The following is a 113985-nucleotide window of genomic DNA, read 5'->3' as shown; positions in this document are numbered from 1 at the left end:
AGGCCGGGCAGTAGGCTGCCCGGCTAGAGGATTTTACAAATGCGACTCCGCGTACTCGGCCAGCACCGAGCGAGGCACGCCCTGCAGGGTGATGTGCACGCCATGCGGGAAGTCCTTGAAGCGCTCGGTCAGGTAGGTCAGGCCCGAGCTGGTCGCGGACAGGTAGGGGGTGTCGATCTGCGCCAGGTTACCCAGGCAGACCACCTTGGAGCCGGAGCCGGCACGGGTGATGATGGTTTTCATCTGGTGCGGCGTCAGGTTCTGGCACTCGTCGATCAGGATCAGGCTCTGCTGGAAGCTTCGACCACGGATGTAGTTCAACGACTTGAACTGCAGCGGTACCCGCTCAAGGATGTATTCGACGCTGCCATGGGTGCTTTCGTCATCCATATGCAGGGCTTCGAGGTTGTCGGTGATGGCGCCCAGCCACGGCTCCATCTTCTCTGCTTCGGTACCCGGCAGGAAGCCGATCTCCTGGTCCAGCCCCTGTACGCTGCGGGTGGCGATGATGCGCCGGTAGCGCTTGCTGACCATGGTCTGCTCAATGGCTGCCGCCAGGGCCAGGATGGTCTTGCCGGAGCCGGCCGCCCCCGTCAGGTTGACCAGGTGGATATCCGGGTCGAGCAAGGCGAACAGCGCCAGGCTCTGGTGAATGTCGCGGGGTTTCAGGCCCCAGGCTTCCTGGTGCAGCAACGGCTCCTGATGAAGGTCCAGCAGCAGCAACTCATCGTTGCGAATGCCCTTGATCCAGCCGACGAAGCCCTGCTCGTCGATGATGAACTCATTGATGTGCACCGCTGGCAGGTTGTCGATCATCTGCACACGATGCCAGGTACGACCACGCTCCTGACGGGTATCGACTTTGCTGACGCGGTCCCAGAACGAACCACTGACCGAATGGTAGCCCTTGGATAGCAACGACACGTCATCGACCAGCTGGTCGGTGCTGTAGTCCTCGGCGGCGATGCCACAAGCGCGCGCCTTCAGGCGCATGTTGATGTCTTTGGTGACCAGCACCACGTCCAGGTCGGTGCGCCGGCTGCGTACGTCCAGCAGGGTGTTGATGATGATGTTGTCGTTGAGGTTTTCCGGCAGCAACTTGCTGGGTTCGTTGCGCGGGCTCATCAGGATCGACAGGAAGCCCTTCGGCCCACTCTTGTTACGCTGGATCGGCACGCCCTGCTCGACATCGCTGGGCGAAGCGTCACCAAGGGTCTGGTCGATAAGGCGAATGGCCTGCCGGCATTCGGCAGCGATGGTCTGTTTACCGGTCTTGAGCTTGTCGAGTTCCTCCAGCACCGTCATCGGGATCGCGACGTGGTGCTCCTCGAAGTTGAGCAATGCGTTGGGGTCGTGAATCAGGACGTTGGTATCGAGCACATAGAGGATTGGCTTGCTGGAGGAAGGGTTGCGTCCTTGGTCATCCATACTCGGTCACCTTATGTCGAAGCCACACGGCGCGGTCTGCTGCGCCGCAAAGTGACTGCCGTGCTCCCCGTATCCGCGTTGCTACGGGCGGGAAGTGAACCTGGCAAAGTGGGCCTGAATGACGCCACCTGTGCTGCAGGAATCGGCTGTCTGGTTTCTTCATACCGCAAAAACCATGACCGTAAAAAGCATTTTTACGCGTTTTTGAAGTTTATTTTTCAGATTGACGAAGGACCCTTGGCGACGAAGCCAGACAGGACTACGCTCAGAAGTCATACCCTCTATTCGCTATATCCATATTCCCGGCAATCCTCCCAGCCAATCCCGCTCTGGGCGGTGTTTTGCAGCAACCATTGCAGCGCTGGCTGTGCCTTGGGCAGGCTGTCATGAAACTGGATCACGCCCTTGCGCCACAGCAGCATCAGGGTCAGCACGCGTTGCGCCGAGGCCTCTGCGCTCAATGCCCCGTCATCCTCGGCGTCGATATCCCATAACGATACCCGCAACTGCTGGCTGGCCATGAACGGCTCGCCATCGGCCCGGCGCTGGCCGTAGGGCGGGCGGAACAGCGGCACATATTGCTCCGGCAGGTCGGCCTGCACACGCGCCTGGCTGCGGCGCAATGACGCCTGCCAGTCGGTCCACTGTGCGTGGGAACGATATTCCCAGCCCTGAATACCCGCACACTGCCCGTCATACAGATCGCGCAAGGCGTTCGCCGCCCCACCATCACGGCGTTGCTGCAGGCGGTTGCCTAGCACGAAGAAGATGCCCTCGATCTTTTGCCGGCGCATGTAGTCGGTCAGCAGATCGGTATTGCCGCCATCAGGCCCGGGCCCGCCGACGAAGGTCAGCAGGAACATGCGGTCGTTCAGCTCATCACCATTGCGCTCACGCGAGGACAGCCGTTCGACCTCGCTGCTGGTCTGCGGCAGCAAGGCCGCCTTGCGCAGTTGTTCATCCAGGTAGCGCACATGGAACTGATGGCTCGGCTCGACCCATCCGGTGTAGAACGTGCCAACATCGGTGGCGAACGTCGCCGCTTGCGTACGTAATTCCGCCATCGACGTAACCGGGTAACAGAACGACGCATCCTGCTCGCAACTGCGTTGCGCCTGTTGATAACCCTCCCACAAACGTTGCCACATGTGCGCCCTTACCTGGCGGACCTTCTGCAAGTTGATTTGCCGCAGGCCCAGCCGCGCTGCGAGCGTTGCCTCGTCCAGCAGCTCACTTTCATGTAATACCTGGGCGAACGACAGGATTTCTGCCCGTGAGGCAACATCGAACAGCGCCGGGCTGTCCAGTTGCTCGGGCCACAGGCTGCGGTCAAGGCTGACCGGGGGCGATGGGGCGGCCTGCACGGCCAGGCTCAGCAAAGCGGCCAGCAAGGCAGAGGCAATGCGCACGGTTGAAGGCTCCGCAACGGCAAAACGCGAACTATAGCGCCTGCTGCGGCCATGGTCTGTGACTATCGTCGTCATAGTTTGGAGTTGCACCGCACAGCCCGTAGAATTCCTGGCCAACGATGCCAGGAGCCGACCCGATGCTGACGGTGATTTCCCCCGCCAAGACCCTCGACTACGACACCCCGCCGGTGACCGAGCGTTTCACCCTCCCCCAGTACCTGGACGACTCCCAGTTGCTGATCCAGCAACTGCGCGAACTGTCGCCGGCGCAGATCAGCGAGCTGATGCACCTGTCCGACAAGCTCGCCGGCCTGAATGCCGCGCGCTTCGGCAGCTGGACCCCGGACTTCAGCCCGGCCAATGCCAAGCAGGCGCTGCTGGCGTTCAAGGGTGACGTGTACACCGGCCTCGATGCCGAGAGCCTGGGCGAGGACGATTTCAGCTACGCGCAAGACCACCTGCGCATGCTCTCTGGCCTGTACGGCCTGCTGCGCCCGCTTGACCTGATGCAGCCCTACCGCCTGGAAATGGGCACCAAGCTGGCCAATGCCCGCGGCAAGGACCTGTATGCCTTCTGGGGCACGCGCATCAGCGAATGGTTGAACCAGGCCCTGGCCGAACAGGGCGACGACGTGCTGCTGAACCTCGCCAGCAACGAGTATTTCAGCGCGGTGAAACGCAGCGCGCTGAACGCCCGGGTCATCAACGTCGACTTCAAGGACTTGAAGAACGGCCAGTACAAAATCATCAGTTTCTACGCCAAGAAAGCCCGCGGGATGATGAGCCGGTTCGTCATCCAGCAGCGCATCAGCGATCCGCAACAGCTCAAGCAGTTCGACGTGCAGGGTTACTACTACAGTGCCGAGCAGTCCAAGGCTGACCATCTGGTGTTCCTGCGCGATCATCCCTCCGAGTAAGCGTGTCGGGCATTCTCGTGAGCTGATGCTGTACCAATCAGGGTTGCCAGGTGCTCGCCAGGGGATCTTCGGCGCCTGTGAGATCGAGCGCCGCGCGGGCGGCGCTCGATCTCACAGGCGCTGCATATCTTGCGGCCAACGCCTATCAGCCCTGATCCCCCTGCCCTGCAAAAGGGCATCTCGCAAATCGCCATCGCGCCATAAATCCGACGCCAATAATCCGCCACGCCTCCCCTCATCGCCAAACGCCATAAGACCGTTCATACCTTTTTTGACGAATTTTGAAAAATTTTTTTGGATGCTGGCATAAAAATATCTCGTAACAGTCTCACCCTTGATACACGGGGGGAAAACCCCCGTGTGCTATCAAATTGAAACTGCGAACAACTGAATAAATATTTAGAAATCTTTCATCCGAGCGAAACCCACTCAGGAACTTCTGCTAGAACGAATCGCTCATAGTGCCGTAACGATTTTCCTGCCTGCGGGCTGTGAGAGATGACTTACAGATGACAATGGCAGGTATCCACTACCGGCCTTGATAAATCAGACAGGCTGGCCCGAAACCGTTGGCAAGCCTGTTCATGCAGGAGAGATGCGCCCTACAGAACTCGTCCTAGTGGTTGATTTCAAAGGATTTTTCCACTTGAAAGAACAAGCACAGCACTGCGCCAAGTAGCGCATTGCAATAAAGACGGCTGCATTACAGGGCACGTTTTTTAATTGATGGCCTTTTACTGCCAACTTTGAGTGCATAACTTTTTGCGCTCCGGATTTATTTTGCCTGCGCTCGGCGAAGTGTGCATTCGCCATGGAACCGTGCGCCCGAAAACTGTTGTTAATCAACCCAGCCCGGCTCTCTGCGGAGGCGTCGGCGTGATAAACACATGAGGTGATAGCGATGCGTATCAGCATCTTTGGTTTGGGTTATGTGGGTGCAGTCTGTGCAGGCTGCCTGACGGCGCGTGGCCATGAAGTGATCGGTGTGGACGTGTCCAGCACCAAGATCGACCTGATCAACCAGGGCAAGTCGCCCATCGTCGAACCTGGCCTGGAAGCACTGCTGCAACAGGGCATCGCCAACGGCCGACTGCGTGGTACCACCGACTTCGCCGAAGCCATCCGTGCCAGCGACGTGTCGATGATCTGCGTGGGCACCCCAAGCAAGAAGAACGGCGACCTGGGCCTGGAGTACATCGAGTCGGTATGCCGCGAAATCGGCTACGTACTGCGTGACACCACCCGCCGTCACACCATCGTGGTGCGCAGCACCGTGTTGCCAGGCACCGTGAAGAACGTGGTCATCCCGATCCTCGAGGACTGCTCGGGCAAAAAGGCCGGCGTCGACTTCGGCGTTGCGGTCAACCCGGAATTCCTGCGTGAAAGTACCGCGATCAAGGACTACGACCAGCCACCGATGACCGTCATCGGCGAACTGGACAGCGCCAGCGGCGACATTCTCCAGGCCCTGTACGAAGAACTCGACGCCCCGGTCATCCGCAAGCCGATCGAAGTGGCCGAGATGATCAAGTACACCTGCAACGTGTGGCACGCCACCAAGGTCACCTTCGCCAACGAGATCGGCAACATTGCCAAGGCCGTCGGCGTGGATGGTCGTGAGGTGATGGACGTGGTCTGCCAGGACAAGGTGCTCAACCTGTCGCAGTACTACATGCGCCCTGGCTTCGCCTTCGGCGGCTCGTGCCTGCCCAAAGACGTGCGCGCCCTCACCTACCGTGCCGCCAGCCTCGACGTGCGGGCACCGCTGCTCGACTCGCTGATGCGCAGCAACGAATCGCAGGTGCAGAACGCCTTCGAGCTGATCGAAGCCCACGACAAGCGCAAGGTCGCCCTGCTTGGCCTGAGCTTCAAGGCCGGCACCGACGACCTGCGCGAAAGCCCGCTGGTGGAACTGGCCGAGCGCCTGATCGGCAAGGGCTATCAGCTGGATATCTACGACGAGAATGTCCAGTACGCCCGTGTTCACGGCGCCAACAAGGACTACATCGAGTCGAAGATCCCGCACGTGTCGTCCCTGCTCAACGCCGACTTCCAGAAAGTCATCGACAACGCCGACATCATCGTCCTCGGCAACCGTGACGAGCAGTTCCGTGCCCTGGCCCAGCAAGCCCCGGCCGGCAAACAGGTGATCGACCTGGTCGGTTTCATGAGCAACCCGACCTGCACCACCAGCCGCACCGAAGGCATCTGCTGGTAAGTGCCTGGCCGGGCAGCGCAAGCCGCAGCGCTTGCGCTGCCCACCTTCCCCCGAATTCTCGACGGATGCTGAACATGCAAAGGCTCCAGACAGTGCTGTTGCAGTGCGCCGGGTGGCTGCTCTACATGAGCCTGCTCATGCTGATCGCCCTGGCCCTGCCAGCCGATATCTTCGACTCGCAGTCGAAGCACTTCATCTTCCTGGTCGGCGCAGTCGGCATCTGGCGCTATTCCATGGGCGCCACCCATTTCATCCGCGGCATGATCTTCCTCTACGGCGTGTACCCGTACCTGCGCCGCAAGGTGCAGAAAATGGGCAATGCCGCCGACCCGTCGCATGTCTACCTGATGGTCACCAGCTTCCGTATCGAAGCGCTGACCACCGCCCAGGTGTACAGCTCGGTGATACGCGAGGCGATCAACTGCGGCTTCCCCACCACCGTGGTCTGCTCGCTGGTGGAAATGTCCGATGAACTGCTGGTGAAGAGCCTGTGGGCCAAGTACAACCCGCCGGCCCACGTAAAGCTGGACATCGTGCGTATCGCCGGCACCGGCAAGCGTGATGGCCTGGCCTACGGCTTCCGTGCCATCTCGCGCATGCTGCCGGACGAGAACGCCGTGGTGGCGGTGATCGACGGTGACACCGTGCTGGCCGATGGCGTGGTGCGCAAGACCGTACCGTGGTTCAAGCTGTTCCCCAATGTCGGCGGCCTGACCACCAATGAGTTCTGCGAAGTGCGCGGCGGCTACATCATGAGCGAGTGGCACAAGCTGCGCTTCGCCCAGCGCCACATCAACATGTGCTCGATGGCCCTGTCCAAGCGCGTGCTTACCATGACCGGGCGCATGTCGATGTTCCGCGCCAGTGTGGTGACCAACCCCGAGTTCATTGCCGACGTCGAAAGCGACTCGCTGATGCACTGGCGCCTGGGCCGCTTCAAGTTCCTTACCGGTGACGACAAGTCCAGCTGGTTTAGCCTGATGCGCCTGGGCTACGACACCTTCTATGTGCCGGACGCCGCCATCAACACGGTCGAGCACCCGCCTGAGAAGAGCTTCCTCAAGGCCAGCCGCAAGCTGATGTACCGCTGGTATGGCAACAACCTGCGGCAGAACTCGCGTGCCCTCGGGCTGGGCATTCGCCGCCTGGGTCTGTTCACCAGCATCGTGCTGTTCGACCAACGTGTGTCGATGTGGACCAGCCTGCTGGGCCTGACCGTGGCGGTAATCGCCAGCCTCAAGTTCGGCCTGGCCTTCCTGCTGGTGTACCTGCTGTGGATCGGTATCACCCGCCTGATCCTCACCGTCATGCTGCTGTGCTCTGGCCACAACGTAGGCCCGGCCTACCCGCTGATTCTCTATTACAACCAGATCATCGGCGCGCTGATGAAGATCTACGTGTTCTTCCGCCTCGACAAGCAGTCGTGGACGCGTCAGCCCACTGCCCTCAAGCGTGACCTCGCCAGCTTTCAACAATGGTTCAACACCTGGTCCTCGCGGACCATGACCTTCTCGGCTGCCAGCATCTTCGTTGCTGTGCTGTTCATGGTCGTGTGAGCCCAACCCGGATCGGATCTAACAGGAACAAACCACCATGAATACCGCCGTGAACGTCAATGTCGTGCATGAGTCCGAAGCCCAGCGCCAACACGCCCGGGTACGCATTCCCGCCAAGCTGCGTTTCCTTGACGCCCAGCGCCAGACCCACGAAGTGAAGGTCGATGACCTTTCCGCCGGTGGCTTGAGTTTTCACACCAAGCAGCCATTGAATGTGGGTGATGTGTTGCGCGGGCGCTTGCAGTTCGTGGTCGACAACCTGGGCCTGTCGATCGACATCGAGTTCCAGGTGCGCTCCTACAACCCGAGCAGCGGCCGTACCGGTGCGCAGTTCCAGAACCTTGAGCCACGCGACATCGCCACACTGCGGCACATCATCACCAGCCACCTGTCCGGTGAGCTGATCAGCATTGGTGACGTACTCAGCACCCTGCAGCGCGACAATTTCACCAAGGCTCGCAAGCAGAAGGACGGCGGCAGTGGCCTGAGCGCCTTCGGCAGGCTCAAAGCAGTCACCGTCACCCTCGGCGTGTTCGTGGTCGGCATCGCGGCCTTCGGCTTCGTCGCCAAGTCCCTCTACGGCATGTACTTCGTCAGCCACGCCGAAGCCGGCGTGGTCGCGGTACCCACCACCAACGTCACCATGCCCCGCGACGGCACCGTCAACAGCCTGGTGGAAAGCGGCGGGCAAATCGCCAAGGGCGCGCCACTGGCCAGCTTCACCACCAGCATGCTGGACATGCTCAAGGGCAACCTCGACGACACGCAACTGGAGCCGGCGAAGATCGAGGAACTGTTCGGCAAGCAGCTGTCCGGCACCCTCACCAGCCCATGCGATTGCGTAGTCGCCCGCCAGTTGGTGGATGACGGCCAATACGCCGCCAAGGGCCAACCGATCTTCCAGCTGATCCCGCGCACCACCAACCCGATGGTCGAGGCACGCTTCAGCTACCGCCAGTTCGACGAGGTCAAGCCAGGCACCCGGGTCAACTTCCAGGTCGCCGGCGAAGACGAAGTGCGCACCGGCCAGATCATCAGCAGTGCCAGCCTCAACAGCGAAGACTTGGCTTCCGACATTCGCGTGCAGATCAAGCCTGACAGCAGCCTGCCTGCCGAACTGGCCGGCCGCCCAGCGTCGGTCAACAGCGACCGCGGTCCATCGCTGAACTGGCTGATCGACAAAGCCGTGGCCCGTGGCCTGTAAGAGGATCACCGCATGATTCCCTACAAGAAGAGCGCAAGCCTGGGCCTGTGTGCCCTGGCTGCCGCCATCACGCTGGCCGGCTGTGCCGGCCTGCCCGACCAGCGCTTGGCCAACGAGGCCATGAAGCGCGGTGACACGGCATTGGCCGAGCGCAACTACAAGGCCCTGGCTGACCTGGGCTACAGCGAGGCGCAAGTGGGCCTGGCCGACATCAAGGTGGCCACCCGCGACCCGTCGCAGATCAAGGAAGCCGAGGCCACCTATCGCGCCGCGGCCGCCACCTCGCCGCGGGCCCAGGCCCGCCTCGGCCGCCTGCTGGTGGCCAAGCCCGACAGCACCCAGGCCGAGCGCGAAGAAGCAGAGACCCTGCTCAAGCAAGCGGCCAGTCAAGGCGAAAGCAACACCCTGATCCCACTGGCGATGCTTTACCTCAGCTACCCGCAGAGCTTCCCCAAGGTCAACGCCCAGCAGCAGATCGACCAGTGGCGCGCCGCCGGCAACCCGGAAGCGGGCCTGGCCCAGGTACTGCTGTACCGCACTCAGGGCACCTACGACCAGCACCTGGGCGAAGTGGAAAAAATCTGCAAGGCGGCGCTGAACAGCACCGACATCTGCTACGTCGAACTGGCCACCGTGTACCAGAAACGGGGCCAGGCCGACCAGCAGGCCGCCCTGCTCGCCCAGCTGAAGGCCGCCTACGCCCGCGGCGCAGTGCCGGCCACCCGGGTTGACAGCGTGGCCCGTGTGCTGGCCGACCGTAGCCTTGGCCAGACCGACGAAAAAACCGCCAAGGCGCTGCTGGAGCAAGTGGCGCCTGCCAACCCGGCGTCCTGGGTCAGCCTGGCGCAACTGGTCTACGACTTCCCCGAGCTGGGCGACACCGACCAGCTGCTGGCCTACATCGACAAGGGCCGCGAAGCCGAACAGCCACGCGCTGAATTGCTGTTGGGCCGCCTGTACTACGAAGGCAAGACCCTGCCGGCTGACGCCAAGAAAGCCGAGCAACACCTGCAGGCTGCCGCCGCTGCCGGTGAAATCAGCGCCCATTACTACCTGGGCCAGCTGTACCGCCGTGGCTACCTCGGCAACGTCGAGCCACAGAAGGCCGTCGACCACCTGCTGGCCGCCGCCCGTGGCGGGCAGAACAGCGCCGACTATGCCTTGGCCCAGCTGTTCAGCGAAGGCCACGGCATTCGCCCGCAACCGGGCAATGCCTGGGTATTCGCGCAGTTGTCCCAGGCCAACCCGACGCCGCAATCGACAGAAATGCTCCAGCAGCTCGACCAGCAACTGACCCCTGACCAGCGCAGCCAGGCCCAGCAACTGCTGGCGCAAGAGAAACAGGCGCGCGGCAGCATGAGCCAGGGCGCCAGCAGCACCCTGGCCATCGAAGCCCTGCAAGACGACGAAAAAGAAGTAGACGGTGAGGACTCGCTATGACGCTCAATCCCTTCGTGAAAGCCGGCATCGGCCTGAGCTTCGCCCTGCTGTGGTCCTGCCCGACCCTGGCGGAAATGACCGCTGAAAAAAACTTTGGCCTGGACGTGAAAATCACCGGCCAGTCGGAAGACGACCGTGACCTCGGCACCCGCTCTGGCGGCGACGTCAACGGCCTGGGCCTGGACCTGCGCCCCTGGGTGTATGGCGAGCGCGGCAACTGGAGCGCCTACGCGATGGGCCAGGCGGTAGCGGCTACCGACACCATCGAAACCGACACCCTGCGCCAGAACGACGACGGCACCACCACCGACACCGGCGACGACAGCCGCAAACCAGACAAAAGTTACCTGGCCATGCGCGAATTCTGGGTCGGCTACAGCGGCCTGACCGCCTACCCTGGCGAACAACTGCGCTTCGGCCGCCAGCGCCTGCGCAGCGACGATGGCATGTGGCGCGACACCAACATCGAAGCGCTGAACTGGACCTTCGACACCACCCTGCTCAAGGCCGACCTTGGCGTAGCCCAGCGTTTCAGCGAATACCGCACCGACCTCACCGAGCTGGCACCGGAAGACAAGGATCGCACGCACGTCTACGGCAACATCGCCACGCAGTGGACCCCAGGCCACTGGGTTGGCCTGCGCGCTCACCACACACATGACAGCGGCAGCCTGAAGAACCCCGGCGAAACCGTCGACGCGCTGGACAAGACCCGCACTGGCGACCTCACCTGGCTGGGCCTGGAGGCCAACAGCGACGCCTACAACTGGCGCAACGACCACACCGTGAATTACTGGGGCAGCGTTACCTGGCTGACCGGTGACCGCGACAAGCTGAGCACCCAGCAGGTGGGTGACGACCAGGTCGCCACCGGCAAGCAGAGCGGTGACGTCAACGCCTGGGCAACCGACCTCGGTATCCGCCTGCGCCTTGACCCGCAATGGCAGGTCGGCGCTGCGTACGCCCGCGGTAGCGGCGGCGGCGGGGATGATGGTTCGAACAACTTCGAGCAGACCGGCCTGGAGAGCAACCGCTCCAACTTCACCGGCACCCGCTCGCGCGTGCACCGCTTCGGCGAAGCGTTCCGCGGCGAACTGGGCAACCTGCAGGCAGCCACCCTGTTCGCTTCGTGGCAGCTGCGCGACGACTACGACGCCAGCCTGATCTACCACAAGTTCTGGCGTGTCGACGGTAACCAGAACATCGGCTCCAGCGGCATCAATGCCGCGGTCGACGACAACGGCGTGAATCGTCAGTTGGTCGACGGCGAGAAGGACCTTGGCCAGGAAATGGACGTGGTCGTCACCAAGTACTTCAAGCAAGGCCTGCTGCCGGCTTCGATGAGCCAGGCGATCGACGAGCCGTCCGCCCTGGTGCGCCTGCGTGCCGGCGTGTTCAAGCCGGGCGATGCCTACGGCAAGGAAACGGACTCGTACATGCACCGCGCCTTCGTCGACGTGATCTGGCGCTTCTAAGGCCGGGAGAAACCTGATGAACCTTCACCCGCACATACGTCACAGCCTGTTGGCCAGCGCCCTGTTGCTGGCTTCGGGCCTGGCCGTCGCAGCAGAACCCAAGGTAATCGCCAAGGAATTGCAGCAGGCCAAGACCTACACCGTGGCCAGCGCACCGATCGAGCCGCTGCAGATGGACCCGCCCAAGCTGCCCGACCTGAGCGGCTACACCGCCCAGGCCGTGCAGAAGAAGATCGACCGCAGCCACAAGGGCAAGGTCAGCCTGCGCCGCATGTTCCAGGAGGACACCCTCAAGGAATTCGTCGGCGGCGACAACAAGGCTGCCGAGTGGGTCCAGCGTCAGCATGGCATCCCGCAGGCGATCTTCATCGATGACGGCCATGTCGACCTGGTCGAACTGAGCAAGAAGGTCCCTGCGCAGTACCTCAGGGAGGTCGAACCGGGCGTGTACCTGGCGCGCCTGCCGATCGTGGTCGGGCAGAAGGGCATCCTCGAGATCGACGGCAAGGTCAAGCAACTGCGCCTGTCGCAGGAAGGCGGTTCGTTCCTGGTCAACGACGGCAAGCTGTTCGTCACTGACACCCAGGTGACCGGCTGGCGGGAAAAGGACAACGGCCCGGCGACCTTCCGCTCGCCAAAGGAGTTTCGCCCGTTCCTGCTGTCGTGGGGCGGTACCGAGACCTACATCGTCAATACGAAAATGGCCAGTTTCGGCTACGCCAAGTCCAAATCGTACGGTGTGAGCATTTCCCAGTACACGCCGAACATGGCCAAGCGCATGGGCCGTCCTGAACCTACCGGCTGGATCATCGGCTCGGAATTCAGTGACATGTGGTACGGCTTCTACTGCTACGAAACCCAGGACTTCGTGGTCAAGGACAGTACCTACCGCGACAACATCGTCTACGGCATCGACCCCCACGACCGTTCACACCGCCTGATCATTGCCGGCAATACCGTCTACGGCACCAAGAAGAAGCACGGCATCATCGTCTCGCGTGAGGTCAACGACAGCTGGATCATCAACAACAAGAGCTACGACAACAAGCTCTCCGGCGTGGTGATCGACCGTAACAGCGTCAACAACCTGGTGGCCTACAACGAGATCTACCGCAACCACACTGACGGTATCACCCTGTACGAAAGCGGCGACAACCTGATCTGGGGCAACAAGCTGATCAACAACCGCCGCCACGGCATCCGCGTGCGCAACAGCGTGAACATCCGGCTGTACGAAAACGTTGCCATGGCCAACGGCCTGGTCGGCGTATATGGCCACATCAAAGACCTGTCCGACACCGACCGCGACATCGCCCTCGACCCGTTCGACACCAAGGTGTCGCTGATTCTGGTGGGTGGCGAGCTGGCAGCCAACGGCTCTGGCCCGCTGTCGATCGACTCGCCACTGTCGGTCGAGCTGTACAAGGTGTCCATGCTCGCCCCGCGCAAGGCCAGTGGCATCAGCCTCAACGGCATCCTCGGCGAACGCCAGGACGAAATCCTCGACCTGCTGGTACGCCAGCAGAAGGCTGTGCTGATCGACCCGGTCGAACGCCAGACCGAAATGATCGATTAAGGAAGCCCAGACCATGACTCCACACCTGATGAAACTGCTGGGCCTGTCCGCCGCCCTTCTGGCAATCAGCCAGGGCGTACGCGCCGAAGACGTCAAGGCCCCGACCTTCAGCGCTGAGCCGTGCTGCCAGCTGTGCCCGGAAGCGCACGATGCCAGCCGCTACACCACCCGCTACCAGCAGAACTTCACCACGCTGGTGCAGGCCCAGGGCGACTGGCTGTTCCGTACCCGCGAGGACCTGCGTACCGAGTTCAATACCACCCCGGCCGGCTACAAGCGCCTGCAGCAAGTGCATGACGCGTTCAAGAAACGCGGTGTGGAACTGGTGGTGGTGTACCAGCCGACCCGCGGCCTGGTGAACCGCAATATGCTCAACCCGGCCGAAAAAGCCGCGTTCGACTACCAGAAGGCATTGGGCAACTACCAGGCCATGCTCAAGCGCTTCGCCAGCATGGGCTACAACGTGCCTGACCTGTCACCGCTGACCAACGAGCAACTGGCCGCCGCCGACCAGGGCAAGGACTTCTACTTCCGTGGCGACCAGCACTGGACGCCTTACGGTGCACAGCGCGCGGCGAAGATCGTGGCCGACACCGTGCACAAGATGCCGGCCTTCGAAGGTATCCCGCGCAAGGAATTCGAGACGAAGAAGTCCGGGCGCATGGGCAAGACCGGCACCCTGCACAACGTCGCCGGCCAACTGTGTGGCACCAGCTACGCCGTGCAGTACATGGACCAGTTCGCCACCGAGCCGAAGGGCTCCAGCGGTGGCGGCGACGACCTGTTCGGCGATGGCGGCAACGCGCAGATCACCCTGGTCGGCACCAGCCACAGCGGCAAGAACTACAACTTCTCGGGCTTCCTCGAGCAATACATCGGCGCCGACGTGCTCAACGTCGCCTTCCCTGGCGGTGGCCTGGAGGGGTCGATGATCCAGTACCTGGGCAGCGAGGAATTCCAGAAGAACCCGCCGAAGATTCTGATCTGGGAATTCTCCCCACTGTACCGCCTGGACCAGGAAACCATCTGGCGGCAAATCCTTGGCCTGCTGGACGACGGCTGTGACGACCGCCCGGCCCTGATGAGCGCCAGCACCACCCTCAAGCCCGGCAAGAACGAGCTGATGGTCAACGGCAAGGGCGGCGTGATCAAAGACCTGGTCAACCGCAACCTGCAGATGGACGTCAAGTTCGAAGACCCGTCGGTGAAGGTGCTGCAGGCCACCCTCTGGTACCTCAACGGCCGCCATGAGGACATCAAGCTGGAAAAACCGGAAACCTCCGACACCGATGGGCGCTTTGTCTTCCAGATGCGCGAAGACGAGGACTGGGCCAGCCAGAGCCTGCTGGCATTCGAGGTGCAGGGCCCGGAGAACGGTACCCAGAAGGTCGAGGCCAAGCTCTGCAAACGCAACAACTTTGCCGTGCCAGCGCAAACCGCGCAGGCCGGCCAGTGAGGCGACCAATGACTGCATTCAAGCAAATCTTCAGCCCTGCCCTGCTTGCCCTGGCGCTGTTTGGCGGCGCTGCACAGGCTGCGCTGGTGCCACCGCAGGGGTACTACGAGGGCATCGAAAAGCTCAAGACGGGCGATGGCAATTTCCGCTGCGAAGCGGCGCCCAAACCGTACACCGGCGCGCTGCAGTTCCGCAGCAAGTACGAAGGCTCGGACAAGGCACGGGCGACCCTCAACGTTGCCTCGGAAAAGGCCTTTCGCAAGTCTACCGAAGACATCACCACCCTTGAAAAAGGCGTGAGCAAGATGGTCGGCCAGTACATGCGTGACGGTCGCCCGGCTCAGCTCGACTGCACCTTGGCCTGGCTGGGTAGCTGGGCACGCGCCAATGCGCTGCTGTCCACCGACTACAACCACACCGGCAAGTCGATGCGCAAATGGGCACTGGGCAGCATGAGCGGTTCCTGGCTGCGCCTGAAATTTTCCAACGCCCAGCCACTGGCGGCGCACCAGGCAGAAGCCGAGCTGATCGAGAAGTGGCTGGCCCGCCTGGCCGAGCAGACCGTGCGCGACTGGAGCGACCTGCCGCTGGAGAAGATCAACAACCACAGCTACTGGGCAGCATGGTCGGTGATGGCGACAGCGGTGGCGACGGACCGCCGTGACCTGTTCGACTGGGCAGTGAAGGAGTTCAAGGTTGGCGCCAACCAGGTCGATGAGCAGGGCTTCCTGCCCAACGAGGTCAAGCGCAAGCAACGCGCCCTGGCCTATCACAACTACGCCCTGCCACCGCTGGCGATGATCGCCAGCTTCGCCCAGGCCAACCAGGTGGACCTGCGCAGCGAGAACAACTTCGCCCTGCAGCGTCTGGGCGAAGGCGTGCTGTACGGCGCCCGCGACCCACGTCACTTCGCTGAACGTGCGGGTGAAAAGCAGGACATGAAAGACCTCAAGGTCGACAGCAAATACGCCTGGCTCGAGCCCTGGTGCGCGCTGTACCAGTGCGTCGGTGACACGCTCGAGCGCAAGCACGACATGCAACCGTTCAACAGCTTCCGGCTGGGGGGCGATGTGACCCGGGTCTACGACCCGAGTGCAGAGAGCAAAAAGTAATACCCCGATGTGGGTGTGATCCCTGTGGGAGCGGGCTTGCCCCGCGAATAGGCCCGTGAGGGTGATGGCGTTGTCTGCACTGACGCCTTCGCGGGCAAGCCCGCTCCCACAGGGACCTAATTGCCTTCCAGTTATTTGCTGGGGGGTTTGGGGGGCGCTTTGCCCTGGATGCTGTGAACAAATTAGGAGAACCGGGATGGTCTTCTCGTCCAACGTGTTCCTGTTCCTGTTCTTGCCGATATTCCTCGGCCTGTACTACTTGAGCGGGCAACGTTATCGCAACCTGCTGCTGCTGATCGCCAGCTACATCTTCTATGCCTGGTGGCGGGTGGACTTCCTGGCCCTGTTCGCCGGGGTCACCCTGTGGAACTACTGGATCGGCCTGAAAGTCGGTGCCGCCGGCGTGCGCACCAAGCCGGCACAGCGTTGGCTGCTGCTCGGCGTAGGTGTCGACCTGGCAATCCTCGGCTACTTCAAGTACGCCAACTTCGGCGTCGACAGCCTCAACGCGATCATCAGTTCGTTTGGCCTGGAGCCGTTCATCCTGACCCACGTGCTGCTGCCGATCGGTATCTCGTTCTACATCTTCGAGTCGATCAGCTACATCATCGACGTGTACCGCGGCGACACCCCGGCCACCCGCAACCTGATCGACTTCGCGGCGTTCGTGGCGATCTTCCCGCACCTGATCGCCGGCCCCGTGCTGCGCTTCAAGGACTTGGTCGACCAGTTCAACAACCGTACCCACACCCTGGACAAGTTCTCCGAAGGCTGCACCCGCTTCATGCAGGGTTTCATCAAGAAAGTGTTCATCGCCGACACCCTGGCGGTCGTAGCCGACCATTGTTTCGCCCTGCAAAACCCGACTACCGGCGACGCCTGGCTCGGCGCGCTGGCCTACACCGCGCAGCTGTACTTCGACTTCAGCGGTTACAGCGACATGGCCATCGGCCTGGGCTTGATGATGGGCTTCCGTTTCATGGAAAACTTCAAGCAGCCGTACATCAGCCAGTCGATCACCGAGTTCTGGCGGCGCTGGCACATCAGCCTGTCGACCTGGCTGCGCGACTACCTGTACATCACCCTGGGCGGTAACCGCAAAGGCACCTTCAACACCTACCGCAACCTGTTCCTGACCATGCTGCTGGGCGGCCTGTGGCACGGCGCCAACTTCACCTACATCATCTGGGGCGCCTGGCACGGCATGTGGCTGGCCATCGAGCGTGCGCTGGGCATCGACACCAACCCACAGCGCTTCAACCCGGTGAAGTGGGCCTTCACCTTCCTGCTGGTGGTGGTCGGTTGGGTGATCTTCCGCGCCGAGAACCTGCACGTCGCCGCACGCATGTATGGCGCCATGTTCAGCTTCGGCGACTGGCAGCTGTCGGAACTCAACCGCGCCCAGCTGACCGGCCTGCAGGTCGCCACCCTGGTGATCGCCTACCTCACCCTGGCGTTCTTCGGGCTGCGCGATTTCTACCGCAACGCCAAGCCGACCCCCAAGGCCACCCCGGTGCAAGTCAACAGCGACGGCTCGCTCGGCCTGGACTGGACCCGGGTAATGACCCGCGCGCTGGTGCTGCTGCTGTTCGTGGCCTCGATCCTCAAGCTTTCGGCGCAGAGCTACTCGCCGTTCCTTTACTTCCAGTTCTGAGGTTGATGACATGACCCGGACATTACGCATTACCTATTCGCTGTCGTTCCTCGGCCTGCTGGTTGGCATGGGCGCCTGGTCCACTGGTGGCCTGCAGAGCTTCCAGCGCACCGAGCAGATGACCTTGCTCAACGGCAAGCTGGCCAAGGCTGCCGAGACCCACTACGACGCTGAGTTCCCGATCAAGCGCCTGGGCACCAACCTGTGGGCGGCGATGGACTTCAAGCTGTTCAACGAAGGCCGCCCCGGCGTGGTGCTGGGCCGTGACCAGTGGCTGTTCAGCGACGAGGAGTTCAAGCCCACCGCCGGTGCCGAGCAGTTGATGCAGGAGAACCTGGCGTTGATCCGTGGCGTACGCGACACCTTGCAGCAACACGGCAGCCAGCTGGTGCTGGCGATCGTACCGGCCAAGGCACGGGTCTATGCCGAGTACGTCGGCAAGGAACAGCCTGCCAGCCTGCATGAAGATCTGTACAACCAGTTCCATGCCCACGCACGCCAGGCCAACGTCTTCGCCCCAGACCTGATGGCCCCGCTGGAGCAAGCCAAGGCCCGCGGCCAGGTGTTCCTGCGCACCGACACCCACTGGACACCGATGGGCGCCGAAGTGGCGGCGCAGGCACTGGCCGAAGCGGTCAGCCGCCAGAACCTGCTCAATGGCGCCCCGCAAACCTTCATCACCGAGGCCGGCAACACCGCCCCTTACAAAGGCGACCTGACCAACTTCCTGCCCCTGGACCCGCTGTTCAGCAACCTGCTGCCGAGCCCCGACAACCTGCAGCAACGCACAACGCGGCCAGCCGAGAGCGAAGGCGAAAGCGACGATGCCCTGTTCGCCGACACCCAGATCCCGGTCGCCCTGGTAGGTACCAGCTACAGCGCCAACCCGCACTGGAACTTCCTGGGCGCGCTGCAGCAGGCGCTGCACAGCGACATCGCCAACTACGCCGAAGACGGCCACGGTCCGCTGCTGCCAATGCTCAAGTACCTGCAAAGCGACGCCTTCAAGAACGCCGCGCCACAAGTCGTGGTGTGGGAATTCCCCGAACGTTATCTGCCAATGAAAAACGACCTCAGCAGCTTCGATCCGCAGTGGATCGCGCAGCTGAAAAACTCCCGTAAATCCGAAGAAAACCTGGCCCTGTCGTCCACCCGGACAGACCACTGATTGATAGAGAGGAAATGCACATGACTACCAAGACTTCCATTGCCAAAGCCCTCACCCTCGCGGCCGGCCTTTCCCTTGCTTCGATGCAGGCCTTCGCCGGCGCCGACGCCGCACTGTATGGCCCAAGCGCGCCGAAAGGTTCGACGTTCGTGCGCCTGTACAACGCGGCCAGCGCCCCGGCTGCGGCCTCGGTCGGCAACACCCAGATCAAACAGGTAGGCGCCCAGGCCAGCAGCGACTTCAGCTTCCTGCCAGGCGGGGACTACACCGCCCAGGTCGGTGGCAAGAGCGTGCCGGTCAAGCTGGCCTCGGACAAGTACTACACCCTGGTCAACAGCAGCAGCGGCAACCCGCAGCTGATCGAAGAACCGCCATTCAAGAATAAGCAGAAAGCCCTGGTGCGCGTACAGAACCTGAGCGACCAGCAGCTGACCCTGAAAACCGCCGACGGCAAGACCGAAGTGGTCAAGCCGGTGGCCGCCAACGGCCGTGGTGAGCGCGAAATCAACCCGGTCAAAGTCAGCCTGGCGCTGTACCAAGGAGACAAGAAAGTGGGTGACGTGAAACCCGTCGCCCTGGAGCGCGGCGAAGCCGCAGTGCTGTACGTAACGGGTTCCGGCAACGCCTTGTCGCCGGTGTGGGTAACTCGCCCCGTGGCTAGCAACTGATTCCCCTGCCTCTAAACGACTATTGGAGAAACATGATGATCCCGGTAATTCTTTCTGGTGGTAGCGGTTCGCGTCTGTGGCCTCTGTCGCGCAAGCAGTTCCCCAAGCAGTTCCTCGCCCTGACCGGCGAACACACCCTGTTCCAGCAAACCATCGAGCGCCTGGTGTTCGAGGGCATGGACACGCCGATCGTGGTCTGCAACAAGGACCACAAGTTCATCGTCCAGGAGCAGCTGGCCGCGCTGAAGCTGGAAACCCAGGGCATCCTGATGGAGCCGTTCGGCCGTAACACCGCGCCGGCCGTGGCCATGACGGCGATGAAGCTGGTCAACGAAGGCCGCGACGATCTGATGCTGGTGCTGCCTGCCGACCACGTGATCGATGACCAGAAGGCGCTGCAACGTGCCCTGGCCCTGGCCACCGTGGCTGCCGAGCGTGGCGAGATGGTGCTGTTCGGTGTGCCGGCAACCAAACCGGAAACCGGCTACGGCTACATCCGTTCCAGCCAGGATGCGCTGCTGCCCGAAGGCGTGGCGCGGGTTGCGCAGTTCGTCGAAAAGCCCGACGAAAAACGCGCCGCCGAGTTCGTCCAGGCCGGTGGTTATTTCTGGAACAGCGGCATGTTCCTGTTCCGCGCCAGCCGCTTCCTCGAGGAGCTGAAAAAGCACGATGGCGACATCTATGACACCTGCGTGCTGGCCCTGGAGCGCAGTGAAGAAGACGGCGATGTGCTGAGCATCGACGAAGCCACCTTCGCCTGCTGCCCGGACAACTCCATCGACTACGCGGTAATGGAAAAGACCCAGCGTGCCTGTGTGGTGCCGATGTCGGCCGGCTGGAGCGACGTCGGCTGCTGGTCGTCGCTGTGGGAAGTGCACGAGAAAGACGACAACGGCAACGTTACCAAGGGCGACGTGGTGGTGCAGGACAGCCACAACTGCATGATCCACGGCAACGGCAAGCTGGTGTCGGTGATTGGCCTGGAAAACATCGTGGTAGTCGAGACCAAGGACGCGATGATGATTGCCCACAAGGACAAGGTCCAGGGCGTCAAGCAGATGGTCAAGACCCTCGACGAGCAGGGCCGCACCGAAACCCAGAACCACCTGGAAGTCTATCGCCCGTGGGGCTCGTACGACTCGGTGGACATGGGCGGCCGTTTCCAGGTCAAGCACATCACCGTCAAGCCGGGTGCCAGCCTGTCGCTGCAGATGCACCACCACCGCGCCGAACACTGGATCGTGGTGTCCGGCACGGCCGAGGTGACCTGTGACGAAAACGTGTTCCTGCTGACCGAGAACCAGTCGACCTACATCCCGATTGCCTCGGTGCACCGTTTGCGCAACCCGGGCAAGATCCCGCTGGAAATCATCGAAGTACAGTCCGGCAGCTACCTGGGCGAGGATGACATCGAGCGCTTCGAGGACGTGTATGGGCGTACGTCCACCCCCATCGAGCGCGGCGTTTCGGTGAAGACCATCGCGCAGTAAGTGCTGACTCGCCCCTGGGCCGACCAGGGGCGAGCCTGCTCATTCAACGCTCGGGCCTATGACGTAGATTTCGAATGGGCCACCCACCACCCTGAAAGGGCGCTGCAAATCGTCCTCTCCTTCAAATTCGAAGGCTTCAGCCTTTATGCTGGTGGCAGTCAGTTCGAGTTTCCGGATACGCCCAGATTTCGCATAGCCGCCATAGGTTGTGCCGCGCTTGTGAACAACCGCCCGGTTGCCCTCACCGCTGATAACGACATCCCTCACGCCCTCCTGCAATTCCAGGTCGAAGTCAATGTAGACGTCCGCATCATCGGCATGCCCCTTGTACGCATACAACCACGCGTATTGTTCAGTGGTCCCGAAATCCACGCCCTGCGAAACGAAATCCTCTGTTTGGCCCGCGAGGCTGATGACAGCTGTAACTATGCCCTTGGCGGGCGTTCTTTTCATGTCCTGCACATGCTTTTGCTCAACCGATGTGTAATTCATGACCATGCTCCTTTTGAATAGGCATGGCGGAATCTAAAATGGATGTACCCTTTCCACTACTCGCAGGGATGCGAGGTCTGGCTTCTGGCCTAGGGACTCACCGGTGACATGACCGCTGGGTTCTCGATAGGCTTTAGCCTTCCATCCGCGCGAATGAGGCGATTACGCGATGCTGATCGGTGCCCTGCTGATCCTCACCTGGCTGGTGTTGTTGTTGCGTCATCCAGCCAAAGCTCTTCCCATCTCCCTGGCGGCCGTGTGTGGCCTGGGCCTGGTGGCCTTGTTCGTAGTTTGGCAAGACAGCCGCGAAAGCAGCCGACTGGCACGCCTGGACCTGCGCCTGGCCTACGCCCCGGAACACTGCCCTGCCGACCGAGCTCTGCAGGTACGCATGAAGAACGGCAACGACGTGCCGCTTACCGACCTGCGCTGGCGCGTGGCGGCATATGCACCGGGCGATACCGTGAACCTGGCCGAGAACACCTACAATGCACCGCGATACCGTGGGCCGGGTGAACTGCAGCCGGGGGCCGAATGGAAAGACTGCCTGCCATTGCCGCCATTGCGTTCCGGCTACCGGCCTCAGACCCTGGAGTTTCGGGCTGAGCATCTGCAAGGTACATTTGCCAATTGATGTGTTGCCTATGCCCACGTAGAGGCCGACACAGGAAACAAACAATCCTCCATGACAACAGGCCACTAGCATGCCCAACGTCCTGATCACCGGTTGCTCCAGCGGCATCGGCCGCGCCCTGGCCGACGCCTTCCGCGATGCCGGCCACCGAGTCTGGGCCACCGCCCGCAAGCCTGAGGATGTCGAGCAACTGAGTGCTGCCGGCTACACCGCCCGGCAGCTGGATGTCAACGACGGTGAGGCGCTGGCCCGCCTGGCAGAGGAGCTGGAAACCCTCGATATCCTGATCAACAACGCCGGCTACGGTGCCATGGGCCCATTGCTCGATGGTGGCGTCGACGCCCTGCGCCAGCAGTTCGAAACCAACGTGTTCGCCGTGGTAGGCGTTACCCGGGCACTGTTCCCACTGCTGCGCCGCTCACGCGGCCTGGTGGTGAACATCGGCAGCGTTTCCGGCGTATTGGTCACCCCGTTCGCTGGCGCCTACTGCGCCTCGAAAGCGGCGGTGCATGCCCTGAGCGATGCCTTGCGCCTAGAGCTGGCGCCGTTCGGTGTGCAGGTGATGGAAGTCCAGCCTGGGGCGATTGCCTCACAGTTCGCCAGCAATGCGCAGCGCCAGGCCGAGCAGGTACTGGCAGCGGATTCAGCGTGGTGGCCGTTGCGAGAACATGTGCAGGCAAGGGCCAGGGCGTCCCAGGACAGGCCGACTTCGGCGGCAGTGTTTGCCCAAGGGGTGTTGGCAGCGGTGGGCAAGTCGCCAGTACCGGCGCTGGTGCGGTTGGGCAATGGCAGTACGGCATTGCCGTTGATGGCCCGCTTGCTGCCGCGGCGGTTGCTGGACTGGGCACTGCGCAAGCGCTTTGGCCTGCTGCGCCCGCTCTGAGTTTTCGGCTGCCTGTACCGGCCTCGGCTTGCCAGCGAGAGGGCGAGTACAGGCAGTACAGACTCAGGCGATGGAGCGCAGCACCCCGCCATCCACCCGCAAGGCTGCTCCGGTGGTGGCACTGGCCTGCATCGATGCCAGGTACACCACCATGTTGGCCACTTCTTCCACCGTCGCCAGCCGCTTGATCAGTGAAGTCGGCCGGTGCTCGGCGAGGAAGTTGGCCTCCAGCGCCTCAGTCGACACGCCCTGCTCTTCGGCCAGCTTGGCAAAAAAGTCCCCTACACCTTCCGAGCGTGTAGGCCCCGGCAACACCGAGTTCACCGTCACCCCGGTACCGGCCAGGGTTTCGGCCAGGCCGCGGGACACCGCCAGCAGTGCGGTCTTGGTCATGCCGTAATGAATCATCTCTGTCGGGATCTGCAGCGCCGATTCGCTGGACAGGAACACCACCCGCCCCCATTTACGCTCGGCCATGCCTTGGGCGTAGTGCCGCGACAGGCGCACGGCGCTGAGCACGTTGACGTCGAAGAAGCGCTGCCAGTCTTCATCCTCGATCTCGAAGAACGGCTTGGGCTCGAAGATGCCGAGGTTGTTGATCAGGATGTCGGTATGCGGCACCTGGTCGAACAGCTTTTGCGCGCCGTCCTTGCTACCGAGATCGGCAGCGATACCAATGATGCGAGCTTGCGGCAGGCGTTCGCGCACGGCGGTGAGGGCTTGGTCGACGCGCGACTGGGTGCGGCCGTTGAGAACCACTTCGGCGCCGGCTTCAGCCAGGCCGATGGCGATGGCCAAGCCTATGCCGGCGGTGGAACCACTGACGATCGCGCGTTTGCCGTTCAGGGAAATGTGCATATGGGCCTCCTAGGTAAACAGGACAATTGCCGGGGGAACGGCCCCCGCTCTCATGCTTTCTTTGCCAACGGTTCGTCGAACGCCTGCCAGCCACCACCCAAGGCCTTGTACAAGCCCACCAGCGCCTGCGACACCGCCGCCGAGCTGTCGATCCACTGCTCCTCGCTGGCCAGCAAGGCACTTTGCACCGTCAGCACATTGAGAAAGTCCACCGCCCCTTCCACATATTGGCGTTGGGCGGTTTCCAGGGCGATGCGGTTCTGCCGCACTGCCTCGGCAAGGTGATCACGGCGCAACTGACTGGCGTTGTACAGGCGTAGCACATCGTCGATTTCATGCCAGGCACCCAGCACTACCTTGCGGTAGTTCAGCGCGGCTTCCTGCTGTTGCGCCTCGCGCAATTCCAGGGTGCCCTTGAGCCGGCCGCCTTCGAAGATTGGCAGCGACAACTGCGGGCCGAAGGCAAACCGGCGCGAATCCCAGCCGCCGAAATCCGACAGCTGCATGGCCTGGAAACCGACACTGCCCGACAAACGGATGCTCGGGTAGAAGTCGGCCTCAGCCACGCCAATGCTGGCAGTAGCCGCATGCAGGCGGGCCTCGGCCTGGCGGATGTCCGGGCGCCGCTCAGCCAGCTCGGACGGCAAGCCGATGGCGAACGTCTGCTGCGGCGCGGGCAACTCACCCTCCTTCAACAATTCAGCCTGCAGGCTGCGCGGCGGCTCGGCGGCGAGCAGGCTCAGCGCGTTGATCAGGTCATCGCGGCGGGCTTCCAGGCTGGGCAGGCGCGACTCGATCGAGGCAACCTGGGCGCTGGCCTGAGCCACATCAAGCCGGGTGGCGACACCTTCGGCCTGCCGGTCTTGCGACAGCTTCAGGCTGTGCCGGGCGACCTGGAGGTTATCCTGAGTCACATCGATGGTGTGCTGCACGGCGCGCAGCTGGATGTAATTGCCGGCGGTTTCCGACAGCAATGCCAGCAGCACACCGCGACGGTCGTTCTCTGCCACTTCGACGGTGGCATCGGCAGCCTCTACCTGGCGCCGCACCCGCCCCCACAGGTCGAGCTCCCAACCGGCCACCAAGTCACCCTGCCACAGGTTGTAGGCCTCTTTGCCGGCCTTGCCGGAGGGGTCGCTCAGGCCTTCGGCACTGTTGCGGGCACGGCTGTAGCCAGCGTTCGCATCCACCGACGGCACTTCATCAGCGGCGACCGTGCTGCGCAGGGCTCGGCTTTGCAGCAACCGGGCGCTGGCTATCTGCAAGTCGAGGTTGCGTTCGGCAACGCGCTGGATCAAGGCGCTCAGCTGTGCATCGTGGAAGGTTTCCCACCAGCGCAGTTCCAGCGGCTCGGCCTGCGGCTGGCTGGCCGCTGCCTTGCCTTGCAGCGGCGCCCACTGGTGCGGGGCCTGGGTGTCGGGGCGCAGAAAGTCCGGGCCCATGGTGCAGCCGGCCATGAGTGCGGCCAGCAGCAGCGGGCTCAAGTGCAAGGCCGGTTTCATCGTGCACTCACCTCTTTACCGTCCAGCTTGTCGCCACGTGTGTCGATGGTCGCTTCCACCGACATGCCCACACGCAGGCGACTGAGCAGCGGCTGGCCATCATCGAAGACGATTTTCACCGGAATACGCTGAACCACCTTGGTGAAATTGCCGGTGGCGTTGTCTGGCTTGACTGCTGCGAACGTCACGCCGGTAGCGGGAGCGATGCTTTCCACATGGCCTTGCAGCTTCTCACCGGAGAAGGTGTCGACGCTGATGCTCACCGGCTGGCCCGGCTGCACATGGGTCAACTGGGTTTCCTGGAAGTTGCCGACCACGTAAGCCTGCTGCAAGGGCACTACCGACAGCAGCCGAGCGCCCGGGTTGACGTAGGCACCGACACGCAGGGCGCGCTCGCCGACCATGCCGTCCACCGGCGCGGTGATGCGTGTATAGGACAGGTCGAGCTGGGCTTTCTCCACGCCCGCTTCGGCACGCTTGAGCTGGCCATCGGCACTCGCAACCTGGGCCGTGAGGATGTCCACCTGCTTGCGCGCCGCCACCAGCGCCGCCTGGGCATTGGCCAGGCGGGCGCGTGCTTGGTCGACGCCACTGCGTGCCTGCTGGGCATTCTGCACGGTACCGGCGCCCTGCTCGGCCAGGCGGCTGTAGCGGTTGACTTCGTGGTCGGCGAACGCCGCTTCAGCCTGGGCCGCCTTCACCGCCGCTTCCGCCTGGGCAATCAGTGAAGCCTGGCGTTCAAGGGTGGCGCGGGCGTCGGCGCTTTGCGCCTGGGCCACCAGCAACTGCGCCTGGGCGGCATCCAGCGCGGCCTGGTAGTCGCGGGCATCAATGGTCGCCAGCAACTGGCCGGCCGTGACCTGCTGGTTGTCTTCCACCAGCACTTCCTTGACGAAGCCAGCGACCTTCGGCGCGACCACGGTGTAGTCCGCGATGACATAGGCATCGTTGGTGCTCTGGCGGTGGTCGCTGCCGAGCATCCAGGGGCCGACGATGCCAGCCAGGACGGCCACGGCCAGCACCGAGCCGATGAACAGGGTTTTGCGGTTGTTGGTCATTTCAGCGGTTCTCGAATTCATCCAGGGTTCAGGCCACCGCGCGCGGCGGATACACCCGGGTAGGCACGAAAGGGATCAGGCAGATCAGGGCCACGGCAATGCAGGCCAGGATCAGGTAGAGGTCAGCGGAGGTCAGCACCAGCGCCTGCTCGTGGATGCGCTTGGCCAGCCCAGCGGCGTTATCATCGAGCTGCGGGGCGTTGCCCAGGCTGTCCACCAGGTGGTTGGAATGGAAGTGCCGGCGCAGGGTGCCCAGGGCGTCCAGCAGGCCACCGGCGATCACCGCGGCCAGGCCCTTGACGGTGTTGAACCAGCTGGAGGCAAACGGGCCTTCCTGCGGGGTCATGCCGTTGGTAGACAACATCAGCAGCGGCAGCACCGCCATCGGCTGGCCAAATACCTGCAGCAGGTAGAACGGGTAGAAATCGCCACGGATCCACTCGCTGGTCAGCAGGCTGCTGCCTACGCACGACGCCGCCAGCATCGCCAGGCCCATGCCCAGTACCCAGCGGCAATCGACTGCGCGAATGTTGCACAGCGCAGCCGTGAGTGGCAGGGCAATCAGCTGCGGCATGGCCACCAGCATCATCAACGGGCTGGTCTGCGCCGGGCGATAACCCTGGATCTGCGCCAGGTAGGCCGACGGGATGCTGCCCACGCCTGACAGCACGATCAGCACGCCTCCCAGGGTCACCAAGGCGAAACTCAGGTTGCGCCGCGACAGCATGCGCAGCTGGAAGAACGGCAGCGGCTCGGACCATTCATTGAACATGAACAGCACCAGCAACAGCAGGCCACCCCCGAGCAGCCAACAGATCAGCGGCGAGTCGAACCACCCCCAGCGATCGCCCAGTGACAGGCCCAGCACGATGCTACTGATGGCCGGCAGGCCGAGCACCACGCCCCGCCAGTCAAACTGCTTGAAACGCTCCAGGCGCAGCGGGTCCTGCGGCAGGCCCCAGGCGACACAGAAAATGGCCAGCGCCGAGGGCAGGATGATCTGCCAGAACGCCCACTGCCAGCCCACGTACTCGGTCCACAGCCCGGCCAGTGGCGTGCCGAGGTTGGGGCCAAAGGTGGCGGTCAGGGCGTAACAGGCCAGCCCGTACACCTTGATGCCCGGCGGCAGGAAGCGCAGGGCCACGCTCATCAGCATCGGCGGCAAGGCGCCCGAAGCGAAGCCTTGCAATATGCGCAGCAGCATCAGGCTGTGCAGGTTGGGGGCGAACGGTTGCAGCAGGCCGAGCACGGCGAACAGGCCGATGGCGCTGATCGTGAAGCGTCGCAGCGAAAAGGTGGTGGCTAGCCAGGGCGCGAAGGCCATGGCCGACACCGAGGCAGCGCTGTACACCGCCAGCAGCCAGGCGCCTTCGTCGGCACCGATACCCATGGCCCCGCGAATATCGGCCAGAGAAATCTTGGTCACCGACTCGTTGAGACCCGCGCACAACACAGCCAGCAGTACGCCGAACAGCCCGACCACTACCTGCAGGCCAAATGCCGTCTGCGCAGGTGCAGCCGGCCCGGGGGCGGCAGCAATGGCGGCGGACGGGGCGGACAGGGAACTCATGGGCAGACAACTCCAGCAACAAATTAGCGACTGGAGCAAGTCTAAGAAGGTCGAATGCTTACGAAAACTGACTTGTTGGCAGGTTTATATTGCGTCAAACGCAATCGGGGTGCGAACCGGTGACTGTCGCACGTTTCAAGGGTCGATCCTGCCGCACGCTTTCAACGTCTGCCGCAGCCAGCGATGGGCCGGGTCGTTGTCGAACCGCGGGTGCCAGGCCTGCATGACGTTCACCTTTTCCAATGGGACGGGGATCTCGAAGGACCTCAATGGCAGTTTCAGCCGGTTCACACTGTTCAGGATATTGGCGGGTATCGGCAAGATAAGATCCGAGTCCGGTAGCGAAAACATGGCTGAGTGAAAACTCGTGGTAATCAGCGCCACCCGGCGCTCCACCTTGTGATTGGCCAGCGCTACGTCGATAGGCCCATTGGCACGGCCACGTCGGGAGACACTGATTTGCGGGTAGGCGGCGAAGCGCTCAGGGGTGATCTCGTCATCGAAAACCGGATGCCCTTCACGCGCCAGGCCTACGAAATAGGTATTGAACAGGCTCTGAACCTTGATTTCGGGGCCCAGTTCAACGGCTGAACTGATGATCAAGTCGATTTGCCCATTGCGCAGCACTGCATCATCGTCGCCGCTGCCCTCCGGTACAAAACGCAGCACCGTACGCGGTGCCTGGGCCAGCATCATGCGTAGCAACTGAGCGCCATACAGGGCGATGAACAGGTCATTGGTGCGGATATTGAAGGCACGGTCAAGGTTCGCAAGGTCGACATCGTCGCGACTGCGAAAGACCTGCCCGGCCTGCTCCACCAGGCCATGCACCTGCTCGCGCAGGGCCAGTGCCCGCGGCGTCGGCACCAGGCCACGGCCGGCCCGCACCAGAATCGGGTCACCCAGTGCTTCGCGGATACGCCCAAGGGTCCGGCTCATGGCTGCCGGGCTCAGGTTCATGCGCTGTGCCGCGCCAACCACACTGCCCTCGTCGAGCAAGGCATCAAGGGCGACGAGCAGGTTCATGTCCGGGAGTTGCATGGCCGTTTTCCGTTACAGCTGTGGGAAACGCGATGGTAGCAGGTTGGTGGATTGCATCAGACGCAATGCGCTCTTGCGTGCTGGGGCATTTATTCGGGGTGCGGGATGGGCCATAAGTGATGCAGTGGCTGTACGGGCCCTTTCGCGGGGCAAGCCCGCTCCCACCACCCTGCTGTGGGAGCGGGCTTGCCCCGCGAAAGGGCCCGTACAGCCAACCAACTCGCCAGCCTCAATAAGGAACCACATGCCCAGCCCCGTCTTGATTGCCATCGATGCCTCCCCTGCCGCTACCGCCCTGCTCAACCTCGCCCGCCGTTACTGCCGCCCCGGTGAACACGAACTGCACGTGCTGCTGGCCATCGATTCCACCTTCGCCGTGCATGAGCAACCGGCGCCCTACACCGCCGAGGAACTGGAGGAATACCCCGCCGCCTGCGAGGAACAGCAGCATGCCGACCACGCCGTAGCCGAGGCCGTGCGCGAGTTGCAGCAAGCCGGTTTCACCAGCCAGGGCTGCATGGTGGCCGGCCAGCCGGTTGAAGCCATTGTGGCCAAGGCGCAGGAACTGAACTGCGAACTGATCATCATGGGCCACCGCCACCTGTCGCGGTTGGGGCGGTTGCTGGACCCATCGATCAGCGCGAAGGTCATTGACCGTGTCGAGGTGCCGGTGTTGGTCGGGGTGGCGTGAACCGCTGATCAGTCAGGCCCGAATACCAGCGTTCATCCCTCGCTCGGCTTCACCACTACCGTACAAGTCGTCCCCGCCGCCAACAAGAACCCTTCCGGCACTTCATCGATGTGAATGCGCACCGGCACCCGCTGTGCCAGGCGTACCCAGTTGAAGGTCGGGTTCACGTCGGCGATCAGCTCGCGGCTCTGTGGGTTGTCGCGGTCGTAGATGCCGCGGGCGATGCTCTCCACATGGCCCTTGATGCGCTCACCGCTCATCATCTGCAGCTCGGCCTGGTCGCCTACCTTTACGTGAGGCAACTTGGTTTCCTCAAAGAAGCCGTACACCCAGAACGAGTTCTCGTCGACCACCGCCATGACCGCTTCACCCGTGCGCGCGTAGTCGCCCTTGTGGATATTCAGGTTGGTCACGTAGCCGTCCACCGTGGCCACGATGTGGGTGCGCTTGAGGTTCAGCTCGGCCGCAGCCAATTCGGCCAGGGCCTGCTGGTAGTCAGCCTGGGCGGCGTTGGCGATGTTACTGGCGTCGTCGCGGTTTTCCCTGGAAATCACCAGGTTGTCCATGTCGGCACGGCGCTTGGCGTTGACCTTGCGCATTTCCCAGGTGGCCTTGCGCGAGGCGACCAGCGCCTTGGCCTGGTCGACCGCCAGCTGGTAGTGCTCGGGATCGATCTGGATCAGCAGGTCGCCCTTCTTCACCCGCTGGTTGTCTTTCACCGGCACCTCCACCACGTAGCCTGGCACATCGGCAGCGACATTGATGATATCGGCGCGCACGCGGCCGTCACGGGTCCACGGGGTAGTCATATAGTGCAGCCACAACTGGCGACCGATGGCCACGGCAGCGATCAGCACCAGCAGGGTGGCGATCAGGCTGAAGAACTTTTTCATCGAGGGTTTCTCACCAGTAGACAGTAAGCGCCATGGCGCCGAACAAGCAGACGAACAGGCTCAGGCGCAGCAACGCCGGGTGCCAGAAGAAGCGGTAGCCATCATGACTGGCGATGAACCGGTCCAGGCCCCAGGCCAAGCCCAAGGCGAACAGGAACATCAAGGTCATGGTGGGCATGTACACGCCATGGAAGGCGATTTCACGGGGCATGCTTTCACGGAGCATCGTGCAATCCTTTCGCCGGTACCAGCGGCGACTGTGGGTCCAGCAGGGAAGAACGAATGAAGTGCAGGTAGCTTTGCGCCCGGCGCAGCACCGAGGTATCAAAATGCCGGGCGAATGGCTCGTCGGTGGCCTGCACGCGGGCAATCGCATGGTCCACCGCTACCAGCGCGCGCTCGTGGTTGCTGGCACTGGGCTGCAGGAACAGCCGCGCCAGGGCGCGGCCCATCACGCGAATGGCCTGGCGCCAGGGCTGCGACTCGGCGTAGGCCGGGTGCACCGGTGCGCGGGCCTGCTCCTTGCGCAGCTCGATGACCGCGTGGCCGATTTCCAGCACCGTGAACATCCATCCCATCAGCTGGCTCTGCACCTGCGGCTTGCCGGCCGCCAGGCCATAGGCCTGGTGCAGCAGGTCGCGGGTGCGGCTTTCGAAAGCCGTGCCGATGCCGCGCAGGCGGCCGCTGATGGCGAACAGCACCTGTTCGCGCAGCTCCTGTTCCAGACGGCTCCACAACCAGCGGCTGTTGGGCGGCAGAATGATTGCCCCGGCGGCGGCACAGACGAACATGCCAATGACCATGCCGATGTAGTCGTTGATGAAGCTGTACGGGTCATACACGGTAAGGTTGTTGGGTACCGAGCCAATGGCGAAGAACACCAGCAGGCCGATGCCGTAACCGGCATAGGCGGGGCGCGACGACAGGAATGCCCCAAGCACGAACACGGGTGCCAGTACCATGCACAGCAACGGGAAGCCATCGATCCAAGGGAAGACGAAAAAGGTTTCGAAGAAGCCGACGAAGGCCCCGATCGCCGTGCCGCAAGCCATCTGGAAGGACATGCGCTTGGGGTTCGGCGAGGCCGCCGACAGGCCCACGGTAACCGTGGCGATCAAGGTCATCATGGCACCGCTTGGCCAGTCACTGAGTAGCCAGTAGCTGCCCAGCAGCAACAGTACCGCCGAGGCGCGCACACCAGCGGCGGCCGAAACCAGCCAGCTGGTCTGCGCCACGTAGGGCTCGTCCCACTGCTCTCGCTCGTGCTTGTGCGCGGCCAGCGAGGCGTGGGTTTCGGCGTAGCTGAACATCTCGTCCACGAAGCGGTACAACAGCTCGAACGCGGTGTGGAAATCGAGCTGGTCGGATTCGCTGGGCTCGGTCGCCAGGTACTCGGCCCGCAGGCCACGCACCTGGGCCTGCAGGCCTTCCTTGTAGGCCGCCAGCTCCAGGGTCAGGCGCAGCGCATCGGCGTCAGTCAACGCCCGGCCTACATAGGGCTGCAGCAACTCCACAAGGGTGTTCAGGCCCGGTTCGATGGCACTGACGATCTGCAGCGGGCCACGGGCACGCAGGCGCTCCAGCAAGCGGTGCAAGGCATTGAAGCGGGTGGTGATGGCCATGAACTCGCTGTTCATGCGCACCAGCCGGCCACTGCGACGGCGCATGTGCGGGTCTTCGAAAGCGGTGACGTTGCGCAGGCTCTCAAGGCCCACGGCCTCTGCCACGAAGCGCACGTTGCTGCTCTCGAAGCGGTCCTTTTGACTGTCGCCACGCAGGGCCTCCACCACCACCCCGGCAAATACGCCAAAGCGCTGGTAAAGGGCGTTGCGCATGGCAGCACTGGCCGACTGCGGCAGAATCGCGGCACTGACGAAGGTCGACACCAGGATGCCCAGGGCAATTTCCAGCACCCGCCATACTGCGGCCATGAACGCCTGGTCAGGGTGCTGCAATACCGGCAGGCCGATCATCGCCGCGGTGTAGCCGGCCAGCACGAAGCCATAGGCGCGGAAAGTGCGGTAGCGCATGGCACCGGCCGAGCACAGCCCTACCCACAGCGCCAGGCTAGGCAGGAACAGCTCGGTGTTCTGCGGAAAGATGGCGATCAGCGCCACCATCATCGCCGAGCCGGCCAGCGTGCCGAGCACCCGATAGAAGCTCTTGGCGAACACGTGCCCGCTTTGCGGCTGCATCACGATGAACACGGTGATCATCGCCGTACGCGGTTGCGGCAACTCAAGCCGCATGGCCAGCCACAGAGTGATGAACGCGGCGGCCAGGACTTTGAAGATGTAGACCCAGGTCACGCCGTCGGTGCGCGCCCAGGCAAAAAAGCCCCGACGCCATTCCAGGCTTCGCAGCCAGCGCACGGGCAGACTGGAACTACTCATTCGGCGTTATCCGGCTTCTTGTCGAAAATGGCCAGGGTCGCCGGGGTTTTCGGCGCAGCCTGGCGTTGTTCCTCGGGCACATCCTGGCCAGCCTGCAGGCCCCCGCCCAGGGCGGTGACCAACTCGGCATGGGCGACCAGGCGGGCGGCCTGCACCTGCTGCTGCACCTGCTGCTGGCGGAACAGCAAGGTTTGCGCATTGAGCACGTTGAGGTAGTCGGTAAGGCCGCGCTGGAAGGCGATCATCGCGATGTCGTAGGTTTTCTGCGCAGCGGCGACCGACTCGGCGGCAAAGTGCGACTGCTCTTTCATCGACTCGCGGCGGATCAACTGGTCGGAGATGTCTTTCAGCGCACCGACCACAGTCTGGTTGTAGCGCGCCACGGCCACGTCATAGCCGGCGGAGGCCACGCCCAACTGCGAGCGCAGACGGCCACCGTCGAAGACCGGCAGGCTGATGGCCGGGCCGACGTTGTAGTTGAACTTGCGCCCGGTGAGGAACTCCAGCGGCCCACCGCCGGTGGCCATGAAGCCCAGGCTGCCGACCAGGTCCACGTTGGGGAAAAAGCCGGCGTGGGCGACGTCGATACCCCGCGCCTGCGCGGCCACCTGCCAGCGGCTGGCAACCACGTCGGGGCGCTGGCCAACCAACTCGGCTGGCAGGCTCGACGGCAGGTTCAGCGGCGCAGCCAGGGCCAGGGTCGGGCGCTGCAACTGGGCGCCTTCGCCCGGGCCCTTGCCTGCCAGTGCCGCCAGCTGGTTGCGGGTCAGGGCAATCTCTTCGTTCAGGCTATCGAGCTGGCGGTGGGTTTCCGGCAGCGGCGCTTCGGCCTGGCTGACTTCGAAATGGGTGCCGATGCCGGCATCCAGCCGGCGCTTGGCCAAGGCCAGGATCTGTTCCTGCTGCTCCAGCTCGGCTCTGACGATATCGCGCTGGGCAAAATGCAGGCTCAACTGGATGTAGGCACGCACCACATTGTTCTGCAGTTCCAGTTGCGCCTGGCGGGCTTCGGCCACGCTCATGTGCGCCTGGTCCACGGCCTGCTCGCTGGCATTGCGTTCACGGCCCCACAAGTCGAGGGCGTAGCTGAAGCCGATGGCAGCATTGTTGTCCCAGGTGTTGGCACCGGACAGCGCGCCAGGGCCATAGAACTGGTCTTCCGGCCAGTTGTGGCGCTTGAGCGTGGCCTGGCCGTTGCCCTGAAGCTTTTCCGCCGACTCGACCACACCGGCCATGGCCTTGGCTTCGCGCACCCGCGCCGCGGCCATGGCCAGGCTCGGGCTGCCGGCCACGGCCAGGGCAATCCAGCGGTCCAGCTGCGGGTCGCCATAGGCGTGCCACCACTGCTGGTCAGGCCAGTGGGCGTCGGTGGCGGCTTCGCGAATGGCCGCGTCTGTGGACAAGGTAATGGCTTGCAGCGTCTTGCTTTGCGGGGCAATGCCCCAGGTTCCGATACAGCCGCTCAAGGTGAGGGCTAGGGCACAGGCACTGAACGCATTGAGCGTTCTGATGATGCGACGCGGCACAGCTGCGATTTCCCGAGGATGAGGTAAAGGGGCCGGGCAATTCTAGGGGGCAGCAGCACTGGCGATAAGCGCAGATTCCTGCGAATCTTTGTTACCAAAACAGCGATAATCCGCCTTTGGTCGAAGACAACTTTTCATCTTTTTTACGTTACTTCGTGACACAATTTTGTCCTCTACATCGAGAGTGACCCATGGACACCCTGCAAAACATGCGCGCTTTCAGTTGCGTAGCCCAATTAGGCAGCTTTACCGCCGCTGCGGCGCAACTGGATACGACCACCGCGAACGTGTCGCGGGCGGTATCCAACCTGGAAGCCCATCTGCAAACAAGGCTGCTCAACCGTACCACCCGCCGCATTGCGCTGACCGAGGCCGGCAAGCGCTACCTGATGCGTTGCGAACAGATTCTGACCTATGTCGAAGAAGCCGAAGCCGAGGCCAGCGACGCCCATGCGCGCCCGGCCGGGCAGTTGAAGGTGCATTCGATGACCGGGGTCGGCCAGCACTTCGTGGTCGATGCCATCGCCCGCTACCGCGAATCTCACCCTGACGTCACCTTCGACCTGACCATGGCCAACCGTGTGCCCGACCTGCTCGACGAGGGCTATGACGTGTCGATCGTGCTGGCCACCGAACTGCCCGATTCGGGGTTCGTTTCGCAGCGCCTGGGCATTACCTACAGCATCGTCTGCGCATCACCGGCCTACATTGCCCGCCACGGGGTGGCGCACAAGCCTGCAGACCTGCTGAAACATGCCTGCCTGCGCATGGTCAGCCCGGTGATCCCGCTGGAGAAGTGGCTGTTCGACGGCCCGGAAGGCCAGGAGATGGTCAACATCACCAGCTCGCCGTTCATGGTCAACACCGCCGACGCCATGAAGACCGCGATCCGCAGTGGCATGGGCGTGGGCGTGCTGCCGATCTATTCGGCCATCGACGGCCTGCGTGACGGTAGCCTGGTGCGCGTGCTGCCCGAATACCGCCTGCAAGAGCTGAACCTGTACGCCATCTACCCGTCGCGGCAGTACCTGGATGCCAAGATCAAGACCTGGGTCGAGTACCTGCGCAACTCGCTGCCGGAGATTCTTGCCGCGCATGAGGCGGACCTGAAAACCCATCAGGTGATGATCGCCAACTAAAAAGCTGCTGCATTGCGGGGCTGGACAATGGTAGGTTGCTAACCATTGTCGGCCCATTCGCGGACCTGCCCGCGCCCACAGGTACAGCGCTGCCCCTCAAGGCCTGCACAAAACCTGTGGGTGCGGGTTTACCCGCGAAGAATCCACCCTTGTCCCACCGCCTTGCAGAGAAGTTGCCCGATGAAAAAGACCGTCCTGGCCTTCAGCCGTATCACCCCGGCCATGGCCGAGCGCCTGCAGCAAGACTTCAACGTGATCATGCCCAACCCCAAGCTGGGCGACATCAACGCCCAGTTCAATGAAGCCCTGCCTGAAGCCCACGGCCTGATCGGCGTTGGCCGCAAGCTGGGCCGCGCCCAGCTCGAGGGCGCTGCCAAGCTGGAGGTGGTGTCCAGCGTGTCGGTCGGTTATGACAACTACGACCTGGATTACTTCAACGAGCGCGGCATTGCCCTGACCAACACGCCGGACGTGCTCACCGAAAGCACGGCCGACCTGGGCTTCTCGCTGGTCATGGGCTGCGCCCGCCGCACCGCCGAGCTGGATGCCTGGACCAAGGCCGGCAACTGGCAGGCTACCGTGGCCCCGGCCCACTTCGGCAGCGACGTGCATGGCAAGACCCTGGGCATCGTCGGCATGGGCAACATCGGTGCAGCCGTGGCACGCCGTGGGCGCTTCGGCTTCAACATGCCGATCCTGTACAGCGGCAACAACCGCAAGCCCGCGCTGGAGCAAGAGCTGGGCGCGCAGTTCCGCAGCCTGGAGCAACTGCTGGCCGAAGCCGACTTCGTGGTCATCGTGGTGCCGTTGTCCGATGCCACCCGCAAGCTGATCAGCACTCGCGAGTTGAAGCTGATGAAGCCGAGCGCGTTCCTGATCAACATCGCCCGTGGGCCGGTGGTGGATGAAGCTGCGCTGATCGAAGCGTTGCAGAATGGCACCATTCGCGGAGCAGGCCTGGACGTGTACGAGAAAGAACCACTGACCGACTCGCCGTTGTTCAAACTGCCCAATGCCCTGACCTTGCCGCACATTGGTTCGGCCACTGCCGAAACCCGTGCGGCCATGGCCAACCGGGCGATGGATAACCTGCGTGCGGCGTTGCTGGGTGAGCGGCCGCGAGACTTGGTGAACCCGCAGGTGTGGAAAGGCTGACCGTTCTGGAGTGCCTGTGCTGGCCGCTTCGCGGGCAAACCCGCGAAAGGGCCGGCGCGAGCATCAGCTATTTGGCTACCATAACCCCCTCAGCCACCCTGGCCCGGGGCTTGCGAAACACCAGCACATTCCCCGCCATCACCGCCACCAAGCCGAGCAAGGCCGGCGCCGTCCATTGGTAACCCTCGGCCACCGCCGACACGTTCAACGCCACCAACGGGAACAGCACGGTGCAGTACGCTGCCCGCTCCGGCCCCATGCGCCCGACCAGGGTCAGGTAGGCGGTGAAGGCAATCACCGACCCTGGCACCACCAGATACAACAGCGAGCCGACATACCGCGCATTCCACTCCATGCTGAACGGCACGCCGCTGACTACGCAGAACAGCCCTAGCATGAGCGCCCCGTAGACCATGCCCCAGGCGTTGGTGGTCATGGGCCTGAGCCCGGCCTTCTGCTGCATGCTCGACAGCATGTTGCCGGCCGAGAAGCACAGCGTACCGAGCAGGGCCAAGCCAAGGCCGTACAACGTCTCACGGCTTGCTGCGTGGTGTGACAGTTCGGGCCAGAACAATAGGCCCAGGCCGAGCAACCCCAGGGCGCCACCCCCCAGCACATTGCCAGCGATCTTCTGGCCAAAGAATATCCGCGCGTTCAGGGCGTTCCACAGGGTGGCGGTAGAGAACACTACGGCAATCAGCCCGCTGGCGATCCACTGGCTGGCGCTGAGGAAGCAGATGAAATTGACGCAGAACAGGCACAGGCCCTGGGCCAGGCAGATCTGGTGGCCGCGCTTGGTCATTGGCTGCAGGCGGCGGGTGAGCAGCAGGAAGGCGAACAGGATCAGGCCGGCCAGGGCGAAGCGGTAGACGATCGAAACGGGAATGGCGACCACCCCCAGTTGGAGTTTCAGGGCGATCCAGGTGGTGCCCCAGATCAAAACAGTGAGCAAATAGAGTGACAGGTTCATCGTTACGGATCCTCAGGCGATCGAGGGTACGGCCCTCGCCAGTGCAATCAGTGTTCGCCCTGCCCGACACCTTGCGCTTGCACAAACTTGCGCATTTCTCCCCCAGGTGGCTGTGCGCCAGCCCACGGCGCAGTAGGATGGCCCTCAGAGGAACTGCTCATGACCCCATTCACCCAGTTGCAAGTGTTCAACGCCATGCATGCCTCGCCCCACGCCCGCCTGGAGCTGAGCGCGCAGCTGGGCGACGGGCTGGCGGCGGCGTTGTGGAACAACCGTGACGATGCCCGCGACTATCAGGCGCCTAGCCATCACACCTTGTCGTGCTACATCGCCGACGGCACTGGCACTTTCCGGCGCCAGCGGCCAGCCGACAAAGGCGCACCCGACAAGCTGTGCATCATGCCGGCCGGCCATGAGTCGAACTGGGTGGTGAACGGCGCCATTCGCCTGGCCCACCTGTACGTCAGCGAGGCGCAATTTGCCCTGGGCTGCGTGCGCCTGCTCGACCGTGAACCGCGTGAACTGCAGCTACAGGAAGCGACCTTTCTCGATGACCCACAGCAGGCCGGGCGCTTTCGCCAGCTGATCAGCCTGGACTGGGACGAGCCCGGCGAGCGCTTGCTGGCCAGCACCCTGGCGCACGAAATCGTCGACCATGCGCTGCTCAGCCAAGTGGGGCTGCGCCACGGCCTGCGCCTGAAAGGCGGGCTGGCGCCTAACCTGCGCCGGCAACTGGTCGACTACATCGAAGCGCACCTGGACCAGCCCGTTACCCTGGGCGAGCTGGCGTTGCGATGCAACCTGTCCGAATACCATTTTGCGCGCATGTTCCGCGCAAGTTTCGGGCTGCCGCCGCACCAGTACCTGCTGGCCCGGCGACTGCACCGCGCTTGCCAGCTGTTGCGACTGGGGGTGATGCCGCTGGGGGAAATTGCCCTGTTGTGCGGGTTTGCCAGTGCCAGCCATTTCAGCAACCGGTTTCGCCAAGCCCTGGGGGCCACACCTGGCGAATACCGCAAGGCCTTTTTCAGCTGAAACCGGGGCCGCTCGGCGGCCCCATTGACCTAGAACTCGAAGGTGCTCGACAAACTGACCTGCCGCGCATCGCCAATCGCCACAAAGTACTGGTTCACCGCCGAGCTGTAATACACCTTGTCGAACAGGTTCTTCACGTTCAATTGCAGGCGCACGTTATGTTCGTCGAGTTGGGTCTCGTAGGTGGCGAATGCATCGGCAACGGTATAGCTCGGCAGGTCGAAGGTGTTGGTCGCGTTACCCGAACGTTCGCCCACATAGCGGGCGCCGGCACCGAAGCGCAGCCGGTCACCCCCGAACAGGCTGCCAAAGTCATACACCGCCGACAGCGAGCCGCTGTGCCGGGCCACGTTCTGCAGGCGATTGCCCTCAAGATCAGGATCCTTGGTTACCTTGGCATCGGTCAGTGCATAGCTGCCGATCAGGCTCCAGCGCTCGCTGAGCTGGCCGGTCACGTCGAGTTCCACACCGCGTGAACTGACTTCACCCGCATTGCTGTAGACCGTCTCGCGGGTGATGGCGTCAAAGTTCGAGACCAGTACATTGCGCTTGGTGATATCGAACAAGGCCAGGGTGCCTGTGATGCGGCCTGGCATGTCGAACTTGGCGCCCAGCTCCCACGACTTGCCCTCCTCAGGTGCCACCGAGGAGTCGAGCACGACATTGCCGGTCAGCGGCGCGATGGTCGAGTTGGGCTTGAACGACTCGCTGTAGCTGCCATAGAACGAGAGCTGGTCGTCGACTTTGTAAACGATACCGGCGTGGGGTACCCAGGCCTGGCCACTGATGTCGGTATTGGCCTTGAACGGGCGACCGCGGCCAGCGTACTGGTCGTACTGCTGGAAACGCGCACCTGCTACAAGGATCCAGTGCTCATCGAGGTGCAGCGCGTCCTGCACGAACAGCGCATCGGTGCGTAGCTTGTCGGTCTGGTCGCTGTCGCTGGCTCGTACGTTGGAGCCCTCCACTTCCTGTCCGTAGACCGGGTCCAGATAACTGAACGTGGACTGTGGTGTCTGGCGAATCAGGTCACCGCGAAAGATCTTGCGGTCTTCATGGTCGATGCCGAACAGCAGGTCATGCTGCATCCCCGCCAGCTCGACATTACCATTGAGACTCAGGGTCACGAACTGGTCACGGCTCATGGCGTTGTGGGTGCCGTCGATGCTGCGTGTCAGCGTGCCTTGGGTTTCGTTGACGCCGGTCACGCGAACCTGGCTGGCATCGTAAGTCTCGCGGTTGAAGCTGTAGCCGAAGTGCAGCTTCCAGTCATCGGCCAACTGGTGGTCGACCTCCAGGCGGTACAGGTCGGAGCGCCCTTCCATGTCGTTGAAAGGCTCGTCCAGGCGCCGCGTGGCTGGGATGTCCAGCGGATGGCCGTTTGCGCCGAACGCCGTGCCGCGGTCAAACGGGTATAGGAATTCACGGTGCTCGTAGGCCAGCACAACCTGGGTATCCTCGCCCAGCCAGGCCAGCGACGGCGCCACCAGCGATTCGCGGTGCACGCCGTAGTTGCGCCAGTAATCCTCGTCTTCATGGTCGACGATAAGCCGGTAGGCGAAGTCGCTGTCGCCCAGCGCGCCCGTACTGTCGAACCCGCCGCCACTGCCGTTCTTGCCACTGCCGTAGGTCGAACCCCGCACGGTCAGGGCGTTGTACTGCTCAAGTTGCGGGCGCTTGCTGACCACGTTGATGACCCCGCCCGGGTCCTGGATGCCGTACAGCAGGGAGGCCGGCCCCTTGAGCACTTCGACCCGTTCGGTACTGGCATTGAGGCTGCGGCCCTGCACGATGGGCATCCCGTCACGCATGATCGAGCCGTCGCGGTTGTCGCCAAAGCCGCGCTTCATCACGGTATCGGACGTGCCGCCGAAGTTGTTGCCCTGGGTGATGCCGCTCACGTTGGCCAGGGCGTCATCGAGGTTACGCGGGGCCTGGTCGCGGATGACCTGGGCCGGGACCACGTTGATTGCCTGGGGGATGTCCTGATTCGGGCCCTGGCCGCGCATGATCGAGGCCGTTGCCGGGGGTTGGTAGCTGTCGATGTCCAGTTGCGAGGTAACGGTGGTGGCCTGCAGATTGAGGGCGCCAGAGGTATCCACCGCCTCCAGGGTCAGGGTGCGCGCGTCCAGGCGACGCCAGGCCAGCCCACTGCCAACCAGCAGTTGTTGCAGCGCTTGTTCGGCGCTGTAGCTGCCGTTCAGCGCCGGGGCCTGCACAGCGGGCAATTCGACGGTGTAGACCACGCTCTGGCCCACGCGGCGGCTGAAGGCGTTGAGGGCCTGGGCCAGTGGCTGGGCCGGCTGGTCGAATGCGTAGGCCTGCTGTTGCTCGACAGCGCTCGCCAAAGGAGCGACGACGATGGCCGGGAGCATGGCAAGGCCGAACCAGAGGGGGACGCAACGCGGGGAGAACTTCATGGACGCTGACCTGTGAGAGGGTTATGACTGCGAATGAATCGCACTTCCACTCATTACACGGATGCCACGTCCTGTTACCTCACCCGTTATCTGAAAATATTTTTTCTGGGCCCGCCTCTGCAGGAGCCGCCTGGTGCTCCGCAAGGGCCACCGCGCCGGTAATCACTGAACCAAGGTGAGTCGCCCCAGCACCGTCTGCCGCGAAAAACCCATCACCTTGCCCAGTGAATCCAGCGCCAGCAGTGGCTCGGCCACCGGGAAACTGCCGCTGACCTTGCGCTTGGCCAATTCATCATCCAGCAGCAGGATGCGCCCCGGGTAATAACGCCCCAGGTCCTCGACCACCTGCGCCAACGGTACCTGGTAGTAATTCAACCAACCCTGGCGCCAGGCCAGGCGGTTGTCGCTGTCCACTTGCTGGGTGTCGCCCAGTTTTCCCGCGGCATAAGCCACCTGCTGGTTAGCCGTCAGCTCGCGCGCCACCGCGTCCCCCATTGGGCTGACCGCCACACGCCCGCTGCGCACCGTCACCTGGGCACCCTCGTCTTGCTCCCGCACCTCGAATTGAGTACCCAGCACCCGCACCTCCCCCCCGCCAGATTCGACCAGGAACGGCTCACCGGTATGGCTTACCTGGAAAAACGCGGCGCCATGCAACAGCCGCACGCGGCGCTCGCCGTGTGCGAAATCGATCGCTATCGCGCTGTCCGCATCCAGCGTCACCTGTGACTGGTCAGCGAGGGTCACCTGGCGAATCTGCCCGCCTGTGGTGTAGTCGGCCTGCAAGTCCTGCAGCCAGTAAGCGGGGTGCCAGCCACCCGCAACGCTCACAGCCAGTACCAGGCAGGCCGCCACAGCCAGCGCCGCGACCCGTTGCCGCCATGGGCGCCTGGCTGCTGGTCTGGCCATGGCATCAAGGTAGCGTTGCAGGGTTTCATGCTCTTCATCAGCCAAGCGTGCCGCCGGAGCAACACTCTGCTGCCATAGCGCCTGGGCCTGGTCATAGGCGGCACGGTGGCCAGGGTCGGCCAGCAACCAGCGCTTGAACGCCGCCCCCTCGGCTTGCCCAGGCTGCTCGTTGATGCGGCTGAGCCAGTGCAGGGCCGCCTGCGACTGCGCCTCGGTGATCGGCGGTAAACGGCTCATCGATGGGCACTCCCTGGCCGGCGTGGGGTGGACGGGGGCTCGGCGATACTCGCCTTGCACGCTTCGAGCGCGCGCATCATATGCTTTTCCACTGCGCTCTGGGACAGTTGCATGGCCTTGGCTATCTCGCCGTACTTGCAGCCGTGGACACGGTTCAGCAGGAAAATCTGCCGAGTACGCTCGGGCAAGGCACGCAAGGCGGCCTCGATACGCTGCAAATCATGGTCAACTTCTACGGCCTGATCCGGGGCAAGGGCCATGGCCGCTTCATCCACCGGCAACGCCGCTTCGGCCACGCGCTCGCGGCTGCCCTCGCTGCGCAGGTGGTCAATGGCCAGGTTGCCGGCGCAGCGCAGCAGGTAGGTATCCAGCGCCTCGACCTTGACCTCGGGGCGGCGCCAGAAACGCAGGAACAGCTCCTGGACCAGGTCCGATGCCGTGGCGCGACAGCCAACCCGGCGGCTGACCAGCGCTTCCATGCGCGCACGCTGGGCCTGGAATACCTGGACGAAACGGGCACGCCCGCCAGCACTGTCGGCGTCGGGCTCGATGATATCCCTCTGGTCGCTCACGGGGTCACACGGCAAACACGGCCAGCAGCGGGCCCAGCACCGCGCTGGCGGCGGCCAGGCCCAGCAGCAGGCGCGGCTGGTACGGCAGGCCGAACACCCAAAGGGTCACCCCGGCCATGATGACCGCCGCCCACTCCACCAGGCCATGGGCCCAGCCCCGCAGGTGCACGCTGAGCACCAGCGACAGCGCCAGCAGCAACCAACCGGTCACGCGTAACAGGCGCAACTGCCTGGGCCGCGGCTTGCGCCCGAGCAGGTCTTTGAAGTGCTTTTCCATGGCCAGGCACAGGGCGACGAAACCTGCAAAGGCGATCAGTGCGTTACCCAGCATCAGCTTGCCTGCACCGGTTCAGCCGCCGTTTTTTCTGCCGCACGCGGCGCGCGCCTGGCCATAGGCTTGGGGCTGCGTAGCATCTTGCCGGCCAGCCAGGCCAGGAACAGCCCGGTGCCCAGCGCCGTCAGGTCAAAACCGGCCATGGACCAATCACCCGCGGGCAGCGACTGATTCAGACCGCGGCCGGTGGTCAGGCCATTGAGCAGCGGCAGCAAGGTAAAGGCGAACGCGCCCAGTGCCAGTTGCTCGCCCCAGGCTCGGCGCCCGCTGCGCAGCACGGCATGCACCAGTGACAGGCCCCAGGCCATGAAGAAGACATTGACCTCCCAGTCGGCGCGGCCTTCAACGCCGGTCGGGATTAGCCGGTTGGCCCAGAAGAAGCCCGCCACAGCCAGCAGCAGGCCACTCATGCTGGCGATATTGAGCACCTCGACCAGGCGCAGCTCCCCTGGCATGTGCGCGTTTTTGGCATGCTTGAGCTGGCGCTTGCCCAGCCACATTACCAGGCCGGTGCCGATCACCGCAGTACCGGAAACACCAAAGAAAAAGTACAGCCAGCGCAGCCAGGGCCCGGCGAAGTTGCCCATGTGCAGCCCGGCGAAGCTGAAGGCAGTCATCATCGCCCCGCTCTCTGGCTTGCCCTGGCTGAGCAGCGCGCCGTTGGCGCCATCGAATGTCCAGTTGGCGCTGCGCCGGTAGGCCACGTGGTCAGCGGCCGACTGGCTGAAGGTGACGCGGGCATTGCTGTCGCCCGGGTTCTGCACCTGGATGCTACCGATCCGCGCGCCTGGCTGCAGTTCCTGCACCTTGGCGTACAGGCTTGGCAGCGCCACCAGCGGCGTGGCTACCTGGGCTGCCTTGGGCGCATCGTCACGGCCGAACAGGTCGTTGAAGTATTTGTCAGTGTCATTGCCATAGCTGGCCATGATGCCCGCTGGCATCACCATGTACATGAACAACACCAGGCTGCTGTAGCTGATCATCAGGTGGAATGGCAGCACCAGCACCCCTATGGCGTTGTGCCCATCCAGCCAGGAGCGCTGGCCCTTGCCGGGCCGGAAGGTGAAGAACTCCTTGAAGATCTTCTTGTGGGTGATGATGCCGGTGACCAGCCCCAGCAGCATGATGAACGCGCAGAAAGTCGATAGCCAGCGACCGAACGGGTACGGCATCTGTAACTGGAAATGGAAGCGGTAGAAGAACTCGCCCCCCCTGCTGTCGCGTGCTTCCACCGGCTGGCCGGTCTGGGTATCGAGGGTCTTGCTGGCGAAGCCGCGCCGCCCGCCATTCGGGTCACGGTAACCCACGGTCAACGCGGCCTCGCGCTCGTTGGGCAGGCGGATGAACCAGTTACTGGAATGCCCGGCATTCTGCTCCAGGTAACGCTGGGCCATCCCCAAGCTACGGGCCGGGTCCAGCGCGTGGCTGCGAACCTCGGGGTGAGACCATTGGGTAATCTCCTCCTTGAAGTACGACAGCGTGCCGGTGAGGAAAATGGCGAACAGCAGCCAACCGAAGATCAGGCCGGTCCAGGTGTGCAGCCAGGCCATGGCCTGGCGGAAGCCTTCTTTCATGGGTTTTTCATCCAGTAGGCAACGGCGCTGATCATGCCCAGCAACAGGCTTGGCGCCAGCACGCCAAGCCAGGCCCGCCAGGCGCTGCGGCAGGCAAAGCACCAGATGAATGCCAGCAGGTAGAAGACGAACGAAAGCAACAGGCCAGTGAGCGTGGCATCGACCTTGGGCAACGGTGCCACAAGGGCGATGCAGGCGCTGGCCATGGACGCCAGCAGGTAGCCACCCAGCAGCGCAGCCAGGCTGCGTGAGGTCACGGCCAGGCGGTAGCTGAGCGGAAGGCCGGCAGTGTTGCGCGTCATGGCGAAGGTCCGGGCGTGTTCGGGATTGCAATACTAATGATTTCAATTCTCATAAGCAAAGCTACATCGTATGGGTGCACGCCAGCGGTCTTGCAAGGGGGATGTGCAACAAGAAATTTATTTTCAAAAAGGGCTTGAATTCGTTGCGCGGTTGCCTGACCTTAGAGTCAAGAGGCGCAGAAATTCCAAGGGTCTCAAGGACCTGGCAGCGCCTCCATGCGAGCAAGCTGAATAAGGATTGAATCATGCAAATCCAGGTTAACAGCAGCAACCATTTCGAAGGTAACGCCCGGCTCGACCAGTGGGTCCGCAGTACACTGGAAAGCTCACTTGAGCGCTACGAGGACGACCTCACCCGCATCGAGGTGCACCTGCGCGACGAGAACGGCGCCAAGCCCGGACCGCATGACAAACGCTGCCAGATGGAGGCTCGCCCCAAAGGCCACCAGCCGATTTCCGTGACCCACACCGCCACTTCGCTGGACCAGGCAGTCGACGGTGCAGCCACCAAACTCAACCATGCGCTGGAACACTTCTACGGCAAGCTGCGCAGCAAGCGCGGCGCCCTGGAACTGAGTGACCCCGACGCCTGATCGACAATGCAAAACGCCCGGCCTTGAGCCGGGCGTTTTCGTTTGTGCCGATCAATGGCACTGAACCAACGTGCGAACATCCCGGTCAACCTCTGCACTCACTCACCGCAGAAGCAAGACCATGAACAACCCATTCGAACGAATCAGTGCAGCATTCGCTCCCGAATATCGGGTGAACCTGAGCATTGCGAACCTCGACGGCAGCATCATGCTGACCCTGTCCGACGACGCCGGCGTGGTGGCCAAGCGCCTCATCACCCAGGCTCAACGCAACGACCCAGTGCGCCTGCAGCGGGTGATCGACAGCATCCGCCTGGGCCTGGCCATCGAACTGGGGCAGAACCCCATGCAGGTACTGGCAGCGCTGACCCGCGACGCCGGTCACGGTCAGCGCCCATTCATGGCCAACTGAGGCCTACTTGCCCTCCCCTACGTCCTTGCCGTTGGCATCCAGCACCTTGGTCGAGGGGTAGCGGTACGAGGCGTAGCGCACCACCAGGATCGAGAACGCCAGCAGCAGGATGCCCCCACACAGGTACAGCAGCCCCTCGTCCGGTGCCTTGTGGTGCGAAACATCGCCGATCAGCAGGCGAGTGAGCGCGGTGATTGCCACATACAGCAGAAAGCGGATCGGCATGTGGTTGGTCTTGAAGTAGATGCCGACCATCGCCCCCAGTTCGAGGTAGATGAACAGCAGCAGAATGTCATCGACGCTGATCCCGCCCTTGCCGAGCATGTCCAGAAAGGTGACCACCGCCGCATAAGCGGTAATCGCGCCAATGCCGAACAGCGCCAGGTAATGGAAGGCCTCGACGCACAGGTTACCCAGCGAGTCAGCCGAGCCGTGCAGGCCCTTGCGCAGCTTTTCTGCCCATTTGATGTTCACGATGTTCCATTCCCCGATACGTCTTTAAGGATGATGCGTCGCTGATGTGACGCTTGTGCCATGCAGTTAAAGGGCCAGGCCCCTGTCTTGGAAGGCGACCGATTGCCGCAAGGCACCTTGAGGCATGGCGGGTTGCAAAAAAGCGACCGGCTTTGACAGGCAAAGGCGCGCGCAGCGCTCGGTCTATGCCAGGCTACAATTTCTGCTTGCGAACCAACCCGTATTGCCATTACTGTATATCGATACAGTAAATCGCAACACAACCAGCAAAAAGGCATAGAGGTGATGAATGGCCGTCGAAGTGGTGTACCGCAGCAGCCGCGACCCGGAGCGCTTGTTCATGGATAAGGCCGAAGCAGACCGTCACGACAAAATGCTCGAACTGGCCGAGCGCCTGGCCGAAGTGCTGCACAAGGCGGTGCCGTCGCTGACCGAGCAGCAGGTCGAGGAAGCCGGTATCTACATGGCCAAGAACCGCGATGTGTTCGCCCGGGCGTTCAAAAGCCAGCCGGATGCGTTGGCCGAGTTGCTCGAAGCGCCAGCAGCAGAGTAGGCCTGCCCAGGCCTCGTTACCCGTACAGCAATCGCTCCGCCAGCATCTGCGCCACTCGCGCCGGCGAGCGCTTCTCTGCCTGCGCATGGCCGAACACTTCGGTCAGCCGCGTAGGTATCCGCGCCAGGTGCGCGGTGATGGTGCCCAGGTCTTCGCCACGATGGGTTAGCGCCACATAGATCAGCCCGCCAGCATTGATGACATAGTCAGGCGCATACAGTATCCCGCGCGACTCCAGCTGGTCGGCCACCTGCAAGGTAGTCAACTGGTTGTTCGCCGCCCCCGCCACTGCCGCACACCGCAGCTGCATCACGCTCTGCCCATTCAATACCGGCCCCACGCCGCATGGCGCAAAAATATCGCAAGGGGTGCTGAGCAACGCATCGTTGGTCACAGGCTTTGCATCGAACTGCTCCATCGCCAGCCGCACACGCCCCGGGTCGAGGTCGCTGACCAGCAACTCCGCGCCTACCGCGTGCAGTTGCTCGGCCAGCGCATAACCGACATTGCCCAACCCTTGAATCGCGATCCGCAGGCCGCGCAAATCATCACTGCCAAGGCGGAATGAGGTTGTTGCCCTGATACCGGCGAATACCCCCATCGCCGCATGCGGTGAGGGGTCACCCGAAGCAGTGGTACTGGTCACATGCGGCGTGCTCTGGGCGATGCAGTCCATGTCCAGGGTAGAGGTGCCGCTGTCCACGGCAATGATGAAGCGCCCATGCAAGGTATCGATGAAGCGGCCAAAGGCTTCGAACAGCGCGGCGCGGTTTTCCACATGCGGGTTACGCATGATCACCGCCTTGCCGCCACCCAGCGGCAAACCCGCCAGGGCCGCCTTGTAGCTCATGCCCTGGGCCAGGCGGATGGCGTCGGTCATGGCACTTTCGTCATCGGCATACGGCAGGTAGCGGCAACCGCCCATCGCCGGCCCCAACTGCTCGCTGTGGATCGCCACCACCGCTTTCAGGCCCGTAGCCGGGTCGTTGAACAAGTGCAGTGACTGAGTACGGGTGCTTTGCATCAGTGCGAACATCGACAGGCCCCCACGAGGTGCTTACTCCAGTATAGGCACGGCCCCGGGGCCGGTGCCGCCGCCGGACCACTGGACGAAACCGCGCGCCACGGCTAATACTCAAGCGTGTGTGGAGAAACCCCATGAACCCACGTCAAGCCTGCCTGGCCTGCCTGGAACGCGAGCCTGTCGCCGTGCTGGAAGCCGCATTGTGGATAGCTGCCGAGCACGACCGCAGCGTCGAGCCCGCAGCCAGCCTTGCCCACGTGCACGAACTGCAGCGCGAGATCAGCACCAGTCTGCCCATGCTGCCGCTGGGCGAACTGGCCCAGCCGCTGCTGCGCCAGCTCAACGCACTGGGTTTCCAGCAGGATGAATACCACCCCTTGCGCCCGCACGCAGCGATGATGGACAAGGTGCTGCAGCGCCGCCGTGGCCAACCGCTGACGCTGGCAATCCTTGCTCTGGAGCTGGCGCGGCGCCTGTCCATCCCGCTGGAGGGCGTGGGCTTCCCTGGGCATTTCCTGCTCCGCGTACCGGGGGCCGACCACCTGCTGGACCCCTGTGGCGGCCGACGTTTGTACCCCAGCGATTGCCGCGAGTTGCTGGCGCGCCAGTTCGGCCCGCACGTGGCGCTGACAGCAGAGCATATGCGCGGCGCCAGCCCTTTGCAGATGCTGCAACGCCTGTCACGTAACCTGCGCCAGCTGCACATCAGTAACGACAACCACCTGGCGGCGCTGATCGATGCGGAGCGGGTGATGCAACTGGGCCCGGTGCAGGTGAGCGACTATATGACCCGCGCCTCGCTCTACCAACACCTGGATTGCCCACAGGCCGAGCGCTTCGACCTGGAGCATGCGTTGTTGCTGACCGAAGACCCGGTCCAGCGCCTGAAGCTGTCCGAGCGTATCGGCAAGCTCCCGGTCGCGAACCGTTCACTTCACTGAGCCGGGCTGTCCGGCTGCCGGGCGGGATGGGCACTGGCGAAGGCCGGGTGAACGGCTGCCAGTGCGGCAACCCGCCGAATACGCGGGAAGCCGCCGAGGTCGACATTGAAGCGCTCGGCGGCGTACAGCTGCGGGATCAGGTACACATCCGCCAGCCCTGGCGTATCGCCAAAGCAGAAGCCTTCATCGCCAATCAGTTGCTCCACTGCCGCCAGCCCTTGGCTGATCCAGTGATCGATCCAGTCGCTGACCTGTCCCTCGTCATGGCCTGCCTCGCGCAGCCGGTTGAGCACGCTGACATTGTGCAGCGGGTGAATGTCGCAGCCTATGATCGCTGCCACGCCTCGCGCCTTGGCACGCACCTCGGCCATGGCCGGCAGCAGCGCAGGCTGTGGATAAACCTCTTCCAGGTATTCGATGATCGCAGGTGACTGCACCAGCAAATCACCGCCATCGGTGCGCAAGGCAGGCACCCGCCCCTGCGGGTTGACGGCAACATAGCCCGCATCTCGCTGCCCACCTTGCAGCAGGTTGACCGGCAGTGACTGGTAAGCCAGCCCCTTCAGTGCCAGGGCAATGCGCACCCGGTAGGACGAGGTGGAACGGTAGTAGGTGTACAGCTCCATGCCCTAGCCTCCTCAGTTGGCCGCGACAACCGTGCCACGGCATTCGCCGAAACCGATGCTGGCCACACCGTCACGCGCGCAGCGCGCCCGCAGGATGATCTCGTCACCGTCCTCGAGGAACTTGCGCACCTCGCCACTGGCCAGCTCCACCGGCAGCTTGCCGCCTTCGGTGATTTCCAGCAGGCTGCCGAACGAACCTGGCGTGGCGCCCGACAGCGTGCCAGAACCGAACAAGTCGCCCGGCTGCAGCTGGCAGCCATTGACGCTGTGGTGCGCCACCAGCTGCGCCACGGTCCAGTACATGCTGCGGGTGTTGCTCAGGGTCAGGCGGTGTGGGGCAACACCCTGCTCGCGCATGCGCTCGGTCAGCAGCAGTACTTCCAGTTCGATGTCAAATGCACCCCCGGCCTGGTCGCGTTTGTCCAGCAGGTAGGACAGTGGCTGCGGGTCGCCTTCCGGGCGGGCAGGCTGGGCGCAGCGGAACGGCTCCAGCGCTTCGGCAGTGACCACCCATGGCGAGATCGTGGTAATGAAGCTCTTGGACAGGAACGGCCCCAATGGCTGGTATTCCCAGGCCTGGATGTCGCGCGCCGACCAGTCATTGAGCAGGCACAGGCCGGCTACGTGCTCGGCGGCATCGCCTACCGGAATGGCCTGGCCCATCTCGTTGCCCTGGCCGATCCAGATGCCCAGTTCCAGCTCGTAGTCCAGCCGCGCACAGGGGCCGAAGCTCGGCTCAGTGTGCCCGGCCGGCAAGGTCTGGCCTTTTGGCCGACGCACATCGGTGCCCGAAGGGCGAATGGTCGAAGCACGGCCGTGGTAACCGATCGGGACGTACTTGTAGTTAGGCAGCAGCGGGTTGTCGGGGCGGAACAGCTTGCCCACGTTCTTGGCGTGCTCGATACCCACGTAGAAGTCGGTGTAGTCACCGATCTGCGCCGGTACATGCAACTGGCAGTCGCTGGCCAGATACAGCAGCGGCTTCAGCGCCGCCTGGTGTTCGCTGTGTTCGCCAAGCAATACCTGCAGGCGCTCGCGCAGAGCCACGCGCGCATTGCGCCCCAACGCGAAGAATGCGTTCAGCGCCCCGCCCTGGGTAGCCTCGACGGCGGCCTTGGCGGCGCCGTCGAACAGGCCGGCGGCCAGCGCCGCTTCCAGGTCGAGGATTGCGTCGCCGATGGCCACGCCACAGCGCCTGGCTTCACCCGGCCGGCTGAAGATACCCATGGGCAGGTTCTGCAGCGGGAAGTCGCTGTGCCCGTTGGCGTGCTCGACCCAGCTACGGGCATTGGCAGTGTGGTTCATGGGTTATCTCCGGTTCGGGTTGAAGGTGCTCGGCAAGGTCGCCCAGCAACTATCGTAGTCGGCCTGCAATTGCGGGCATTCAAGGGCTTGCAGGCTCGGGCGCAGCACTTGGCTGGTCTCGAACATGAAGGCCATGGTGTTGTCGATCTTGTGCGGTGCCAGGTCGGCGGCAATGGCTTTTTCGCAGGTTTCGGCGTCGGGACCATGGGCGCTCATCACCCCGTGCAGCGACGCACCGCCCGGCACGAAGCCCTCGGCCTTGGCATCGTAGGCGCCATTGATCAGGCCCATGAATTCGTTCATCAGGTTGCGGTGGAACCAAGGTGGACGGAAGGTGTTCTCGGCCACCATCCAGCGTGGCGGGAAGATCACGAAGTCCATGTTGGCCAGGCCATGCACGCTGGTCGGCGAGGTCAGCACGGTGAAGATCGACGGGTCCGGGTGATCGAAGCTGACCGTGCCAATGGTGTTGAAGCGGCGCAGGTCGTACTTGTACGGCACGTTGCTGCCGTGCCAGGCGACCACGTCCAGCGGCGAGTGCTGCAGCTCGCAGGCCCAGTGCTCGCCCAGGAACTTCTGCACCAGTTGCACCGGCCCTGCGGCCTCTTCGTAGTGCGCTACCGGGGTAAGGAAGTCGCGCGGGTTGGCCAGGCCGTTGCTGCCGATCGGGCCCAGGTCCGGGAGACGCAGTGGTGCCCCATGGTTTTCGGCGATATAGCCACGGGCCTGGCCATCGAGCAGTTCGACACGGAACTTCATGCCGCGCGGGATCACTGCAATTTCCAGTGGTTCGACCTCCATCACCCCCAGTTCGGTAGCGATGCGCAGGCGGCCCAGTTCCGGCACCAGCAGCAGTTCGCCATCGGCGTTGAAGAACACCCTCTCCATGGAGCGGTTGGCGCGGTAGATATAGATACTGACACCAGCCGGCTTTTCTGCCGCCGCGTTGGCCACCATCGGCAGCCAGCCCTCGATGAAGTCGGTCGGCTCGCCGGGAATCGGCTGTGGGCTCCAGCGCAGGCGGTTGGGGTTGATGCCCCCCAACGGCCCACTCAGCGGCTGACGCGCCAGGCGCTCGAAACGCGGGTGCAATGCAGAGGGGCGAATACGGTACAGCCAGGTACGGCGCAGCTCGTTGCGGGCCATGGTGAACGCTGTGCCCGAAAGCAGTTCGGCATACAACCCGTAGGGCGCCTTCTGCGGCGAGTTCTGCCCGACCGGCAAGGCCCCTGGCAGGGCTTCGCTGGCAAATTCGTTGCCGAAGCCGCTGAGGTAGTGAAGGTCGGGTGAGGGGTCGCGAGTCATCGGTGCCTCCGGGCTCTGGCCGAGCCGTTGCGGGCAGCTGGCTGTTGCCCCGAGGTGGGGTGGCAGCGCGTCTGCATTGTTTTTATCGTAATCAGATTACGAATAACGTAATTTGCTACGCGCATGGCGTCAAGCTATAAAGGCCCGACTTGAAAAATGCAGAAGAAGATGTCCATGACCAAAGCCAGCTCCCCCGCCGATAACGGCAAGCAGAAAGTCCGCTCGGCGGAGGTCGGCACCGACATCCTCAAAGCCCTTGCCGAACTGTCCCCGTCCACCTCGCTGTCACGCCTGGCAGAGCATGTGCAGATGCCGGCAAGCAAGGTGCACCGTTACCTGCAGGCGTTGATCGCCAGCGGCTTTGCCGAGCAGGATGCCGCCACCAACCATTACGGCCTGGGGCGTGAGGCACTGCGGGTGGGGCTGGCGGCGCTTGGCAGCATCGACGTGCTGAAAATAGCCGCGCTGCCGCTGTCGCAACTGCGCGACGAACTGAATGAAAGCTGCTTCATTGCCGTGTGGGGTAACCAGGGTGCGACCGTGGTCAGCATCGAACCGGCGGTACGTGCAGTCACGGTGGTAACGCAAATCGGCTCGGTGCTGCCACTGCTTAGCTCGTCTACCGGGCTGGTGTTCGCTGCCTACCTGCCCGAGCGCGAAACCGTAGAGTTGCGTGACCGTGAGCTGGCTGCCCTGGGGCACGATGCCGACCACTACCAGGCGCTGCTGGCAGGCATTCGCGAACGTGGCCTGCACCATGTGCACGGCCTGTTGATGCCGGGCGTGGACGCGCTCTCGGCACCGGTTTTCAATGCCATGGGCCAGGTTGCAGCGGTGATGACCGTGGTCGGGCCGACGTCGATCTTCCATGCCGACGAACACGGCCCCGCAGCACTGCGGTTGCTGGCGGCCGCGCGCGAGACCAGCTGGCGCATGGGCTATTCGCCCGCCGCCTGAGCAGCAGCTTCACTGTTGCCCGAAACGTAAAGGTGAATGTCATAAGGGGCTATTTTTCCCACGGGATCAAGCGCTTATTCTTCACTCACTGGCCGGCATGAAGGGCTCTCCCCCCGCCTTTCAGGCCTGCGAGGTTCACCGACGTAGATTTTGAAGCTCCTTGATCTAACGTCTCGATTGGCCGCTGCGGCTTGCAGCGGCCTTTTTTATGGCCTGGATAAAGTGCCCTTCTGCGCGAGCCGGCAAAAGGTCTGCGCAGTCATTACCCATTTCAACCTAGCGGGTACTTCTGCAGGTTTTCCATCATCTGCTGCAGCGCCTGCAAACTGTCCTGCGGGTGCACCGCGCCGTCGAAATCACCAATGCGCGCCCAGTTCTGCGCCACCTGCTCGGGGGTAAAGCCTTCGCGGGGGTCAAAGCCCACACCCAGGCTACGCTCCCAACGCACCTTGCCGACCCAACCACCGCCCACCTCGAACAGCTCGCCGCTGCCCTGGCACTGCTCACTGCCCAGGTACATCACCAGCGGGCTGACCAGTTCGGGCTTGAGCCGCTCGAACACCTGCGGCGGGATCAGCCCTTCGGTCATTCGTGTTCCACCTGTGGGGGCGATGGCATTGACCAGGATGTTGTGCTTGCGCCCCTCGATCGCCAAGGTGCGGGTGAGCCCGTACAGGCCCAGCTTGGCCATGCCGTAGTTGGCCTGGCCGAAGTTGCCGTAGATACCGGAGGTGGAGGCGGTAAAGATCACCCGGCCCCAGTTCTGCTCGCGCAGGTGTGGCCAGGCCGCGCGGGTGACTTTGTAGGCGCCCTCGACATGCACCTGGTAAACCTGCTCCCAGTCGCTGTCGTCCATCTTGTGGAAGGTTTTGTCACGCAGGATGCCGGCATTGTTCACCAGCACATCGACCCGGCCAAAGCTGTCCAGGGCCTGCTCGACAATGCGCGCGCCGTGGCTGACCGAGTCGTGGTTGGCAACCGCGCTGCCCCCGGCGGCGCGGATCTCCTCCACCACCCGGTCGGCAGCCGAGGCGCTGGCACCTTCACCGTGGGTAGAGCCGCCGAGGTCGTTGACCACGACCTTGGCACCCCGCGCAGCGAACAGCAGCGCGTGGGCACGGCCCAGGCCACCTCCGGCACCGGTAACGATTACCACGCGATCTTGCAGACGGACAGGCTCGCTCATGCTCAAGGCTCCAGGCAGGTTCAGGTCAGCCGAGTGTCCGCCCCCAGCGGTGGGCGGACAATCAAGCTCGTGCAGGCTGAATGCCTGGCAATAACGCAGGGCGATGAGGCCCCGTCAGGACCACGCCATTTTCGGCTGGGGGTAGTTCAGCGGCTGTTCACGAAAGGCCAGGTAATGCCGCAACACCTGCACCGGCGCTTCGGTGTGCGGGTAGTGGCCAATGCCCTGCAACTGTACGGTGTCAGGCTCCGGCACCAGTTGCCGATAACGCTCGAGCATGTGCGCGCCGGACAAGGGGTCGACCATTCCGTTGATCAAGCGCAGGGGCACGCCCTTGCGCTGCATCGCCTCGACCCAGCGATCGCGGTGCAAACTGCGCTCGGGCATGTAGCCCACCAACTTGTGCAGGATGCGCGTGCCACGGTTGGCGGCGATCAGGCTCCAGAAGTCATCCAACGCGCTCTCACTGGGGTGGGTGCAGGGGCCGTAGACCTGGCTGACATTGCGCACCAGGTCGTCACGCCCGAACGAGCGCCCGACCAGCCAGCCGAAGCGGCTCAACAGTAGCTTCTGGATCAGCAGCGTGCGGCAGCTTTCGGCAAACAGCCCACTGTTGAGGAACACGCAGCTGGCAACCTCGACACGCTGTTCATGATGCCGCGCCAGCAGCTCCTGGGCCACGCTGCCGCCATAGTCGTGGGCCAGCAGGTGCACTGGCTGGTCGACGTGCAGGTGGGCTAGCAGGGCCTGTTGCAGGTCTGCCTGTTCCATCAGGCTGTACGCGTGATCGACCGGTTTGGCCGAATCGCCAAAGCCGAGCATGTCGCACGCAATCACCCTGAAACGCTGGGTCAAGGGCCCCCACAAGTAATGCCAGTCCCAACTGGCGGTGGGGAAGCCGTGTAACAAAAGCAGAGGCTCTCCTTGCCCTGCGGTCCAGTAGCGGATGCTCTGGCCCCGGAATGTGAAGCTTTGTCCCCGGGTTCGCCAGACGCACAATGGAATTTCGGCCAAAGGCATCAGATCGGTCCCGGGTAGGTGTTGGCGGAATAGGGCAAGGCTGCGGTCATTGCAAGTCACCTCGGCACTTACATGTGCTCTCTATGTCGAGGCTGAGTCTAGCCAGCAGCCCATGGGCTGAAACTTGCGTTGCCAGCCAGCTTGATGACTGAGCGAGTCAGTGGCACGAACGGTCAGAGCAGCATGGCCAGCAGCGGCGCCGCAAACAGGTTCATCAGCCCGGTCAGGACCATCACCAGCCCGGCCACCGAGCCTTCCTCACGCCCGACTTCCTGCGCCCGGCTCACCCCGGCGCCATGCGCGCCAACGCCAAACAATGCCCCCCGCGCCAGCGGCGTGCGAAGCGGTAACCAGCGCAGCAGCACACCGCCGAACATGGCGCCGAGCACACCTGTGAACATCACGAACACGGCGGTCAGCTCTGGCACGCCCCCCAGGTCATGCGCCAAGGGCATGGCGAATGGCGTGGTGATGGAGCGCGGCACCAGCGACAGGCTGGTTGCGCTGTCCAACGCCAACAGGTGCGCCAGCCCCCACGAGCTGGCGATCGAAGCACTGCTGCCAGCCACCATGCCGACCATCAGTGCCGGCCAATGCCGCGCCAGCATGGCCCGCTGCTGCCAGATCGGCACGGCAAAGGCCACAGTCACCGGGCCGAGCACGCTCATCAACCAATGGGTGTTGCGTGCATATTCGGCATAGGCGGTATGCAGCGGCACAGCGACCGCCAACAGTAATACCGGTACCAGGATCAATGGCGAAAAGAGGTAACGCTTGCTGCGCCGATACAGCCAGCGGCTGCCCAGATAGGCCAGCAGAGTCAGCGCCAGCCAGAACAGCGGCATGGGCTCAAGGCTCATGACGCAAGCTCCAGCGGCACACCAGCTCCACGGTCAGGGCGGTCACCACCATCACCATCAGCGTACTCACGGCGATCACCAGCAGGATGCGCCAGCCCTCATCACGGATCAGCGCGCCGTAGTCGAGCAGGCTCATCAGCGCCGGGATGAAGAACAGCAGCATCTCGGCCATCAACCAGCCCGCGCCCAGTTGCAGCATCGCCGGCTTGAGCACACCGGACGCAAAGAGTATCAACAACAGCGCCAGGCCCATCACCCCGCCAGGAATCGGCCAGCCCAGCCAACGGGCAAGCTGGCCGCCAAGCAGGAACAGGGCACACAGAATCGCCAGCTCGACCAGCAGGCGCAGGGCATTTTTGATTAACGCGGGTTTCATGGCGGGGTTCCTCGACAAGCCCTTATTTTAAGATTCGCCTGCCCAGGCCAGAAGCGAATTGTTAGACTGATCGCCATTCCATAATGGAATCCGGACATGGAATTCAAACAACTGCGCAGCTTCATTGAAGTGGTCCACCGCGGCGGCTTTACCCAGGCCGCACAGACCCTGCACGTCAGCCAGTCGGCCGTGAGCAAGCAGGTGGCCCAATTGGAGCAAGATGTGGGCCAGCCGCTGCTGGAGCGCCAAGCCTCGCAGCTACACCTGACAGCTGCTGGACGCATCGTGCTGGAGCGGGGCGAGGCCCTGCTGCGCCAGCGTCAAGCGCTGCTGAACGAACTGGACGACCTTGGCCAGATGGAGCGCGGTGAACTGCGCCTGGGCTTGCCGATGCTGGGCAGTGATGCACTGTTCGCAGGCTTGTTCGCCGAATACCGGCGGCGCCACCCGAACATCACCATCCAGTTGCTCGAAGGTGGCAGCCGAAGCGTCGAACAGGCAGTCAAGAGTGGAGAACTGGAGCTGGGCGGCAGCCTTACGCCCACTGACGAGTCGTTCGAGTACCAGCCGTTCTGCAACGAACCGCTGGATGCCCTGTTGCCGGCGGGCCATGGGTTGGCGGACCTGACCGAGGTGGACCTGGGGCAGCTGGCCGGTACGCCGTTCCTGCTGTACCAGCGCAGCTTCGTGCTGAATGACCGGCTGCTGAAAGCGTGCCAGCAGCAGGGGTTTACCCCCAAGGAAGGCGGGCGCAGTGGCCAGGCGGACTTTTTGGTGGCATTGGTAGCGGCGGGCCAGGGCGTGGTGTTGCTGCCCCGCGTGGTGGCAAAGGCACTCGAGCGCCCCGGGGTGGTGCGCTTGCCGCTGCGTTCGCCGGGGGATTTGCGATGGGACATTGCCTTTATCTGGCGGCGCGGGGGGTACCTGTCGCGGGCGGCACAGGCGTGGTTGGCGCTGCTACGCGAACATCACCGCTGACCGGCTTTTCAGGGTGCAGCCTGCCCTGCCCCTCTCGCCGCCAAGGCGGCACCCAGAGACCGAGCAGGCCCGGGGTCAGGACGCTTTCAATGCGGTGATCAACTCAGCCAACCATGGCTCTGCATCCGCCTCGGGGGTCACTGTCTCGCTGGCATCCAGGCGCAGCATCGGCTGCACTTCGCGCACGCCCAGTTCGGCAAACAGCTCGCGCATCTGCTCGCCTCCGCCGCAATAAGTATCGCCATAGCTGGAATCGCCCAGCGCAATCACTGCGCCCGGCAAGCCACGCCAGGCTGCAGGCAGCAGGTCACGGATGCTGCTGTACAGCGGCATGAGGTTGTCTGGCAGCTCACCCATGCCAGTAGTCGAGGTCACGGCCAGCAGGGCTTCCGGGGCAAAACCTTCAAGGTCCTGCAAAGTTGCGCGTGCCGCATGCCAAGCCTCCAGGCCTGCTGCCTTGAACAGTGCTTCTGCGTGACGGGCGACTTCATCGGCGGTGCCATAGACCGATCCGGAAATAATGGCGACTTTCATCGGGTAGAGGATTCCGAAACTGAGTGAAAACGTAGGATACTAGCATCCAGCGCTGGCAAAAGGCCGCCTCTACCAAAGTCGCCATCCTCAGCCCCGCTCCGCCCCTTGTCGCCCAGTGGCCAGAACATGATCAATGCGCAGTTATTGCAATCGATGGTCGATGCGTCCAATGACGGGATCGTGGTTGCCGAACAGGAAGGCGACGACACCATCCTGATCTACGTGAATGCCGCCTTCGAACGCCTGACCGGCTACAGCCGTGACGAAATCCTCTATCAGGATTGCCGTTTCCTGCAGGGCGACGACCGTGACCAGCTGGGCCGCGCACGCATTCGCAGGGCGCTGGCTGAAGGCCGCCCGTGCCGCGAAGTGCTGCGCAACTACCGCAAGGATGGCAGCGCTTTCTGGAACGAGCTGTCGATCACCCCGGTAAAGCGCGATGCCGACCAACGCACCTATTTCATCGGTATCCAGAAGGACGTCAGCCGCCAGGTCGAACTGGAGCGGGAACTGGCCGAACTGCGCGCTCATCCGAAACCCGACGAACGCGCCTGAACCAAGCGCGCCCTGCACGGTCAATGACGTTGAAGAAATCGCTACTACCGAGTTCGATCATGCAAGCAGATGCGCTCCTGACCCAGGCCGAGCTGGATTTCATACAGAACATGCAGCACTCGCCGCAATTGAACCTGGCCGATTCCATGTCGAGCCTGCTGGTCAATGGTGACCGCCGCATCCAAAGTCTGCTTACCCAGCTGGTGGCCAACGAGCAGGTGACCTTGCAGGCCCAGTTCAACAACCAGCAGATCAGCTTCCCTTTGCAACTGGTGGAAGACGAGTTCCACGCCCTTCACCTGCAAGTGGGCTCACCGGAAATCTACGAAGACGGCCCCATGCTGCGCCCTTGGCGCCTGTCGATGGACCAGCCGAGCCCGTTGCTCGATGAGCATGACCACGCTAGCGGCCTGTGGGTGCGCGATATTTCCTTCAAGGGCGTACTGCTGGAGGTGCGTGAGCTGCCATCTGCACCTGCCCGCTTCGAGCTTCGATTCGCCCCTGGCGGCATCCCCCCAATTGAATTGCATGGTGTTCTGGGCCGGCGCATCGGCCCGGACCTGGCAGCCTACGATCTCAGCCAAAGCCCGGCTGAAGAAATCGAACGTCTGCGCGACTACATTCTCCAGGCTCATCGCCGCGCCCACCCCGAGCTGCACAGTCAGGTATCCAGCTGACCTGCCAGAAACTGCCTCAAGCGCTGACGCATCACATCACCTTGTGCTCCCAGACAGGCAACAGGGCTGCCAGCCAGGCTGTCGTGCGCGATTTCTGCCGCTTCCCCGGCCAGCAACAACGGGCAATCCAGCACTGCCGCCAAGCGCGTCAGTTGCCGGGTAAGTTCTGCGGTGAGCGGCTGATGGGAAAACAGCACCAGGGCGTCCGGCTTCAGACGCTCACAGACCAGCGCCAACTCTTGCAGCGGCTGCCCGCAAACCAGTGGGGTCACGCCTGTTTCGTCACTGCCCAGGATCAGGCTGGTGACCAGCAGTTCAAGCTCATGGCACTGGCCCGGTAACGGCGAAAGCAGCACGGTGCGGCTACGCGGCCCATGGGCAAGCTGCAAACGTGCGAACACCCGACCTCGCAAGAACTGGTCCAGGAACAGCCATTCGCTGGCCTGCCCATACCCGCCGCGGCGCACGGCCATGTCATGCCAAACAGGCATGAAGACTTCGGCAAAAACCTGATCCAGCGTGCAGGCAGCAAATACCTCCTCGTAGAGGCGGCCCAGCCCTACGAGGTCGAAGCATTGCACCGCCAGGCGAATCTGGTGCTGCCAGCGCAGCCAGGCATCCGATGCGCCACTGGTATGCCCGGCAATGGCATGGCTACGAGCAAGAATGCTGCCCACCTTGCTGACGGAAACGCCGCGCTCCAGCCAGCCGAGGATACTGCGGATATCGTCGATATCGGCTTGGGAGTACAGGCGGTGGCCACTGTCGGTACGGATTGGCTGGATCAGCCCATAACGACGCTCCCAGGCGCGGAGGGTCACTGCGTTGACGCCGGTCAGGCGGGAAACTTCACGAATCGGAAACAGTACCTGCTGCTTGAAGCTCGCATCAATCACCGGCTTACGTCCCTGTTCGTTCATCTGCACGGCCTACCCGTGTGCGGAAGTTGAACACACAGTCTACTACGACAGCCCGGGCGCAGGATGCAATCGTTTGCCGGCTGAGTGCACCAGGCCAGACACCGCTGACGATCTACCTGTCCACCCGCTTGCCAGCCGGTTGTCTACAGGCCTCCCCGAACATGACAGGGGACAGGCGCAGCCACTGAGGCCAGGCCATACAACAGGCAAACAGTTCGGGTATGCTGGGCAGCAACCAAAGGACAGACAAAGTTGACCGCCCGAACATGAACAGCCCCATTCTCGTTACCGGAGCCAGCCAGCGCGTCGGGCTGGCCCTGGCCCTTGAACTGGCGCAGGCCGGCCATACGGTGGTCAGTGCCAGCCGCAGCGTCCAGCCACAGGCGGCCCACCCCAACATCGTGCAGTTCCAGGCAGACCTGTGCCTGGCGGCCGACCGCCAGGCGCTGATCGACCACTTGCACAGCCACTACGATGGACTGCGCGCGATCATCCACAACGCCTCACTGTGGCTCGACGACGGCCTCGACAACCTCGAAACCATGTTCCGCCTGCACGTCGAAGCGCCCTACCACCTCAACCTGGCACTCGGCGACCTGCTGGCCAAGGTGGAAAAGGCCGACATCATCCACATCTGCGACGAAACCTCTTCACGCGGCAGCAAGAGCCACATTGGCTATGCCGCCACCAAGGCGGCGTTGCAGAACATGGTGCTGTCATTCGCCGAAAAATATGCGCCCACGGTGCATGTGAACGGTATCCTGCCCGGGCTGCTGATCCTCAAGGAAGGGGGTGACGAAGCCTACCGCCAGCAAACCCTGAAAAAGGCCCTGCTGGAGTTCGAACCCGGCGCCGGTCCGCTGATCGAGACGGTCAAATACCTGCTCGCCAGCCAATACAGCACCGGCAGCCAGGTGGTCATCAACGGTGGCCGCCACCTGAAGAACCGCATGACTTGAGAGAACCCCATGACGCCACAGCAACAACTCGAACTCGAGGCCGCCGCGTTCCGGCGCCTGGTCGACCACCTGCAAAAGCGCACCGACGTACAGAACATCGACCTGATGAACCTGTCCGGTTTCTGCCGCAACTGCCTGTCCAAGTGGTACAAGGCAGCGGCTGACGAGCGCCAGCTCGACCTGAGCCTGGATGACGCCCGTGAAGCGGTGTACGGCATGCCTTACGCCGAGTGGAAAGCCCAATACCAGAAAGAAGCCAGCGCCGAGCAGCAAGCGGCGTTCGAAAAAGGAAAACCTCGTGACTGATCTGAACACCCTGCGCGCCAGCCTGGCCAGCGGCCAACATGCATTCGCCGACACCTTGGCGTTCATTGCCGACCACTACAGCTACCAGCCGCAAGCCTTCAACAATGGCGGCGTGGAAAATGCGGCCGGGCAGAACGAGGGGTCGTGCAAGACCCTGGGCCTGGCGTTGCTGGAAGGGCTAAGCGACAAGGAAGCGCTGCTGGCTTTTGGCGAGCATTACCGTGATGTGCTGGCCACGCCTGAGGGCAGTGACCATGGCAATATCCGTGCGCTGATCAAGCATGGGCTGGCCGGGGTGAAGTTCACCGCGCAGCCGCTTTCGCGCAAGGCTTGAGATGGCCGGGGCCGCCTTGCGGCCCCGCACTATCGAACCCCGCATCACTCCAGGAGGGTTCCCGGCCCCCCGCCCTGCACCCGGCCCCGCTGCAACCACTGCAACGTCACCGGCCACAAACTCTCGCGAAACCGGTCATGGAAGAACGCGAAATGGCCAATTTCCCCAACCGAGATATCCACAGGTGCAATCCGCAGGTGCCGCCGCTCGGTCCCCTGTAGATAACCCAGCAAACGCTCGGTCGCTTCCACCGTGCCAAAGGGGTCGTCGGTCAGGCTGATGGCCAGCGTCGCCGCCCGTACCTGGGCGAACGGGAGTACTGCCAGCGCGCGACCGCTGGGACGCTGTTCATAACGCGGTGTACGGGTGGTCCAGTCACGCACCACGCCGGATGGCGTGTCTTCCAGCCAACCCAGGCGCTTGCCGGGGAAGTAGCCAAACACCCAGTTCAGCAGCGGCATCACCACATGCCATTTGCCAACTAGCCGCCAGCGCTGGTCGGGTGCGTAATCGCGCCAGTAGGCAAACTGCGCGCCTACCATCACCACACGCCGCACCTGGCCGGCCGACGGTGCCAGGCCAACCGCGCAACCTCCAAAACTGTGCCCCACCACATCCACCGGCTGCCCAGGGAAGTGCTCAGCCGCGTGCGCCAGCATCGCCTCGAAATCGAGCCGGCCCCAGTCGCTCCACGAGGCCTGGAAGCCGCGCAGCGAAGCCGGTCGGGACTCACCGATACCACGGTAGTCGTAGGTCAGCACATCGCAGCCGTGGGCGAACAAGTAGTCGGCAAAACGGGAGTAGTAGCGGCAGCGTACCGAAGTGGCAGCGTTGATGATCACCAGCGGGCGCTGGGGGTCAGGTTGGGCATGGCGCCAGACGAAGCCACCGAGGCTGTAACCGTCGGCCGCAGGGTGGCGAAATGGGGTAGCGGGTTGGGTGAGGCTACTCATGGCGCATTTCCTGTCGTTGTGCGCCAAAACTAGCAAAGATTTTGTCGCCTGTACCGGTCTCTTCACGGGCTTGCCCGCGAAGAGGCCGGTACAGGCTGACCCGATTACAGCTCGACGCAGTCGAACTTCACATCGGTAGCCACGTCTTCGTCGTAGTTGACGTCAGCGCGCTCGAAACCGAACAGGTTGAGGAACTGCTTCTTGTAGCCGGCGTAGTCGGTCAGCTCGAACAGGTTCTCGGTGGTCACCTGTGGCCACAGGGCCTTGCAGGCATTCTGCACGTCGTCGCGCAGTTCCCAGTCGTCCAGGCGCAGGCGCCCCTTCTCGTCGACCTCTGCCGGCGCACCGTCGGTACGGTACATACGGTCGCGGTACATGCGGTCGAGCTGGTCCTGGGTGCCTTCGTGAACACCTTTCTCCTGCATGATCTTGAAGACCATCGACAGGTACAATGGCATCACCGGAATGGCCGAGCTGGCCTGGGTAACCACCGACTTGAGCACCGCCACATTGGCGCCGCCTTTCACTTCACCGGCCAGCTTCTGGTTCAGACGCAGGGCGGTTTCGTCCAGGTCCTGCTTGGCCTGGCCCAGTGCACCGTGCCAGTAGATCGGCCAGGTGATATCGCTGCCGATGTAGCTGAACGCCACGGTACGGGCGCCTTCGGCCAGCACGTTGGCGCCGGCCAGGGCGTCGATCCACAGCTGCCAGTCCTGGCCCCCCATCACGGTGACGGTATCGGCGATTTCCTGTTCGGTGGCCGGCTCGATGCTGGCCTCGATGATGGTGTCCTTGTTGGTGTCGATGGCGGTCGACTTGTACGGCTGGCCGATCGGCTTCAGTGCCGAGCGGATCACTTCACCGGTTTGTGGCAGCTTGCGCACTGGCGAGGCCAGCGAGTAGATGACCAGGTCGACCTTGCCGCCCATTTCGTTCTTGATCAGCTCGATGACCTTGGCGCGGGCCTCGTCGGAGAACGCGTCGCCGTTGATCGACTTGCTGTACAGGCCTTCGGCCTTGGCAAACTTGTCGAAGGCCGCAGCGTTGTACCAGCCAGCGGTGCCGGCCTTGGTCTCGGTGCCTGGCTTTTCGAAGAACACGCCCAGGGTGTCGGCCTTGAAGCCGAACGCTGCGGTGATGCGGGCTGCCAGGCCGTAGCCGCTGGAAGCACCGATGACCAGGACCTTCTTCGGGCCATCCTCGCGCACGCCCAGCTTGCGGGTGGCTTCGATCTGGTCACGGACGTTGAGCTCGCAGCCCTTCGGGTGAGTCGTGGTGCAGATGAAACCGCGAACCTTAGGATGAATGATGGCCAATGTCTGTACCTCGTCAGGTTTATGCCGGGGAAGCGCCGCTCGAGGGCGATTCCTGTTGATCAGAGGGTGAGACTACCCCCGCAGGTTATCCGACACATATTACGGGGTGATCATGGGGATGCAAAACTGTGGCGTGCCTGCGCAGGCCTGTCGGCGGTCGAGCCCGCGCCAACCGCCGCACTCAACCCGTCAAGATTTCGCAGCAAGATCCCCTGGCCGAACCGCGCGCATTCATTTGCTTTTCACATCAACCGTAAAGAAAAACAAACTTAACAAATAAGCCAAAGCCGCCGATGCTTGGGGCACTACGCCCATTGCCCGGAGAACAACAACATGAACGACGTGGTCATCGTCGCCGCAACCCGTACCGCCATCGGCAGCTTCCAGGGCGCCCTGGCCACTGTGCCTGCGGTCGACCTCGGCGCCGCCGTGATCAAGCGCCTGCTGGAGCAGACCGGGCTGGACCCGGCGCAGGTCGACGAAGTCATCCTCGGCCAGGTGCTTACCGCCGGCGCCGGGCAGAATCCGGCCCGCCAGGCCGCGATCAAGGCCGGCCTGCCCTTCAGCGTCCCTGCCCTGACGTTGAACAAAGTCTGCGGTTCGGGCCTCAAGGCCCTGCACCTGGCAGCCCAGGCCATCCGCTGCGGTGACGCCGAAGTGGTGATTGCCGGCGGCCAGGAGAATATGAGCCTGGCCCCCTACGTGATGCCCTCGGCCCGTACCGGCCAGCGCATGGGCCATGGCCAGCTGATCGACAGCATGATCACCGATGGCCTGTGGGATGCCTTCAACGATTACCACATGGGCATCACTGCCGAAAACCTGGTGGACAAGTACGGCCTTGACCGTGAACAGCAGGACGCCTTCGCCGCCGAATCGCAACGCAAGGCGGTGGCAGCGATCGAGGCTGGCCGCTTCGATGCGGAAATCACCCCTATCGTGCTGCCACAGAAAAAGGGTGAGCCGAAAGTCTTCGACCGGGACGAGCAGCCGCGCCCCGATACCACCGCCGAATCGCTGGGCAAGCTGCGCCCGGCGTTCAAGAAGGACGGCAGTGTTACCGCTGGCAACGCCTCCAGCCTGAACGACGGCGCTGCCGCCGTGCTACTGATGAGCGCCGCCAAGGCCAAGGCCCTGGGCCTTCCGGTGCTGGCGAAGATCGCCGCCTATGCCAGCGCCGGGGTAGACCCGGCAATCATGGGCATCGGCCCGGTTTCGGCGACCCAGCGCTGCCTGGACAAGGCCGGTTGGCAGTTGAATGACCTGGACCTGATCGAAGCCAACGAGGCCTTTGCCGCGCAGGCCCTGGCGGTGGGCAAGGCGTTGGAATGGGATGCAGCACGGGTCAACGTGAATGGCGGGGCGATTGCCTTGGGCCACCCGATTGGCGCTTCCGGGTGCCGGGTGCTGGTGACGTTGCTGCACGAGATGATCAAGCGCGATGCCAAAAAAGGCCTGGCGACCTTGTGCATCGGTGGTGGGCAAGGTGTGGCGTTGGCCATCGAGCGCTGATGTAGTCCAGCACACCCAGCGCCTTCACGGGTGAACCCGCTCCCGCGGGCCCCGCGAAGTGCGCCGGTACAGCCAGCACAGGATCAGGCCGCAGCGCGGTACTGCCCGAGCGAAGCGGCCAGCATCACCACTTCCTGGCACTTCTGCACAGCGAGGTCCAGCGGGCTTTCCAGCAACGAACAGGCCGGCGCCAACCACAGCCGCTCACCCAGGCGCTCGTCGGCCTCATGCAGCAGCCCCAGCATCTTGTCCAGGTCGCACGGCGAGGCATCGCGGCCGTCGACCAGGCCCAGCGACAGCACCTTGTAAGCAGGCAAACGGTCGAGAATGCTCTGATACTGCTCAGGTGCCTGCACCAGATCAATGTGAAGGCCATCGACCGGCAGGTTGGCGGCCAGGCCGAGGTTGCCATCGAGGCCACCCGAATAGGTCGCGATCAGCTTCTTCAACGGTGCGCGCTGAAGGATGTTATAGACGCGCTCAAAGGCATTCTTCCAGTCTTGCGGCAGTTCCCGGGCGAGGATCGGTTCGTCGATCTGCACCCATTCAACGCCCTGGGCAGCCAGGCGATTGAGGACCTCGTCATACAACGGCAGAAGGCGCTCGAGCAGCTCCAGCCTGTCGAAGTCACCGCCCAGGGCCTGGCCCTGCCACAGGTAGGTCAATGGGCCGATAATCACCGGCTTGACCGCATGGCCCAGGGCCTTGGCGTGTTCCACTTCTTCGAACAGTGGCCCCCAGTCCAGGGCGAACGGCTGGTCGCCTGTAATCAGCACGTGGTCGTTCTGGGCGAAGTCGCCGACTGGCAGCAGGTGGATACCGACGTCTTTCTGCACTTGCCAGTGGCGGGCCCGCAGTTCGCGGTCACCGCTAATACGTGGAAAGCCCAGGTTATGTGCCAGTGCCATGTCTTGTCCCTTCAGCATGCTCGAAATAATGAAAGGATTGTCCGGCTGATGAGGGTATTGAGACAAACTCATAAAATTTGAGATGAACTCAAGAAATTCTCATGATCAAGTATGTGCATGGGCTGTACCGGCCATTTCGTGGCGGTTCGACGCCTGCCCGAGTACGGCACAACCGATGTCTCGTTCAGAGCAACACCCTGCGCATCGGGACATGACCTCGCCCGCCATCTGCCGCACAATGCCACCCTGACCAAACCAGGTGCCCGGCCTCATGAGCCTGCTGAAAACCGCGCTGCGCGAACAGAACTTCGTCTGTGTCATGGAGTTCGTCCCTAAAGCCTCCGCAGAACGCTTCACCGCCATGCAAGCGATCATGGCCCGCGGGCACCTGTGCGGCTGGCCAATGACCGTGGCCATCGGCGACCGCGTCGGCAGCCCGCTGGACATGTCGCCGCTGGACGCCCTCGCCGCGTTCGACACCCCCGTGCCTGCGCTGCCGCATTTTTCCGGCAAGGACCGCGAACGCCATCACTTGCTCGCCCAACTGCAACACATGGACGCCGCCGGCCTCGACCAGTTGTTGCTGCTGACCGGCGATCGCCTGCCAGGGCATGAGCCTGGCCAGCGCCCCGTGCGCTATCTGGAGTCGGTGGCGGCCCTGCAGATTGCCCGCCAGGCCTGCCCACACTGGTTGCTGGGCGCGGCGCTGAACCCGTTCAAGTACCACGAGGAAGAAGGCGGCGCGCAATACTTCAAGGCCGAGAAAAAGCTGGCTGCAGGGGCCGACTTCCTCACCCTGCAACTGGGCTTCGACGCAGCAAAGCACCAGGAAGCCATGCACTGGATGCGCCGCCAGGCCGCGCCCAGGCCCATGCTGGCCTGCCTCATGAGCCTGACCCACGGCAGAGCGGCAATGCTCGACCACGTGGCTGGCGTTACCGTGACACCCTCCATGCGCGAAATGCTCGAAGCAGAAACGGCGCAGTCCAAGGCCTTTGCCCTGGCGCGCAGCGTTGACCGCCTGGCCTTGCAGATCATTGGCACGAAACTGATGGGCTACGCCGGTGTGCACCTGTCAGGTATCCACGGGCTGCAACAACTGCTTGCCCTGGAGGAGCGGCTTGAGCACTGGCAAGCGCAGGTTCACACGCTGGAACAATGGGTACCCGCCTGGCATGCCAGCTGGCAGATGCCCGGCCTGCCGGCGGTAACCTTCCATCCGCCCCAGGCGAACTGGCGCGACGGCGAATCACGGGTCGATGCCTCCTTCAAGGAGAAAACCCGTTATCACCTGATGCATGGCATGCATGCACTGCTGTTCAGCCGCCGCAACAGCCTGAGCAAGGCGTTCGGCTGGGCGGTGCGCCAGCCAGTGTGGGCTACCCGGGTTGGCGCACACGTGCTGCACACACTGGAGCGCAGCGTGAAGCGCCCGTTGGCAGGGTGTGATACCTGCGGCCACTGCCGCCTGGAAGACACCCTGTATATCTGCCCGGAAACCTGCCCCAAGGGCCTGGCCAACGGCCCTTGCGGGGGTACCGCGCTGAACCGCTGCGAGTTTGGCGACCGCGAGTGCATCCACAGCATCAAGTACCGCACCGCCAAGGCCGTGGGGCAAACCGCCATTCTGACCGAGCGGCTGATCCCGTGCATCGAGGTGGAGACCCGCCACCGCAGCTCATGGCCGCAATGGTTCGCCCCGCAAACCCCGCGCCGGGTCAGTCCGCAGCCAGCGCCTCGAACCCAGCCTGAATCTTAGCCTCGGGCAGGTCATCGGCAATGAATACCATCACGCTTTCGCGGGTTTCACCTTCGGCCCACTCGGCGTCCCAGTCAAAACCGTAGAGCTTGAGCACCCCCTGGAACACCAGCTTGCGCTCCTCGCCGGCAATGTTCAGTACGCCCTTGTAGCGCAGCAGCTGTTTGCCGTGGGTTTCCAGCAGCTCGTTCATGAAGCTGCTGAGGCGGTCGATGTCCAGGGCGGTTTCCGTGCGCAGCACCATGGTGCCGATACGGTCCGGGGTCGCGGGCTTGAGCACCGGGCGCAGCTGGGGTTTCAGGTTTGCGCCCAGATCCGGGTTGAGGTTGAAACCGCGCACATCCAGTAGTTCTGCCAGATCGATGCAGCCGTGTTCAACCACACGGACAGCCGCCCGGCCATTGATGCGGGCCAAGCGTTCGCGCAGGGCCTCGACAGCAGCCGGCTCGACCAGGTCGGTCTTGCTCAGCAGCAGGCGGTCAGCAAAGCCGACCTGGGCCTGGGCAATGGTTTGGGTCAGGTGCAACTCGGCATGCATGGCATCGACCAACGTGATGATGCCATCGAGGATATAGCGATCACGCAGCTCCTCGTCGATGAAAAAGGTTTGTGCCACCGGCGCCGGGTCGGCCAGCCCAGTGCATTCGATCACCAGGCGGTCGAAGGCGATTTCACCAGCATCCAGGCGCTCGAGCAGCAGGTACAGGGCGCGGGTCAGGTCACCGTGGATGCTGCAGCACACGCAGCCGTTGGCCAGGGTCATTACCTGCACCGGCTGGTCACCCAGCAGCTGGCTGTCGATGCCGGCTTCGCTGAATTCGTTTTCGATCACGGCCAGTTTCAGGCCGTGCTCGGCCTTCAGCATGTGCTTGAGCAAGGTGGTCTTGCCAGCGCCAAGGAAGCCTGTGAGTACGGTTACGGGAATAGGCGTCTGCACGCAGAACATCTCCTGTGCGGAAAAAACACGGGCCTCATCGCCGGCAAGCCAGCTCCCCGCAGGTACTGCACGAACCTTGCGGTTCGTGGGTGCCTGCGGGGAGCTGGTTTACTGGCGATGAGGCCGGTACAGGTTAACGCTTAAGGCTCAGCAGCACTTCGGCCCGGACTTGCCACCGTATCGCGCCTCCTGACGTTCGCGGAAAAACGCCTCGTACGTCATGACCGGCTTGTCCGGGTGCGTCTTCTGCATGTGCTCGACGTAGTTGTCGTAGTCGGGCATGCCGACCATCAGGCGGGCTGCCTGCCCCAGGTATTTACCCAGTCGACCCAGGTCGTTGAACATCGCTGCAGTCCTCTCAAGCGTCAGGCAGTGCCTGGAACGGGGTTTCCTTGTCGCTGCGCTCCTTGCGGCCCAGGGCGGCGTAGCCGACCTTGAGGGCAAAGAACAGCACGCTGAACACCACCAGCAGGAACAGGATGGTCAGGCCAGCATTGGTGTAGGCGTTGAAGATAACGTGCTGCATCTGCCCGATATCCTTGGCCGGGGCCAGTACCTGCCCGGCGTCCAGGGCGGTGCTGTATTTCTTGGCCAACGCCAGGAAACCAACAGCCGGGTTCGGGTCGAACAGCTTGATCAGGCCCGCCGCCGTGGTGCAGATCAGCAGCCAGGCTGCCGGCACCAGGGTGACCCAGATATAGCGCTCGCGCTTCATCTTGATCAGGACCACGGTGCCCAGCATCAGGGCAATACCCGCCAGCATCTGGTTGGAGATACCGAACAGCGGCCACAGGGTGTTGATGCCACCCAGCGGGTCGATTACGCCTTGGTACAGCAGGTAACCCCACAGCGCCACGCAACCGCCGGTGGCCAGCAGGTTGGCACCCCACGATTCGGTGCGTTTCAGGGCCGGCACGAAGCTGCCCAGCAGGTCCTGCAGCATGAAGCGCCCGGCACGGGTACCGGCGTCTACCGCTGTGAGGATGAACAGCGCCTCGAACAGGATCGCGAAGTGATACCAGAATGCCATGGTGTTTTCACCCGGCAGCACCTGGTGCAGGATCTGCGCAATACCTACCGCCAGGGTCGGTGCACCACCGGCACGGGCCAGAATGGTGTGCTCGCCGATGTCGCGGGCGACCGCCTCCAGTTGCTCGGGGGTGATCAGGAAGCCCCAACTGCTTACCGTCTGAGCCACCGACGCAACGTCGGCGCCAACCACGGCCGCCGGGCTGTTCATGGCGAAGTACACACCCGGCTCGATCACCGAGGCCGCAACCATGGCCATGATGGCGACGAACGATTCCATCAGCATGCCGCCATAGCCGATGTAGCGGGCGTTGGTTTCGTTGTCCAGCAACTTGGGCGTGGTGCCCGAGGAAATCAGCGCGTGGAAGCCGGATACCGCACCACAGGCAATGGTGATGAACAGGAACGGGAACAGAGTGCCCTTCCACACCGGGCCGGTGCCGTCGGTGAACTGGGTCAGCGCCGGCATTTTCAGCTCGGGCATGGTCACCAGGATGCCAATGGCAAGGGCGATGATGGTACCGATCTTGAGGAAGGTCGACAGGTAGTCACGCGGCGCAAGTACCAGCCATACCGGCAACACTGCAGCGACGAAACCGTAGCCGACCAGCATCCAGGTGATCTGCACACCCGTGAAGGTGAACGCCGGGCCCCACACCGGATCTGCAGCAATCTGGCCCCCCAGCCAGATCGAAGCCAGCAGCAGCACCACGCCGATGATCGAGATCTCGCCGATGCGGCCTGGGCGGATGTAGCGCATGTAGACGCCCATGAACATCGCGATCGGGATGGTCGCCATCACCGTGAACATGCCCCATGGGCTTTCGGCGAGAGCCTTGACCACGATCAACGCCAACACCGCCAGGATGATGATCATGATCAGGAAGCAGCCGAACAGGGCGATGGTGCCCGGAATGCGGCCCATCTCTTCGCGCACCATGTCGCCCAGCGAGCGGCCATTGCGGCGGGTAGACAGGAACAGGACCATGAAGTCCTGTACCGCACCGGCCAGCACCACGCCGGCGATCAGCCACAGCGTGCCGGGCAGGTAGCCCATTTGCGCGGCGAGCACCGGGCCCACCAGGGGACCAGCGCCAGCGATGGCGGCGAAGTGGTGACCGAAAAGAATGTGTTTGTTGGTCGGGACGTAGTCCAGGCCATCATTGTTGAGCACCGCCGGGGTGGCACGGCGCGGGTCGAGTTGCATCACTTTGGTGGCGATGAACAGGCTGTAGTAGCGATAGGCGACCAGGTAGATGGCCACTGCCGCGACCACGATCCACAAGGCGTTGATCGCCTCGCCGCGACGCAGGGCAACCACACCCAACGCGCATGCGCCTATGACTGCCAGCGCCAGCCACGGAATGTGGCGTAGCAGGCTATTATTGTTGTTCATGGTTAGCTTCCAGCTGGTGGATTGGAAAGACCGCCCACCGAGTCTAGGGCCAGTCAAGCGGCATTGCCATACTTGCTTTGGTCTAGAGCCTCTGCGGCCAGATTGCTGTACCTGATGCACATACCCATCTAACTATAGTCAGGATGTCACCCGAGGGCCCTACGCCATGAGCGATCACGACGAACGCCGCCGTTTCCAGCGAATCGACTTCGACGCCCCTACCGAACTTCGCCAAGGCATCAAACGCTGGCCTGCCACGTTGCTGGACTTGTCACTCAAGGGCTTGCTGGTAGAGCGACCGGAAAAATGGGACGCCGACCTGACTCAGGACTTCGACGCGATCATCCATCTGGACTCGCACACCCAGGTGAAAATGCAAGTCGAACTGCGCCACGAAGAAGAAGACCGGCTGGGTTTCATTTGCCTGTACATCGACATCGAATCGATGTGCCATTTGCACCGTCTTGTGGAATTGAACGTGGCCGACAGCACCGAAATGATGCGTGAACTGCGTCAACTCATCGAATAATGAAATCTCTTAGCTAGCTAATAGCTTCCCCACCCGGTGTTTCTTGTCTACCCAGACAGCTTTAAGGCTGGGTAGCAGAACTTTGTACACACCCCTTTAGTACAGCTTATGACGAGTTGGTACGGCTTCTGCATTGGGTTTTCGCACCCCGTGCAAGCGTTTCTGTGCGCGCTCCAATCAAAATATTGTATACAATTTTTGTGGCAATGATTTGTAGGAAGTGTCTACAGTAGCGGCACAACAATAAACAGAGAGCCTGCTCCATGACTACGTCCCCTAGCACGTCTCCCGCCCAGCGCCCCGAGGACGAAAACCTCGGGTTGGGTGCCAACCTGGCCTATGGTCTGCAGCATGTGCTGACCATGTATGGCGGGATCGTTGCGGTACCCCTGATCCTGGGCCAGGCCGCTGGCCTGAACGGCGCTGAAATTGGCATGCTGATCGCCGCCTCGCTGTTTGCCGGTGGCTTGGCCACCTTGCTGCAAACCCTCGGCCTGCCGTTCTTTGGTTGCCAGTTGCCGCTGGTGCAGGGCGTATCGTTCGCCGGTGTGGCGACCATGGGGGCCATCCTCAGCAGCGAGGGCGGCGGCGGCTTGCCGGGCGTGCTCGGTGCGGTCATGGCGGCATCGCTGATCGGCTTCCTGATCACCCCGGTGTTCTCGCGCATCACCAAGTTCTTCCCACCGCTGGTGACCGGCATTGTCATCACCACCATCGGCCTGACCCTGATGCCGGTAGCTGCCCGCTGGGTGATGGGCGGCAACAGCGCTTCGCCCGAGTTCGGCAGCGTGGCCAACATCGGCCTGGCGGCACTGACCTTCGCCATCGTGCTACTGCTGAGCAAACTCGGCAGCGCGACCATCTCGCGCCTGTCGATCCTGCTGGCCATGGTGGTCGGCACGCTGATCGCCTGGGCGCTGGGCATGGCTGACTTCAGCAAGGTCACTGAAGGCCCGATGTTCGCCTTCCCTACGCCGTTCCACTTCGGCATGCCGGAATTCCATATCGCCGCGATCCTGTCGATGTGCATCGTGATCATGGTGACCCTGGTGGAAACTTCGGCCGACATCCTCGCCGTAGGTGAAATCATCGATACCAAGGTCGACTCCAAGCGCCTGGGCAACGGCCTGCGCGCCGACATGGCATCGAGCATCCTGGCACCGATCTTCGGCTCGTTCACCCAAAGCGCATTCGCCCAGAACGTCGGCCTGGTGGCCGTGACTGGCGTCAAGAGCCGCTACGTGGTGGCCACCGGTGGCGTCATCCTGGTGGTGCTCGGCCTGCTGCCGATCATGGGCCGGGTGATTGCTGCCGTGCCGACCCCGGTGCTGGGCGGCGCCGGCATCGTGCTGTTCGGAACCGTAGCGGCCAGTGGTATCCGTACCCTGTCCAAGGTCAGCTACAAGAACAACGTCAACCTGATCATCGTCGCGGCCTCGCTGGGCTTTGGCATGATCCCGATTGCCGCACCGACCTTCTACCACCACTTCCCGAACTGGTTCGAGACCATCTTCCACTCGGGCATCAGCTCGGCAGCGATCATGGCCATTCTGCTGAACCTGATCTTCAACCACTTCACCACCGGCAACTCGGAAAACCAGTCGGTGTTCGCTGCAGCCTACGAGCGCACTATCCAGTATTCGGACATTTCCGCGCTGCGAGATGGCGACTACTTCAAGGATGGCAAGCTGTTCGATGCCGAAGGTAATGAAGTGCCGATGCTGGAACTGGACGAGCACGGTAATGAAACGGTCAGGCGCACGGCGGTGGCCGAGCACTGACCGCCAGCAGGAGCGAGCTTGCTCGCTCCTGCTCACTATTCGAACAATGCGTCCAGCGCCTGTTCCAGCCGTGTCACGGCTATCACCTGCAACCCCGCCGGCGCCTCTTTTGGCGCGTTGCCCTTGGGCACGATCGCCCGCTTGAAGCCATGTTTGGCTGCTTCCTTCAAACGCTCCTGCCCACTAGGCACTGGCCGCACTTCACCCGACAGGCCGATCTCGCCAAATACCAGCAGCCCATGGGCCAACGGCCGGTTGCGCAAGCTGGACATCACCGCCGCCAGCAGCGCCAGGTCCGAAGCTGTTTCCAGCACCTTCACCCCGCCGACCACGTTGAGGAACACGTCCTGGTCATGGGTCGGAATACCACCATGGCGGTGCAGCACCGCCAGCAGCATGGCCAGGCGGTTCTGGTCCAGGCCCAGGGTCACCCGGCGCGGGTTGGCCAGGTGGCTGTCGTCGACCAGCGCCTGCACCTCGACCAGCATCGGCCGCGTGCCCTCCCACGTTGCCATCACCACACTGCCGGGCACCTCTTCCTGGGTACGGTTGAGGAAGATCGCCGAGGGGTTGGACACCTCTTTCAGGCCACGGTCGGTCATGCCGAACACGCCCAGTTCGTTAACCGCGCCAAAACGGTTCTTCACCGCCCGCAGCAGGCGCAGACGGCCATCGGACTCGCCTTCGAAATACAGCACGGTATCGACCATGTGCTCCAGCACCCGCGGGCCGGCCAGCGAGCCTTCCTTGGTCACGTGGCCGACCAGAAATATCGCCGTACCGCTCTGCTTGGCGTAACGCACCAGCAATGCCGTGCTTTCGCGCACCTGGGCCACGCCGCCGGGGGCCGATTGCAATTGCTCGGTGAAAATGGTCTGGATCGAGTCGATCACCATTACCCGCGGTTTTTCGACCCGCGCCGTGGCAATGATGGTCTCGATGCAGGTTTCGGTCATCACCTTGAGCTTGTCCTGCGGCAGGCCCAAGCGCCGCGAGCGCATGGCGACCTGCTGCTGCGACTCTTCACCGGTGACATACAGCGCCGGCATGCCCACCGCGATATTGCACAAGGTCTGCAGCAGGATGGTCGACTTGCCGATGCCGGGGTCGCCGCCGATCAGCACCACCGAACCATCCACCAGGCCGCCGCCTAGCACGCGGTCCAGCTCGGTGCTGCTGGTGGTGAAACGCGGGATTTCCTCGACACTGACCTCGGCCAGGGTCTTGATCTGCGCCTGCTGCCCGGTCCAGCCGGCGCGGCCGCTACTGGGCGCCGCGGCACCGCCGCTTTCGATCATGGTTTCGACCAGGGTGTTCCAGGCCCCGCATTCGCCGCACTGGCCGGCCCATTTGGGGAAGGTCGCGCCGCACTCGGTGCAGCCATACAAGCGCTTGGCCTTGGCCATGGGTGGGGTCTCCTGGAAAAAACCGCCATGATAGCCGAGCAGGACGTGTCTCGAACGCATCGGGATGCGACAAAACTATTCGTTCTAACTACAGTCACTACCCCTGAACACAGCGCATGAAGCGTTCTAGTGGCTTACACTGCGTTAACCTTACCTTTTGTTACAAGGATCTAAACATGGGCATGCTCAATGAGTTCAAGGCCTTCGCGGTCAAAGGCAATGTCGTCGACATGGCGGTTGGTATCATCATCGGCGCGGCCTTCGGCAAGATCGTCTCGTCCTTCGTCGGCGACGTGATCATGCCGCCACTGGGCCTGCTGATCGGGGGCGTGGACTTCAGCGACCTGGCCATTACCCTGAAGGCAGCCCAAGGTGATGTGCCGGCGGTGATGCTGGCGTATGGCAAGTTCATCCAGACCGTGATCGACTTCGTGATCGTGGCCTTTGCCATCTTCATGGGGGTGAAGGTGATCAACCGCCTGAAACGTGAGGAGGCCGTGGCGCCGACTGCACCGCCGGTACCTTCTGCCGAAGAAACCTTGCTGACCGAAATTCGCGACTTGCTCAAGACGCAGAACCAGAACCGCTTGCCTTGAGCATGCCGGGGCTGCCTGGCAGCCCCACTGGCTTTACCAGTAATTCTCTACAGCCACCTGCCCCGGTCGCTTGCTCAGGCTCAGTTGAAGGTCACGCGCCTTCAACACCTTGCGCGTCTCGTCGATCATTTCCGGGTTACCGCAGAGCATCACCCGCGAATGCTCGGGCGAAAATTCCAGACCCGCAGCCTTCTCCAGCTCGCCATTCTCGATCAAGGTGGTAATGCGCTGGTTCAACGCCCCCGGGTGCTGCTCGCGGGTCACCACCGGGATGAACTGCAGCTTGCCGGCAAATTCAGCCAGGTAATCGCGCTGCTCAAGCCCGGCGATTTCTTCCCCATAGGCCAGTTCCTGGGCTTCACGCACCGAATACACCAGCTTGATATTGTCGAAGCGCTCCCAGGCCTCGAAGTCCTGCAAAATCGACATGAACGGGGCAATCCCGGTACCGGTAGCCAGCAGCCACAAGTCGCGTCCACCGACAAACCGGTCGAGGGTGAGAAAGCCGAAGGCCTGGCGGTCGATCAGCAAGGTATCGCCCGCACCCAGCCGGCTCAGTTCACTGGTGAACTCGCCGCCTGGCACCACGATGGAGAAGAAGTCGAGGTGCTCGTCATGCGGCGCGCTGACCATGGAATAGGCGCGCCACACCACGCTGCCGTCAGCCTTGGCCACGCCCAGGCGGGCAAACTGGCCGGAACGGAAGCGGAACCCGGCATCGCGCGTAACCCGCAGGCTGAAGAGGTTCGGCGTCAGTGGCTGAACATCGAGCAGGGTCTGGCGGGTGAATTTTTCGGCGCTAGCGGTCATAGGGGGCTCCAGGTTTGGCGTGTGCACAGTGTCGCTTAAAGTGGCCCGGATAAAAACCATCGCTTTGTAGGGCCACATTGAGGGTGATTGTGCCGAAGTCGCAGAAAAACATGACCGCTATAACAAAAAAATCCCAACGCCATGGTAGGTCTTTTCCTACAATGACCCGGGTACTCAAACGGATTGGATCCTGTAACCCTAAGGAGTGTTTCAGATGCTTCACTGGAAACCTGAGCATCTACATGCGTTTGTCAGCGAACGCAGCCCGCGGAAGCTGTTCGACATCGCAGTGCACCTGGCACAGGACCTGGGCATGGATTACCTCGGGTTGAACATTCGCATCCAGATCGCCACGCAGACGCCCAGGGTCTACCTGTACAGCAACTACCCAGATGAATGGATCGAGCGTTACCAGCGCGACGAGTTCTACAAGCAGGACCCGGCCGCCAATGTCAGCCATACCTCGACCATGCCAGTACTCTGGACTGACGACCTGTATCGCGAAGCCCCGCACTATCGTGAAGCGGCTTGCCGGCATGGCCTGCGTCATGGCTGGACACAGTCACTGCACGACCTGCAGCACAACGAAAGCCAGATCAGCGTGGCCCGCCCTGTCGGCGACATCAGCATCAACGAACTTTACGACAAAGCCGGCAGCGTGCAGTGGCTGTGCCACACCCTGCATTCCGTGCTGGGCGAACACCACCTGAGCGCGCTGTGCCCACCGCAGCCGAAAATGAGCGAGCGCGAACTGGAAGTGCTGAAATGGTCGGCCGCCGGTAAGACCGCTGCCGATGTTGCCTGCATATTGTCGTTGTCGCAAAGCACGGTGAACTTCCATATCCGCAGCGTCATCACCAAGACCAACGCCGCCAACAAGGCCGGCGCCATCGCTATCGCCGCCCTGCGTGGCTGGATCTGACCTTCAAACCTGCGACCTTGGGCAAAGCCCTGTAGAATCGCCCGGCAAAGCCCGGGGCGAACCGCAACGGGCAGTTTCATACCCGAGCCAGACGCCATGCCCCTGTTGACCACCCCCTACGCCGAACTCGACCTGATCCGCCAGCCGGAGCAGGCCAACGACCCGCTGCAGGCTTTTGATGCCGCCGACGAGTACCTGCTTGCGCAGTTGCACGAACAGGCACCTGCCGAAAACTGCCGGGTACTGGTGCTCAACGACAGTTTCGGTGCCTTGGCCGCCAGCCTGGCTGGCAAGCTGCAGGTGGTCAGCAGTGGCGATTCGCATCTGGCGCACCTGGCCCTGGAAAAGAACCTGGCGCGCAATGGCCTGCCGTTCGACAGTGTTCCGTTCGTGACGGCCAGCGAACATTGGCAAGGCCCGTTTGACCGGGTGCTGGTACGTGTGCCCAAGACCCTGGCCCTGCTCGAAGAGCAACTGATTCGCCTGCAGGGGCACCTCGCACCCGGTGCGCAGGTGATTGCCGGGGCAATGATCAAGCACCTGCCTCGTGCAGCCGGTGAGCTGATGGAAAAGTACATCGGCCCGGTACAGGCCTCGCTGGCGCAGAAAAAGGCCCGCTTACTCACCGCTACGGTGGCCGAACGGCCTGCCACCCGCTCCCCCTATCCCAGCCGCTACCGCCTCGACGTGCCGGCGCTGGAGTTGATCAACCATGCCAACGTGTTCTGCCGTGAGGGCCTGGATATCGGTACCCGGGCATTCCTGCCGCACCTGCCACGCGACCTTGGCCGTGCGCGGGTAGCCGACCTGGGCTGTGGCAACGGTGTGCTGGCGATTGCAAGCGCACTGGCCAACCCCGATGCCGAGTACACCTTGGTTGACGAATCGTACATGGCGGTGCAATCGGCGCGGGAGAACTGGCAAGCTGCACTGGGTGAACGCCCGGCGGTTTTCGAGGCGGCCGATGGCTTGGCCGGGGTCGAAAAGCAGTCGCTGGACGTTGTGTTGTGCAACCCGCCGTTCCACCAGCAGCAGGTAGTGGGCGATTTTCTCGCCTGGCGCATGTTCCAGCAGGCGCGCGAAGCGCTGGTGGTGGGTGGGGCGCTGTATATCGTGGGTAACCGCCACCTGGGCTACCACAGCAAGCTGGCGCGGTTGTTCCGTGGGGTTGAACAGGTAGCAGCTACGCCCAAGTTCGTCATCCTGAAAGCCCGCAAGTAGGCGCCCTAGGCTCAAGCTGTGGGAGCGGGCTTGTCCCGCGAACTGGACACCGCGGTGACTGTCACCGGCTTCGCCGGTGTTCGCGGGGCAAGCCCGCTCCCACAAAGACTCCGCTTTTCTTAATGGGTGGTAAGGCCAGCAGCCCCCATGAACAGCCGCATCACCCAGGCCGCCACCCCCAGCGCTGCAACACTCATCGCCCAGATCAGCACCAGCCAACCCAGCCGCTGCCACAGTGGCTTCTTCTCTTCCAAGCCATGCTTGCCAGTCATCATGGGGCCCTCCTAGTGATAGCCGTCTTCGTGGGTCACCTTGCCGCGGAACACGTAGTAGCTCCAGAAGGTATACATGAGGATGAACGGCAGGATGAACAGCGTGCCCACCAGCATGAAGCCCTGGCTCTGCGGTGGCGATGCGGCATCCCAGATCGAGATCGACGGCGGAATGATGTTCGGCCACAGGCTGATGCCCAGGCCGCTATAGCCAAGGAAGATAAGCACCAGGGTGAGCAGGAATGGCGTGTAGTGCGCATTGCGCGCCACCGCCTTCAGTAACCCGTAGAAAGTCACCAGCACCAGCAGCGGCACCGGCATGAACCACAGCAGGTTGGGCATGCTGAACCAGCGGTCGGCGATCTGCGGGTAGGCAATGGGCGTCCACAGGCTGACGATACCGATCACTGCCAGCAGCACCAGCGCCAGTGGCCGGGCAATGTCGTGCATCGTTTTCTGCAGCGACCCTTCGGTTTTCATGATCAGCCAGGTGCAACCCAGCAAGGTGTAGGCCACGATCAGCCCCAGCCCGCTGAACAGGCTGAACGGGGTCAGCCAGTCGAGCGTGCCACCGGCGAAATGCCGGTCGACCACCTTGAAGCCCTCCAGGAAGGCGCCCAGTGCCACGCCCTGGAAGAAGGTGGCAATCAGCGAACCCCAGATGAACGCCTTGTCCCAGATATGCCGCTTCTCGGCGGTGGCCTTGAAGCGGAACTCGAAGGCCACGCCGCGGAAAATCAGACCAATGAGCATCAGGATCAACGGCAGGTAAAGCGCTTCGAGCACCACCGAATAGGCCATCGGAAACGCCCCGAACAGCCCCGCCCCACCCAGTACCAGCCAGGTTTCATTGCCGTCCCACACCGGGGCGACGGTGTTCATCATCACATCACGGTCATGCTCGCCCTTGACGAACGGGAAGAGCATGCCGATCCCCAAGTCGAAACCATCCATCACCACGTACATCATGACGCCGAAGATGATGATCACGGCCCAGATCAGCGGAAGGTCGATACCCATGGCTCAGTTCCCCTTGTTCAGGCTGACGGTGTTGGCCTCGTGGCCATCATCGGCGGCGGACAGCGGCCGCGCCGGGGTGCGTTTGGTGCCAGGGCCACCGGGGTTGGTCTCGTCCCCCTCACCGGTCTGCGGGCCTTTGCGCACCAGGCGCATCATGTAACCAAGGCCAGTGCCGAACAGCGCGAAGTACACCACCACGAAGGCTACCAAGGTAAAACCGAGCTGGGCGTAACTGTGGTTGGACACACCGTCGGCGGTGCGCATCAGGCCGTACACCACCCACGGCTGGCGGCCGATTTCGGTGGTGAACCAGCCGGCCAGCACTGCGACCAACCCGGAGGGCCCCATCCACAGCGCCACATGCAGGAACGGCCGAGAGCTGTAGAGCGTGCCGCGCTTGCGCAGCCACAGGCTCCAAAGGCCCACGAAGATCATCAGGAAGCCGAGGCCGACCATGACCCGGAACGACCAGAACACAATGGTTGAGTTGGGTCGGTCTTCAGGCGGGAACTCCTTCATCGCCGGGACCTGTTTGTCCAGGCTGTGGGTCAGGATCAGGCTGCCCAGCGCCGGAATTTCGACCTTGAAGCGGGTAGTCTCGGCCTTCATGTCGGGGATGCCGAACAGGATCAGCGGGGTCGGCTCGCCGGGCACGTTTTCCCAGTGCCCTTCGATCGCCGCAATTTTCACCGGTTGGTGCTTGAGCGTATTGAGCCCGTGGAAATCGCCGATCACAGCCTGGATAGGGGCGACGATCAGCGCCATCCACATGGCCATCGACAGCATCTTGCGCACTGCCGGGTTATCCCGCCCACGCAGCAGGTGCCAGGCCGCCGAGGCACCGACGAAGAACGCGGTCGAAACGAACGCAGCCGTGGCCATATGCATCAGGCGGTAGGGGAACGAGGGGTTGAACACCACTGCCAGCCAGTCCACCGGTACCACCCGGCCATCGATGATCTCGTGGCCTTGCGGGGTTTGCATCCAGCTGTTGGAGGCCAGAATCCAGAACGTCGAGACCAACGTGCCGAGTGCCACCATTACCGTGGAGAAGAAGTGCAGGCCACGGCCGACACGGTTCCAGCCGAACAGCATGACCCCCAGGAAACCGGCCTCGAGGAAGAAGGCGGTGAGGACTTCGTAGGTAAGCAATGGGCCGGTGACGGCGCCGGCAAAATCGGAGAAGCGGCTCCAGTTGGTGCCGAATTGATACGCCATGACCAAGCCCGAGACCACGCCCATGCCGAAGTTGACGGCGAAGATCTTCGACCAGAAATGGTAGAGGTCACGATAGACCTGGTTGTGGGTCCGCAGCCAAAGGCCTTCGAGGACTGCCAGGTAACTGGCCAAACCAATGGTGATGGCCGGGAACAGGATGTGGAACGACACGGTAAAGGCAAACTGCATTCGGGCGAGCTCTAAAGCCTCTATTCCGAACATGGTGCTTCCTCTTCAGATAATCCGGCGTCTGGGCTTGTGGCCCCGTCGCCCACTGCCCCCACTTGGTCGAGCACGGCGCGTTGGAATTGTTCTGTTCGATCGCAGGGATTCCGGCCCATAGGGCCAACTCGTTAGCTCTGGAACGATTGACCCAGATCAACGACTGCTAGGAAGCATAGTCCCGAATGGCCAGATGGGCCGTGCGGTTGATTGCCGCGTGACCGGTTGCCCCACCCTCTATCGTGCCGCGTTGAAAGCTGCCGATTCGGGCAAACAGTAACCGCTTGTTACAAACAGATGATACGCTGCGCCCCCTCCTCTACTGCGCCGAGGCCCTTGGTTTCCGATGTCCGATTCCGCACCGCAGTTGTTGCGTCACCACCGCCCTTTCCTGGCTTTCTGGCTGGCCCGTGTGTTCACCGCCAGCGGTTTTCAGATGCTCACCGTGGCCATTGGCTGGCATCTCTACCAGTTGACCGGCAACGTGCTGGACCTGGGCCTGGTCGGCCTGGTCGAATTCGCCCCACGGGTGCTGTTCATGCTGCACACCGGGCATGTCGCCGACCGCTATGACCGGCGCAAGGTCGCCGCCGTGTGCCAGAGCCTGCAGGGGCTGATTGCCCTGGCGCTGGCCGTGGGCAGCGCCACCGACAACGTCACCCGCGAGCTGATTTTCGCGTTGGCCTTCGTGCTCGGCGCGACGCGCTCGTTCGAAATGCCCGCGACCCAGGCACTGTTGCCCAATGTGGTGCCGCCCAGTCTGTTCCCCCGGGCAGTGGCGGCGTCGGCGTCGGCCACGCAGTCGGCGACCATCGTCGCGCCAGCGGTGGGTGGCTTCTTGTATGCCTTCGGCAGCATCTGGGTATACGGCCCCACCGTGGCCCTGTACGCCATCGCCTGCGTACTGACACTGAGCCTGCAGGCGCGCGGCCAGGTCGCCCAGCGCGGGCGCGCCAGCATCGAGTCGCTGCTGGCGGGCATCCGCTTCATCCGCAGCCGCCCCGACATCCTCGGCGCCATTTCGCTGGACCTGTTCGCCGTGCTGCTGGGCGGCGCCACGGCGTTGCTGCCGGTATTCGCCAAGGACATTCTGCTGACCGGCCCGATGGGCCTCGGCCTGCTGCGCTCGGCACCAGCGGTGGGCGCGTTGCTGATGTCACTGTGGCTGGCGCGCTTCCCGTTCGAGCGCAACGTCGGGCGCACCATGTTCACCGCCGTAGGCATTTTCGGTGTGGCAACCATTGCCTTCGGCCTGTCGACCTCGTTCTGGTTCTCGCTGGCGGTGCTGGTGGTGCTGGGCGCGGCAGACATGATCAGCATGGTCATTCGCAGTTCATTCGTGCAGCTGGAAACGCCCGATGAAATGCGCGGGCGCGTGAGCGCGGTGAACGGGCTGTTCATTGGTGCTTCAAACCAGCTCGGTGAGTTCGAATCCGGGGTGACGGCGCACTGGTTTGGCACAGTGCCAGCGGTAGTGATGGGTGGGGTGGGCACGTTGGTGGTGACCGGGGTGTGGATAAAGCTATTCCCCACACTGGCCAAGCGGGACCGGTTGCATAACGGCTGATGGGTTGCCTGTTGTGGCGCGATCGCCTGCACAGGCTGCGAAAACCCATTCCCCAACGGCCATAGGCCCCCGCCATGCATGCTGGTATGATGCGCGGCTTTTTTCCGCCCCACACAAAACCACGGCAACCGGTACGGTCTGTGCTTTGCTGATGGGGTCGATACATTCATGGCGCCGGGGGCGCCTTGGGGAGCGGGCATGCTGGAAAGGCTGTTTCAACTAAGAGCACACAACACCAACGTGCGCACCGAGATTCTCGCGGGCGTCACTACCTTCCTGGCCATGGCCTACATCCTGTTCGTCAACCCGAGCATTCTCGGCGAGACCGGCATGGACAAGGGGGCGATCTTCGTTGCCACCTGCCTGGCCGCGGCCATCGGCTCCACCACCATGGGCCTGATCGCCAACTACCCGATCGCCCTGGCGCCGGGCATGGGGCTGAACGCGTTCTTCACCTACACCGTGGTGCTGCACATGGGCCACACCTGGCAAGTGGCGCTGGGTGCAGTGTTCCTGTCGGCGGTGATGTTCTTCCTGCTGTCGATCTTCCGCATTCGCGAATGGATCGTGAACAGCATCCCGCTGCCGCTGCGCTCGGCAATTGCCGCTGGTATCGGCCTGTTCCTGGCGCTGATCGCGCTGCATAACGCGGGTATCGTCGTCGATAACCCGGCCACCCTGGTAGGTTTGGGTGACCTCAAGCAACCGGCTCCGGTCCTCGCTACCCTGGGCTTCTTCCTGATCGTCGGCCTGGAGTCGCTGAAGGTCCGCGGCGCCGTGCTGATCGGCATCCTGGCAGTGACCGTCGCTTCGATCGTGATGGGCGTTACGCCATTCGGCGGCATCGTGTCCATGCCACCATCGCTGGCGCCGACCTTCCTGCAACTGGACATCGCTGGCGCGCTGGACGTGGGCTTGGTCAGCGTGATCTTCGCCTTCCTGTTCGTCGACCTGTTCGACAACTCCGGCACCCTGATCGGCGTGGCCAAGCGCGCAGGGCTGATGGGCAAGGATGGCCACATGCCGAAGATGGGCCGTGCCCTGATCGCCGACAGCACCGCCGCCATGGCCGGTTCGCTGCTGGGTACTTCGACCACCACCAGCTACATCGAGTCCGCTGCTGGCGTGAGCGCCGGCGGCCGCACTGGCCTGACCGCCATCGTCGTTGCCGTGCTGTTCCTGCTGGCGCTGTTCTTCGCCCCGCTGGCCGGTAGCGTACCTGCCTTCGCCACTGCCCCGGCGCTGCTGTTCGTCGCAGTGCTGATGGCCTCGGGCCTAGCAGAAATAAACTGGGACGACGTGACCGAAGCCGCGCCGGTTGTAGTGACTGCCCTGGCCATGCCGCTGACCTACTCGATCGCCAACGGCATCGCCTTCGGCTTCATCTCCTGGACTGCCGTCAAGCTGATTTCGGGCCGCCACCGCGACCTGAACCCGGCGCTGGTGATCCTTTCCATCCTGTTCGTCATCAAGCTGGGCTGGTTCAACGCATGAGTGCTGCTTTCGACCCCTCCTCCTACGCCACCCAGCTGGACGCCAAGGTGGCCCGGCTGCGCGAGCTGCTGGCGCCGTTTGGCGCGCCGGAGCCGGCTGTTTTCGACTCGCCGCGCGAGCACTACCGCCTGCGCGCCGAGTTCCGCCTGTGGCGCGAGGACGGCAAACGCCACTACGCCATGTTTGCCCCGGGCGAGAAGCACAAGGCAATCCTGATCGAAGACTTCCCAATCGCCAGCCAGCGCATCAATGAGTTGATGCCACGCCTGAAGGCGGCCTGGCAGGCTAGCGAAGCGCTGGGCAACCGCCTGTTCCAGGTGGAGTTCCTTACCACCCTGGCTGGCGATGCCATGGTCACCCTGTGCTACCACCGCCCGCTGGACGAGGCCTGGGAAGTGGCGGCGCGGCAATTGGCCGAGGACCTGAGCGTGAGCATCATTGGCCGCTCCAAGGGCAAGCGCCTGGTGATCGGCCGAGACTATGCGGTGGAAAAACTCGACGTGGCCGGCCGTGTGTTCAGCTATCGCCAGCCGGAAGGCGCATTCACCCAGCCCAACGGTGCGGTGAACCAGAAGATGCTCAGCTGGGCCTTCGAGGCGATGGGCGAGCGTGAGGATGACCTGCTGGAGCTGTATTGCGGCAATGGCAACTTCACCCTGCCGCTGGCCACTCGCGTGCGTCAGGTACTGGCGACCGAGATCAGCAAGACGTCAGTCAATGCTGCGCTGAGCAACCTCGACGAGAACGCTGTGGATAACGTGCGGCTGGTGCGTTTGTCGGCAGAGGAGCTGACCCAGGCGCTGAATGAGGTGCGACCGTTCCGTCGCCTGGAAGGCATCGACCTGAAGCGCTATCAGTTCGGTACCGTGTTCGTCGACCCACCCCGGGCCGGGATGGATCCGGATACCTGTGAGCTGACCCGGCGTTTCGAGCGGATCCTGTACATCTCGTGCAACCCCGAAACACTGGCGGCGAACATTGCCCAGTTGCAAGATACCCACCGCATCGAGCGTTGCGCGTTGTTTGACCAGTTCCCGTATACCCATCACATGGAGAGTGGGGTGCTGCTGGTTCGGCGCTGATCGTCGGATCGCTGGGGCTGCGTTGCAGCCCCAGGCGTTAATTCAGAAGTCGAAGAACACCGTCTCCCCTTCCCCCTGAATACGGATATCGAAGCGATACGCCGTCTTCCCGTCCACTTCGCAACGCTTGGCAATCAGCGTCTCGCGGCGCTGCGGCTGCTCGATCAGGTTGAGCACCGGGCACTTGGCATTGGCCTGGGCCTCATCATCGAAATACAGGCGCGTGTGCAGGTGGATGTTGATCCCCCGCGCGAACAGGCTGATGTTGATGTGCGGCGCCATCGGCACGCCAGCGGCGTTGTTCACCACACCCGGCTTGACCGTGTGCAGGGTCCATTCGCCGGCATCGAAGGTGGTGGCGGTGCGGCCAAAGCTGTTGAAGGCGTTTTCCAGGTTGTAGGCATCCTGGTACTCGCCATTGGCATCGGCTTGCCACACTTCCAGGAACGAGTCGCGCACCAGGTGACCGTTACCGTCGTATACCTGGCCGAGCAGCAGAATATGCTCGCCCGGCGCGTCCGGCTTGGCCAGGCGGTTCCAGATTTCCTGGTCGCGGGTTGGGTTGCCGGCCGCTTCCAGGGCCAGGCCGATGTGCACGTAGGGGCCGGCGGTCTGCGAAGGGGTTTCCGGCAGCAGTTCGATTGGCATGGCGGGGTCCTCAGCAGTTTTCGAAGTGGGTCTTGCGCTGGCCGCGCAGCACGATGTCGAAGCGGTAGGCCAGGCAGTCCATCGGGTTGGCGTTGCTCATGTCGAGCTTGGCGATCAACTGCTGCACGGCTTCAGGGTTGGCGATCGACTTGACGATCGGGCACATCGGGATGAGGGGGTCACCTTCGAAATACAGCTGGGTGATCAGCTTGGTGGCAATCGACGGGCCGCTGATGGCGAAGTGGATGTGCGCCGGGCGCCAATCGTTCGGGCCATTGCGCCATGGGTACGGGCCCGGCTTGATGGTGCGGAAGCTGTAGTAGCCATCACGGTCGGTCAAGCAGCGGCCGACGCCACCGAAGTTCGGGTCCAGCGGTGCCAGGTAGCGGTCGTTCTTGTGGCGATAGCGGCCGCCGGCGTTGGCTTGCCACATCTCTACCAGGGTATTCGGCACAGGCTTGCCGTACTGGTCGACGACGCGGCCGGCAACGATGATGCGCTCACCGATCGGCAGGCCACCGTTGTTGAAGTTCAGCAGCAAGTCATGGTCGTGGGCGCCGAAGCCCAGGTGGGAAAAGTCCGGACCAGTGGTTTCACTGATCGACTGTGGAATGCTGACCAGTGCCTGGCGCGGCGAGCGGGCAATGGACGTCTTGTAGTCAGGCGTAAGGGCTTTAGGGTGCCAGTTGCGATCACGGATCACGAAGCGGCTGTTGTCCTGGGCGGGCATGCCGGTTTCCTCTCTTGGAATTATGAGAACGCCTGGGCGTGGCAGGCGGACTTGCAGTTTCGAGCATGTCGCGCGCGATGAATATTGAATTGAGCTGCTTTAAACATAACCATTTGGTTATGGGTTAACACCTTGGTCTGACACCAGGCGCAGTCGTGGACTAATCTTGTCTACTTGTTTCACGCTCCGGAGAGCATTCATGGAATGGCGAAAAGGCCGACGCAGCGACAACGTGGTCGATGCCCGAGGCGAAGGTGGCGGTGGCGGCGGCATGCGTTTCGGCGGCGGCAAGGGGCTGGGCCTCGGGGCAATACTGCTGATTGTCGGCATCGGCTGGCTCACCGGGCAGGACCCGTTGCAGATTCTTGGCCAGCTCACCGGCCAGATGGAGCAGCAACAACAGCAGACGGCGCCCAGTGGTGCGGGCGGCAAGGCGCCGCCGGCAAATGACCAGCAAGCCGAGTTCGTTGCCTCGGTCCTGGGCGATACCGAGGACACCTGGAAAGCGCTGTTCGCTGAAGCCGGTAAGCAATACCGCGACCCTAAACTGGTACTGTTCAGTGGCCAGGTCAATTCTGCCTGTGGCTTTGCATCGGCGGCGGTGGGGCCGTTCTACTGCCCGGCGGACCAGCGGGTTTACCTCGACATGTCGTTCTTCCGCGAAATGGAAACCCGCTTTGCGGCAGCTGGTGACTTCGCCCAGGCTTACGTGATCGCCCACGAAATCGGCCACCACGTGCAGACCTTGTTGGGTGTTTCGGCCAAGGTCGATGCCGCCCGGCGCAGCGGTCAGCGCATGGAGGGTGACAACGGGTTGCTGGTGCGCCAGGAACTGCAGGCCGACTGCCTGGCCGGGGTATGGGCCTACCAGGCACAGAAGCGCCTGAACTGGCTGGAGCCAGGTGATGTCGAGGAGGCACTGAACGCAGCCAATGCCATTGGCGATGACCGCCTTCAACAGCAAGGCCGTGGCCGCGTGGTACCGGACTCGTTCACCCATGGCACCTCGGCGCAGCGGGTGCGCTGGTTCAAGGCCGGGTTTGCCCAAGGTGAGGTGAACAGCTGCGATACTTTCAGTTCGCGCAACCTCTGATACCCGGCCCGACAGGCTGACGCGGTCGCTTCAGGAACGGCGGTAGCCGCGAACAACGGCAAAGCCGGTGCCATCTACCGCGTCGCCTGCTTCGCGGGTAGACCCGCTCCCACAGCGCCCGCGCCAGAGCGCTCCCTCATATTTTGCTGAAAAAGCGTTTCAGCTTCCGCATTCATTGCCGATAACCCCTGCACGAGTCAGCGGGCACCCAGAACAACAACGCCTGGCGATCGAAGATCAAGCGAGCGAAAACTACTTCTGGAGAGCGTGCATGAACAGCTGGTTCGCCAACATCAGCGTCAACCTCAAACTCGGCCTGGGCTTCGGCCTGGTGCTGGTCCTTACCGGCCTGCTGGCCCTGACCGGCTGGACCAGCCTCGGCAGCCTGATCGATCGCAGCAACTGGATGGGTGACATTGGCCAGCTGAACAAGGACCTCACCGACCTGCGCATCGCGCGCCTGCAGTACATGATCGCCAACGGCGACGATGCTGCAGCCGCCAACACCCAAGCCAAGCTGGACGCCTTCAGCAAGCAACAGGCCTACCTGGCCAGCACCTTCAAGAGCCCGGAAAACGTCAAGCTGCTGGGGGAACTGGGCGAGACCATCAGCGCCTACAAGTTGTCGCTGAACAAGATGCGCCAAGGCTACGACGCTACCCGCTCCGCACGTACAGCCATGGACAGCTCAGCCTCCCGCGCCGACCAGGCCATGGACGTGCTCAGTCAGGAAGTAATGGCGCGCCCAGAAGCCGACAGCACGCGCCTGGCCCAGTACCAGTTGATCAGCAAGGCCCGCCAGCAACTGCTGCAGGTGCGCATCGACGTGCGTGGCTATATTGCCGACAACAGTGCCGCCAACGAGCAAGCCGCTCTGCGCCAGCTGGACGCCGCACTGGCCGATATCGACAACCTCAAGCGCCAGCTGCCCACCGAAGAGGCTCGCCTGCAACAGTTCGAAAGCGCGGTGCTGGCCTACCGCAACGCCGTTAGCCAGTTCCGCGACGCGGTTGCCAACATCACCACCTCACGCGCCGAAATGACCGTGCAGGGTGCCGATATCGTCAAGCGCAGCGATGCGCTGTACAAGATCCAGCTGGAGCGCCGCGACATCGAGAGCAGCCAGGCTCGCAGCCTGCAGGCCATCGCCACGCTACTGGCGCTGCTGGTCGGCGTGCTGGCAGCGGTGCTGATTACCCGTCAGATCACCCGCCCGCTGCACGACACCCTGGTGGCGGTGGAGAAGATCGCCAGCGGCGACCTCACCCAGCACCTGCGCGTCACCCGCCGCGATGAACTGGGTGTGCTGCAACAAGGCATCGCGCGCATGGGCACGACCCTGCGCGAGCTGATCAGTGGCATCCGTGATGGCGTCACGCAGATCGCCAGCGCTGCCGAAGAGCTGTCGGCGGTCACTGAACAGACCAGTGCCGGCGCCAACAGCCAGAAGGTTGAGACCGACCAGGTGGCCACCGCCATGCACGAAATGGCCGCCACCGTTCAGGAGGTTGCGCGCAACGCCGAGCAGGCCTCGCATGCCGCCACCAATGCCGACGACGAAGCCCGCGCTGGCGACCGCGTGGTGGGTGAAGCGATTGGCCAGATCGAGCGCCTGGCCGAGGACATGCATCGTTCCACCGAGGCCATGAACCTGCTGCAGCAGGAAAGCCAGAAAATCGGCAGCGTGATGGACGTGATCAAGTCGGTAGCCGAACAGACCAACCTGCTGGCGCTCAATGCGGCGATCGAGGCGGCACGTGCTGGCGAGGCCGGGCGTGGTTTTGCCGTGGTCGCCGACGAAGTGCGTGGCCTGGCCCAGCGCACGCAGAAGTCCACCGAAGAGATCGAAGAGCTGATTGCCAGCCTGCAGCAGGGTACTCAGCAAGTGGCGAACGCCATGCAGGGCAGCCGTACCTTGACCGACAGCAGCGTCGAGCTGGCACGCAAGGCCGGCGCCTCGTTGGAAAACATCACCAGTACGGTTTCGGGCATCCAGTCGATGAACCAGCAGATTGCTGCGGCGGCGGAGCAGCAGAGTGCGGTGGCTGAAGAAATCAGCCGCAGCATCCTGAATGTGCGGGATGTGTCGGAGCAGACCGCAGCGGCCAGCGACGAGACAGCAGCATCGAGTGTTGAGCTGGCACGGTTGGGTGGGCAGTTGCAGATGCTGGTCAGTCAGTTCCGCGTCTGACCTTCGGCGCTGTCCCGACACAAGTCCGCTACCCCATTGATCGACGTACGCCGGTCTTTGGGGAGGCGGCCTTGTGTCGCGCCAGGAGAGCAAGGCCCTCCCGGCGTGCTGACAGGTATTACTTGACGATCATCCCCACCCCACGCCCACGTGGATCGGAAGCGGTCTCCAGCTTCGCACCCTCCACCCGGATCGCCTGGATATCGCCCATCTCCCAACCCTGGTCTTCCAGCACGTAGCCCATCGTCTTCAACTCATCAGCCACCGGCCCGGTCAGCGGGGCATAGCTGTCAAAGTAGATGGTGTCCTTGGGCAGCAACTGGTGATGCACGCGCTGCGCCGCCACGGCCTTGTCCAGCGGCATGCCGTAGTCATACAGGTTATTCATCACCTGGAAGATCGAGGTGAAGATCCGCGACCCGCCCGGGGTGCCGATCACCAGCTCGACCTTGCCGTCACGGGTCATCAGGCTGGGGCTCATGGACGACAGCATGCGCTTGCCCGGTTCGATGGCGTTGGCATCGCCACCGACCACACCAAAGGCATTCGCCGCCCCCGGCTTGGCGCTGAAGTCATCCATCTCGTCGTTCAGCAGGAAGCCCGCCCCCTTCACCACCACGCCACTGCCGTAGTCGAGGTTGAGGGTGTACGTGTTGCTGACCGCGTTGCCCTGTTTGTCGACGATCGAGAAATGCGTAGTCTGGTGCGGCTCCAGGCCCGGCTTGACCTTGTCGGTGTCGGAAATGGCCTTCGGGTTGACCTGCGCAGCGCGCTTGGCCAGATAATCCTTGGCCACCAGCTTGTCCACAGGCACTTTTGTGAAAGCCGGGTCGCCGAGGTAATCCGCCCGGTCGGCGAACACCCGCTTCTCGATCTCGGCCAGCAAATGAATGTACTGCGCCGAATTGTGCGCCACCCCCTTGAAGTCCGCCGCGCGGTCTTCCTTGATGCCCAGCAGCTGGGCCAGGGCAACACCCCCGGAGCTTGGCGGTGGCGCGGTGTAGACCACGTTGCCACGCCAGCTCACGGCCATGGGCTCACGCCATACGGCCTTGTAGTCCTTCAGGTCTTCTTTGGTGATCAGGCCCTTGTCGGCCTGCATCTGGGCCACCAGCAAGTCGGCGGTCTTGCCCTGGTAGAACTCGCTTACGCCCTTGTCGGCGATACGTTCCAGGGTCTGTGCCATTTCCGGCTGCTTGAACAACTCGCCGACCTTCATGTTGCCAAAGTAGTCGTTGAAGTTGGTCGCGGTCTTGAACATGCCTTGGGCATCGTTGCGGTACTGGTATTGCTTTTCCGCCACCTTGAAGCCGTTTTTCGCATAGCCGATGGCCGGGGTCAGCAGCTCGCTCCAGGGCAGCTTGCCGAACTTCTTGTGCGCCTCCCACAGGCCCATCACCGTGCCGGGCACGCCAGCGGCGCGTACACCGACCAGGCTAAGGTTCTCGATCACCTCGCCCTTGTCGTCCAGGTACATGTTGCGCGTGGCAGCCTTGGGCGCAACCTCACGGTAGTCGAGGAAGTACGGCTTGCCGTCAACGAAGAGGGTCATGAAGCCACCACCGCCGATGTTACCGGCCTCGGGGTACGTCACCGCCAGGGTGAATGCCGTGGCCACTGCAGCATCTACCGCGTTGCCGCCCTTTTTCAGGATATCGGCGGCTACCTGTGCACCATATTGATCAGGTGCAGCCACCGCGCCGCCCTCCAGATTGGCGGCGTAAACCGAGGAACAGCTCAGGATCGCGGCCGCGAGAGCCAGGTACTGGAACGGAACAATACGCATGACACTTCCTTGGTGTTGTTTTTGTTGAGCAGTCAGTAAGGCCGAAGCGCTGCGACTGTGCAATCAACCGAAGGAAGTTTCGCCGCCTGTGGACAGGATCTGTCGCGTTCAGGCAACTCAGCAGGCGTACATCGCAAGCTTGCGCTGGATGAAATCGAGAAAGCACTGGATACGCAGCGCCAACTGGGTATTACGGTAGTACACCGCGTGGATCGGCTGGCGGTAGCCGTTGTTGGCCTCGCTCAGCAGCACCTGCAGGCGCCCGGCCCGGATGTCTTCGTGGGTCATGAAGTGCGACAGGCTGACGATGCCTTCGCCAGCCAGTGCCAGCTGGCGCAAGGTCTCCCCGCTGGAGGCGATAAGCGCCGGGCGGATGCTCCAGCGATCGCCCTGGGCATGCCGTAGCGGCCAGTGGTTGAGCGACTCGGGTTGGCTGAAGCCAAGCAGGCAATGGTTGGCCAGGTCCTCGACGCGCTGTGGCGTGCCGTGCTGTTCCAGATAGGCCGGGCTGGCCAGCACCTGCACCGGGCTGCAACCCAGGTTACGTGCGTGCAGGCTGGAATCGGCCAGCTCACCAATGCGTATTGCCACATCGGTGCTCTGTTCCAGCAGGTCGATGATCAGGTCGTCGGTGTTCAGCTCCAGCTCGATGCCCGGGTACTGGCGGCGGAACTCGCCGATCCACGGCAGGATGGCATGCAGCATGAATGGCGCAGCGGCGTTGATACGCAGACGCCCGGTGGCGGTCTGGCGGTTCATCGACAGGCGCTCTTCCATGTCGTCCATCTGCTGCAAAATCAAGCGCGCACGCTCGACGAAGAAACGGCCTTCCTCGGTGAGGTCCATGCGCCGGGTAGTGCGGTTCACCAAGGTGGTACCTAGCTTGCCCTCCAGGCGGGACAGGGTGCGGCTGACGGCAGATGGGGTCTGGCCCATCTGCTCGGCAGCGGCAGAGATCGAGCCGCAGTCGATGACGGCGACAAATACCTGGAGTTCTTCGGAGCGGGTTTTCACATCTGGGCCTGTGATTGGAGTCTGCAGAAATTAGATAGCCGCTTGTCGAGGCCAAGTCCAGCGGCGCCTGTACCGGCCTCTTCGCGGGGCAAGCCCGCTCCCACAGGTATTGCACAGTATCAAGGGCTGCGGAGAACTTGTGGGAGCGGGCTTGCCCCGCGAAGAGGCCAGTGCAGGCAACACATCACTGCGCCTTGCCAAACACCTTGTCCAGATGCGCTTCATAGGCCGCCAAGGCCGCCGGCACATCCGGGCGCTTCATCACATCCGTCGCCAGGAAAGTCGGCAGGCCAGTCATGCCAAGGAACTGGTTAGCCTTGTGGAACGGGAAATACACCGCGTCCACACCCCGGCCCTCGAAGAAGTCGCTCGGGTCATCGAAGGCCTGCTGCGGCGCGTTCCAGGTCAGCGACAACATGTACTGCTTGCCGTGCACCAAACCACCGCTGCCGTACTTCTGCGTGTGATCCGACCGGGTACGGCCGTCGTTGGCATACAGGCTGCCGTGGCCAGCGGTGAACACATCATCGACGTACTTTTTCACTGTCCACGGCGCGCCCATCCACCAGCCGGGCATCTGGTAGATCACCACATCGGCCCAGAGGAATTTCTCTACCTCTTGCTGGGCGTCGTAGCCACCATCGATGAACGTTTCACGCACATCGAAACCGGCCCGGTCCAGGTGAGCCACCGCAGCCTGGTGCAACGTTGTGTTGAGGCGACCATCGGAATGGGCGAACTGCTTGCCACCGTTGAGCAGAAGAATCTTTTTCATGCTGGCCTCCGGGCCGTTCCAGAAATTCAGGCCGGCAGGTTAGAGGCTCGCAGGCGGGCGATACAGCCTCTGTAGAGCAAAATACAATTGACCTGAAGTCACGAATACCACACAGATTATTGCCGTAGAATCGGTTCACTTTCCATCAATGAGTAGCGTCCATGAGTGAGCAGTTCGCCTTCATCCTCAAAGCCAAGACCCGTCCGGAAATGGCTGATGCCTTCGAAACCCTGTTCCGCCCTTACGTCGAGCCAAGCCGCCAGGAACCGGGCTGCATCGAGTACCACATGCTGCGTGACCAGCAGGACCCAAGCCTGTTTGTGTTCTTCGAAGTGTGGGCCGACCAGGCCGCGCTGGATGTGCACTCGGCCTTGCCACACATGACCGCGTTCTTCGAAAAGCGCATGGACTACCTGGAGCGCGATTTCGATATCCAGCGTGTCGACATGCTCAGCGCCTCGTCCGCTAGCCGTTGATCAGCAGATGGCCGCCAAGTATGGCCAAGCCAACGAAGAAGCAACGCTTGAACAACAGCGCGCTGATGCGCTGACGCAGCCACTGGCCGGCCAGCATGCCGAGCAGGGCTGGCGCCAGCATCAGCAGTGACGCACCCAGCGCCTGCCCGCTGAGGGCATCCTGCCCGGCCAGGCCGACGGCCAAGGCCAGGGTCGAGACGGTGAACGCCAGCCCCAGGGCCTGGATCAACTGCTCCCGGCTCAGGCCCAGGCTCTGCAGGTAGGGCACAGCCGGCATCACGAACACCCCGGTCGCTGCGGTGACCACGCCGGTGACCAGCCCGCAAAGCGGTCCCAGCCAGCGCTCATGCCGCACCTGCAGGTGCAAGCCCGAGCCCATCAGCCCATCCAGCGCATACACCAGCAAGGCTGCCCCCAGCGCGTGTACGGCCCATGGACCACTGTTGATCCCCAACCAGGCGCTGCCCAGCAAGGTGCCGACAAAGATCAGCGCCAGCATCGGCCCCAGGCGTACCAGCAAACCCCGCAGGTGCCCACCGCTGGCCAGCTGCCACAGGTTGGTGAGGGTTGAAGGAACGATCAGTAATGCTGCTGCCTGCGCCGGTTGCAGAGCCAGGCCCAACAGGCCCATGGCAATGGTCGGCAGACCGAGGCCAATCACCCCCTTCACCGCCCCTGCCAGCACAAAGGTCAGTACCACCAGCAATGTGAGTGCTGGGCCTATGTTCTGGTAGAAAGCGAGCAAGGTATTCATGGGCCGATGATGCTGATTGCCGGGTGGAATGAAAATCTGCCTTATATTCACCCAGACTCTTGCCTAGGTAGAGCCACATGCATTTCGACCTGATCGACCTCAAGCTTTTTCAGCACACCCTGGAGTGCGGCAATATCACCGCCGGTGCCAGTCGCAGCCACCTGTCACTGCCGGCGGCGAGTGCGCGCATTCGTGCCATGGAAGCTTCGCTGGGTATCCCTTTGCTGGAGCGTAATCGCCGTGGCGTGCAGCCGACGCCGGCCGGCCAGGCCCTGTTGCAGCATGCACGGCTGATAGCGCAGCAAGTCGAACGCCTGCAATTCGACCTGGGCCAGTACGCGCAAGGGCAGCAGGGCCAGGTGCGCCTGCTGTGCAACACCGCCGCGCTTACCGAGTACCTGCCCGAACTGCTGGCCAGCTACCTGGCGGCCAACCCCGGGGTCAGCGTGGATGTGCAAGAGCTGCCGAGCTTGCGCATCGTGCAAGCGATCACCCAAGGCATGGCTGACCTTGGCATCGTGTCGACCGCAGCCCCCAGTGATCACCTGCAGACCCGGCCGTTTCGCGACGACCCGCTGGTACTGGTGACGCCGCTGGGCCACCCGCTGGCCAGTGTGGCGGCCCCCAGCTTCATCGACAGCCTGAGCCATGGCCATGTCGGCCTGGGGGCTGGCAGTGCACTGGCGTTGTATCTGGAAGAACAAGCCCTTCGCGAGGGCCAACGCATGCGGATACGAGTGCGGGCAGAGGGGTTTGACGGGGTGCTTCGCATGGTCGCCGGCGGGGCGGGGGTGGGCGTGGTGCCGCTGGCAGCAGTGCAGCGTTGGCAGGGGGTGTTGCCATTGCACTGGGTGACGCTGGAAGAGCCATGGGCCAACCGGAGACTACTGTTATGCGCACGGGATTTTGCGGCGCTGCCAGGCTTTGCCACGGGGTTGGTCAGCGCCCTTACCGGCGCAGGTGCAGCACGGGGATGAGCTGACACTCGATCTCTGCAAGAGCGGCATGTTGCGCAGTCGCCACATGCTTCAGGATGCTGCGCACGATGCTCTTGGGTAATTCCGGGGGGATCACTTCAGATAAGAGCGCAATAACACCGCCATCTTGTCCGCCTCCTCCTGCCGTTGATCCGCACTCAACCCGTCCGACACCAGGTGCTCGCGGATATGCCCTTCCATCACTTCGGCCATCAGCCCGTTCACCGCGCCGCGTACGGCGGCGATCTGCTGCAGGATCGCCAGGCAGTCTTTGTCTCCCTCCAGCGCCGTCTCCAGGGCGGTAGCCTGGCCTTTGATCTTGCGCACCCGGGTCAGCAGTTGCTTTTTGCTCTTCAGGGTATGTGCCATTGGTTTCAACACCATGCTAGGTATACTGGGGTATAGTATATTTCTCGGTTGTTCGGGAGCATGATAAACCATGGCGACAGAAACCTCAGACCGCTGGCAGCACAGCCACCAGTTCCACACCAGCAACCTCGGCGCCGAACGCAAGACACGCCTGGCCGTATGGCTCACCGCGGTGATGATGGTCGCGGAAATTGCCGGGGGCTGGTTCTATAATTCGATGGCCTTGCTGGCAGACGGCTGGCACATGAGCTCCCACGCCCTGGCCCTGGGCCTGTCGCTGCTGGCCTATGCGGCCGCACGGCGCTATGCCGTTGACCGACGCTTTGCCTTCGGTACCTGGAAAGTCGAGATTCTTGGCGGCTATTCCAGCGCCCTGCTGTTACTGGGCGTGGCCGGGCTGATGGTGTTCCAGTCGCTGGAGCGGCTGCTGGCCCCAGCGCCGATTCACTACGACCAGGCCATCTTCATTGCCGTTATTGGCCTGGCCGTCAATCTTCTCTGTGCCTGGCTGCTGCGCGATGACCACCACCATCACAATCATCACACGGGCCATGACCACCACCATGACCACGGCCATCACCACCACGACCTCAATCTACGCTCGGCCTACCTGCATGTGATGGCCGACGCTGCCACCTCGGGGCTGGCAATCGTCGCCCTGCTCGCTGCCAAGTTCTGGGGCGCCAGCTGGCTTGATCCAGTGATGGGCATGGTCGGTGCGCTGCTGGTGGCACTGTGGGCCCGTGGCTTGCTGCGTGATACCGGGCGGGTTTTGCTGGACGCAGAGATGGACGCGCCGGTGGTGGAAGAAATACGCGAAGTGGTGGCGCAACTGCCGGTGCCAGCCAGTATCACCGACCTGCACGTGTGGCGCGTGGGCAAAGATCAGTACGCCTGCATTCTCGGCCTGGCCAGCCACGGCGTTCTCAGCGCCGACAGCGTGCGCCAGGCCCTGGGCGTCCATGAAGAGCTGGCACACGTCACCGTCGAGATAAACCGCCTGGCATAGCGCGGGCAGGCAGCTGGACGTCGAGCCCAGGCAACTGCGGCTCGGTCGATGGCCCTATGGTGACGAGTCATTCAGCCAGTCACCAGGAGTTGTGCCATGTCCGATTTCATCACCGTCCTGCGCGAAACCTGCCCGACGCCGGTCGTGGACGCCACCAAGTGGAAGCGCATCGGCGGCGATCCGCACACCGTCAACCTCAACGCCTACTTGTCGGCCGACGGTAGCAAGATCATGGGCACCTGGATCTGTACCCCAGGCAAGTTCGAGGTCAACTACGAGAAGTGGGAGTTCTGCCACTTCCTCGACGGCTACTGCATCATCACTCCGGAAGGCGAAGAACCCAAGCACCTGAAGGCAGGTGATGTATTCGTGATCGAACCGGGTATGAAAGGCACCTGGGAAGTGGTCGAGACCGTGCGCAAGTACTTCGTCTTCGCCTGATCCCACAGGGTCTGCATAGCCCTGCAAAAAAAACGCGGGGCAGCCGCCCTTCCCTCTGGTGCGCAGTTACAGAGGGAAGGCCGCCTGGCCCGCGATGAAGTCCACCCCTTGCATCAATCCTTCTTGCGATAACCCTCAACGATGGCCGAGAAGTCCTTGCCGCCCTCCCCGCGCAGGCTCATGGCCTGATACAGCTGCTGGGCCACGGCGCCGAGGATCACGGGCTGATGAGCCTGGCGTGCAGCTTCGGTCGCCAGCCCCAGGTCCTTGAGCATCAGCTCGGCACCAAAACCACCGGTGTAGCCACGCGATGCCGGTGCGGTCTCGACAATGCCCGGCCATGGGTTGTAGGTGTCCGAACTCCAGCAGCGCCCGGTTGAACTGTTGATGATGCCAGCCAGCACCTTGGTGTCGATGCCCAGCGCATTGCCCAAGGCCATCGCCTCGGACACGCCGATCATCGAAATGCCCAGCAGCAGGTTGTTGCAGATCTTGGCGATTTGCCCGGTGCCAACCTCACCGCAGTGCACGATGTTGCGGCCCATCTGCTCCAGCACCGGTTTGAGGCTGGCGAACAATTCGGTGCTGGCACCGACCATGAACGTGAGCGTGCCGGCCGCGGCACCGCCAGTGCCACCGGAGACCGGTGCGTCGCCCATGTCTACACCCTTGGCCGCTGCAGCCTTGGACACATCCCGGGCGGTCTGCGGGTCGATGGTGCTGCAGTCCACGGTCGGCGTACCGGGGCGAATACCGGCCAACACACCGTCGTCGTTCAGGTACACACTGCGTACATGGGCTGCAGCCGGCAGCATGGTGATCACCAGTTCGCTATTGGCTGCCGCGTCCTTGGGCGACGGGCTGATTTGCCCGCCCAGTTCGGCCAGCTCGGCGAGCACGGCCTTGTTCAGGTCGAACAGGTTCAGCTGGTGCCCGGCCTTGATCAGATTGCGGGCCATGGGCGCACCCATGTTGCCCAGGCCGATGAATGCGATACGCATGTCGTGCTCCTTAGCGCAGGCTGATGGTGGTGTTCACACCGTCGTTGACGCTGTCGTCATCGAACCAGCGCGCGGTAACGGTCTTGGTCTGAGTGTAGAACTGCACCACTTGCTTGCCGTACGGGCCCAGGTCGCCGAGTTTGGAGCCCCGGGAGCCGGTGAAGCTGAAGAACGGTACCGGTACCGGAATCGGGATGTTGATACCGACCTGGCCGATGTCGATTTCGCTCTGGAACTTGCGCGCGGCCGCGCCGCTTTGGGTGAACAGGCCGGTGCCATTGCCGAACGGGTTGGCGTTGACCAGGGCGATCGCCTCGTCGAGGGTATCGACCTCCAGGGTCACCAAGACCGGGCCGAAGATTTCCTGGGTGTACACCTGCATGTCGGTCTTCACGCCAGAGAACAGGGTTGGGCCGACGAAGTTGCCTTGCTCGTAGCCCGGTACCTTGACGTCACGGCCGTCGAGTTCCAGCTTGGCGCCTTCCTTGATACCGCTTTCAATCAGGCCCAGCACCCGCTCCTTGGCGCGTTTGGAAACCACCGGCCCCACGTCGGTACCTGGCTCGCAGCCGGCATTGACCTTGAGCTTGCCAGCGGCTTCCTTGATATCCGGCAGCCACTCGCGAGCCTTGCCTACCAGCACGGCCACCGAGGTCGCCATGCAGCGCTGGCCAGCTGCGCCGAAGGCGGCACCGACCAGGGCGTTGATGGTTTGCGTGCGATTGGCATCGGGCAGCACCACCGCGTGGTTCTTGGCGCCCATCATCGACTGAACCCGCTTGCCGTGCTGGCTACCCAGGTTGTACACGTGGGTGCCTACTTCGGTAGAACCAACGAAAGAGATCGCCTTGATGTCCGGGTGGGTGCAAATGGCATCCACCACCTGCTTGCCCCCGTGCACCACGTTAAGCACACCGGCCGGTACGCCGGCTTCCAGCGCCAGCTCGACCAGTAGCATGGTCGACAGCGGGTCTTGCTCGGACGGCTTGAGCACGAAGGTGTTGCCGCAGACGATGGCCATGGGGAACATCCACAGCGGGATCATCGCCGGGAAGTTGAACGGGGTGATGCCGGCGCATACGCCGATCGGCTGGCGCAGGGTGTAGGTATCGACACCGCCAGCGACGTTCTCGGCGAACTCGCCCATCTGCAGGGTACCGATGGACGCCGCATGCTCGACCACTTCCAGGCCGCGGAAGATGTCGCCCTCGGCGTCTGCAATGGTTTTGCCCTGTTCAGCGCTGAGCACCTGGGCAATCCGTTTGGTGTGTTCGCGGATCAGCGCCTGCAGCTTGAGCATGATGCGCATACGCGCGCCGATCGGGGTATCGCGCCAAGTCTTGAAAGCGCGATGGGCAGCGGCCACGGCAGCGTCGACTTCTTCGACGGTGGCAAACGGCACGCGCGCCAGCACTTCTTGGGTGGCCGGGTTGACGATGTCGCGCCATTCGGTGGTTTTCGACTCGACCCACTGGCCGTCGATCAGCAGCTTTACCTGCTCGACCTTGGTGCTGCTGGGGGATTGCGGTGCGTTCATCTGCGTTCTCCTTGGAATTATTGTCGGGACGAGATCGCCAGCGCCGGGCAAACGCGAGGTGGCGTCCTGAGGCTTGTTTCGAGTATAGATGTGCAAACATCCAACAAGAACGCACAAAAAAACCGGATCATCATGCAAAAAGACCTCACATCCCTGAGCGCGCTCAACTGGGACGACTTGAAGTTTTTCCTTGAAGTGGCCCGCACCCGCAAGGCCAGCAGTGCCGCCAAACGACTGAGCGTGGACTACACCACCGTGTCGCGCCGCATCAGCTCGCTGGAGGGTGCGCTGGGCACCTTGCTGTTTGAAAAGTCGCGGACCAATGGCTTTGTCCTCACCGCCGAAGGTCAGCGCCTGCTGGGCTATGCCGAGTCGATCGAGAGCACGCTGCACATGGCGTGCGAGCAGGTGTCCGGGTCGGGCGTGGCGTTGTCGGGGCATGTGCGCATGGGCTGCACCGAAGGCTTTGGCAGCTTTTTCATCACCCCACAGCTAAGCCACTTCGTCGATGCGTATCCGGCGATTTCTGTGGATATCCTGCCGCTACCGCACTTCATCAGCCTGTCCAAGCGCGAAGCGGATATCGTCATTGCCCTGGAGCGACCGGAGCACGGGCCGTATGTGTGTTGCAAGCTGTGCGACTACCGCTTGCGGCTGTATGCGACCCAGGATTACCTGGACAGCCACGCGCCGATTCGCCAGGTGGCGGACTTGGCCAGGCATCCGTTCATCAGTTACGTGGATGACCTGGCGTTCAGTTCGGAGCTGCTGTACCTGGCCAACCTCATTCCCAGCGCCAACGCGCATTTGCGCAGTACCAGCGTGATTGCCCAGTACACGGCGGCGTTGCAGGGGCGTGGGTTGGCGATCCTGCCATGCTTCCTCGCCGCGCAGGACCCGCGATTGGTAACGGTGTTGCCGGAGGAGATCGAGGTGACGCGGCAGTTCTGGATGTATTGCCGGGAGGACTTGCGCAAGTTGAAGCGCATTACCCTGCTGTGGGATTACATCCGGGCGGTGACCGAGGCGAATGCGCCGTTGTTGATGGGGCAAACCCGCGAGATGCGCTTTGCCCAGGCCTGATGGGCCTGCGTATTTCCAAGGACAAGCACAAATCCTGTGGGAGCGGGCTTGCCCGCGAACACCGGCGAAGCCGGTGCCAGATACCGCGTTACCTGCCTCGCGGGCACGCCCGTTCCCACTGGAGATTGTGACAGCCCGAGAGGCGACGATCAGTAGGACGCTACCACGATGGACACCCGGCGGTTCTCGGTACGCCCGGCGCTGGTGCGGTTGTCCGCCACCGGTTGGCTGCTGCCGAGGCCACGGCTGTGGATGTTCTGCGGCTGCATGCCGACCCCGACCAGCGCCGTGCTCACGCTCTGCGCGCGGCGCTCGGACAGCTGCTGATTGTAGGCCGTCTTGCCGGACGAGTCGGCATGCCCGTCCACCCGCACGGCCTGGATACCCACACTGAGCAGTGCCTTGCCAATACGCTCGACAATCGCCTGGCTTTGGCCGTTGAGGCTGTCCAGGTCGCTGCCGAACAGCACTTTGCCAGACAGGTCGTAAGCCCAGCCTTCGTCGGTTGGGGTGAAACCTTCGCGCTTGAGTACGGCAATCTGTTCAGGGGTAAGGCCCTTCGGCGGTGCGCTCTGGCAACCGGACAGCGCCAGCACGGCGAGCAGCAAAACCCAAAGCGGAAAACGTATAGCCTGTATCACGGGGTCAACTCCTGTTCTTGATTTCCGTGGCGGACCGTTCCGTCTGCGCCACATGCCAATGGCCGCGTCGTTCGCGCTTGGCCTGGTACATCGCCGCATCGGCGGCATTGAGAAGACTGGCGGGGTCAGTGCCGTCATCCGGGTAATAGGCAATACCGATACTCAGTGACGTGGCGATATTGCGGCCGCTGTCCAGCTGCACCGGCAGCTTCATGCTGGCCACGATCTTCTCGGCGATCTGCTCGGCATCCCGGCGCGTATGCAAAGGCGTCAACAACACGGCGAACTCGTCTCCGCCCAGGCGCGCCACCAGGTCGTGCTCACGCAGCTGGGCGCGCACCCGGTCGGCGACGCTGATCAGCACTTCGTCGCCCACGGCGTGCCCAAGGGTGTCGTTGATCTGCTTGAAGTGGTCGCTGTCGAGGAACAGCAAGGCCAGATGATCCTGCTGGCGTGCCGCATTGCGCACGCTACGGTTCAGGCGCCCCTCGAAGAAGGCGCGGTTGGGCAGGCCAGTGAGGCTGTCGTGGCTGGCCTGGTGGGCCAAGGTCTGGTTTTCGCTCTGCAGGTGGCTTTGCCATACCTCCAGTTCGTCCAGCAGGGCGTTGAAGTCATTACCCAGCTCGTTGAGTTCGGCAATCGCCGCTTCAGGTACACGCCGATCGAAGCTGCGCTCGCGGCGGGCGGCGTGCGCGACACTGGCCAGGCCACGCAACGGGCGGGTGATATCGCTGAGCAGCCGACGCGACAGGTACTGAGCGGCCAAGGCACTGAGAATCGTGCAGCACAGGATACCGGCCAAGCCGCCAAGCAGGAATAGCAACAGGCTGCGGCCCTGACCGACCAGTTCTATGTGCCCGACCTGTTGCTGCTGGTGCATGATCGGGAGGTTGACGGGCTCATCCAGCAAGGCGCTGGCGACTTGCACTTCCAGCAAGGCGAGCATGCCGGTATCGCCCCGTTGCCAGTGCGCCAGTTGCTCGCCCTCATTGTTGAATACCTTGGCCTCGGCAACCTCTTCGGTACTGGCGATCAGCGCCAGTGATTCATTGGCAGCAGCACTGTCATTGAACACCACTGCCGCTTCCACGGTGTAGTTGATCGACCGTGCGATCAGCTGCAGGTTGTGGTTGGCGTAGACACTCAAGGCAAGCACGCCCAGCAGGGTCAGGGAAATACCGGCCAGGCCCACGGCGAGCAAGGCAACGCTAAGGTGACCACGGCCCAGCACTGAACGCAGGGTCGGGCGCACTCTGCGCTTGCCGGCAGGCTTCATGGCTGCACCGTCCGGCGGCGCGACAGTTGCAGAACGCTGGGGTGAATACGCACGCCAGAGCGCGCCACCGAGTCGAGATTGACCTCGAAGGCCACTTGCTGGTCACTGACCTGCAGGCAGAACAGGCTGCCGACCGTACACGGGTCGTTGGCCTCGCTGATGCTCAGGACCGGGTGGCCGCTGACGCGCTCGAACAGTTTGTCACGCTGGCCTTGGTCGAGCTCGCCGATATAGATGGCGTCGCAGGCCTGGGCGACCTGCGCGTCGTCTGCCAGCAGGCGCTTCACCTGCAAAGGGCGCCCGGACTCCTGTACATGCCCCTTGATCAGGTCATCGGCGTACTCGGTCGGGCCGACCAGGCAAAGGCGCAAGGTGGAGGGTTCGACCGGCCAGCGGGCATAACTGAAAATGCCCAACACCACCTGGGTAACGGCCTTGGCGCGCTGTTGCGCCTGGGCGGCGGTTGCGGCGGTTTCTGCCCGGGCGTGGCCTGAACAAAAGAACAGGACGGCCAGCAATAGCGAAAGCGCACAGCTTGTCAGTCGCCTCGCGGACACGTTCATGGGGGGGAATCTCTTGAAGTCCTTTGCGGTATCGGCGCAACGATAGCACATGGCCGCATCGTTGTAGGAGACGCCGATCTCAGAGGCATGTGCACCCTGTGGGAGCGGGTTCACCCGCGAAGCAGACGACGCGGTGGATGGCACGGGCTTCGCCCGTGTTCGCGGGACAAGCCCGCTCCCACAGAGATTGCGCTGGATTCTAGAAGTTGATCAAGCCCGCTGTTCTCAGGTACTGCATCAGCCTCAAGCCCACATGGATCGCGCTAGATTCTAGAAATTGAGCAAGACAGTTGCTACCACAGGGAACGCATGTCTTAGCAAAACCCAAGTGAGCCCGCGGTTCCCCAACGCTAGACCTGTTCGAGCATCAACCCGGAAATGCGCCGCACCTTGCGCGCCACCGCTTCTTCGAAAATACCTTGGCGCGGCTCGACCAGGCTGAAGCAGTGCTTAGCGCGGGTGATACCGGTGTACACCAGTTCCTTGGTCAGCACCGGGTTAAGCGCGTCCGGCAGCACTAGCGCGGTGTGGCCGAATTCCGAGCCCTGGGACTTGTGCACGGTCATGGCAAATACCGTTTCCACTTCGTTGAGCCGGCTAGGCAAGACGAAACGTACCCCGCCGCTGCCGTCGTTACGCGGGAAGGCCACACGCAGCAGCGGCTCACCACGCTCATCCGGCAGGCGCAGGGCAATGCCGATATCGCCGTTCATCAAGCCCAGGCCATAGTCATTACGGGTCACCAGGACCGGACGCCCCTCGTACCAGGGCTGCTGGCTGTCGATCAGCCCGGCACTGTGCAGCACCCGCGCCACGCGCTGGTTGAGGCCTTCGACACCCCAGGCACCGCGGCGCACCGCGCACAGCAACTGGAAGTCCTCGAAGCTGTGCAACACCTTGCCCGCCCATTGCTCCCAGGCGGGGTCGTCAAACGCGGTGCCCAGTGACGGCCGGTAGCGGCCAAGGGTGCGCAGGTAGCTGCGGTAGCCTTGCGGGCCGTCACTGCCGCGGTTCAGGCCATCGAGCAGCAGGCGGTCAAAGGCGCGGTCCTGCTCGTGCTTGAGTGCCAGGCTGTGTACGTCGGACGGTGGTGCAGCCAGCAGGTTGCGCGCCGCGTGTGAGTCCTGGCGGTTGACCAGCCGCGCCAGCTGGCCAATGCCGCTGCCTTCGCCAAAGCGCCGCGAAAAACGCAACATCACCACCTGCTGAGCCAGCGGGTTGCGCTGTTCATCGCCAACCTTGAGGCCACTGTCGGTCAGCGATTCGCCACTGATCTGTTCCAGCCAGGTAGCGGTCTGCGGTGAGTAGTATCCCTCCTCGGCGTCCCGACACAGGTCGCCCAGTACGGCCCCTGCCTCGACCGACGCCAACTGATCCTTGTCGCCCAGCAGCACCAGACGTGCCCGGGGCGGCAAGGCATCCAGCAGGTTGGCCATCATTTCCAGGTCGATCATCGACGCTTCGTCGACCACCAGCACGTCCAGTGGCAACGGGTTGCCGCCATGGTGGCGGAAGTGCCGCGACCCCGGGCGGCTGCCGAGCAGACGGTGCACGGTGCTGACTTCGGTTGGGATCTGCCCGCGCACTTCGGCGCTGACCTGCAAACGCTCGACCTGCTGGCCAATGGATTCGGTCAGGCGTGCAGCGGCCTTGCCGGTCGGGGCCGCCAAGCGGATACGCAGCGGCCTGCCCTGCTCCACTGCTGGCGCCTGCAACAAGGCCAGCAGGCGCACCACGGTGGTCGTTTTACCGGTGCCAGGGCCGCCAGTGATGATGCTGAAGCCGGCACGGGTAGCCAGCGCGCAGGCGAGCTTCTGCCAGTCCACCTGGCCGGCTGCTGCCCCGCCCTCGAACAACTGCGCCAAACGTTGCGGCAGGTCCGCAGGCGGTACCTCGGCTTGGGTCAGGCGTTGGCGCAGCGTATGGTCGATGCGCCGCTCGTAGCTCCAGTAGCGGCGCAGGTACAGGCGTTCACTACTGAGCACCAATGGCCGCGCCTGCTGGCCCCGGGTGTCGCCAGCGGCCACCAGCGGGCTGGCAGCGATGCGCTGGCGCCAGGCATTCAAATCGAGGTTGGCCAGCAGCTGCGAGGGCAGCAGCAAAGGGCCGGTCAGGGCATCACCTTCGGGCGGCAACGACAGGGCAAAGTCAGGTTCGGCCAGGGTTTGCTGCAGATCGAGGCAGACATGGCCATGGCCCAGCTGGTGGCTGGCCAATGCCGCCGCCAGCAACAGCAAGGGGTCGCTGCCGGGTGCGCGTTCCTCGAGGAACGACACGAATGCGCGGTCCAGGGCACGCAGCCAGCCCCGCTCTACCCAACGATCGAGCAGTTGCAGCAGGTCACCGCTGTCATGCTGTGGAGCCAGCGCCAGCAGGTGTTCGGCGTGCAACGGGGTGGGCAACAGATCGACAAGGCTGCGGCTCATAGCTCGGCTCCGGCAAACAGGTCCTGCTGCACGGGCGGGTGCTCGCCACGAAACAGCGCATCCAGGCTTTCGATCAGCTCGCGCGGCGGTTTGACGTGGTACACGCCATGGCCGCTGCTGCTGGCACCGCGCAGGAAGATGAACAGGGCGCCACCCACGTGGCGGTCGTAATCGTAATCCGGCAGTCGCGCGCGCAATTGACGATGCAGGGCCAGCAGGTACAGCACGTACTGCAGGTCGTAGCGGTGTTCGAGGATGGCCTTCTCCATGGCCGGGGCATCGTAAGCCTGGATGTCCGGGCCCAACCAATTGGACTTGTAGTCGGTCACGTAGTAGCGCCCGTCCAGCTCGAACGCCAGGTCGATGAAACCTTTGAACATGCCATTGAGTACAGTCGGTTGCGCCGCCGGTCGTGCCTGGCCAGGGTGCGTGTGGCGTGCCACCAGGCGGTCTAGCTGTTCGGCGTCGACCCGGTGGCTGGCGAACCAGAATTCCATCTCGATCTGGTAATGACGCAGCTGCCCAAGCTTCAGCCCCTGCTCGCTGCCTGGCAGCGGCAATGCTTCGCCCAGCAAGCGCTGCATCCAGTCACTCAGGGTGGTGATCCAGCCGGTCCAGTCACGGCGGTTGCAACGCTGGCCAACCATTTGCGCGATCATCTGCGGATTGCCGCTGACCTGGCTGAAGCCTTCGCGGCCCGCCCACTCCAGCAAACCATGCAGGAAGGTGCCGGGGTTCGGCCCCCGCGGGAAGCGGTGAATATCGCCGCTGTCGGCGGGGACTTCGCGCAGCATCTGGGCATCGACCACCTCATCATCCAGCAGTTGCTGGGCCAGTGAGCTGTCGGCACCGAGGGTCTGATCGCCGACGCGCAGGGCGCTATACGAAGCGATCCACCAGTGTTCGGCCGCTGCGCGGCGTGGCTTGCGTGCAGGCAGCAGTTCACGCTCGGCCTGTGGCATGCGATACACCTGTTCATCCGCCTGCGGCAGGCCCGGGCACGTGATGTGCGGGCTGGTCGCGGCCAAGGCCTGCAGCCAGTCGCCCAGCTGCGCCGAACCGGCCAAGGCAAGGCCGCCACCCAGCAGGTAGCCGAATGCCGAACGGTGCAGTTGCGAGCTTTTCTGGTTGCCGCGCTTGAGGTCGGCGACGCCCAGCCAGCAGGCATGCTGGGCGCGGGTCAAGGCCACGTAGAGCAGGCGCAGGTCTTCGGCCAGGCGCTCGTCATCGGCGCGCTCGATCTGCTCGGGTTTAGGGGTAAGGGTAAGGTGGGCATTACCCTCGCTGTCATGCCAGGCCAACGGCAGGCGGCTGCCGTCCACCGGCTTGCTGGTGCAGATGAAAGGCAGGTAGACCAGGGGATACTCCAGGCCCTTGGACTTGTGGATAGTCACCACCTTGACCAGCTGTTCGTCACTTTCAAGGCGCAGGATCTGTTCTTCGCCAGCCTGCCCGGAACTGGCCAGATGCTCGGCCAGGTGGCGAATCAGCGCCTGTTCGCCATCCAGCTCGCCGGCGGCCTGTTGCAGCAACTCGGCCAGGTGCAGCAGGTTGGTCAGCACCCGTTCGCCATCGGCGCGACGGATCAGCGTGCGCGGCAGCTGAAAATCATGCAACAGATGGCGCAACATCGGCAGCACGCCTTGGCGCTGCCAAGTGTCGCGATAGTGGCGGAAGCGCATGACCCAGCCTTCCCAGACCCGTTCGTCCTGGTTCAGCCGGTCCAGCGCGGCCAGCGACAGGCCAAGGGTAAGGCTGGCCAACGCGGCCTTGAGCAGGCGCTCCGAGTCGGGCTCGGCGCAGGCCTTGAGCCAGGCCAGCAAGTCGTGGGCTTCCTGGGCAGCGAACACCGAATCCTTGTCGGACAGGTACACACTGCGCACCTCACGCGCGGCCAGCTCGGCGCGAACCATCTGCGCTTCATGGCCATCCCTTACCAGGATGGCAATGTCTGACGGCAGGCAGGGCCGCAGTTCGCCCTCGGCATTCCGGAAGCCCGCCGTGCCGCGCTGGCCGCCATTTAGCAAAGCGACGATATGGCTGGCGCAACTGGCTGCCAGCTGTTGGCGGTAGGTAGTGCTCGAGACCGGTTCGTCACTTTGCAACTGCCAGCATTGCAGGGCTGCGCTGGCTTCACCGTCGATCACCCATTGCTCGCCCCGGCCTTTGGCGCGGACCTCGATGAACGGCAGCGGGTTGTCATCGGCCTCGCGGAACAGGAATGCACCGCGCCCCGCTTCACGCGCCTCAGCTTGCAGGAAAACCTGGTTGACCGCCGCGACCATCGCTTTGCTGGAGCGGTAGTTGGTGTCCAGGCTGTGCAGGCGACCACGGGTGGCACGCCGGGCGGCAAGGTAGGTGTAGATGTCGGCCCCGCGGAATGCGTAGATCGCCTGCTTGGGGTCACCGATCATGAACAGGCCAGTTTCTGCACGATTTTCGCTGATCTGGTAGATACGCTCGAAAATGCCGTACTGGACCGGGTCTGTGTCCTGGAACTCGTCGATCAGCGCTACCGGGAACTGTTCGCGGATCAACCCGGCCAGGCGCTCGCCAGCCTCGCCGGCCAGTGCATGCTGCAGACGCACGAGCATGTCGTCGAAACCCATTTCCGCACGCCGGCGCTTCTCCACTTCAAAACGTGCCGACACCCAGCTGGCAGCGTGCTCCAGCAAGGGTGCATCCGGGCTATCCAGGGCCTGCAATTGCTGTTGCAAGGCCTGCATGGCGATCAATGCGGGGTGTTCAGGAGGCTCCCCCTTCCATGCCTCGGCCATGCCCTCGGGGGTCAGCCGGGTAAAGCCGGTGCCCAGGTCGAGCTCCAGCAGTTGCTCGTCGCTGGCCCAGGCACTGAGCTTGTCGAACCACGGTTCGAAATAGCGTGCCTGCATCTTGCGGCCGTCGACTTGCTTGGCGGCCAGAGCATCGCGGCAGAGCTGCCGCAGTTCCTCGGCCCACTGCGCCCATGGCGTTTTCAGGCGCGCCAGCTGTTCGCTGCGTTGCTTCAGCGATGCCTCAATCAGTGCTGCGGGCTCTGGGCCGTCCTGCTGGGCGCGGACCCGGCCGAACAGCGGGCGAATGCGTGGGAGCAAAGCGTCTGGGCTCCCCCAGTGGCCGCGTACCCAGGCCAGGGCGTCACCTTCCATGCTGTAACAGAATCGCCGCCAGTAATCGCGCATGACCTGGCCTAGCAACTCGCTGTGGTCGGTTTCCAGGGTCTGGGTAAACAGGCTGCCGCTGTCGAAGGCATGCTCGCGCAGCATGCGCTGGCACCAACCGTGAATGGTCGAAACCGCTGCTTCGTCCATCCACTGCACGGCGATTTCCAGGCGGCCGGCACAACGTGGCCAAGCCTCCTCGGGGTAATCGTCACGCAGCTGATGCAGCAGCGGATCGGCACCTTCCAGTTCGCCACGGAAGAACCGGGCGGCTTCAGCGAGACGCGCGCGGATACGCTCACGCAGTTCTTTGGTGGCTGCGTCGGTGAATGTCACCACGAGAATCTGTGGTGGCAGCAGCTCGCGCTCGAAACCCTGCTCGCCACCGTGACCGAGGATCAGGCGCAGGTACAGCGCCGAGATGGTGAAGGTCTTGCCGGTGCCGGCGCTGGCCTCGATCAGCTGGCTGCCATGCAGGGGGAAACTCAGTGCCAATGGGCGGACCTGGGTCATGCGCCTTTCTCCGGATTGCCCAGGGTTTGCCAAGGGGCAGTGAACAACGGGCGGTACAAGGTTTCGCACCAGCCTTCAAAGGTTTCGTCGGCGCAGAGCGCTGCGAAATCGCGGAACTGCCGGGCCAACGCAATGCTCTCACTGCGCTCGCCGAAGCTGGTGCGTTCATCGCCTTCATAGGCGCGGGCGGCTGCGGCCAGGGCCTTGTCGGCATCGTCCTGGGCCAGCCAGGCAAACGCAGTCTTGGCGGCGACCGACAGCGGCGCATTCATCGCCGCCTGGCGAGCGACCAGCAGCTCGCCCAGCAGTTGCGCAGCCGTTTCTTGCGGCAGCGGTGCGAGCAACAGGGTCAGATCACTGGCTACCAGTGCGCTGTTGTAGGGGTAACCTGCCGCACAGGCCGCCAGGTGCGTGACCCACGGCGCAATCAGACGATGCCACTTGAGGTTGTTGCGCCCGGCGCTGATGGTGTTGGGCACCGTGGTAATGCTGAGCAGGCTCTGGTCATCGGCCTGGAACACCCGGCCCAGCCAACCTTCGAGGCGGTGCCGACCGTGCGCGAAGTGAATCGGCAAGGCGCCCTCGACCAGCTGTGGCCAGCGCTGCAACAACTGCTGATGACGCTGCAACAGGTCGGGGAGTGGTTCGATCAATTCGTTCTGCAGCAACTCGCCAAAACCGGCCAGTGGTAGCAGGCCGCAGGCTTGCAGGCGCCTGGCCTGGGCCTGCAGGGCTTGTTCGGCTTTATCCGGCTCGGCCAGCGCTGCGCCGAGCAAGCGCTCGCTGGCGCTGTAACGTTGCAGGGTGTCGAGGACGAAGGGTTCTTCGTCCGGGGTCGGCGCTTCCAGCGCTTCGAAATACACCTTCAGGCGCTGGCTGAAGAAGTGCCGCACCGGATGACGCAAGAAGTCATTCAGCTGGGTCAGGCTCAGCGCTTCATCATCGTCATAAGGCGGCAGCCCAGGATCACCTTGCTCAGCGTCCTCGCCCTTCTGGTGCAGCACCTGCCATTCGTGGGCATAGCTGAACAGTGGACTGCCCTTCTGGAAGTAACGTGGGCTGAACGGTTGCAGCGGGTGTTCCTGAGTCAGCGCATGCAGCAGTTGTTCACCCGCTTCAGCTGGCTGCCCGTGCTCGCCACCGGCCAGCTGCCAGCCGGCAGCGACATGGTCACGCAACTGGCCGATGAGTACCGAGGCCGGGCGCTCGCTGTTATCGCGGATACTGCGACCGACCCAGCTGACATACAGCTGGTCACGTGCCGACAGCAGCGCTTCAAGCAGCAGGTAGCGGTCGTCTTCGCGACGCGATCGGTCACCGGGGCGGTAGTCACTGGCCATCAGGTCGAAGTCCAGCGGCTGCTGGGCGCGGGGGTAGTCGCCATCGTTCATGCCCAGCAAGCACACCACCCGAAACGGAATGGCACGCATGGGCATGAGTGTGCAGAAGTTTACCGAGCCAGCAAGAAAGCGTTGCGACAGCTTGCCCTGGTCCAGGCCCGACAGCCAGGCTTCGCGCACCACGGTCAACGGCAGCGAGTCCTGCAGGCCGACGGACTCGCACACTTCAAGCCAGCTGTCGCGTAGATCCTGCAGTTGCATCAGCAGGAACTCATCATGCTCGCCTTCGGCAAGGAAGAACACTTGCAACAGGGCGTGTAGCCGCTCGCCCCACTGGCTGACAGTCGCAGGCTCGGACAGGGCCTGATACGCCACTTCAAGGGCGTCGAGCAGTGCAACCAGTGGGCCAATCAACGCCGCATCCAGGCCGCCGATTTCATCGTACGGTTCTATGCCATCACAGGCCTCGCCTACGCCTACGGCATAGCCAAGCAGCATGCGCCGCAGACCGAAGCGCCAACTGTTCTGCTCAAGCCCGGCGGGCAAGCCCAGGCTGGCCCGCTGCTCGGCGTTGAGGCCCCAGCGGATACCTGCACCCTCGATCCAGCGGTGCAGGGTGGGCAGGTCGCTCTCACGGACCCCGAAACGGGCTCGGACTGCCGGTACGTCCAGCAGGTCGAGCACTTCACTGACCGCAAAGCGGCTATCGGGCAATTTGAGCAGGTGTTCGAGGGCGATCAACAAAGGCTCGCGGCCACGCTGCCCCTGGTCAGTCAGGGTAAACGGGATGTAGCGCGGATCGTTGCGCTGCAACTGGCCGAATACAGCCCGGATGTGCGGCGCATAGGTGTCGATGGCCGGCAGCATGACGATAACGTCACGCGGGCGCAAAGTGGGGTCGGCACTGAAGCGGGCCAACAGCTGGTCGTGGAGTATTTCCACTTCGCGTTGTGGGCTGTGGGCGATGTGGAAGCGGATCGAGCGGTCCTGGGTCGAGTCGACGGGTGGCCACAGCTCACGGGTTTCGGCAAGCGGCCGCAGCTCAAGAATGTCGTCTTGCAACTGGTTGAGCAGCGTGGTGGGTGAGCCGTCGCTGAACAGGTCGATGCGGCCGTCGCTGAACACGCCCTGGTAGCTGCCCGGGTCGTCGTAGCTATCGAGCAGGTTGATATAGTCGCGACCTTGTTTGCCCCAGGCAGCCAGCAACGGGTGGGCATGTTGGTGCAGCGACTGGTCATCCAGCTGCAGGGGCATGCCCTGCTTACGCTGTTGGCGTTTGTACTGATGACGCAGCAGGTCCTTATCGGCAACGATGTCTGCCCAGTGGTGGCGGCAGGGGTTGTGCACGCACAACAGCACCTGGCTGAACCGCGCCAGGCCTGCCAAGGCTTCCAGGGCCTGTGCTGGCAGCGAGGAGATGCCGAACACGATCACTCTCGATGGCAGCCCGGCAGGTGCCTGCTCCAGGCTGTTGATGCGCTCGATGAAGCGTTGGTGTACCCCGGCTCGGCTCTGCGCCATGCCCTGCTCGCCGACATCGTCAAGCAACGCTCGCCATAGTTCGGCCTGCCAACGGTTGCCCGGAGGCAACGCCTTGCGCTCGCCGCGGGCAGTGTTGAGGATGTGCTGGCCGGCGGCCCAGTCCTTGAGCCAGTCGGCACGGTAAACCTGATACTGGTCAAACAGGTCGGCCAGGCGCTCGGAGAGCTGGTAGCGCTTGCGCAGGTCGCTGTCGTCGTTGAGGAAACGGCGCAGCGGCTCGAAATGCGGCCGCTCGATAAGTGCTGGTAGCAGGCGCATCAGGCGCCAGGTTAGCGGAGCCTTGTCGAGTAGGGACACTTCGGGAATTTCGTCACGACCCAGCACGCTGCGGTACAACTGCCACATGAAGGTGCCGGGCAGTTGCACATCGATCGCGGCGGCAATGCCGCAGCCCCCCAGATCATCTTCCAGCGGGTCTTCGGCCAGGGCCAGCTTGAGCCATTGGGCGATACCATTGCTCTGCACCAGGGCGATTTCGTTTTCCAGCGGCGCCAGTGGGTAGCGACGCATCCAGCTCACCACCAAGCTGCGCAGATCGTCGAGGCGGTTGCTGTGGACGATCATGAAGCCAGGGTGAAGCTGGGGGGTGGTGAGCATCGGGAGGTCTCTAGCAGGCGCGGGAGGCTGTGGAGGGAACGATATCACGCGCAACACGCTCCCACAGAGGGCTTGGCGAAGCCAGCGAGGGTTGGCTCGAGCCAGGAATTTTACGACCACAAAGACAAAACCCCTACCTGCATGTGCAGATAGGGGTTTTGCGAAATGAATCTTGACGATGACCTACTCTCACATGGGGAAACCCCACACTACCATCGGCGATGCATCGTTTCACTGCTGA

Annotated in this window: 103 protein-coding genes; 47 read left to right on the top strand and 56 right to left on the bottom strand. The window is 63.1% G+C overall.

What is annotated here, in order from left to right:
• Positions 1-33: 33 nt before the first annotated feature.
• Together OO258_RS21165 and OO258_RS21160 are read right to left on the bottom strand one after the other, a co-directional pair.
• A complete protein-coding gene (locus OO258_RS21165; RefSeq protein ID WP_110742574.1) occupies positions 34-1428 on the bottom strand; it encodes a PhoH family protein in 1395 nt (464 codons plus the stop codon).
• 281 nt (positions 1429-1709) lie between these two features.
• Positions 1710-2837 (bottom strand): polysaccharide deacetylase family protein, encoded by a 1128-nt coding sequence (locus tag OO258_RS21160; protein WP_266032312.1) that lies wholly within the window; start codon positions 2835-2837, stop codon positions 1710-1712.
• Between the two features lie 137 nt (positions 2838-2974).
• Between OO258_RS21160 and yaaA the strand changes: the two genes are divergently transcribed.
• The 13 genes from yaaA (at position 2975) to OO258_RS21095 (ending at position 20771) form a co-directional block, all read left to right on the top strand.
• Positions 2975-3754, top strand: coding sequence for a peroxide stress protein YaaA (gene yaaA / locus OO258_RS21155; protein WP_266032311.1), 780 nt, complete (start codon positions 2975-2977; stop codon positions 3752-3754).
• Positions 3755-4655: 901 nt separating this feature from the next.
• Entirely contained in the window at positions 4656-5972 is a 1317-nt protein-coding gene (locus OO258_RS21150) for a nucleotide sugar dehydrogenase (RefSeq protein ID WP_110742571.1), read from the top strand.
• 74 nt (positions 5973-6046) lie between these two features.
• Positions 6047-7528: a glycosyltransferase family 2 protein gene (locus OO258_RS21145; RefSeq protein WP_110742570.1), complete on the top strand. Its 1482-nt coding sequence runs from the start codon at positions 6047-6049 to the stop codon at positions 7526-7528.
• A 37-nt stretch (positions 7529-7565) separates the two neighbouring features.
• Entirely contained in the window at positions 7566-8732 is a 1167-nt protein-coding gene (locus OO258_RS21140; protein WP_110742569.1) for a PilZ domain-containing protein, read from the top strand.
• A 12-nt stretch (positions 8733-8744) separates the two neighbouring features.
• The gene (gene algK / locus OO258_RS21135; RefSeq protein WP_266032310.1) at positions 8745-10172 is read left to right on the top strand and encodes an alginate biosynthesis TPR repeat lipoprotein AlgK; all 1428 of its coding nucleotides are present in this window, start codon (positions 8745-8747) and stop codon (positions 10170-10172) included.
• Positions 10169-11647 carry an alginate export family protein gene (locus tag OO258_RS21130; protein WP_266032309.1) on the top strand — a complete coding sequence of 493 codons (1479 nt, stop codon included), beginning with the start codon at positions 10169-10171 and terminating at the stop codon, positions 11645-11647. The genes algK and OO258_RS21130 overlap by 4 nt, the downstream gene beginning before the upstream one ends.
• A gap of 16 nt (positions 11648-11663) precedes the next feature.
• Positions 11664-13223 (top strand): mannuronan 5-epimerase AlgG, encoded by a 1560-nt coding sequence (gene algG / locus OO258_RS21125; RefSeq protein WP_266032308.1) that lies wholly within the window; start codon positions 11664-11666, stop codon positions 13221-13223.
• Positions 13224-13236: 13 nt separating this feature from the next.
• Positions 13237-14679, top strand: coding sequence for an alginate O-acetyltransferase (locus OO258_RS21120; RefSeq protein ID WP_266032307.1), 1443 nt, complete (start codon positions 13237-13239; stop codon positions 14677-14679).
• Between the two features lie 8 nt (positions 14680-14687).
• Positions 14688-15791: a mannuronate-specific alginate lyase gene (locus tag OO258_RS21115; protein WP_266032306.1), complete on the top strand. Its 1104-nt coding sequence runs from the start codon at positions 14688-14690 to the stop codon at positions 15789-15791.
• Positions 15792-15987: 196 nt separating this feature from the next.
• Positions 15988-17445, top strand: a complete 1458-nt coding sequence (locus OO258_RS21110) for an MBOAT family O-acyltransferase (RefSeq protein WP_266032305.1) — start codon at positions 15988-15990, stop codon at positions 17443-17445.
• A gap of 10 nt (positions 17446-17455) precedes the next feature.
• Entirely contained in the window at positions 17456-18613 is a 1158-nt protein-coding gene (locus OO258_RS21105; protein ID WP_266032304.1) for an alginate O-acetyltransferase, read from the top strand.
• 20 nt (positions 18614-18633) lie between these two features.
• The gene (locus OO258_RS21100) at positions 18634-19281 is read left to right on the top strand and encodes an alginate O-acetyltransferase AlgF (protein WP_110742561.1); all 648 of its coding nucleotides are present in this window, start codon (positions 18634-18636) and stop codon (positions 19279-19281) included.
• A 35-nt stretch (positions 19282-19316) separates the two neighbouring features.
• Entirely contained in the window at positions 19317-20771 is a 1455-nt protein-coding gene (locus OO258_RS21095) for a mannose-1-phosphate guanylyltransferase/mannose-6-phosphate isomerase (protein ID WP_266032320.1), read from the top strand.
• 39 nt (positions 20772-20810) lie between these two features.
• Here OO258_RS21095 and OO258_RS21090 read toward each other — a convergent pair whose 3' ends face one another.
• The gene (locus OO258_RS21090; RefSeq protein ID WP_266032303.1) at positions 20811-21263 is read right to left on the bottom strand and encodes a hypothetical protein; all 453 of its coding nucleotides are present in this window, start codon (positions 21261-21263) and stop codon (positions 20811-20813) included.
• A gap of 169 nt (positions 21264-21432) precedes the next feature.
• Here OO258_RS21090 and OO258_RS21085 point away from each other — a divergent pair, with 169 nt between their 5' ends.
• Positions 21433-21897: a multidrug transporter gene (locus tag OO258_RS21085; RefSeq protein ID WP_110742558.1), complete on the top strand. Its 465-nt coding sequence runs from the start codon at positions 21433-21435 to the stop codon at positions 21895-21897.
• Positions 21898-21967: 70 nt separating this feature from the next.
• Complete coding sequence (locus tag OO258_RS21080; protein ID WP_110742557.1) at positions 21968-22780, top strand: SDR family oxidoreductase; 813 nt, start codon at positions 21968-21970, stop codon at positions 22778-22780.
• A 63-nt stretch (positions 22781-22843) separates the two neighbouring features.
• Here OO258_RS21080 and OO258_RS21075 read toward each other — a convergent pair whose 3' ends face one another.
• The 5 genes from OO258_RS21075 to OO258_RS21055 all read right to left on the bottom strand — a co-directional run bounded on the left by OO258_RS21075 (position 22844) and on the right by OO258_RS21055 (position 28809).
• The gene (locus OO258_RS21075; RefSeq protein ID WP_266032302.1) at positions 22844-23638 is read right to left on the bottom strand and encodes an SDR family NAD(P)-dependent oxidoreductase; all 795 of its coding nucleotides are present in this window, start codon (positions 23636-23638) and stop codon (positions 22844-22846) included.
• A gap of 50 nt (positions 23639-23688) precedes the next feature.
• The gene (locus OO258_RS21070; protein WP_266032301.1) at positions 23689-25140 is read right to left on the bottom strand and encodes an efflux transporter outer membrane subunit; all 1452 of its coding nucleotides are present in this window, start codon (positions 25138-25140) and stop codon (positions 23689-23691) included.
• A complete protein-coding gene (locus tag OO258_RS21065; protein ID WP_266032300.1) occupies positions 25137-26198 on the bottom strand; it encodes an HlyD family secretion protein in 1062 nt (353 codons plus the stop codon). Before OO258_RS21065 ends, OO258_RS21070 begins: the two co-directional genes overlap by 4 nt.
• A gap of 28 nt (positions 26199-26226) precedes the next feature.
• The gene (locus tag OO258_RS21060; protein WP_266032299.1) at positions 26227-27768 is read right to left on the bottom strand and encodes an MFS transporter; all 1542 of its coding nucleotides are present in this window, start codon (positions 27766-27768) and stop codon (positions 26227-26229) included.
• Positions 27769-27903: 135 nt separating this feature from the next.
• Positions 27904-28809: a LysR family transcriptional regulator gene (locus tag OO258_RS21055; protein ID WP_110742552.1), complete on the bottom strand. Its 906-nt coding sequence runs from the start codon at positions 28807-28809 to the stop codon at positions 27904-27906.
• 244 nt (positions 28810-29053) lie between these two features.
• Between OO258_RS21055 and OO258_RS21050 the strand changes: the two genes are divergently transcribed.
• Positions 29054-29500 (top strand): universal stress protein, encoded by a 447-nt coding sequence (locus tag OO258_RS21050; RefSeq protein ID WP_266032298.1) that lies wholly within the window; start codon positions 29054-29056, stop codon positions 29498-29500.
• A 32-nt stretch (positions 29501-29532) separates the two neighbouring features.
• Here OO258_RS21050 and OO258_RS21045 read toward each other — a convergent pair whose 3' ends face one another.
• From OO258_RS21045 to OO258_RS21030, 4 genes are read right to left on the bottom strand one after another with little or no spacing between them, the layout of a single operon-like run.
• Positions 29533-30393 (bottom strand): HlyD family secretion protein, encoded by an 861-nt coding sequence (locus OO258_RS21045; RefSeq protein WP_266032297.1) that lies wholly within the window; start codon positions 30391-30393, stop codon positions 29533-29535.
• A 10-nt stretch (positions 30394-30403) separates the two neighbouring features.
• Positions 30404-30604 carry a DUF1656 domain-containing protein gene (locus OO258_RS21040; RefSeq protein ID WP_009685040.1) on the bottom strand — a complete coding sequence of 67 codons (201 nt, stop codon included), beginning with the start codon at positions 30602-30604 and terminating at the stop codon, positions 30404-30406.
• 4 nt (positions 30605-30608) lie between these two features.
• Positions 30609-32786, bottom strand: coding sequence for an FUSC family protein (locus OO258_RS21035; protein WP_266032296.1), 2178 nt, complete (start codon positions 32784-32786; stop codon positions 30609-30611).
• Complete coding sequence (locus tag OO258_RS21030; protein WP_266032295.1) at positions 32783-34312, bottom strand: efflux transporter outer membrane subunit; 1530 nt, start codon at positions 34310-34312, stop codon at positions 32783-32785. The genes OO258_RS21035 and OO258_RS21030 overlap by 4 nt, the downstream gene beginning before the upstream one ends.
• A 191-nt stretch (positions 34313-34503) precedes the next feature.
• Here OO258_RS21030 and OO258_RS21025 point away from each other — a divergent pair, with 191 nt between their 5' ends.
• The gene (locus tag OO258_RS21025) at positions 34504-35451 is read left to right on the top strand and encodes a LysR family transcriptional regulator (protein WP_266032294.1); all 948 of its coding nucleotides are present in this window, start codon (positions 34504-34506) and stop codon (positions 35449-35451) included.
• 180 nt (positions 35452-35631) lie between these two features.
• Positions 35632-36606 (top strand): 2-hydroxyacid dehydrogenase, encoded by a 975-nt coding sequence (locus OO258_RS21020; RefSeq protein WP_266032293.1) that lies wholly within the window; start codon positions 35632-35634, stop codon positions 36604-36606.
• A 67-nt stretch (positions 36607-36673) separates the two neighbouring features.
• Here OO258_RS21020 and OO258_RS21015 read toward each other — a convergent pair whose 3' ends face one another.
• Complete coding sequence (locus OO258_RS21015) at positions 36674-37576, bottom strand: DMT family transporter (RefSeq protein WP_266032292.1); 903 nt, start codon at positions 37574-37576, stop codon at positions 36674-36676.
• Between the two features lie 159 nt (positions 37577-37735).
• On the opposite strand from OO258_RS21015, the gene OO258_RS21010 reads away from it, so the two are divergent.
• Positions 37736-38611: a helix-turn-helix domain-containing protein gene (locus tag OO258_RS21010; protein WP_266032291.1), complete on the top strand. Its 876-nt coding sequence runs from the start codon at positions 37736-37738 to the stop codon at positions 38609-38611.
• A 29-nt stretch (positions 38612-38640) separates the two neighbouring features.
• On the opposite strand, the gene OO258_RS21005 is transcribed toward OO258_RS21010, so the two are convergent.
• From OO258_RS21005 to OO258_RS20980, 6 genes are all read right to left on the bottom strand, one after another.
• Positions 38641-41031 carry a TonB-dependent siderophore receptor gene (locus tag OO258_RS21005; RefSeq protein ID WP_266032290.1) on the bottom strand — a complete coding sequence of 797 codons (2391 nt, stop codon included), beginning with the start codon at positions 41029-41031 and terminating at the stop codon, positions 38641-38643.
• Positions 41032-41193: 162 nt separating this feature from the next.
• Complete coding sequence (locus OO258_RS21000) at positions 41194-42177, bottom strand: FecR family protein (protein WP_266032289.1); 984 nt, start codon at positions 42175-42177, stop codon at positions 41194-41196.
• On the bottom strand, positions 42174-42749 hold the full coding sequence (locus tag OO258_RS20995) for an RNA polymerase sigma factor (RefSeq protein ID WP_266032288.1): 576 nt from the start codon (positions 42747-42749) through the stop codon (positions 42174-42176). Before OO258_RS20995 ends, OO258_RS21000 begins: the two co-directional genes overlap by 4 nt.
• 4 nt (positions 42750-42753) lie before the next feature.
• The gene (locus tag OO258_RS20990; RefSeq protein ID WP_266032287.1) at positions 42754-43080 is read right to left on the bottom strand and encodes a DUF3325 domain-containing protein; all 327 of its coding nucleotides are present in this window, start codon (positions 43078-43080) and stop codon (positions 42754-42756) included.
• Positions 43080-44657: a PepSY-associated TM helix domain-containing protein gene (locus tag OO258_RS20985; RefSeq protein ID WP_266032286.1), complete on the bottom strand. Its 1578-nt coding sequence runs from the start codon at positions 44655-44657 to the stop codon at positions 43080-43082. Before OO258_RS20985 ends, OO258_RS20990 begins: the two co-directional genes overlap by 1 nt.
• Positions 44654-44959 carry a DUF3649 domain-containing protein gene (locus OO258_RS20980; RefSeq protein ID WP_266032285.1) on the bottom strand — a complete coding sequence of 102 codons (306 nt, stop codon included), beginning with the start codon at positions 44957-44959 and terminating at the stop codon, positions 44654-44656. The genes OO258_RS20985 and OO258_RS20980 overlap by 4 nt, the downstream gene beginning before the upstream one ends.
• Positions 44960-45204: 245 nt before the next feature.
• Between OO258_RS20980 and OO258_RS20975 the strand changes: the two genes are divergently transcribed.
• The gene (locus tag OO258_RS20975) at positions 45205-45552 is read left to right on the top strand and encodes an HPF/RaiA family ribosome-associated protein (RefSeq protein WP_110742537.1); all 348 of its coding nucleotides are present in this window, start codon (positions 45205-45207) and stop codon (positions 45550-45552) included.
• A gap of 121 nt (positions 45553-45673) precedes the next feature.
• Positions 45674-45964 carry a DUF3509 domain-containing protein gene (locus OO258_RS20970; RefSeq protein WP_110742536.1) on the top strand — a complete coding sequence of 97 codons (291 nt, stop codon included), beginning with the start codon at positions 45674-45676 and terminating at the stop codon, positions 45962-45964.
• 3 nt (positions 45965-45967) lie between these two features.
• Here OO258_RS20970 and OO258_RS20965 read toward each other — a convergent pair whose 3' ends face one another.
• Positions 45968-46438: a phosphate-starvation-inducible protein PsiE gene (locus tag OO258_RS20965; RefSeq protein WP_110742535.1), complete on the bottom strand. Its 471-nt coding sequence runs from the start codon at positions 46436-46438 to the stop codon at positions 45968-45970.
• A 289-nt stretch (positions 46439-46727) separates the two neighbouring features.
• Between OO258_RS20965 and OO258_RS20960 the strand changes: the two genes are divergently transcribed.
• Positions 46728-46991, top strand: a complete 264-nt coding sequence (locus OO258_RS20960; protein WP_016497959.1) for a YebG family protein — start codon at positions 46728-46730, stop codon at positions 46989-46991.
• A gap of 16 nt (positions 46992-47007) precedes the next feature.
• Here OO258_RS20960 and OO258_RS20955 read toward each other — a convergent pair whose 3' ends face one another.
• Positions 47008-48027 carry a Leu/Phe/Val dehydrogenase gene (locus OO258_RS20955; RefSeq protein WP_110742534.1) on the bottom strand — a complete coding sequence of 340 codons (1020 nt, stop codon included), beginning with the start codon at positions 48025-48027 and terminating at the stop codon, positions 47008-47010.
• 122 nt (positions 48028-48149) lie between these two features.
• On the opposite strand from OO258_RS20955, the gene OO258_RS20950 reads away from it, so the two are divergent.
• The gene (locus OO258_RS20950) at positions 48150-48956 is read left to right on the top strand and encodes a SirB1 family protein (RefSeq protein ID WP_266032284.1); all 807 of its coding nucleotides are present in this window, start codon (positions 48150-48152) and stop codon (positions 48954-48956) included.
• On the opposite strand, the gene maiA is transcribed toward OO258_RS20950, so the two are convergent.
• From maiA to hmgA, 3 genes are read right to left on the bottom strand one after another with little or no spacing between them, the layout of a single operon-like run.
• Positions 48950-49582 (bottom strand): maleylacetoacetate isomerase, encoded by a 633-nt coding sequence (gene maiA, locus OO258_RS20945; RefSeq protein ID WP_266032283.1) that lies wholly within the window; start codon positions 49580-49582, stop codon positions 48950-48952. The genes OO258_RS20950 and maiA overlap by 7 nt on opposite strands.
• Positions 49583-49594: 12 nt before the next feature.
• On the bottom strand, positions 49595-50887 hold the full coding sequence (fahA, locus tag OO258_RS20940; protein WP_266032282.1) for a fumarylacetoacetase: 1293 nt from the start codon (positions 50885-50887) through the stop codon (positions 49595-49597).
• 3 nt (positions 50888-50890) lie between these two features.
• Positions 50891-52192, bottom strand: a complete 1302-nt coding sequence (hmgA, locus tag OO258_RS20935; RefSeq protein WP_266032281.1) for a homogentisate 1,2-dioxygenase — start codon at positions 52190-52192, stop codon at positions 50891-50893.
• Between the two features lie 174 nt (positions 52193-52366).
• On the opposite strand from hmgA, the gene OO258_RS20930 reads away from it, so the two are divergent.
• Positions 52367-53149 (top strand): IclR family transcriptional regulator, encoded by a 783-nt coding sequence (locus OO258_RS20930; RefSeq protein WP_110742890.1) that lies wholly within the window; start codon positions 52367-52369, stop codon positions 53147-53149.
• A 271-nt stretch (positions 53150-53420) separates the two neighbouring features.
• Here OO258_RS20930 and OO258_RS20925 read toward each other — a convergent pair whose 3' ends face one another.
• From OO258_RS20925 to OO258_RS20910, 4 genes are all read right to left on the bottom strand, one after another.
• Entirely contained in the window at positions 53421-54335 is a 915-nt protein-coding gene (locus tag OO258_RS20925) for an SDR family oxidoreductase (RefSeq protein ID WP_266032280.1), read from the bottom strand.
• Between the two features lie 114 nt (positions 54336-54449).
• On the bottom strand, positions 54450-55355 hold the full coding sequence (locus tag OO258_RS20920; protein ID WP_266032279.1) for an alpha/beta fold hydrolase: 906 nt from the start codon (positions 55353-55355) through the stop codon (positions 54450-54452).
• A gap of 173 nt (positions 55356-55528) precedes the next feature.
• The gene (locus OO258_RS20915) at positions 55529-56215 is read right to left on the bottom strand and encodes an LrgB family protein (protein WP_266032278.1); all 687 of its coding nucleotides are present in this window, start codon (positions 56213-56215) and stop codon (positions 55529-55531) included.
• A complete protein-coding gene (locus OO258_RS20910; RefSeq protein WP_110742526.1) occupies positions 56205-56591 on the bottom strand; it encodes a CidA/LrgA family protein in 387 nt (128 codons plus the stop codon). Before OO258_RS20910 ends, OO258_RS20915 begins: the two co-directional genes overlap by 11 nt.
• A gap of 96 nt (positions 56592-56687) precedes the next feature.
• Here OO258_RS20910 and OO258_RS20905 point away from each other — a divergent pair, with 96 nt between their 5' ends.
• The gene (locus OO258_RS20905; protein ID WP_266032277.1) at positions 56688-57569 is read left to right on the top strand and encodes a LysR family transcriptional regulator; all 882 of its coding nucleotides are present in this window, start codon (positions 56688-56690) and stop codon (positions 57567-57569) included.
• A gap of 75 nt (positions 57570-57644) precedes the next feature.
• Here OO258_RS20905 and OO258_RS20900 read toward each other — a convergent pair whose 3' ends face one another.
• Positions 57645-58103, bottom strand: coding sequence for a flavodoxin (locus OO258_RS20900; protein WP_266032276.1), 459 nt, complete (start codon positions 58101-58103; stop codon positions 57645-57647).
• A gap of 126 nt (positions 58104-58229) precedes the next feature.
• Between OO258_RS20900 and OO258_RS20895 the strand changes: the two genes are divergently transcribed.
• Both OO258_RS20895 and OO258_RS20890 read left to right on the top strand, forming a co-directional pair.
• A complete protein-coding gene (locus tag OO258_RS20895) occupies positions 58230-58658 on the top strand; it encodes a PAS domain S-box protein (RefSeq protein WP_110742523.1) in 429 nt (142 codons plus the stop codon).
• Positions 58659-58717: 59 nt separating this feature from the next.
• A complete protein-coding gene (locus OO258_RS20890) occupies positions 58718-59335 on the top strand; it encodes a hypothetical protein (RefSeq protein WP_266032275.1) in 618 nt (205 codons plus the stop codon).
• Here the strand turns inward: OO258_RS20890 and OO258_RS20885 are convergent.
• The gene (locus tag OO258_RS20885) at positions 59320-60255 is read right to left on the bottom strand and encodes a MerR family transcriptional regulator (RefSeq protein WP_266032274.1); all 936 of its coding nucleotides are present in this window, start codon (positions 60253-60255) and stop codon (positions 59320-59322) included. The two genes, OO258_RS20890 and OO258_RS20885, sit on opposite strands and share 16 nt — an antisense overlap.
• 221 nt (positions 60256-60476) lie before the next feature.
• On the opposite strand from OO258_RS20885, the gene folM reads away from it, so the two are divergent.
• The 3 genes from folM to OO258_RS20870 are packed head-to-tail and all read left to right on the top strand — an operon-like array spanning position 60477 to position 61854.
• The gene (gene folM, locus OO258_RS20880; RefSeq protein WP_266032273.1) at positions 60477-61214 is read left to right on the top strand and encodes a dihydromonapterin reductase; all 738 of its coding nucleotides are present in this window, start codon (positions 60477-60479) and stop codon (positions 61212-61214) included.
• A gap of 9 nt (positions 61215-61223) precedes the next feature.
• Positions 61224-61520 carry a DUF1244 domain-containing protein gene (locus tag OO258_RS20875; protein WP_146230333.1) on the top strand — a complete coding sequence of 99 codons (297 nt, stop codon included), beginning with the start codon at positions 61224-61226 and terminating at the stop codon, positions 61518-61520.
• Entirely contained in the window at positions 61513-61854 is a 342-nt protein-coding gene (locus OO258_RS20870; protein WP_266032272.1) for a HopJ type III effector protein, read from the top strand. The genes OO258_RS20875 and OO258_RS20870 overlap by 8 nt, the downstream gene beginning before the upstream one ends.
• A 44-nt stretch (positions 61855-61898) precedes the next feature.
• On the opposite strand, the gene OO258_RS20865 is transcribed toward OO258_RS20870, so the two are convergent.
• Complete coding sequence (locus OO258_RS20865; RefSeq protein WP_266032271.1) at positions 61899-62807, bottom strand: alpha/beta fold hydrolase; 909 nt, start codon at positions 62805-62807, stop codon at positions 61899-61901.
• Between the two features lie 104 nt (positions 62808-62911).
• Positions 62912-64123, bottom strand: a complete 1212-nt coding sequence (gene fabV, locus OO258_RS20860; RefSeq protein ID WP_003251642.1) for an enoyl-ACP reductase FabV — start codon at positions 64121-64123, stop codon at positions 62912-62914.
• 333 nt (positions 64124-64456) lie between these two features.
• On the opposite strand from fabV, the gene OO258_RS20855 reads away from it, so the two are divergent.
• Positions 64457-65635 (top strand): acetyl-CoA C-acetyltransferase, encoded by a 1179-nt coding sequence (locus tag OO258_RS20855; RefSeq protein WP_266032270.1) that lies wholly within the window; start codon positions 64457-64459, stop codon positions 65633-65635.
• Between the two features lie 83 nt (positions 65636-65718).
• Here the strand turns inward: OO258_RS20855 and OO258_RS20850 are convergent, their stop codons facing one another.
• Entirely contained in the window at positions 65719-66543 is an 825-nt protein-coding gene (locus OO258_RS20850) for a 5-methyltetrahydropteroyltriglutamate--homocysteine methyltransferase (RefSeq protein WP_266032269.1), read from the bottom strand.
• Between the two features lie 271 nt (positions 66544-66814).
• On the opposite strand from OO258_RS20850, the gene OO258_RS20845 reads away from it, so the two are divergent.
• Positions 66815-68302, top strand: coding sequence for a methylenetetrahydrofolate reductase C-terminal domain-containing protein (locus OO258_RS20845; RefSeq protein ID WP_266032268.1), 1488 nt, complete (start codon positions 66815-66817; stop codon positions 68300-68302).
• Here the strand turns inward: OO258_RS20845 and yjiA are convergent.
• The 3 genes from yjiA to OO258_RS20830 all read right to left on the bottom strand — a co-directional run bounded on the left by yjiA (position 68262) and on the right by OO258_RS20830 (position 71664).
• The gene (gene yjiA, locus OO258_RS20840) at positions 68262-69239 is read right to left on the bottom strand and encodes a GTPase (RefSeq protein WP_266032267.1); all 978 of its coding nucleotides are present in this window, start codon (positions 69237-69239) and stop codon (positions 68262-68264) included. The two genes, OO258_RS20845 and yjiA, sit on opposite strands and share 41 nt — an antisense overlap.
• Before the next feature lie 147 nt (positions 69240-69386).
• Positions 69387-69584, bottom strand: a complete 198-nt coding sequence (locus OO258_RS20835) for a YbdD/YjiX family protein (RefSeq protein ID WP_266032266.1) — start codon at positions 69582-69584, stop codon at positions 69387-69389.
• A 13-nt stretch (positions 69585-69597) separates the two neighbouring features.
• A complete protein-coding gene (locus OO258_RS20830; protein ID WP_266032265.1) occupies positions 69598-71664 on the bottom strand; it encodes a carbon starvation CstA family protein in 2067 nt (688 codons plus the stop codon).
• A gap of 166 nt (positions 71665-71830) precedes the next feature.
• Here OO258_RS20830 and OO258_RS20825 point away from each other — a divergent pair, with 166 nt between their 5' ends.
• On the top strand, positions 71831-72193 hold the full coding sequence (locus OO258_RS20825; RefSeq protein ID WP_266032264.1) for a PilZ domain-containing protein: 363 nt from the start codon (positions 71831-71833) through the stop codon (positions 72191-72193).
• 263 nt (positions 72194-72456) lie between these two features.
• Positions 72457-73974 (top strand): nucleobase:cation symporter-2 family protein, encoded by a 1518-nt coding sequence (locus OO258_RS20820; protein ID WP_110742512.1) that lies wholly within the window; start codon positions 72457-72459, stop codon positions 73972-73974.
• 35 nt (positions 73975-74009) lie between these two features.
• On the opposite strand, the gene radA is transcribed toward OO258_RS20820, so the two are convergent.
• Complete coding sequence (radA, locus tag OO258_RS20815; RefSeq protein ID WP_110742511.1) at positions 74010-75380, bottom strand: DNA repair protein RadA; 1371 nt, start codon at positions 75378-75380, stop codon at positions 74010-74012.
• 176 nt (positions 75381-75556) lie between these two features.
• On the opposite strand from radA, the gene mscL reads away from it, so the two are divergent.
• Positions 75557-75976, top strand: a complete 420-nt coding sequence (mscL, locus tag OO258_RS20810) for a large-conductance mechanosensitive channel protein MscL (protein WP_266032263.1) — start codon at positions 75557-75559, stop codon at positions 75974-75976.
• Positions 75977-76009: 33 nt separating this feature from the next.
• Here the strand turns inward: mscL and OO258_RS20805 are convergent, their stop codons facing one another.
• Positions 76010-76786: a ferredoxin--NADP reductase gene (locus OO258_RS20805; protein WP_266032262.1), complete on the bottom strand. Its 777-nt coding sequence runs from the start codon at positions 76784-76786 to the stop codon at positions 76010-76012.
• A 214-nt stretch (positions 76787-77000) separates the two neighbouring features.
• Here OO258_RS20805 and OO258_RS20800 point away from each other — a divergent pair, with 214 nt between their 5' ends.
• Together OO258_RS20800 and OO258_RS20795 are read left to right on the top strand one after the other, a co-directional pair.
• Complete coding sequence (locus OO258_RS20800) at positions 77001-77708, top strand: autoinducer binding domain-containing protein (protein ID WP_266032261.1); 708 nt, start codon at positions 77001-77003, stop codon at positions 77706-77708.
• 96 nt (positions 77709-77804) lie between these two features.
• The gene (locus OO258_RS20795; protein WP_266032260.1) at positions 77805-78929 is read left to right on the top strand and encodes a methyltransferase; all 1125 of its coding nucleotides are present in this window, start codon (positions 77805-77807) and stop codon (positions 78927-78929) included.
• A gap of 119 nt (positions 78930-79048) precedes the next feature.
• Here the strand turns inward: OO258_RS20795 and OO258_RS20790 are convergent, their stop codons facing one another.
• The 3 genes from OO258_RS20790 to OO258_RS20780 are packed head-to-tail and all read right to left on the bottom strand — an operon-like array spanning position 79049 to position 81661.
• Positions 79049-79204, bottom strand: a complete 156-nt coding sequence (locus tag OO258_RS20790; RefSeq protein WP_016489104.1) for a DUF2474 domain-containing protein — start codon at positions 79202-79204, stop codon at positions 79049-79051.
• A 9-nt stretch (positions 79205-79213) separates the two neighbouring features.
• Positions 79214-80221, bottom strand: coding sequence for a cytochrome d ubiquinol oxidase subunit II (gene cydB / locus OO258_RS20785; protein ID WP_266032259.1), 1008 nt, complete (start codon positions 80219-80221; stop codon positions 79214-79216).
• A 3-nt stretch (positions 80222-80224) separates the two neighbouring features.
• The gene (locus tag OO258_RS20780) at positions 80225-81661 is read right to left on the bottom strand and encodes a cytochrome ubiquinol oxidase subunit I (RefSeq protein WP_266032258.1); all 1437 of its coding nucleotides are present in this window, start codon (positions 81659-81661) and stop codon (positions 80225-80227) included.
• A 346-nt stretch (positions 81662-82007) separates the two neighbouring features.
• On the opposite strand from OO258_RS20780, the gene OO258_RS20775 reads away from it, so the two are divergent.
• The 3 genes from OO258_RS20775 to trmA all read left to right on the top strand — a co-directional run bounded on the left by OO258_RS20775 (position 82008) and on the right by trmA (position 85804).
• On the top strand, positions 82008-83228 hold the full coding sequence (locus tag OO258_RS20775) for an MFS transporter (protein ID WP_110742504.1): 1221 nt from the start codon (positions 82008-82010) through the stop codon (positions 83226-83228).
• 198 nt (positions 83229-83426) lie between these two features.
• Entirely contained in the window at positions 83427-84722 is a 1296-nt protein-coding gene (locus OO258_RS20770; protein WP_266032257.1) for an NCS2 family permease, read from the top strand.
• Positions 84719-85804: a tRNA (uridine(54)-C5)-methyltransferase TrmA gene (gene trmA, locus OO258_RS20765; protein ID WP_266032256.1), complete on the top strand. Its 1086-nt coding sequence runs from the start codon at positions 84719-84721 to the stop codon at positions 85802-85804. The genes OO258_RS20770 and trmA overlap by 4 nt, the downstream gene beginning before the upstream one ends.
• Before the next feature lie 42 nt (positions 85805-85846).
• Here trmA and pcaG read toward each other — a convergent pair whose 3' ends face one another.
• On the bottom strand, positions 85847-86452 hold the full coding sequence (gene pcaG, locus OO258_RS20760; protein WP_003251601.1) for a protocatechuate 3,4-dioxygenase subunit alpha: 606 nt from the start codon (positions 86450-86452) through the stop codon (positions 85847-85849).
• Positions 86453-86462: 10 nt separating this feature from the next.
• Positions 86463-87182: a protocatechuate 3,4-dioxygenase subunit beta gene (gene pcaH, locus OO258_RS20755; protein ID WP_051100860.1), complete on the bottom strand. Its 720-nt coding sequence runs from the start codon at positions 87180-87182 to the stop codon at positions 86463-86465.
• Positions 87183-87381: 199 nt separating this feature from the next.
• On the opposite strand from pcaH, the gene OO258_RS20750 reads away from it, so the two are divergent.
• Positions 87382-88275, top strand: coding sequence for a neutral zinc metallopeptidase (locus tag OO258_RS20750; RefSeq protein ID WP_110742501.1), 894 nt, complete (start codon positions 87382-87384; stop codon positions 88273-88275).
• 271 nt (positions 88276-88546) lie between these two features.
• Positions 88547-90466, top strand: coding sequence for a methyl-accepting chemotaxis protein (locus OO258_RS20745; protein ID WP_266032255.1), 1920 nt, complete (start codon positions 88547-88549; stop codon positions 90464-90466).
• 118 nt (positions 90467-90584) lie between these two features.
• On the opposite strand, the gene ggt is transcribed toward OO258_RS20745, so the two are convergent.
• The 3 genes from ggt to OO258_RS20730 form a co-directional block, all read right to left on the bottom strand.
• Complete coding sequence (gene ggt, locus OO258_RS20740) at positions 90585-92252, bottom strand: gamma-glutamyltransferase (protein WP_266032254.1); 1668 nt, start codon at positions 92250-92252, stop codon at positions 90585-90587.
• Between the two features lie 117 nt (positions 92253-92369).
• The gene (locus tag OO258_RS20735; RefSeq protein ID WP_110742498.1) at positions 92370-93266 is read right to left on the bottom strand and encodes a LysR family transcriptional regulator; all 897 of its coding nucleotides are present in this window, start codon (positions 93264-93266) and stop codon (positions 92370-92372) included.
• A 184-nt stretch (positions 93267-93450) separates the two neighbouring features.
• A complete protein-coding gene (locus tag OO258_RS20730) occupies positions 93451-94041 on the bottom strand; it encodes an NAD(P)H-dependent oxidoreductase (protein ID WP_110742497.1) in 591 nt (196 codons plus the stop codon).
• Positions 94042-94202: 161 nt separating this feature from the next.
• Between OO258_RS20730 and OO258_RS20725 the strand changes: the two genes are divergently transcribed.
• Positions 94203-94517: a putative quinol monooxygenase gene (locus OO258_RS20725; RefSeq protein ID WP_110742496.1), complete on the top strand. Its 315-nt coding sequence runs from the start codon at positions 94203-94205 to the stop codon at positions 94515-94517.
• Here OO258_RS20725 and OO258_RS20720 read toward each other — a convergent pair.
• Complete coding sequence (locus tag OO258_RS20720; protein ID WP_266032253.1) at positions 94507-95271, bottom strand: sulfite exporter TauE/SafE family protein; 765 nt, start codon at positions 95269-95271, stop codon at positions 94507-94509. The two genes, OO258_RS20725 and OO258_RS20720, sit on opposite strands and share 11 nt — an antisense overlap.
• A 77-nt stretch (positions 95272-95348) precedes the next feature.
• On the opposite strand from OO258_RS20720, the gene OO258_RS20715 reads away from it, so the two are divergent.
• Positions 95349-96248 (top strand): LysR family transcriptional regulator, encoded by a 900-nt coding sequence (locus tag OO258_RS20715; protein ID WP_266032252.1) that lies wholly within the window; start codon positions 95349-95351, stop codon positions 96246-96248.
• Between the two features lie 93 nt (positions 96249-96341).
• On the opposite strand, the gene OO258_RS20710 is transcribed toward OO258_RS20715, so the two are convergent.
• A complete protein-coding gene (locus tag OO258_RS20710; protein ID WP_266032251.1) occupies positions 96342-96617 on the bottom strand; it encodes a metal/formaldehyde-sensitive transcriptional repressor in 276 nt (91 codons plus the stop codon).
• A 70-nt stretch (positions 96618-96687) separates the two neighbouring features.
• Here OO258_RS20710 and dmeF point away from each other — a divergent pair, with 70 nt between their 5' ends.
• Both dmeF and OO258_RS20700 read left to right on the top strand, forming a co-directional pair.
• Positions 96688-97626 (top strand): CDF family Co(II)/Ni(II) efflux transporter DmeF, encoded by a 939-nt coding sequence (gene dmeF, locus OO258_RS20705; RefSeq protein WP_266032250.1) that lies wholly within the window; start codon positions 96688-96690, stop codon positions 97624-97626.
• 96 nt (positions 97627-97722) lie between these two features.
• Entirely contained in the window at positions 97723-98067 is a 345-nt protein-coding gene (locus OO258_RS20700) for a cupin domain-containing protein (RefSeq protein WP_003258412.1), read from the top strand.
• A 113-nt stretch (positions 98068-98180) separates the two neighbouring features.
• Here OO258_RS20700 and mmsB read toward each other — a convergent pair whose 3' ends face one another.
• On the bottom strand, positions 98181-99068 hold the full coding sequence (gene mmsB / locus OO258_RS20695; RefSeq protein WP_266032249.1) for a 3-hydroxyisobutyrate dehydrogenase: 888 nt from the start codon (positions 99066-99068) through the stop codon (positions 98181-98183).
• Between the two features lie 10 nt (positions 99069-99078).
• Entirely contained in the window at positions 99079-100605 is a 1527-nt protein-coding gene (locus tag OO258_RS20690) for a CoA-acylating methylmalonate-semialdehyde dehydrogenase (RefSeq protein WP_266032248.1), read from the bottom strand.
• A 132-nt stretch (positions 100606-100737) separates the two neighbouring features.
• Here OO258_RS20690 and OO258_RS20685 point away from each other — a divergent pair, with 132 nt between their 5' ends.
• On the top strand, positions 100738-101688 hold the full coding sequence (locus OO258_RS20685) for a LysR family transcriptional regulator (protein ID WP_266032247.1): 951 nt from the start codon (positions 100738-100740) through the stop codon (positions 101686-101688).
• Positions 101689-101837: 149 nt separating this feature from the next.
• On the opposite strand, the gene OO258_RS20680 is transcribed toward OO258_RS20685, so the two are convergent.
• The 6 genes from OO258_RS20680 to recC all read right to left on the bottom strand — a co-directional run bounded on the left by OO258_RS20680 (position 101838) and on the right by recC (position 113744).
• A complete protein-coding gene (locus tag OO258_RS20680) occupies positions 101838-102329 on the bottom strand; it encodes an OmpA family protein (RefSeq protein ID WP_110748300.1) in 492 nt (163 codons plus the stop codon).
• A 4-nt stretch (positions 102330-102333) separates the two neighbouring features.
• Positions 102334-103605, bottom strand: coding sequence for a diguanylate cyclase domain-containing protein (locus OO258_RS20675; RefSeq protein ID WP_266032246.1), 1272 nt, complete (start codon positions 103603-103605; stop codon positions 102334-102336).
• A complete protein-coding gene (locus OO258_RS20670; RefSeq protein ID WP_266032245.1) occupies positions 103602-104168 on the bottom strand; it encodes a YfiR family protein in 567 nt (188 codons plus the stop codon). Before OO258_RS20670 ends, OO258_RS20675 begins: the two co-directional genes overlap by 4 nt.
• 350 nt (positions 104169-104518) lie before the next feature.
• Positions 104519-106594, bottom strand: a complete 2076-nt coding sequence (gene recD / locus OO258_RS20665; RefSeq protein ID WP_266032244.1) for an exodeoxyribonuclease V subunit alpha — start codon at positions 106592-106594, stop codon at positions 104519-104521.
• Complete coding sequence (gene recB, locus OO258_RS20660) at positions 106591-110265, bottom strand: exodeoxyribonuclease V subunit beta (protein WP_266032243.1); 3675 nt, start codon at positions 110263-110265, stop codon at positions 106591-106593. Before recB ends, recD begins: the two co-directional genes overlap by 4 nt.
• Entirely contained in the window at positions 110262-113744 is a 3483-nt protein-coding gene (gene recC / locus OO258_RS20655; protein WP_266032242.1) for an exodeoxyribonuclease V subunit gamma, read from the bottom strand. The genes recB and recC overlap by 4 nt, the downstream gene beginning before the upstream one ends.
• Positions 113745-113985: the final 241 nt, after the last annotated feature.

Source organism: Pseudomonas sp. DCB_BI (assembly GCF_026240995.1).
GTDB lineage: Bacteria > Pseudomonadota > Gammaproteobacteria > Pseudomonadales > Pseudomonadaceae > Aquipseudomonas.
This window is presented reverse-complemented; position numbering and strand designations above follow the sequence as displayed.

Bases quoted from the DNA above. Each gene is read 5' to 3' on its own strand.
- OO258_RS21165 (WP_110742574.1), bottom strand. From the start codon at position 1,428: ATGGATGACCAAGGACGCAACCCTTCCTCCAGCAAGCCAATCCTCTAT.
- yaaA (WP_266032311.1), top strand. From the start codon at position 2,975: ATGCTGACGGTGATTTCCCCCGCCAAGACCCTCGACTACGACACCCCG.
- OO258_RS21150 (WP_110742571.1), top strand. From the start codon at position 4,656: ATGCGTATCAGCATCTTTGGTTTGGGTTATGTGGGTGCAGTCTGTGCA.
- OO258_RS21145 (WP_110742570.1), top strand. From the start codon at position 6,047: ATGCAAAGGCTCCAGACAGTGCTGTTGCAGTGCGCCGGGTGGCTGCTC.
- OO258_RS21140 (WP_110742569.1), top strand. From the start codon at position 7,566: ATGAATACCGCCGTGAACGTCAATGTCGTGCATGAGTCCGAAGCCCAG.
- algK (WP_266032310.1), top strand. From the start codon at position 8,745: ATGATTCCCTACAAGAAGAGCGCAAGCCTGGGCCTGTGTGCCCTGGCT.
- OO258_RS21130 (WP_266032309.1), top strand. From the start codon at position 10,169: ATGACGCTCAATCCCTTCGTGAAAGCCGGCATCGGCCTGAGCTTCGCC.
- algG (WP_266032308.1), top strand. From the start codon at position 11,664: ATGAACCTTCACCCGCACATACGTCACAGCCTGTTGGCCAGCGCCCTG.
- OO258_RS21120 (WP_266032307.1), top strand. From the start codon at position 13,237: ATGACTCCACACCTGATGAAACTGCTGGGCCTGTCCGCCGCCCTTCTG.
- OO258_RS21115 (WP_266032306.1), top strand. From the start codon at position 14,688: ATGACTGCATTCAAGCAAATCTTCAGCCCTGCCCTGCTTGCCCTGGCG.
- OO258_RS21110 (WP_266032305.1), top strand. From the start codon at position 15,988: ATGGTCTTCTCGTCCAACGTGTTCCTGTTCCTGTTCTTGCCGATATTC.
- OO258_RS21105 (WP_266032304.1), top strand. From the start codon at position 17,456: ATGACCCGGACATTACGCATTACCTATTCGCTGTCGTTCCTCGGCCTG.
- OO258_RS21100 (WP_110742561.1), top strand. From the start codon at position 18,634: ATGACTACCAAGACTTCCATTGCCAAAGCCCTCACCCTCGCGGCCGGC.
- OO258_RS21095 (WP_266032320.1), top strand. From the start codon at position 19,317: ATGATCCCGGTAATTCTTTCTGGTGGTAGCGGTTCGCGTCTGTGGCCT.
- OO258_RS21090 (WP_266032303.1), bottom strand. From the start codon at position 21,263: ATGAATTACACATCGGTTGAGCAAAAGCATGTGCAGGACATGAAAAGA.
- OO258_RS21085 (WP_110742558.1), top strand. From the start codon at position 21,433: ATGCTGATCGGTGCCCTGCTGATCCTCACCTGGCTGGTGTTGTTGTTG.
- OO258_RS21080 (WP_110742557.1), top strand. From the start codon at position 21,968: ATGCCCAACGTCCTGATCACCGGTTGCTCCAGCGGCATCGGCCGCGCC.
- OO258_RS21075 (WP_266032302.1), bottom strand. From the start codon at position 23,638: ATGCACATTTCCCTGAACGGCAAACGCGCGATCGTCAGTGGTTCCACC.
- OO258_RS21070 (WP_266032301.1), bottom strand. From the start codon at position 25,140: ATGAAACCGGCCTTGCACTTGAGCCCGCTGCTGCTGGCCGCACTCATG.
- OO258_RS21065 (WP_266032300.1), bottom strand. From the start codon at position 26,198: ATGACCAACAACCGCAAAACCCTGTTCATCGGCTCGGTGCTGGCCGTG.
- OO258_RS21060 (WP_266032299.1), bottom strand. From the start codon at position 27,768: ATGAGTTCCCTGTCCGCCCCGTCCGCCGCCATTGCTGCCGCCCCCGGG.
- OO258_RS21055 (WP_110742552.1), bottom strand. From the start codon at position 28,809: ATGCAACTCCCGGACATGAACCTGCTCGTCGCCCTTGATGCCTTGCTC.
- OO258_RS21050 (WP_266032298.1), top strand. From the start codon at position 29,054: ATGCCCAGCCCCGTCTTGATTGCCATCGATGCCTCCCCTGCCGCTACC.
- OO258_RS21045 (WP_266032297.1), bottom strand. From the start codon at position 30,393: ATGAAAAAGTTCTTCAGCCTGATCGCCACCCTGCTGGTGCTGATCGCT.
- OO258_RS21040 (WP_009685040.1), bottom strand. From the start codon at position 30,604: ATGCCCCGTGAAATCGCCTTCCATGGCGTGTACATGCCCACCATGACC.
- OO258_RS21035 (WP_266032296.1), bottom strand. From the start codon at position 32,786: ATGAGTAGTTCCAGTCTGCCCGTGCGCTGGCTGCGAAGCCTGGAATGG.
- OO258_RS21025 (WP_266032294.1), top strand. From the start codon at position 34,504: ATGGACACCCTGCAAAACATGCGCGCTTTCAGTTGCGTAGCCCAATTA.
- OO258_RS21020 (WP_266032293.1), top strand. From the start codon at position 35,632: ATGAAAAAGACCGTCCTGGCCTTCAGCCGTATCACCCCGGCCATGGCC.
- OO258_RS21015 (WP_266032292.1), bottom strand. From the start codon at position 37,576: ATGAACCTGTCACTCTATTTGCTCACTGTTTTGATCTGGGGCACCACC.
- OO258_RS21010 (WP_266032291.1), top strand. From the start codon at position 37,736: ATGACCCCATTCACCCAGTTGCAAGTGTTCAACGCCATGCATGCCTCG.
- OO258_RS21005 (WP_266032290.1), bottom strand. From the start codon at position 41,031: ATGAAGTTCTCCCCGCGTTGCGTCCCCCTCTGGTTCGGCCTTGCCATG.
- OO258_RS21000 (WP_266032289.1), bottom strand. From the start codon at position 42,177: ATGAGCCGTTTACCGCCGATCACCGAGGCGCAGTCGCAGGCGGCCCTG.
- OO258_RS20990 (WP_266032287.1), bottom strand. From the start codon at position 43,080: ATGCTGGGTAACGCACTGATCGCCTTTGCAGGTTTCGTCGCCCTGTGC.
- OO258_RS20985 (WP_266032286.1), bottom strand. From the start codon at position 44,657: ATGAAAGAAGGCTTCCGCCAGGCCATGGCCTGGCTGCACACCTGGACC.
- OO258_RS20980 (WP_266032285.1), bottom strand. From the start codon at position 44,959: ATGACGCGCAACACTGCCGGCCTTCCGCTCAGCTACCGCCTGGCCGTG.
- OO258_RS20975 (WP_110742537.1), top strand. From the start codon at position 45,205: ATGCAAATCCAGGTTAACAGCAGCAACCATTTCGAAGGTAACGCCCGG.
- OO258_RS20970 (WP_110742536.1), top strand. From the start codon at position 45,674: ATGAACAACCCATTCGAACGAATCAGTGCAGCATTCGCTCCCGAATAT.
- OO258_RS20960 (WP_016497959.1), top strand. From the start codon at position 46,728: ATGGCCGTCGAAGTGGTGTACCGCAGCAGCCGCGACCCGGAGCGCTTG.
- OO258_RS20955 (WP_110742534.1), bottom strand. From the start codon at position 48,027: ATGTTCGCACTGATGCAAAGCACCCGTACTCAGTCACTGCACTTGTTC.
- OO258_RS20950 (WP_266032284.1), top strand. From the start codon at position 48,150: ATGAACCCACGTCAAGCCTGCCTGGCCTGCCTGGAACGCGAGCCTGTC.
- maiA (WP_266032283.1), bottom strand. From the start codon at position 49,582: ATGGAGCTGTACACCTACTACCGTTCCACCTCGTCCTACCGGGTGCGC.
- fahA (WP_266032282.1), bottom strand. From the start codon at position 50,887: ATGAACCACACTGCCAATGCCCGTAGCTGGGTCGAGCACGCCAACGGG.
- hmgA (WP_266032281.1), bottom strand. From the start codon at position 52,192: ATGACTCGCGACCCCTCACCCGACCTTCACTACCTCAGCGGCTTCGGC.
- OO258_RS20930 (WP_110742890.1), top strand. From the start codon at position 52,367: ATGACCAAAGCCAGCTCCCCCGCCGATAACGGCAAGCAGAAAGTCCGC.
- OO258_RS20925 (WP_266032280.1), bottom strand. From the start codon at position 54,335: ATGAGCGAGCCTGTCCGTCTGCAAGATCGCGTGGTAATCGTTACCGGT.
- OO258_RS20920 (WP_266032279.1), bottom strand. From the start codon at position 55,355: ATGCCTTTGGCCGAAATTCCATTGTGCGTCTGGCGAACCCGGGGACAA.
- OO258_RS20915 (WP_266032278.1), bottom strand. From the start codon at position 56,215: ATGAGCCTTGAGCCCATGCCGCTGTTCTGGCTGGCGCTGACTCTGCTG.
- OO258_RS20910 (WP_110742526.1), bottom strand. From the start codon at position 56,591: ATGAAACCCGCGTTAATCAAAAATGCCCTGCGCCTGCTGGTCGAGCTG.
- OO258_RS20905 (WP_266032277.1), top strand. From the start codon at position 56,688: ATGGAATTCAAACAACTGCGCAGCTTCATTGAAGTGGTCCACCGCGGC.
- OO258_RS20900 (WP_266032276.1), bottom strand. From the start codon at position 58,103: ATGAAAGTCGCCATTATTTCCGGATCGGTCTATGGCACCGCCGATGAA.
- OO258_RS20895 (WP_110742523.1), top strand. From the start codon at position 58,230: ATGATCAATGCGCAGTTATTGCAATCGATGGTCGATGCGTCCAATGAC.
- OO258_RS20890 (WP_266032275.1), top strand. From the start codon at position 58,718: ATGCAAGCAGATGCGCTCCTGACCCAGGCCGAGCTGGATTTCATACAG.
- OO258_RS20885 (WP_266032274.1), bottom strand. From the start codon at position 60,255: ATGAACGAACAGGGACGTAAGCCGGTGATTGATGCGAGCTTCAAGCAG.
- folM (WP_266032273.1), top strand. From the start codon at position 60,477: ATGCTGGGCAGCAACCAAAGGACAGACAAAGTTGACCGCCCGAACATG.
- OO258_RS20875 (WP_146230333.1), top strand. From the start codon at position 61,224: ATGACGCCACAGCAACAACTCGAACTCGAGGCCGCCGCGTTCCGGCGC.
- OO258_RS20865 (WP_266032271.1), bottom strand. From the start codon at position 62,807: ATGAGTAGCCTCACCCAACCCGCTACCCCATTTCGCCACCCTGCGGCC.
- OO258_RS20855 (WP_266032270.1), top strand. From the start codon at position 64,457: ATGAACGACGTGGTCATCGTCGCCGCAACCCGTACCGCCATCGGCAGC.
- OO258_RS20850 (WP_266032269.1), bottom strand. From the start codon at position 66,543: ATGGCACTGGCACATAACCTGGGCTTTCCACGTATTAGCGGTGACCGC.
- OO258_RS20845 (WP_266032268.1), top strand. From the start codon at position 66,815: ATGAGCCTGCTGAAAACCGCGCTGCGCGAACAGAACTTCGTCTGTGTC.
- OO258_RS20835 (WP_266032266.1), bottom strand. From the start codon at position 69,584: ATGTTCAACGACCTGGGTCGACTGGGTAAATACCTGGGGCAGGCAGCC.
- OO258_RS20830 (WP_266032265.1), bottom strand. From the start codon at position 71,664: ATGAACAACAATAATAGCCTGCTACGCCACATTCCGTGGCTGGCGCTG.
- OO258_RS20825 (WP_266032264.1), top strand. From the start codon at position 71,831: ATGAGCGATCACGACGAACGCCGCCGTTTCCAGCGAATCGACTTCGAC.
- OO258_RS20820 (WP_110742512.1), top strand. From the start codon at position 72,457: ATGACTACGTCCCCTAGCACGTCTCCCGCCCAGCGCCCCGAGGACGAA.
- radA (WP_110742511.1), bottom strand. From the start codon at position 75,380: ATGGCCAAGGCCAAGCGCTTGTATGGCTGCACCGAGTGCGGCGCGACC.
- mscL (WP_266032263.1), top strand. From the start codon at position 75,557: ATGGGCATGCTCAATGAGTTCAAGGCCTTCGCGGTCAAAGGCAATGTC.
- OO258_RS20805 (WP_266032262.1), bottom strand. From the start codon at position 76,786: ATGACCGCTAGCGCCGAAAAATTCACCCGCCAGACCCTGCTCGATGTT.
- OO258_RS20800 (WP_266032261.1), top strand. From the start codon at position 77,001: ATGCTTCACTGGAAACCTGAGCATCTACATGCGTTTGTCAGCGAACGC.
- OO258_RS20795 (WP_266032260.1), top strand. From the start codon at position 77,805: ATGCCCCTGTTGACCACCCCCTACGCCGAACTCGACCTGATCCGCCAG.
- OO258_RS20790 (WP_016489104.1), bottom strand. From the start codon at position 79,204: ATGATGACTGGCAAGCATGGCTTGGAAGAGAAGAAGCCACTGTGGCAG.
- cydB (WP_266032259.1), bottom strand. From the start codon at position 80,221: ATGGGTATCGACCTTCCGCTGATCTGGGCCGTGATCATCATCTTCGGC.
- OO258_RS20780 (WP_266032258.1), bottom strand. From the start codon at position 81,661: ATGTTCGGAATAGAGGCTTTAGAGCTCGCCCGAATGCAGTTTGCCTTT.
- OO258_RS20775 (WP_110742504.1), top strand. From the start codon at position 82,008: ATGTCCGATTCCGCACCGCAGTTGTTGCGTCACCACCGCCCTTTCCTG.
- OO258_RS20770 (WP_266032257.1), top strand. From the start codon at position 83,427: ATGCTGGAAAGGCTGTTTCAACTAAGAGCACACAACACCAACGTGCGC.
- trmA (WP_266032256.1), top strand. From the start codon at position 84,719: ATGAGTGCTGCTTTCGACCCCTCCTCCTACGCCACCCAGCTGGACGCC.
- pcaG (WP_003251601.1), bottom strand. From the start codon at position 86,452: ATGCCAATCGAACTGCTGCCGGAAACCCCTTCGCAGACCGCCGGCCCC.
- pcaH (WP_051100860.1), bottom strand. From the start codon at position 87,182: ATGCCCGCCCAGGACAACAGCCGCTTCGTGATCCGTGATCGCAACTGG.
- OO258_RS20750 (WP_110742501.1), top strand. From the start codon at position 87,382: ATGGAATGGCGAAAAGGCCGACGCAGCGACAACGTGGTCGATGCCCGA.
- OO258_RS20745 (WP_266032255.1), top strand. From the start codon at position 88,547: ATGAACAGCTGGTTCGCCAACATCAGCGTCAACCTCAAACTCGGCCTG.
- ggt (WP_266032254.1), bottom strand. From the start codon at position 92,252: ATGCGTATTGTTCCGTTCCAGTACCTGGCTCTCGCGGCCGCGATCCTG.
- OO258_RS20730 (WP_110742497.1), bottom strand. From the start codon at position 94,041: ATGAAAAAGATTCTTCTGCTCAACGGTGGCAAGCAGTTCGCCCATTCC.
- OO258_RS20725 (WP_110742496.1), top strand. From the start codon at position 94,203: ATGAGTGAGCAGTTCGCCTTCATCCTCAAAGCCAAGACCCGTCCGGAA.
- OO258_RS20720 (WP_266032253.1), bottom strand. From the start codon at position 95,271: ATGAATACCTTGCTCGCTTTCTACCAGAACATAGGCCCAGCACTCACA.
- OO258_RS20715 (WP_266032252.1), top strand. From the start codon at position 95,349: ATGCATTTCGACCTGATCGACCTCAAGCTTTTTCAGCACACCCTGGAG.
- OO258_RS20710 (WP_266032251.1), bottom strand. From the start codon at position 96,617: ATGGCACATACCCTGAAGAGCAAAAAGCAACTGCTGACCCGGGTGCGC.
- dmeF (WP_266032250.1), top strand. From the start codon at position 96,688: ATGGCGACAGAAACCTCAGACCGCTGGCAGCACAGCCACCAGTTCCAC.
- OO258_RS20700 (WP_003258412.1), top strand. From the start codon at position 97,723: ATGTCCGATTTCATCACCGTCCTGCGCGAAACCTGCCCGACGCCGGTC.
- mmsB (WP_266032249.1), bottom strand. From the start codon at position 99,068: ATGCGTATCGCATTCATCGGCCTGGGCAACATGGGTGCGCCCATGGCC.
- OO258_RS20690 (WP_266032248.1), bottom strand. From the start codon at position 100,605: ATGAACGCACCGCAATCCCCCAGCAGCACCAAGGTCGAGCAGGTAAAG.
- OO258_RS20685 (WP_266032247.1), top strand. From the start codon at position 100,738: ATGCAAAAAGACCTCACATCCCTGAGCGCGCTCAACTGGGACGACTTG.
- OO258_RS20675 (WP_266032246.1), bottom strand. From the start codon at position 103,605: ATGAAGCCTGCCGGCAAGCGCAGAGTGCGCCCGACCCTGCGTTCAGTG.
- OO258_RS20670 (WP_266032245.1), bottom strand. From the start codon at position 104,168: ATGAACGTGTCCGCGAGGCGACTGACAAGCTGTGCGCTTTCGCTATTG.
- recD (WP_266032244.1), bottom strand. From the start codon at position 106,594: ATGAGCCGCAGCCTTGTCGATCTGTTGCCCACCCCGTTGCACGCCGAA.
- recB (WP_266032243.1), bottom strand. From the start codon at position 110,265: ATGACCCAGGTCCGCCCATTGGCACTGAGTTTCCCCCTGCATGGCAGC.
- recC (WP_266032242.1), bottom strand. From the start codon at position 113,744: ATGCTCACCACCCCCCAGCTTCACCCTGGCTTCATGATCGTCCACAGC.